General features: G+C 73.8%; 89 protein-coding genes and 2 pseudogenes (2 of these 91 running past the window's edge). 41 read left to right on the top strand and 50 right to left on the bottom strand.

The window, feature by feature from the left end:
• Window positions 1-981 carry the 3' end of a DNA polymerase I gene (gene polA, locus ACIQVD_RS01180; RefSeq protein WP_400688619.1) on the top strand. Its footprint begins 1707 nt before the window's first position, so only the last 981 of its 2688 coding nucleotides appear in the window; its start codon lies beyond the left edge, outside the window; its stop codon occupies window positions 979-981.
• Between the two features lie 79 nt (window positions 982-1060).
• Window positions 1061-1639 (top strand): GNAT family N-acetyltransferase, encoded by a 579-nt coding sequence (locus tag ACIQVD_RS01175; RefSeq protein ID WP_400688262.1) that lies wholly within the window; start codon window positions 1061-1063, stop codon window positions 1637-1639.
• A 94-nt stretch (window positions 1640-1733) separates the two neighbouring features.
• On the opposite strand, the gene ACIQVD_RS01170 is transcribed toward ACIQVD_RS01175, so the two are convergent.
• A complete protein-coding gene (locus ACIQVD_RS01170) occupies window positions 1734-4403 on the bottom strand; it encodes an ATP-dependent RNA helicase (protein WP_402285168.1) in 2670 nt (889 codons plus the stop codon).
• 5 nt (window positions 4404-4408) lie between these two features.
• A complete protein-coding gene (locus tag ACIQVD_RS01165) occupies window positions 4409-5347 on the bottom strand; it encodes a class I SAM-dependent methyltransferase (RefSeq protein ID WP_402285166.1) in 939 nt (312 codons plus the stop codon).
• Window positions 5348-5775: 428 nt separating this feature from the next.
• Between ACIQVD_RS01165 and rpsA the strand changes: the two genes are divergently transcribed.
• Entirely contained in the window at window positions 5776-7269 is a 1494-nt protein-coding gene (gene rpsA / locus ACIQVD_RS01160; protein ID WP_111553210.1) for a 30S ribosomal protein S1, read from the top strand.
• A gap of 152 nt (window positions 7270-7421) precedes the next feature.
• Here the strand turns inward: rpsA and ACIQVD_RS01155 are convergent, their stop codons facing one another.
• Window positions 7422-8201: an MBL fold metallo-hydrolase gene (locus tag ACIQVD_RS01155; RefSeq protein WP_402285164.1), complete on the bottom strand. Its 780-nt coding sequence runs from the start codon at window positions 8199-8201 to the stop codon at window positions 7422-7424.
• A gap of 76 nt (window positions 8202-8277) precedes the next feature.
• Between ACIQVD_RS01155 and ACIQVD_RS01150 the strand changes: the two genes are divergently transcribed.
• The 4 genes from ACIQVD_RS01150 (at window position 8278) to coaE (ending at window position 12743) form a co-directional block, all read left to right on the top strand.
• Complete coding sequence (locus ACIQVD_RS01150; RefSeq protein WP_402285162.1) at window positions 8278-8919, top strand: TetR/AcrR family transcriptional regulator; 642 nt, start codon at window positions 8278-8280, stop codon at window positions 8917-8919.
• 282 nt (window positions 8920-9201) lie between these two features.
• On the top strand, window positions 9202-11307 hold the full coding sequence (locus tag ACIQVD_RS01145; RefSeq protein ID WP_402285160.1) for an MMPL family transporter: 2106 nt from the start codon (window positions 9202-9204) through the stop codon (window positions 11305-11307).
• A gap of 35 nt (window positions 11308-11342) precedes the next feature.
• Window positions 11343-11987: an MBL fold metallo-hydrolase gene (locus ACIQVD_RS01140; RefSeq protein ID WP_400688250.1), complete on the top strand. Its 645-nt coding sequence runs from the start codon at window positions 11343-11345 to the stop codon at window positions 11985-11987.
• Between the two features lie 159 nt (window positions 11988-12146).
• On the top strand, window positions 12147-12743 hold the full coding sequence (gene coaE, locus ACIQVD_RS01135; RefSeq protein WP_400688248.1) for a dephospho-CoA kinase: 597 nt from the start codon (window positions 12147-12149) through the stop codon (window positions 12741-12743).
• 7 nt (window positions 12744-12750) lie between these two features.
• Here the strand turns inward: coaE and ACIQVD_RS01130 are convergent, their stop codons facing one another.
• Entirely contained in the window at window positions 12751-13410 is a 660-nt protein-coding gene (locus tag ACIQVD_RS01130; protein WP_400688246.1) for a hypothetical protein, read from the bottom strand.
• A gap of 449 nt (window positions 13411-13859) precedes the next feature.
• Between ACIQVD_RS01130 and ACIQVD_RS01125 the strand changes: the two genes are divergently transcribed.
• Both ACIQVD_RS01125 and ACIQVD_RS01120 read left to right on the top strand, forming a co-directional pair.
• Window positions 13860-15212 (top strand): helix-turn-helix domain-containing protein, encoded by a 1353-nt coding sequence (locus ACIQVD_RS01125; RefSeq protein WP_402285157.1) that lies wholly within the window; start codon window positions 13860-13862, stop codon window positions 15210-15212.
• Between the two features lie 84 nt (window positions 15213-15296).
• Window positions 15297-15794, top strand: coding sequence for a toll/interleukin-1 receptor domain-containing protein (locus tag ACIQVD_RS01120; RefSeq protein ID WP_111553216.1), 498 nt, complete (start codon window positions 15297-15299; stop codon window positions 15792-15794).
• Window positions 15795-15835: 41 nt separating this feature from the next.
• Here ACIQVD_RS01120 and ACIQVD_RS01115 read toward each other — a convergent pair whose 3' ends face one another.
• From ACIQVD_RS01115 to soxR, 3 genes are all read right to left on the bottom strand, one after another.
• Window positions 15836-16735 (bottom strand): sulfurtransferase, encoded by a 900-nt coding sequence (locus tag ACIQVD_RS01115; RefSeq protein ID WP_400688241.1) that lies wholly within the window; start codon window positions 16733-16735, stop codon window positions 15836-15838.
• Window positions 16736-16809: 74 nt separating this feature from the next.
• On the bottom strand, window positions 16810-17658 hold the full coding sequence (locus ACIQVD_RS01110) for an SAM-dependent methyltransferase (protein ID WP_400688239.1): 849 nt from the start codon (window positions 17656-17658) through the stop codon (window positions 16810-16812).
• Window positions 17659-17746: 88 nt separating this feature from the next.
• The gene (soxR, locus tag ACIQVD_RS01105) at window positions 17747-18244 is read right to left on the bottom strand and encodes a redox-sensitive transcriptional activator SoxR (protein WP_400688237.1); all 498 of its coding nucleotides are present in this window, start codon (window positions 18242-18244) and stop codon (window positions 17747-17749) included.
• 208 nt (window positions 18245-18452) lie between these two features.
• On the opposite strand from soxR, the gene ACIQVD_RS01100 reads away from it, so the two are divergent.
• Together ACIQVD_RS01100 and ACIQVD_RS01095 are read left to right on the top strand one after the other, a co-directional pair.
• Window positions 18453-19094, top strand: coding sequence for a transketolase (locus ACIQVD_RS01100; RefSeq protein ID WP_400688616.1), 642 nt, complete (start codon window positions 18453-18455; stop codon window positions 19092-19094).
• 19 nt (window positions 19095-19113) lie between these two features.
• Window positions 19114-20052 (top strand): transketolase family protein, encoded by a 939-nt coding sequence (locus tag ACIQVD_RS01095; RefSeq protein WP_400688235.1) that lies wholly within the window; start codon window positions 19114-19116, stop codon window positions 20050-20052.
• A gap of 55 nt (window positions 20053-20107) precedes the next feature.
• Here ACIQVD_RS01095 and treZ read toward each other — a convergent pair whose 3' ends face one another.
• The 4 genes from treZ to glgX all read right to left on the bottom strand — a co-directional run bounded on the left by treZ (window position 20108) and on the right by glgX (window position 27396).
• Window positions 20108-21859: a malto-oligosyltrehalose trehalohydrolase gene (gene treZ, locus ACIQVD_RS01090; RefSeq protein WP_402285152.1), complete on the bottom strand. Its 1752-nt coding sequence runs from the start codon at window positions 21857-21859 to the stop codon at window positions 20108-20110.
• Complete coding sequence (gene treY, locus ACIQVD_RS01085; RefSeq protein WP_402285150.1) at window positions 21859-24249, bottom strand: malto-oligosyltrehalose synthase; 2391 nt, start codon at window positions 24247-24249, stop codon at window positions 21859-21861. The genes treZ and treY overlap by 1 nt, the downstream gene beginning before the upstream one ends.
• 64 nt (window positions 24250-24313) lie before the next feature.
• Complete coding sequence (locus ACIQVD_RS01080) at window positions 24314-25180, bottom strand: SDR family NAD(P)-dependent oxidoreductase (RefSeq protein WP_402285148.1); 867 nt, start codon at window positions 25178-25180, stop codon at window positions 24314-24316.
• A 101-nt stretch (window positions 25181-25281) separates the two neighbouring features.
• Complete coding sequence (gene glgX, locus ACIQVD_RS01075) at window positions 25282-27396, bottom strand: glycogen debranching protein GlgX (protein ID WP_400688226.1); 2115 nt, start codon at window positions 27394-27396, stop codon at window positions 25282-25284.
• Between the two features lie 413 nt (window positions 27397-27809).
• Between glgX and ACIQVD_RS01070 the strand changes: the two genes are divergently transcribed.
• Window positions 27810-29057 (top strand): SAV2148 family HEPN domain-containing protein, encoded by a 1248-nt coding sequence (locus ACIQVD_RS01070; RefSeq protein WP_400688224.1) that lies wholly within the window; start codon window positions 27810-27812, stop codon window positions 29055-29057.
• Window positions 29058-29161: 104 nt separating this feature from the next.
• Entirely contained in the window at window positions 29162-29869 is a 708-nt protein-coding gene (locus ACIQVD_RS01065; protein ID WP_400688222.1) for an exonuclease domain-containing protein, read from the top strand.
• 77 nt (window positions 29870-29946) lie between these two features.
• Here ACIQVD_RS01065 and ACIQVD_RS01060 read toward each other — a convergent pair whose 3' ends face one another.
• The 3 genes from ACIQVD_RS01060 to ACIQVD_RS01050 all read right to left on the bottom strand — a co-directional run bounded on the left by ACIQVD_RS01060 (window position 29947) and on the right by ACIQVD_RS01050 (window position 34266).
• Window positions 29947-30948 (bottom strand): polysaccharide deacetylase family protein, encoded by a 1002-nt coding sequence (locus ACIQVD_RS01060; protein WP_402285145.1) that lies wholly within the window; start codon window positions 30946-30948, stop codon window positions 29947-29949.
• A 124-nt stretch (window positions 30949-31072) separates the two neighbouring features.
• The gene (locus ACIQVD_RS01055) at window positions 31073-31957 is read right to left on the bottom strand and encodes a phosphotransferase enzyme family protein (protein WP_400688218.1); all 885 of its coding nucleotides are present in this window, start codon (window positions 31955-31957) and stop codon (window positions 31073-31075) included.
• Window positions 31958-32031: 74 nt separating this feature from the next.
• Window positions 32032-34266, bottom strand: coding sequence for an MMPL family transporter (locus ACIQVD_RS01050; RefSeq protein WP_402285143.1), 2235 nt, complete (start codon window positions 34264-34266; stop codon window positions 32032-32034).
• 500 nt (window positions 34267-34766) lie between these two features.
• Between ACIQVD_RS01050 and ACIQVD_RS01045 the strand changes: the two genes are divergently transcribed.
• The 3 genes from ACIQVD_RS01045 (at window position 34767) to ACIQVD_RS01035 (ending at window position 39474) form a co-directional block, all read left to right on the top strand.
• Window positions 34767-36929, top strand: a complete 2163-nt coding sequence (locus tag ACIQVD_RS01045) for an MMPL family transporter (protein WP_402285141.1) — start codon at window positions 34767-34769, stop codon at window positions 36927-36929.
• 318 nt (window positions 36930-37247) lie between these two features.
• Window positions 37248-37451, top strand: coding sequence for a cold-shock protein (locus ACIQVD_RS01040; RefSeq protein WP_030460121.1), 204 nt, complete (start codon window positions 37248-37250; stop codon window positions 37449-37451).
• Between the two features lie 190 nt (window positions 37452-37641).
• On the top strand, window positions 37642-39474 hold the full coding sequence (locus ACIQVD_RS01035) for a DEAD/DEAH box helicase (protein WP_400688213.1): 1833 nt from the start codon (window positions 37642-37644) through the stop codon (window positions 39472-39474).
• Between the two features lie 67 nt (window positions 39475-39541).
• On the opposite strand, the gene ACIQVD_RS01030 is transcribed toward ACIQVD_RS01035, so the two are convergent.
• A complete protein-coding gene (locus ACIQVD_RS01030; RefSeq protein ID WP_400688211.1) occupies window positions 39542-40003 on the bottom strand; it encodes a MarR family winged helix-turn-helix transcriptional regulator in 462 nt (153 codons plus the stop codon).
• Window positions 40004-40138: 135 nt separating this feature from the next.
• On the opposite strand from ACIQVD_RS01030, the gene ACIQVD_RS01025 reads away from it, so the two are divergent.
• The gene (locus tag ACIQVD_RS01025; protein ID WP_402285139.1) at window positions 40139-40648 is read left to right on the top strand and encodes a hypothetical protein; all 510 of its coding nucleotides are present in this window, start codon (window positions 40139-40141) and stop codon (window positions 40646-40648) included.
• 145 nt (window positions 40649-40793) lie between these two features.
• Here the strand turns inward: ACIQVD_RS01025 and ACIQVD_RS01020 are convergent, their stop codons facing one another.
• Window positions 40794-41945 (bottom strand): hypothetical protein, encoded by a 1152-nt coding sequence (locus ACIQVD_RS01020; protein WP_402285137.1) that lies wholly within the window; start codon window positions 41943-41945, stop codon window positions 40794-40796.
• 787 nt (window positions 41946-42732) lie between these two features.
• Between ACIQVD_RS01020 and ACIQVD_RS01015 the strand changes: the two genes are divergently transcribed.
• The 3 genes from ACIQVD_RS01015 (at window position 42733) to ACIQVD_RS01005 (ending at window position 54067) form a co-directional block, all read left to right on the top strand.
• Window positions 42733-46881 carry a LamG-like jellyroll fold domain-containing protein gene (locus ACIQVD_RS01015; protein WP_402285135.1) on the top strand — a complete coding sequence of 1383 codons (4149 nt, stop codon included), beginning with the start codon at window positions 42733-42735 and terminating at the stop codon, window positions 46879-46881.
• Between the two features lie 92 nt (window positions 46882-46973).
• Window positions 46974-53426 (top strand): RHS repeat domain-containing protein, encoded by a 6453-nt coding sequence (locus ACIQVD_RS01010; RefSeq protein WP_402285133.1) that lies wholly within the window; start codon window positions 46974-46976, stop codon window positions 53424-53426.
• Window positions 53427-53545: 119 nt separating this feature from the next.
• Window positions 53546-54067 (top strand): hypothetical protein, encoded by a 522-nt coding sequence (locus ACIQVD_RS01005; RefSeq protein WP_402285131.1) that lies wholly within the window; start codon window positions 53546-53548, stop codon window positions 54065-54067.
• Window positions 54068-54210: 143 nt separating this feature from the next.
• Here the strand turns inward: ACIQVD_RS01005 and ACIQVD_RS01000 are convergent.
• From ACIQVD_RS01000 to ACIQVD_RS00955, 10 genes and pseudogenes are all read right to left on the bottom strand, one after another.
• Window positions 54211-54909, bottom strand: a pseudogene (locus ACIQVD_RS01000) (sirohydrochlorin chelatase); the annotation flags it as partial.
• A 160-nt stretch (window positions 54910-55069) separates the two neighbouring features.
• Window positions 55070-55975, bottom strand: coding sequence for an ABC transporter permease (locus tag ACIQVD_RS00995; protein WP_282205390.1), 906 nt, complete (start codon window positions 55973-55975; stop codon window positions 55070-55072).
• Entirely contained in the window at window positions 55962-56765 is an 804-nt protein-coding gene (locus ACIQVD_RS00990) for an ABC transporter ATP-binding protein (RefSeq protein ID WP_370447582.1), read from the bottom strand. The genes ACIQVD_RS00995 and ACIQVD_RS00990 overlap by 14 nt, the downstream gene beginning before the upstream one ends.
• 128 nt (window positions 56766-56893) lie before the next feature.
• On the bottom strand, window positions 56894-58036 hold the full coding sequence (locus ACIQVD_RS00985) for an aliphatic sulfonate ABC transporter substrate-binding protein (protein WP_400688204.1): 1143 nt from the start codon (window positions 58034-58036) through the stop codon (window positions 56894-56896).
• A 243-nt stretch (window positions 58037-58279) separates the two neighbouring features.
• A complete protein-coding gene (locus ACIQVD_RS00980) occupies window positions 58280-59590 on the bottom strand; it encodes a sulfate adenylyltransferase subunit 1 (protein WP_402285128.1) in 1311 nt (436 codons plus the stop codon).
• Window positions 59591-59592: 2 nt separating this feature from the next.
• Window positions 59593-60531, bottom strand: a complete 939-nt coding sequence (gene cysD, locus ACIQVD_RS00975; protein ID WP_400688200.1) for a sulfate adenylyltransferase subunit CysD — start codon at window positions 60529-60531, stop codon at window positions 59593-59595.
• The gene (gene cysC / locus ACIQVD_RS00970; protein WP_400688198.1) at window positions 60528-61094 is read right to left on the bottom strand and encodes an adenylyl-sulfate kinase; all 567 of its coding nucleotides are present in this window, start codon (window positions 61092-61094) and stop codon (window positions 60528-60530) included. Before cysC ends, cysD begins: the two co-directional genes overlap by 4 nt.
• Window positions 61095-61147: 53 nt before the next feature.
• Window positions 61148-61849, bottom strand: coding sequence for a phosphoadenylyl-sulfate reductase (locus ACIQVD_RS00965; RefSeq protein ID WP_400688196.1), 702 nt, complete (start codon window positions 61847-61849; stop codon window positions 61148-61150).
• A 233-nt stretch (window positions 61850-62082) separates the two neighbouring features.
• Complete coding sequence (locus ACIQVD_RS00960; protein ID WP_400688193.1) at window positions 62083-63807, bottom strand: nitrite/sulfite reductase; 1725 nt, start codon at window positions 63805-63807, stop codon at window positions 62083-62085.
• Window positions 63808-63988: 181 nt separating this feature from the next.
• Window positions 63989-64072 (bottom strand): putative leader peptide, encoded by an 84-nt coding sequence (locus ACIQVD_RS00955; protein ID WP_318264789.1) that lies wholly within the window; start codon window positions 64070-64072, stop codon window positions 63989-63991.
• Window positions 64073-64353: 281 nt separating this feature from the next.
• On the opposite strand from ACIQVD_RS00955, the gene ACIQVD_RS00950 reads away from it, so the two are divergent.
• Window positions 64354-65568: a YihY/virulence factor BrkB family protein gene (locus tag ACIQVD_RS00950; protein ID WP_402285125.1), complete on the top strand. Its 1215-nt coding sequence runs from the start codon at window positions 64354-64356 to the stop codon at window positions 65566-65568.
• Window positions 65569-65585: 17 nt separating this feature from the next.
• Here the strand turns inward: ACIQVD_RS00950 and ACIQVD_RS00945 are convergent, their stop codons facing one another.
• Together ACIQVD_RS00945 and ACIQVD_RS00940 are read right to left on the bottom strand one after the other, a co-directional pair.
• The gene (locus ACIQVD_RS00945; RefSeq protein WP_402285124.1) at window positions 65586-66071 is read right to left on the bottom strand and encodes a hypothetical protein; all 486 of its coding nucleotides are present in this window, start codon (window positions 66069-66071) and stop codon (window positions 65586-65588) included.
• Window positions 66062-67351, bottom strand: a complete 1290-nt coding sequence (locus ACIQVD_RS00940; protein ID WP_402285122.1) for a hypothetical protein — start codon at window positions 67349-67351, stop codon at window positions 66062-66064. The genes ACIQVD_RS00945 and ACIQVD_RS00940 overlap by 10 nt, the downstream gene beginning before the upstream one ends.
• Window positions 67352-67806: 455 nt before the next feature.
• Here ACIQVD_RS00940 and rsgA point away from each other — a divergent pair, with 455 nt between their 5' ends.
• From rsgA to ACIQVD_RS00920, 4 genes are all read left to right on the top strand, one after another.
• A complete protein-coding gene (rsgA, locus tag ACIQVD_RS00935) occupies window positions 67807-68931 on the top strand; it encodes a ribosome small subunit-dependent GTPase A (RefSeq protein ID WP_400688605.1) in 1125 nt (374 codons plus the stop codon).
• A 43-nt stretch (window positions 68932-68974) separates the two neighbouring features.
• A complete protein-coding gene (locus ACIQVD_RS00930; protein WP_402285120.1) occupies window positions 68975-70570 on the top strand; it encodes an AlkA N-terminal domain-containing protein in 1596 nt (531 codons plus the stop codon).
• Window positions 70567-71133 (top strand): methylated-DNA--[protein]-cysteine S-methyltransferase, encoded by a 567-nt coding sequence (locus ACIQVD_RS00925; RefSeq protein WP_402285118.1) that lies wholly within the window; start codon window positions 70567-70569, stop codon window positions 71131-71133. The genes ACIQVD_RS00930 and ACIQVD_RS00925 overlap by 4 nt, the downstream gene beginning before the upstream one ends.
• A 289-nt stretch (window positions 71134-71422) precedes the next feature.
• Entirely contained in the window at window positions 71423-72754 is a 1332-nt protein-coding gene (locus tag ACIQVD_RS00920) for a BTAD domain-containing putative transcriptional regulator (RefSeq protein ID WP_402285116.1), read from the top strand.
• Window positions 72755-72793: 39 nt separating this feature from the next.
• Here the strand turns inward: ACIQVD_RS00920 and ACIQVD_RS00915 are convergent, their stop codons facing one another.
• Complete coding sequence (locus ACIQVD_RS00915; protein ID WP_100835677.1) at window positions 72794-73300, bottom strand: MarR family winged helix-turn-helix transcriptional regulator; 507 nt, start codon at window positions 73298-73300, stop codon at window positions 72794-72796.
• 223 nt (window positions 73301-73523) lie between these two features.
• Between ACIQVD_RS00915 and ACIQVD_RS00910 the strand changes: the two genes are divergently transcribed.
• Window positions 73524-74948, top strand: coding sequence for an MFS transporter (locus ACIQVD_RS00910; protein ID WP_402285114.1), 1425 nt, complete (start codon window positions 73524-73526; stop codon window positions 74946-74948).
• Window positions 74949-75273: 325 nt separating this feature from the next.
• Here ACIQVD_RS00910 and ACIQVD_RS00905 read toward each other — a convergent pair whose 3' ends face one another.
• The 3 genes from ACIQVD_RS00905 to ACIQVD_RS00895 form a co-directional block, all read right to left on the bottom strand.
• A complete protein-coding gene (locus tag ACIQVD_RS00905; RefSeq protein WP_402285112.1) occupies window positions 75274-76026 on the bottom strand; it encodes a DUF305 domain-containing protein in 753 nt (250 codons plus the stop codon).
• Entirely contained in the window at window positions 76023-76754 is a 732-nt protein-coding gene (locus ACIQVD_RS00900; protein WP_400688677.1) for a DUF3105 domain-containing protein, read from the bottom strand. Before ACIQVD_RS00900 ends, ACIQVD_RS00905 begins: the two co-directional genes overlap by 4 nt.
• Before the next feature lie 113 nt (window positions 76755-76867).
• Window positions 76868-77368 (bottom strand): hypothetical protein, encoded by a 501-nt coding sequence (locus tag ACIQVD_RS00895; protein WP_400688679.1) that lies wholly within the window; start codon window positions 77366-77368, stop codon window positions 76868-76870.
• Window positions 77369-77670: 302 nt separating this feature from the next.
• On the opposite strand from ACIQVD_RS00895, the gene ACIQVD_RS00890 reads away from it, so the two are divergent.
• A complete protein-coding gene (locus tag ACIQVD_RS00890) occupies window positions 77671-79353 on the top strand; it encodes a hypothetical protein (protein WP_402285109.1) in 1683 nt (560 codons plus the stop codon).
• Between the two features lie 55 nt (window positions 79354-79408).
• Here the strand turns inward: ACIQVD_RS00890 and ACIQVD_RS00885 are convergent, their stop codons facing one another.
• Together ACIQVD_RS00885 and ACIQVD_RS00880 are read right to left on the bottom strand one after the other, a co-directional pair.
• Entirely contained in the window at window positions 79409-80017 is a 609-nt protein-coding gene (locus ACIQVD_RS00885) for a TetR/AcrR family transcriptional regulator (RefSeq protein ID WP_400688686.1), read from the bottom strand.
• A 422-nt stretch (window positions 80018-80439) separates the two neighbouring features.
• A complete protein-coding gene (locus ACIQVD_RS00880; RefSeq protein ID WP_400688690.1) occupies window positions 80440-81189 on the bottom strand; it encodes a GntR family transcriptional regulator in 750 nt (249 codons plus the stop codon).
• A 103-nt stretch (window positions 81190-81292) separates the two neighbouring features.
• On the opposite strand from ACIQVD_RS00880, the gene ACIQVD_RS00875 reads away from it, so the two are divergent.
• The gene (locus tag ACIQVD_RS00875) at window positions 81293-81529 is read left to right on the top strand and encodes a hypothetical protein (RefSeq protein WP_159073034.1); all 237 of its coding nucleotides are present in this window, start codon (window positions 81293-81295) and stop codon (window positions 81527-81529) included.
• The gene (locus ACIQVD_RS00870; protein ID WP_402285106.1) at window positions 81526-81756 is read left to right on the top strand and encodes a hypothetical protein; all 231 of its coding nucleotides are present in this window, start codon (window positions 81526-81528) and stop codon (window positions 81754-81756) included. Before ACIQVD_RS00875 ends, ACIQVD_RS00870 begins: the two co-directional genes overlap by 4 nt.
• A 137-nt stretch (window positions 81757-81893) precedes the next feature.
• Here ACIQVD_RS00870 and ACIQVD_RS00865 read toward each other — a convergent pair whose 3' ends face one another.
• From ACIQVD_RS00865 to ureA, 3 genes are read right to left on the bottom strand one after another with little or no spacing between them, the layout of a single operon-like run.
• Entirely contained in the window at window positions 81894-82946 is a 1053-nt protein-coding gene (locus ACIQVD_RS00865; RefSeq protein WP_402285104.1) for an agmatine/peptidylarginine deiminase, read from the bottom strand.
• A gap of 31 nt (window positions 82947-82977) precedes the next feature.
• Window positions 82978-84699 carry an urease subunit alpha gene (locus ACIQVD_RS00860; protein WP_402285102.1) on the bottom strand — a complete coding sequence of 574 codons (1722 nt, stop codon included), beginning with the start codon at window positions 84697-84699 and terminating at the stop codon, window positions 82978-82980.
• Window positions 84700-84727: 28 nt separating this feature from the next.
• Entirely contained in the window at window positions 84728-85483 is a 756-nt protein-coding gene (gene ureA, locus ACIQVD_RS00855; protein WP_402285101.1) for an urease subunit gamma, read from the bottom strand.
• 362 nt (window positions 85484-85845) lie between these two features.
• On the opposite strand from ureA, the gene ACIQVD_RS00850 reads away from it, so the two are divergent.
• Window positions 85846-86271, top strand: a complete 426-nt coding sequence (locus ACIQVD_RS00850) for an ATP-binding protein (protein WP_402285099.1) — start codon at window positions 85846-85848, stop codon at window positions 86269-86271.
• Window positions 86272-86588: 317 nt separating this feature from the next.
• Window positions 86589-88784, top strand: a complete 2196-nt coding sequence (locus tag ACIQVD_RS00845; protein WP_402285098.1) for a SpoIIE family protein phosphatase — start codon at window positions 86589-86591, stop codon at window positions 88782-88784.
• 42 nt (window positions 88785-88826) lie between these two features.
• Here ACIQVD_RS00845 and ACIQVD_RS00840 read toward each other — a convergent pair whose 3' ends face one another.
• The 5 genes from ACIQVD_RS00840 to ACIQVD_RS00820 all read right to left on the bottom strand — a co-directional run bounded on the left by ACIQVD_RS00840 (window position 88827) and on the right by ACIQVD_RS00820 (window position 93546).
• Window positions 88827-89834, bottom strand: a complete 1008-nt coding sequence (locus tag ACIQVD_RS00840) for a DUF2637 domain-containing protein (RefSeq protein ID WP_402285097.1) — start codon at window positions 89832-89834, stop codon at window positions 88827-88829.
• A 145-nt stretch (window positions 89835-89979) separates the two neighbouring features.
• Window positions 89980-90807 (bottom strand): (2Fe-2S)-binding protein, encoded by an 828-nt coding sequence (locus ACIQVD_RS00835; RefSeq protein WP_400688712.1) that lies wholly within the window; start codon window positions 90805-90807, stop codon window positions 89980-89982.
• Window positions 90808-90902: 95 nt separating this feature from the next.
• Window positions 90903-91682: a hypothetical protein gene (locus ACIQVD_RS00830; RefSeq protein ID WP_402285096.1), complete on the bottom strand. Its 780-nt coding sequence runs from the start codon at window positions 91680-91682 to the stop codon at window positions 90903-90905.
• Between the two features lie 187 nt (window positions 91683-91869).
• On the bottom strand, window positions 91870-92727 hold the full coding sequence (locus tag ACIQVD_RS00825) for a hypothetical protein (RefSeq protein WP_402285094.1): 858 nt from the start codon (window positions 92725-92727) through the stop codon (window positions 91870-91872).
• A gap of 228 nt (window positions 92728-92955) precedes the next feature.
• Window positions 92956-93546, bottom strand: coding sequence for an NTP transferase domain-containing protein (locus ACIQVD_RS00820; protein ID WP_400688720.1), 591 nt, complete (start codon window positions 93544-93546; stop codon window positions 92956-92958).
• A 131-nt stretch (window positions 93547-93677) separates the two neighbouring features.
• On the opposite strand from ACIQVD_RS00820, the gene moaA reads away from it, so the two are divergent.
• Together moaA and ACIQVD_RS00810 are read left to right on the top strand one after the other, a co-directional pair.
• Window positions 93678-94709, top strand: a complete 1032-nt coding sequence (gene moaA / locus ACIQVD_RS00815; RefSeq protein WP_402285091.1) for a GTP 3',8-cyclase MoaA — start codon at window positions 93678-93680, stop codon at window positions 94707-94709.
• Window positions 94710-94915: 206 nt separating this feature from the next.
• Window positions 94916-95665, top strand: a complete 750-nt coding sequence (locus ACIQVD_RS00810) for an HNH endonuclease family protein (RefSeq protein ID WP_400688726.1) — start codon at window positions 94916-94918, stop codon at window positions 95663-95665.
• A gap of 142 nt (window positions 95666-95807) precedes the next feature.
• Here ACIQVD_RS00810 and ACIQVD_RS00805 read toward each other — a convergent pair whose 3' ends face one another.
• The 3 genes from ACIQVD_RS00805 to ACIQVD_RS00795 form a co-directional block, all read right to left on the bottom strand.
• Complete coding sequence (locus ACIQVD_RS00805; protein WP_402285089.1) at window positions 95808-98231, bottom strand: ArnT family glycosyltransferase; 2424 nt, start codon at window positions 98229-98231, stop codon at window positions 95808-95810.
• Between the two features lie 111 nt (window positions 98232-98342).
• Entirely contained in the window at window positions 98343-99503 is a 1161-nt protein-coding gene (locus ACIQVD_RS00800; protein WP_402285087.1) for an alpha/beta hydrolase, read from the bottom strand.
• Window positions 99504-99708: 205 nt separating this feature from the next.
• The gene (locus ACIQVD_RS00795) at window positions 99709-102033 is read right to left on the bottom strand and encodes a glycosyl hydrolase family 18 protein (RefSeq protein ID WP_402285085.1); all 2325 of its coding nucleotides are present in this window, start codon (window positions 102031-102033) and stop codon (window positions 99709-99711) included.
• Between the two features lie 306 nt (window positions 102034-102339).
• Between ACIQVD_RS00795 and ACIQVD_RS00790 the strand changes: the two genes are divergently transcribed.
• From ACIQVD_RS00790 to ACIQVD_RS00775, 4 genes and pseudogenes are all read left to right on the top strand, one after another.
• A complete protein-coding gene (locus ACIQVD_RS00790) occupies window positions 102340-103431 on the top strand; it encodes a HoxN/HupN/NixA family nickel/cobalt transporter (protein ID WP_400688737.1) in 1092 nt (363 codons plus the stop codon).
• Between the two features lie 283 nt (window positions 103432-103714).
• The gene (locus ACIQVD_RS00785) at window positions 103715-106150 is read left to right on the top strand and encodes an endonuclease/exonuclease/phosphatase family protein (RefSeq protein WP_402285083.1); all 2436 of its coding nucleotides are present in this window, start codon (window positions 103715-103717) and stop codon (window positions 106148-106150) included.
• Window positions 106151-106286: 136 nt separating this feature from the next.
• A complete protein-coding gene (locus ACIQVD_RS00780) occupies window positions 106287-107945 on the top strand; it encodes an FAD-binding dehydrogenase (RefSeq protein ID WP_402285081.1) in 1659 nt (552 codons plus the stop codon).
• A 108-nt stretch (window positions 107946-108053) separates the two neighbouring features.
• Window positions 108054-108304: pseudogene (locus ACIQVD_RS00775) on the top strand (helix-turn-helix domain-containing protein); the annotation flags it as partial.
• Window positions 108305-108497: 193 nt separating this feature from the next.
• On the opposite strand, the gene ACIQVD_RS00770 reads toward ACIQVD_RS00775, so the two are convergent.
• Both ACIQVD_RS00770 and ACIQVD_RS00765 read right to left on the bottom strand, forming a co-directional pair.
• A complete protein-coding gene (locus ACIQVD_RS00770; RefSeq protein WP_402285079.1) occupies window positions 108498-109130 on the bottom strand; it encodes a DUF6368 family protein in 633 nt (210 codons plus the stop codon).
• Between the two features lie 105 nt (window positions 109131-109235).
• On the bottom strand, window positions 109236-109736 hold the full coding sequence (locus tag ACIQVD_RS00765) for a DinB family protein (RefSeq protein ID WP_402285077.1): 501 nt from the start codon (window positions 109734-109736) through the stop codon (window positions 109236-109238).
• A 97-nt stretch (window positions 109737-109833) separates the two neighbouring features.
• Between ACIQVD_RS00765 and ACIQVD_RS00760 the strand changes: the two genes are divergently transcribed.
• From ACIQVD_RS00760 to ACIQVD_RS00750, 3 genes are all read left to right on the top strand, one after another.
• On the top strand, window positions 109834-110598 hold the full coding sequence (locus ACIQVD_RS00760; RefSeq protein ID WP_402285825.1) for an aminotransferase class IV: 765 nt from the start codon (window positions 109834-109836) through the stop codon (window positions 110596-110598).
• A gap of 212 nt (window positions 110599-110810) precedes the next feature.
• Window positions 110811-112433, top strand: a complete 1623-nt coding sequence (locus ACIQVD_RS00755) for a purple acid phosphatase family protein (RefSeq protein ID WP_402285075.1) — start codon at window positions 110811-110813, stop codon at window positions 112431-112433.
• Window positions 112434-112543: 110 nt separating this feature from the next.
• The gene (locus ACIQVD_RS00750) at window positions 112544-112876 is read left to right on the top strand and encodes a YnfA family protein (protein ID WP_400688749.1); all 333 of its coding nucleotides are present in this window, start codon (window positions 112544-112546) and stop codon (window positions 112874-112876) included.
• 15 nt (window positions 112877-112891) lie between these two features.
• Here the strand turns inward: ACIQVD_RS00750 and ACIQVD_RS00745 are convergent, their stop codons facing one another.
• Window positions 112892-113407 (bottom strand): hypothetical protein, encoded by a 516-nt coding sequence (locus tag ACIQVD_RS00745; protein WP_402285073.1) that lies wholly within the window; start codon window positions 113405-113407, stop codon window positions 112892-112894.
• Between the two features lie 262 nt (window positions 113408-113669).
• Here ACIQVD_RS00745 and ACIQVD_RS00740 point away from each other — a divergent pair.
• Window positions 113670-114457 (top strand): IS5 family transposase gene (locus ACIQVD_RS00740; protein ID WP_402285823.1). Its coding sequence is split into 2 segments (ribosomal slippage): window positions 113670-114002 and window positions 114005-114457, totalling 786 coding nucleotides; the frame shifts between segments, so codons are not numbered across the junction.
• Window positions 114458-114739: 282 nt separating this feature from the next.
• Here the strand turns inward: ACIQVD_RS00740 and ACIQVD_RS00735 are convergent.
• Both ACIQVD_RS00735 and ACIQVD_RS00730 read right to left on the bottom strand, forming a co-directional pair.
• The gene (locus ACIQVD_RS00735; protein ID WP_402285071.1) at window positions 114740-115135 is read right to left on the bottom strand and encodes a hypothetical protein; all 396 of its coding nucleotides are present in this window, start codon (window positions 115133-115135) and stop codon (window positions 114740-114742) included.
• Window positions 115135-115343, bottom strand: the end of a protein-coding gene (locus tag ACIQVD_RS00730) for an RHS repeat domain-containing protein (RefSeq protein ID WP_402285069.1). It continues 6508 nt past the right edge of the window; 209 of the gene's 6717 nt are visible here — the last part of the coding sequence; the start codon falls outside the window, past its right edge; it ends in the stop codon at window positions 115135-115137. Before ACIQVD_RS00730 ends, ACIQVD_RS00735 begins: the two co-directional genes overlap by 1 nt.

The following is a 115343-nucleotide window of genomic DNA, read 5'->3' as shown; positions in this document are numbered from 1 at the left end:
ACCGGCTACACCACCGACGCCGACGCCCTCACCTGGCTCGCCACCCAGACCACCAACGAACTCCCGGTCATCCTGCTCCGCCACCGGGACCAGGCCAAGCTTCGCACCACCGTCGAGGGCCTGCTCAAGACCGTCTCCCCGCAGGGCCGCATCCACACCACCTTCAACCAGATGGTCGCCGCCACCGGCCGCCTCTCCTCCCAGGACCCGAACCTGCAGAACATCCCCGTCCGCACCGAGGAGGGCCGCGCCATCCGCCGCGCCTTCGTGGTCGGCGAGGGCTACGAGACGCTGCTCACCGCCGACTACTCGCAGATCGAGCTGCGCATCATGGCGCACCTCTCCGAGGACGAGGCCCTGATCGAGGCCTTCACCACCGGCGAGGACCTGCACACCACCGTCGCCTCCCAGGTCTTCTCGGTCCCCCCGGCGAGCGTCGACGCCGAGATGCGCCGCAAGATCAAGGCCATGTCGTACGGCCTCGCCTACGGCCTGTCCGCGTACGGCCTCTCCCAGCAGCTCGGCATCAAGCCCGCCGAGGCCCAGGGCCTGATGGACACCTACTTCGAGCGCTTCGGCGGCGTCCGCGACTACCTGCACGACGTGGTCGAGGAGGCCCGCGCCGTCGGCTACACCGAGACGCTGCTCGGCCGCCGCCGCTACCTGCCCGACCTCACCAGCGACAACCGGCAGCGCCGCGAGATGGCCGAGCGGATGGCCCTCAACGCCCCCATCCAGGGCACCGCCGCCGACATCGTCAAGATCGCCATGCTCCGGGTCGACGCGGCCCTGCGCGCCGCCGGCCTCGCCACCCGGATGCTGCTCCAGGTGCACGACGAGATCGTCCTGGAGGTCGCCCCCGGCGAGCGCGAGCAGGTCGAGGCCCTGGTCCGCGAGCAGATGGCCGGGGCGTACCCGCTGCGCGCCCCGCTCGACGTCTCGGTCGGCGCCGGCGCGAACTGGGAGACCGCCGCGCACTGACACCCGGATCGTCGCGGTCACCGCGTTCACCGGGTTTATCGCGTTGCGGGTGGGCGTCCGGCCCGCCGAGACTGGCCGGATGCCTGCCTCCTCCTCCTTCTCCGAGAAACCCACCCTGGTGGGCGAGAAGGTCCTCCTGCGGCCCGTGCGGCCGGAGGAGGACCTTCCCATGCTCCGCGCCGTGATCAACGACCCGGACGTGCTCCGCTACACCTCCGACTCCTACACCCCCGAACCCCCGGTCTGGGACGAGGCGACGGAGCGCCGCGTCGTCGACTGGTACACCACCCGCAACGAGCAGACCGACCGCCTCGACCTGATCGTGGTCGACCGCGCCACCGGCCGCGGCGTCGGCGAGATCGTCCTCAACGAGTGGGACGCACCCAACCGCGCCTGCAACCTCCGCATCGCCATCGGCCCCGACGGCCGCGACCGCGGCCTCGGCACCGAGGCCGTCCGCCTCCTCACCGACCACGCGATCCGGGCGATCGGCCTCAACCGCGTCTCGCTCTCCGTCTACGCCTTCAACGGCCGGGGGCAACGGGCCTACGAGAAGGCCGGGTTCAAGGTCGAGGGGGTGCGGCGGCAGGTGCTGCGGTACGGCGACGAGTGGGTCGACGACATCGACATGGCGGTCCTGGCGGAGGACTGGGGGTAGCTTCCCCGCCCCGCCCGCTCACCCGCCCGCTCACCCGCCCGCTCACCCGCCCGTGCGCGCCCCGCGCGGGCGAGCCGGGCCGGGTGACGCGGCGTCACTTGCGCGGGTTGGCGCGGCGGGTGGGTTCGGCCGTGGTGGGGTCCTCGGGCCAGGGGTGGCGGGGGTAGCGGCCGCGGAGGTCGGCGCGGACGGCGGGGTAGCCGGTGCGCCAGAACGCGGCGAGGTCGCCGGTGACGGCGGCCGGGCGGCCCGCGGGGGAGAGCAGGTGGACGGTGAGCGGGACGCGTCCGCCGGCCAGGGCCGGGGCGGCGGCCCAGCCGAACAGCTCCTGGAGCTTCACGGCCAGCACCGGCCGCTCGGGGTCGCTCGCGTAGTCGACCCGGATCCGGCTGCCGGTGGGCACGGTGATCCGCTCCGGGGCGAGTTCGTCGAGCCGTCCGGCCTGCCCGCTCGCCCAGGGCAGCAGGCGCGGCAGCGCGGCGGCGGTGTCGATCCGCTCCAGGTCGGCCCGGCGCCGGGCCCGGGAGAGCTCGGGTTCCAGCCACTGCTCGGCGGCGGCCAGCAGCGCGGCGTCCTCGACGTCCGGCCACGGGTCGCCGATCGCCCGGTGCAGGAAGGCGAGCCGTTCGCGCAGCCCGCTCGCGGCGGGCGGCCAGCGCAGCAGCGCGGAGACGCCCTCCCGTTCGAGCCCGTCCAGCAGCGCGGCCCGCAGCAGCGCCGGGTCGGGTGCGGTGAGCGGTGCGGCGGCCAGTTCGATCGCGCCCAGGGACTCCACCCGGCGGGACGCCACCTCCCGCTGCCGGACCGACCAGCGCACCTCCTCGCGGGCCGCCAGTAGCGGCCCGGCCGCCCGCCGGGCGGTCGCCTCGTCCACCGCCACGGCCCGCAGCACCCGCGCGGAGGGCGACCCGGCGGGCCGGTCGGCGACCGCGACGGCCAGCCAGCCGCCGGCCGGCAGCCGCGTCCCGGCGGGCAGCTGGGCGGCCGTCCCGGAGGCCATCAGGTACGCCCCCTCCCCGCCCTCCCGGGCCCGCGCCACCCGCTCCGGGTAGGCCAGCCCGACCACCAGCCCGGCGGCGGCACCGTCCGACAGCCCGGAGCCGGCGGCCCCCCGGCCGGCCCGCGCCCCGAGGCCGTCGCCGGCTGCCGCGCCGCCCTCGACCGGCGGTCGTCCCGCCGCGCCGTCCGCGCCCGGCGGTCGTCCCGCCGCGCCGCCCTCGCCCGGCGGTCGTCCCGCCGCGCCGCCCTCGGCGGGCTGCGCGGTCGGGTCCGTCAGGGCGTGTTCGAGGCGGCGGGTCTCGTCCTTCCAGCGGCGGGCGTACGGGTCGGTGGAGCGGCGGACGGTGCGGTGGATCTCGGCGAGGTCGTCGCCGAGGGCGCGCGGGGGCTCCTCGGAGAGGAGGGCGACGAGTTCGGCGGCGCGGCGCGGGCCGACCGCGGGGGCGCCGTCGAGCAGGGCGCGGGCGAGGCGGGGGTGCAGGCCGGTGCGGGCGATGGCGCGGCCGCGGTCGGTGGGGCGGCCGGCGGGGTCGACGGCGGCGAGGGCGCGCAGGACGTCGCGGGCGGCGGCCATCGCGCCGGCGGGCGGCGGGTCGGGGAGGGTGAGGCCGGTGGCGTCCGGGTCGCCCCAGCAGGCGGCCTGGAGGGCGAAGGAGGTGAGGTCGGCGAGCGCGATCTCGGGGGTGGGGAAGCGGGCGGCGCGGGCGTCCTCGGCCTCCGCCCAGCAGCGGTACACGGTGCCGGGGGCCTCGCGTCCGGCGCGGCCGGCGCGCTGCCGGGCGGCGGCCAGCGAGGTGCGGACGGTGACCAGCCCGGACAGGCCGCGGGCGTGGTCGGTGCGCGGCTCCCGGGTCAGCCCGGAGTCGACCACGACCCGCACGCCCGGCACGGTCAGCGAGGACTCGGCGACCGAGGTGGCCAGCACCACCCGCCGCCGACCGCCGGGGCTGAGCGCGGCGTCCTGCACGGCCTGCGGCGCCTGCCCGTGCAGGGACAGCACCTCGACGTCCTCGGCGGCCAACTGCCCGGCCACCCGGGCGATCTCGCCGACCCCCGGCAGGAAGCACAGCACGTCGCCGTCCCGTTCGGCCAGCGCCCGGCGCACCGTCGCCGCGACGTGCGACAGCAGCGCCGGGTCGACCCGCGTCCCGTGCGGGGGGCGGACCGCGGTCGGCGGCGGGGCCCACACCGTCGCCACCGGGTGCGCGACGCCCTCGGCGGCCACCACCGGGGCGCCGCCCAGCAGTTCGGCCCAGGCGTCGGTGTCGGCGGTGGCGGAGGCCAGCAGCAGGCGCAGTTCGGGGCGCAGCGCGGCCCGGACGTCCAGCAGGAAGGCGAGCGCGGTGTCGGCGTCCAGGTGGCGTTCGTGGCACTCGTCGAGCACCACCGCGTCCACGCCGGGCAGTTCGGGGTCGCGCTGGAGGCGTTGCAGCAGGACGCCGGTGGTGACCACCTCGACCCGGGTGCCGGGGCCGACCCGGCGCTCGCCGCGCACGGTGAACCCGACCGTCCGGCCGACCGGTTCGTCCAGCAGCCAGGCCATCCGCCGGGCCGCCGCCCGGACCGCGAGCCGGCGCGGTTCGGCGACCAGCACCCGGCGCGGCGGCCCGTCCGGGTCGAGCAGGCCGGCCAGGGCGAGCGGCACCAGGGTGGTCTTGCCGGTGCCGGGCGGCGCGGACAGCACGGCCGCGCCGGACTCGTCCAGGGCCCGGGCGAGGGCGGGCAGGGCGGTGCGGACCGGCAGTTCGAGCCCCCCGGGGCGCACCGCGCTCAGCCGTTCCGCCGGGCGACGAAGATCGCCGTGCCGGGGATGTGCCGGCCGCGCAGCGGGCTCCAGCCGCCCCACTCCTGCGCCAACTCCTCGGGCCACTCCGGCTCGACCAGGTCCAGCAGCGTGAACCCGGCCGCGACCAGCTCGCGGACCCGGTCGCCGAGCGTCCGGTGGTGCTCGACGTAGGTGGCGGTGCCCTGCTCGTCCTGCTCGACGTACGGGGTGCGGTCGAAGTACGAGGAGGTGGCGGTCAGCCCCTCCACCCCGGGCTCGTCCGGGAACGCCCAGCGGATCGGGTGGGTCACCGAGAACACCCACCGCCCGCCCGGCCGCAGCACCCGGTGCACCTCGCGCATCAGCCGCGCGGTGTCCGCGCTGAACGGCACCGCGCCGTACGCCGAGCACGCGTGGTCGAACGAGCCGTCCGCGAACGGCAGCACCGCCGCGTCCGCCTGCACCACCGCGACGGGCGCCAGCCCGCGGCCCAGGTCGATCCGGCGGGAGTGCTGCAACTGCCGGTAGGAGATGTCCAGCGCGACGGGCCGGGCCCCCCGGGCGGCCAGCCAGCGCGAGCACTGCGCGGCGCCGGAGCCGATCTCCAGCACGTCCGCGCCCGCGAGCGCGGCCGGTTCGCCGAGCAGCCGCACCTCGGCCTCGTCCACGCCCTCCGGGCACCAGGTGAACCGGTCGTCCCCGAGGAACTCGCCGTGCTCGTCCTGGTAGTCGTCCGCGTTCCGGTCCCACCAGTGCCGGCTGGCCCGGCTCGACTCGCGCTCCCCGGCCTCCCGCCGCAGCGCCTCGTCGCCGTCCTCCTCGTCCGGCCCGTCCTCCCGCGCCTCCCCCCGGGGGGCGGAGGGCACGTCGTACGCGGACGGGTCGTACCCGCCGGGCTCGTCGTCGCGGGGCTCGTCGGGACCGGGGGCGGTGGAGTGGGTCATGGGATCCGTCACGTAGGCTATGGGCTTGCGGAAGCGCTGCTGCTGCGGAGCCGGCCCCGTACGGGGGCCGGGTCGGGCGGTGGCATCCGGGGTAGGGCCGGTGTTCCAGGCGCGGTGAGAAGCGCCGTTGGAGGATATGGCCTGATCCGTCCCGGGCTCTACCGGTCTCGTCGGCTTCGACGTTGACCGTGCCGGGGTGTCCCCGTATGCTACAAGTTGCGCTGCGGGCCTGCGCGCCTCGGACGGAGCAGGTCGCGCTCGCATCTGTCGAAGACCCCACGGTCGTCAGACGGACGCCGGGAATCCTGTACTGCGGGAGTCCTTTCGGTGGGCCGTTTTCTGGCCTGTACGGCTTTCGGTGGGAGCGATCAGGGCCCCCCGCGTGGCATTACCTACGACTTCATGTCCGTACCGGAGCCCTTTTCCTAATGACGAGCCCCACCGACACCTCTGTCAGCACCACCCCGCAGGTTGCGGTCAACGACATCGGCGACGCGGACGCGTTCCTCGCCGCGATCGACGAGACCATCAAGTACTTCAACGACGGCGACATCGTTGAGGGCGTCATCGTGAAGGTCGACCGTGACGAGGTGCTCCTCGACATCGGTTACAAGACCGAGGGTGTCATCCCGTCCCGCGAGCTCTCGATCAAGCACGACGTCGACCCCCACGAGGTTGTCTCCGTTGGCGACAACATCGAGGCCCTGGTTCTCCAGAAGGAGGACAAGGAGGGTCGCCTGATCCTGTCCAAGAAGCGTGCGCAGTACGAGCGCGCCTGGGGCACGATCGAGAAGATCAAGGAAGAGGACGGCATCGTCACCGGTACCGTCATCGAGGTCGTCAAGGGTGGTCTCATCCTCGACATCGGCCTCCGTGGCTTCCTCCCGGCCTCGCTGGTCGAGATGCGCCGCGTCCGCGACCTCCAGCCCTACGTGGGCAAGGAGCTCGAGGCGAAGATCATCGAGCTGGACAAGAACCGCAACAACGTGGTCCTGTCCCGCCGCGCCTGGCTGGAGCAGACCCAGAGCGAGGTCCGCCAGACCTTCCTCACCACCCTGCAGAAGGGCCAGGTGCGCTCCGGCGTCGTCTCCTCGATCGTCAACTTCGGTGCGTTCGTCGACCTCGGCGGCGTCGACGGCCTGGTGCACGTCTCCGAGCTGTCCTGGAAGCACATCGACCACCCGAACGAGGTCGTCGAGGTCGGCCAGGAGGTCACCGTCGAGGTTCTCGACGTGGACATGGACCGCGAGCGCGTCTCCCTGTCGCTGAAGGCGACCCAGGAGGACCCGTGGCAGCAGTTCGCCCGGACCCACCAGATCTCGCAGGTCGTCCCGGGTAAGGTCACCAAGCTGGTTCCGTTCGGTGCGTTCGTCCGCGTGGACGAGGGCATCGAGGGCCTGGTCCACATCTCCGAGCTGGCCGAGCGCCACGTCGAGATCCCGGAGCAGGTCGTCCAGGTCGGCGACGAGATCTTCGTCAAGGTCATCGACATCGACCTCGAGCGCCGCCGCATCAGCCTCTCGCTGAAGCAGGCCAACGAGTCCCTCGGTGCCGACCCGGCGTCGGTCGAGTTCGACCCGACCCTGTACGGCATGGCCGCGTCCTACGACGACCAGGGCAACTACATCTACCCGGAGGGCTTCGACCCCGAGGCGAACGACTGGCTGCCCGGCTTCGAGAAGCAGCGCGAGGAGTGGGAGCGGCAGTACGCCGAGGCCCAGGCCCGCTTCGAGCAGCACCAGGCCCAGGTCATCAAGTCCCGCGAGGCCGACGCGGCTGCCGCCGCCGAGGCCGGCGAGGAGGCCCCGGTCTCCGGCGGTGGCGGCTCGTACTCCTCCAGCAGCGACGAGACCTCCGGCGCGCTCGCCTCGGACGAGGCCCTGGCCGCGCTCCGCGAGAAGCTGGCCGGCGGCCAGAGCTGAAGCACCGCGCTTCGGCTGCTGCGCGTAGCTGACTGACAGCAACCCCCGTCCAGGGTTTCCCTGGGCGGGGGTTGCTGTGTTCCCCGCCCGTCCACCCACCCGTCCACCCGCCCGTGCGCGTACCGGGGTGCGGTGGTGCGGTGAGGGGCTGTTCAGTGCAGGCCGGTCTGTCGGGCCAGGTGGGCGACGGTGCGGACGTCGTCGGTGGTCGGTCGGCCGTGGCCGGGCAGGAGCACGGTGGTGGCGGTCAGTTCGGCGATGCGGTCGAGGGCGGCCAGGGCCGCGGCACCGTCGTGGGTGAAGCCGCGGCAGACCAGGCCGGGGCCGGTGCGTCCGGTCAGGCCGTCGTGGGTGACCAGGGCGTCGCCGGTGAACAGCAGGCCGCGGTCGGGGAACAGGTGGGCGGTGCTGCCCGGGGTGTGACCGGGCAGGGCGACGGTCCGCGGTGCGCCGGGCACGTCCTCCAGCCGCTGGTCGTCGGCGAAGGTCCGGACGTCCGGCACCGCGCGGGCGGTGAAGGCGCCCTTGCGGGCGAGGTGCAGCACGGTGGCGGTCGCGGCGGGACGGCGCAGCAGGTAGGGCAGCACGGAGCGCTCGGGTGCGGCGTGGCGCAGGGCGCTGCGCGGGCCGTCGTGCAGGATGGCCGCGTCCCGCTGGTGGATCCGGACGTCGGCCCCGGCCCGCCGCAGCGGGTGGGCCAGGCCGGTGTGGTCGGGGTGGGCGTGGGTGAGTAGCACGGCGCGGATGTCGGCCGGGGTCCGGCCCAGTCGGGCCAGGTGCTCGCGCAGCTGCCCGAGGTGGGCGGGCAGCCCCGCGTCGACCAGGACCAGCCCGTCCGGGTGGTGGACGAGGTAGAAGTTGACGACGTGGTCGCCGAGGCGGTCGACGCCCGGAGCGATGCCGGGCTGGACGTGGGGGACGGGGCGGGGCATGCGTTCCTCCGGCGGTGCGGGGCGGATCGAACTTTCGATACAGCAAACTGTAATGGATTGAGGGAGGAGGGGTCCCGTGGCGTCCGACGCTCCGCGCAGGCCCTACGACGCCAGCCGCCGGCAGGAGGCCGCCCGGCGCAACCGCGCCGCGGTACTGGCCGCGTGCCGGGAGCTGCTCTTCGCGGAGGGCTACCGGGCCGCGACCGTCCGCGCCGTCGCCGAGCGGGCCGGGGTCTCCCCGGAGACGGTCTACAAGTCGTTCGGCGGCAAGACCGGCCTGGTCAAGGCGCTATGGGACACCACGCTCGCCGGGGACGACGAGCCGGTGGCGATGGCCGAGCGGCCCCAGCTCAGGGCGGTGTGGGAGGCCCGCGACCCGGCCGTGAAGCTCCGGCGCTACGCCGGGTTCGTCCGGGGCGTCCACGAGCGGCTGGCCCCGCTGTTCGGGCTGCTCGTCCAGGCGGGGCCCGAGGTCGCGGAGGTGCTGGCGCTCAGCGAGCGGGAGCGGCTGACGGGCGTCACCGCCTTCGTCGGCCACCTCGCCGACGCCGGCGTCCTGCCGCCCGGCGGCGACCCCGCGCGCCTCGCCGACGCCTGCTGGGCCCTGACCGGGCCGCAGCTGTTCACCCAGCTCACCGCGGGCCGCGGATGGTCCGCCGACGCCTACCAGGAGTGGCTGGCCGGTCTGCTCGCCGCCGCCCTCCTGGGCGCGCCCTGACCCGCCCCGGCCCGCCCCTCCCGGCGGGCCGGGGCGGGGCGGGCCGGGGTGCGGCGGGGAGGGGGTGCGGAGCTTAAGTGTCTTTTATGTGAAGGGGATTGTGAGATGAGGCTCATCGTCCGCCTATAGGACGAAAGCGAAGTCACACATACATTGAGGGGACTTGTCCGAAAGGCTCCCCGCATGCGCAGCTCCCGCTCCACCGCAGCAGAGGTCCAGGTTTCCCAGGTTTCCGGTCGGTTGGCCGCGCTGGGGCGAGTGTGTTTCCGGCACCGGCGTTGGGTGCTGGCGTTCTGGGCGCTGGTGCTCGCGGTGGGGGTGGTGTTCGGCGGGCGGGTGTTCGAGGGGTCGGTGGCGGCCACCGGCAGCGGCGGGTCGGAGTCGGCCGCCGGGACGGCGGTTGTGCAGGCGGCGGACCCGGTGCAGGGCACGGTGACGGCGGTGGTGGACGGGCCGGCGGTGGGCGACCCGGGGGTGCGGGCCGCGGTCGAGGGGGCGGGCGCGGAGGTGGCGAAGCTGCCGGGCGTGGTCTCGGTGGCGGACGCGTACGGGACGGGCGGGCAGCTGGCCGCGAGCGACGGCCGGGCGTCGCTGGTGAGCGTGCGGATGGCGGACGGGTCGACGGCGAAGCAGCTGGCGGCGGTGACCGACCGGCTGGAGCGGATCGACGCGGACGGCGCGCACACCGTGGTCGGCGGCGACCTGGTGCTCCAGCAGGAGGTGAAGGACCAGACCGCGAAGGACACCAGGTTCGGCGAGATCGTGACGCTGCCGCTCACCCTGGTGGTGATGGTGCTGGTGTTCGGCGGGCTGGCCGCGGCGGGGCTGCCGGGCATCGGGGCGATCGCCTCGGTGGGCGGGGCGCTGCTGGCGATGTTCGGGTTCAGCAAGCTGATGGACATCGACACCTCGGTGCTGCCGATCGCGACGGTGCTGGGCCTGGGCCTGTCGATCGACTACGCGCTGCTGATGGTGAACCGGTTCCGGGAGGAGCGCGGCCACGGCGCGGACATCGCGCAGGCGGTGGAGCGCACGGCGGCCACGGCCGGCCGGACGGTGGCGTTCTCGGGGCTGACGGTGGCGGTCGCGCTGAGCGGGCTGTTCGTGTTCACCAGCCCCGTGTTCCGGGCGGTCGCGGTGGCGGGCGTGAGCGTGGTGGTGATCGCGGTGGCGGCGGCGCTGACCCTGGTGCCGGCGCTGCTGGGCTTCATGGGGCGGCGGATCAAGGCGCCGACCGCGCCCGTCCCGGACGAGGGGTTCTTCTCCCGGACGGTGCGCCGGGTGCAGCGCCGGGCGGTGCCGGTGATGCTGGCCTGCGTGGCGCTGCTGCTGGCGGCGGGGGCGCCGTTCCTGGGCTCGCACTTCCGCAACTCGGGGGCGGACGTGCTGCCGAAGAGCTTCGCGTCCCGGCAGGTCGCCGAGACGGTCGAGGCGCGCTTCCCCGGGCAGGTCCCGGCGCCGGTGCAGGTGGTCGTCGAGGGGACGGCGCAGCAGGCCCAGCGGTACGCGGACGACGTGGTGGCGAAGCTGCCGGGCGTGGCGGGCGTCCGGTCGGTGGCGCCGGTCTCGGACGGCGTGCAGACCGTGGACGTGCTGGTCAAGGGCGACCCGCAGGGCGCCGGGGCCAAGCGGGTGGTCGGCGAGCTGCGCTCCGAGCGCGGCGGGCTGGAGACGTACGTGACGGGCGACGCGGCGTCGCTGGTGGACTTCCAGCACGAGATCGGCTCGCGCGGGCCGTGGGCGCTGGGCCTGGTCGCGGCCGGGACGCTGGTGCTGCTGTTCCTGATGACCGGGTCGGTGGTGCTGCCGGTGAAGGCGCTGCTGATGAACGTGCTCTCGCTGGGGGCGTCGCTGGGCGCGCTGACCCTGGTGTTCCAGCACGGGTACTTCAGCTCGCTGCTCGGGTTCACGCCGACCGGCGGCCTGGAGACGGTGATCCCGGTGCTGGTGTTCGCCTTCGCGTTCGGGCTGTCGATGGACTACGAGGTGTTCCTGCTCTCGCGGATCAAGGAGCTGCACGACCAGGGGTACGACTGCGCGAGGTCGGTGCAGCTCGGCCTGCAGCGCAGCGGTCGGATCATCACCTCGGCCGGGTTGCTGATGGTGATCGTGTTCGCCGGGTTCGCCGCCGGGCAGATGCTCATGGTCAAGCAGATGGGCATCGCGCTGGCGGTGGCCGTCGCGGTGGACGCCACCCTGGTGCGGACCCTGCTGGTGCCCGCCACCATGACGCTGTTCGGCCGGCTCAACTGGTGGGCGCCCGCCCCGCTGCGCCGCCTGCACCGGATCGTCGGCCTGCACGAGCACGTCGAGCTGCCGCCGCTGCGCCCGGTGGTGCTGCCCGCGCCGCGGTTGGTGAAGCGCCGCCGCCTGGTGGGTGCGCCGTAGCCGGACCCGCCGGGCCGCGGCCGTAGGCTGGCCGCATGCGACTGACGAAGTTCGGCCACGCCTGCGTCCGGATCGAGCACGCGCGGGGGGCGGCGCTGATCGACCCCGGCATGTTCAGCGGGACGGAGGTGGTGGCGGACGTGAACGCCCTGCTGATCACCCACGAGCACGCCGACCACTTCACCGAGCAGCAGGTCCGGGCCGCCGTCGAGGCCAACCCGGGCCTGCGGGTGTACACCAACTCGGCGGTGGCCCGGCAGCTGGAGGGCATCGGCGCCCGGGTGACGGTGGTCGGCGACGGCGACGCGTTCGACCTGGACGGCCTGCCGGTGACGGTGCACGGCGAGTGGCACGCCGAGATCCACCCCGACATCCCGCGCATCCCCAACATCGGCTTCCTGCTCGGCGGCCGGGCCTTCCACCCGGGCGACGCGCTGACCCTCCCGCCGGACACCGTCGACACCCTGTTGCTGCCGCTCGGCGCGCCCTGGCTGCGGGCCGGCGAACTGGTCGACTACCTGCGCGAGACCCAGCCCCGGCAGGCGGTGGCGATCCACGAGGCGACGCTCAGCGAGGCCGGACAGGCCGTCCACGGGCGGCTGCTCGGCCCGCAGGGCCCCGGCACCGGCGGCGTGGAGTACCGGACGCTGGCGGCCGGGGAGTCCCTCGACCTCGACTGAACCGCCTTGCCGGGAACGGGATCTGACGGTGCGTCAGTCTCCGGAACCGGTGTGGCACCGGGCAACGGGCACCGCCGGGCTCCCGCGCGCATCCGCGGGTGCGCCGGTGGGCCCGGTCCGCCGCGGCGGACCGGTGCCGGGGGCCGGTAGCCTGGCGGCATGCTGAGGATCGGACTGACCGGCGGGATCGGCGCGGGCAAGAGCGAGGTCTCCCGCCAACTGGCCGCGCGCGGCGCGGTGATCGTCGACTCGGACGTGATCGCCCGCGAGGTGGTCGCCCCCGGGACGCCCGGACTGGCCGCCGTCGCCGCCGAGTTCGGGCCCGGCGTGCTGCTCCCGGACGGCGCGCTGGACCGCCCCGCGCTCGGCCGGATCGTCTTCGCCGACCCGGCCCGGCTGGCGAAGCTGAACGCGATCGTCCACCCGCTGGTGCGGGCCCGCTCCGCCGAACTGGAGTCCGCGGCCGGGCCGGACGCGATCGTCGTGCACGACGTCCCGCTGCTCGCCGAGAACGGCCTGGCCCCGCTGTACGACCTGGTCGTGGTCATCGACGTCCCGGACGGGGAGCGGCTGCGCCGGCTGGTCGAGCTGCGCGGCATGGCCGAGGACGAGGCCCGCTCCCGGATGGCCGCCCAGGCGGGCCGCGAGGAGCGCCTCGCGGTCGCCGACCTGGTCCTCGACAACAGCGGCGGCCTGGAGCAGTTGACCGCCCGGGTCGAGGAGCTGTGGCGGCGGCTGGAGGAGCGCCGGGCCTGACGGCCGGTCAGGGCAGCAGGTCGAAGACCGTCTCGACGGGCTTCCCGCCGGTGCCGGCCTGGGCCCGCAGGTAGGCGTTCATGTCCGCGTAGCCGCCCAGGTCGGCGGGGATGACCACCTCGACGGAGAAGGCGCCGCGGGCGTCGGACTCGGTGTCGCGCAGGTCGCGCAGCCGCTGGTCCAGCTCGGACTCGTTCTTGACGACGAAGGAGACCCGCACCACCGCGCCGGGCGGGAACCCCTGCCCGGTGAGCACCGTCCTGGTCCCGCCGCGCCCGGCGTCCGGCGAGGCCAGCAGCACCTGGGTGCCGCTCGCCCCCGGGCTGCCGAGCGCCTCGCTGGGCAGCGTGTCGACGGGCGGGCTGACCGCGGGCGGGCTGGCCGCGGGCGGGACGGCGGCGGGCAGGGTGGCGACCGGGGCCGGGACGGCCGGGCCGGGAACGGTCACCGTCACCGTCGGCTGCGGCCGGAGGCCGGGGACGGACTGCGACTGGGACAGGTAGCCGCCCGCGAACCCGGCGCCCAGGGTGGCGACGCCGACCAGGGCGGTGATGACGGCGCTCCAGCCCTGGAGGTCGATCCGGCGGGGCGGGGCCGGCCCGGCGGGGGTCGGTGGTGGGGCGGTGGGGTGCGGCGGCATCCCCTCGGGCGGCGTCGGCGCGGTCAAAGGATTCCCCTCGTGCTGATCGGCGGAGTCCCGGGTCGTCCCAGGTCAGCGGGCTGTCTCCCAGGTGATTCGTCCCCGTACGGACCGGGCGCGCAAACGTCGCCCACGCGCCGCCCGGTGCGGGCCCCGGGGGAGGCGCGAGGGCGGCGGACGGAGCGCGCGGGGCCGCCCGGACTCCGGCCCGGCGGGCGGCGGGAGCCGGTGGCGGGGAGCCTCGGGCGGGCCTCGCGGGGCCGGGCCGATCGGCGTCCGGTCGCCCGGCGGGGGCCGATCGGCGCCCTGCCGCACGGCCTGCCAGCGGAATTGGCAACGGGAAACCGTTCCGTAACGCTCCGGAAGCGATCAGTCGCATGCCAAGATTCCCTCGGAGCGCCGGGGAGCGCTCCCGGACCGAACCGAACATCCCGCACACCGCGTGTGCCCGGGACGCATCCAGGGGGTGATTTGGCATGCTCTCGTCTCATCGCTTCGGGGCCGAACTGCGCCGGCTGCGCGAGGCGCACGGCCTCTCGCTCGACGGGCTCGCCCGGCAACTCAGCTACAGCAAGGGCTACTTGAGCAAGGTCGAGAGCGGCCAGCGCAAGGCGTCCCAGGAACTCGCCCGCCGCTGCGACGCCCTGCTCGGCGCCGAGGGCCGCCTCCAGCAGCTCGCCGCCCGCCCCGAACCCACCGCCCGGGCCGCCGCCCACCGCACCGGGCCGGGCGTCGGGTTCCGCTCCCGCGAGGCCGCCGAGGCCGAGGCCGGCCACAACCACGGGTACGGCTACGGGTACGGCTACGCCGGGTACGCGGGCGCCGGGTACGCCGAGCCGCGCACCGGACGCGGCGGGCCCGAGGGCCTCCCGCTGCCCGCGCTCCCCGCTCCGGAGGCGCTGGCCGCCCTGCCCCCGCAGCGCCCCAGCGCGCTCGACCCCGGCGTCCCCGCCCTGCTGCGCGAACAGCTCACCCAGTACCGGGCGCTCGGCCAGCACCTCGACCCGGTGCTGCTCGTCCCCGCCCTCCAGATGCAGAGCGAGACCGCCGTCCGGATCGCGCTGCGCTGCGACGGCCGGGCCCGCGCCGAACTGCTGCTGATCGCCGCCCACTTCATCGAGTTCGGCGGCTGGATGGCGCAGGAGGCCGGCGACCGGCACGCCGCCCTCGCGCACACCGAGCGGGCCGTCGAACTCGCCCGGGCCGGCGGCAACCGCCACCTCGCCGGGTACGCGCTGGTCCGCCGCGCCCTGATCACCTTCTACGCCGGGGACGCCGCCACCACCGTCGCGCTCGCCACCGCCGCCCAGGACCGCCGCCTGCCGCCCCGCATCCGCGGCCTCGCCGCGCTCCGCGAGGCCCAGGGCCACGCCCTCGGCGGCGACCGCAACCGCTGCCTGCGCGGCCTGGAGCGGGCCGAGGTGCTGCTCGACACCGCCGACGCCGACCGCGACGAGGGCCCGGTGATCGGCAGCGCCAACATCGCCGACCCCGCCGCGATGACCACCGGCTGGTGCCTGTTCGACCTCGGCCACGCCCGGCGCGCCGCCGAGGTCCTCGACCGCGAGTGCGCCCGCATCCCGCTGCGCGCCGCCCGCGCCCGGGTCCGCTACGGGCTGCGCCGCGCCCTGGCCCACGCCGGGGCCGGCGAGGCCGAGCACGCCTGCGCCATCGCGGCCGAACAGCTCGACACCCTCGCCGACGTGCCCTCCGCGACGGTCGTCGCCGACCTGCGCCGGCTCGACCGCGAACTGCGGCGATTCCGGGCCAACCGGGCGGTCCGCGAGTTCCAGCCCCTCCTGCTCCGGGCGATCACCGGCAGCTGCTGACGGCCCGTCGGCCCCACCGCCCGTTTCCCCTCGCCCGCGCGGGACCGCCGCCGGGACACCCCCGCACAGAGAGGTCGACGCACCATGCCCGCGATCTTCGTGAACTACCGCACCGGCGACCAGGAGGCGGTCGCCGCGCTGCTCGACCACGGACTGTCCTACCGGTTCGGCAGCGACCAGGTGTTCCGGGCCAGCAAGTCCATCGCCCCCGGCAGCCGCTACCCGCAGGAGCTGATCGCCGCGGTCCGCAACTGCGCGGTCCTGCTCGCCGTGGTCGGCCCCCGCTGGTTCGACGTCCAGGGCCGCGACGGCCGCCCCGCGGTCGAGGACCCGGAGGACTGGCCGCGCCGCGAGATAGCCGAAGCCTTCGCCGTCGGCGCCCTGGTCATCCCCGTCCTGGTCGGCGACACCCCCAGACTGCGCGCCGAACGCCTCCCCGAACCGCTCGCGGCCCTCGCCGACTGCCAGCACCGCCGCCTCGACCTGCGCAGCTCGCACGCCGACCTGACCCGGATCGCCGACGAACTCGCCGCCCTCGTCCCGGAACTGGCCGCGGCCGACGCGGCGGTGAAGGGCCGCTGACCCGCCGGCGCCCGAGCTGCGCGCCCGCCCCGCCGCCGCGCTCAGTCGCCGGTCGCGACCGGCAGGCCGGTCTCGGGGCGGCCCCAGTCGGACCAGGAGCCGTCGTAGACGGCGGGGGAGGGGTGGCCGGTGAGGTGGGCGGCGAAGGCCAGGACGCAGGCGGTGACGCCGGAGCCGCAGGAGGCGATCAGGCGGGGGCGGTCGCCGGAGGCGGCGGCGAGGCGGGCGCGCAGCGCGGGCGCCGGGAGGTAGCGGCCGTCAGGGGTGAGCAGTTCGGTGAAGGGGAGGCTGGTGGAGCCGGGCAGGTGGCCGCGGCGCAGGTGGGGGCGGGGCTCGGGGGCGGCGCCGGTGAACCGGTCGCGGGCCCGGGCGTCCAGGACGGCGGTGCCGGGGTCGGCGAGGGCGGCGGCCACGGCGTCCCGGTCGGCGAACAGGCCGGGGCGCGGCCGGACGGTGACGTCCCCGGCCGGGAGGCCGTCGGCGGGGGAGGCGGGCGGTCCGGCGTCGACGGGGTGTCCGGCGGCCCGCCAGGCGGGCAGGCCGCCGTCCAGGACGGCGGCCCGGTCGAGGCCGGCGGCGCGCAGCATCCACCAGGCGCGCGGGGCGGAGTACACGCCCGCGCCGTCGTACACCACCACGGTGGAGCGGTCGTCGACGCCCAGGGCGCGCAGTGCGCGCTGGAGGTCGGCGGGGGAGGGCAGGGTGTGCGGCAGCGGGGAGGCGTGGTCGGAGAGCGCGCCGTCGAGGTCGAAGGCCCGGGCGCCGGGGATCCGGACGGGCGGGTGCCGGTGCGCGCCGACGCCCGCGTCCAGGACCACCAGGCCGGGCCGGCCGAGCCGGGCGGCCAGCCAGCCGGCGTCGACCAGCGGCGGTACGGCGGGCTGCGGCGCGTCGGGCTGCGGTACGGCGGCCGGGGGCCCGGCGGGCGGCGGTGCGGTCACGGCGGGCGCTCCTTCGGACGGGTGCGGATGGCCCATGATCGCACCGCCACCCGCCGGGTCGGCTCCGGCCGCGGTCAGGGCTTGCGGGCCACGCCCGCCCAGATGGCGACCTGCTGGTCGGTGTCCCGCGGGGCCTGGTCGGGGCGCCACAGCGGGGCGGTGACCAGGCCGGGCTCCAGCAGGTCGAGGCCGTCGAAGAAGCGCAGCACCTGCTCGCGGGTGCGCATGCTGAGCTGCGCGGTGGCGGACTTGTAGACGGCGGGGCCCTTGGCGGCGTCCTCGGGGGCGGCGAAGTCGCCGGTGGCGTGCGAGAGGGCCAGGTAGCTGCCGGAGGGCAGGGCGTCGACCAGGGTGCGGACGATCGCGTACGGGTCGTCGGCGTCGTCGATGAAGTGCAGGATGGCGAACAGCTGGAGGGCGACCGGCCGGTCGAGGTCGATCAGGTCGCGGACGGCCGGGTCGGCGAGGATCGCCTCGGGCTTGCGCAGGTCGGCCTGGAGGACGTTGACGCTGCCCTGCTGGGCGCCGGCCAGCAGGGCCCGGCCGTGCACCAGCACGATCGGGTCGTTGTCGAGGTAGACCACCCGGGCGGACGGGGCGACGGCCTGGGCGATCTCGTGCGTGTTCCCGGCGGAGGGGATGCCGGTGCCGATGTCGAGGAACTGGCGCACGCCCTGCTCGGCGAGGGTGCGCACGGCCCGCTGCAGGAAGGCCCGGTTGGCCTGGGCGCTGATCCGCACCAGCGGGCTGATCGAGAGCACCTGTTCGGCGGCGGCCCGGTCGGCGGGGAAGTTGTCCTTGCCGCCGAGGTAGTAGTCGTACATCCGGGCCGGGTGCGGCACCTCGGGGCGCAGCTCGGCGGAGGGCGGCGGCTCCTGCTCGCCGGACATCCAGTCCAGGGCGATTTCCTGATGTTCGGTCATGTCCGGCCCCCCGTCGGTGGAACGCGCTTTCGGGGGCAGCATAGACGGCCCGGCGGCGGGCCGGGCGGCGGGTCCGGAAACCGGCGGATCAGCCCGCCGGGGCGGGGTCGGCCCCGGGTTCGGGGCCGGTGTCCGGGTCGCGGGTGAGCAGGTAGCGGGCGCCGGGCCCGGCGGCGGCGGCCCGGTCGGCGGCGTTGTAGAGGCCGCAGCGGCTCAGGGAGAGGCAGCCGCAGCCGATGCATCCGGTCAACTTGGCGCGCATGTGCTGGAGTTCGGCGATCTGCCGGTCGATCCGGTGCTGCCAGGCGGTGGCGACGGTGTTCCACTCCCGGGTGGTGGGGGCGCGGTCCTCGGGCAGCCGGGCGAGGGCGGCGCGGGCCTCCTCCAGGCTGAGCCCGACCTGCTGGGCGGCCCGGACGAAGGCGATCCGGCGCAGCGCGGTGCGGGGGTAGCGGCGCTGGTTCCCGGCGGTGCGGGCGGAGTGGATCAGCCCGAGGCTCTCGTAGTAGCGCAGCGCGGAGGCGGCCAGGCCGCTGCGTTCGGCGAGCTGGCCGATGGTGAGGACGTCGTGCCGGGTGGGTGCCATGCCTCCGCAGCGTACCGGGAAGCGCCCGCTTGACTTCAAGCGCACTTGAAGTCGGAGGCTTTCTCCCATGACGAGCGACTCCACGACGGACGAAGCGACGGCGAACGCCCCCACGGCGGGTGACCCCACGGCAGGCAGCCCCACGGCAGGCGCGGCGACGCGCACCCGCGGCGGCGGCTTCGCCGAACTGCCGCACCTGATCTCCCTGATGACCGGCGACGAGAAGCACTCCCCGGCCGCGACCTCCACCCTGGACGCGCTGTGGGTGCTCTACGACCGGGTGCTGAACGCGCACCCGGGCAACGCGGACGCGCCGGACCGCGACCGGTTCCTGCTGTCCAAGGGCCACGGCCCGATGGCGTACTACGCGGTGCTGGCCGCGAAGGGCTTCTTCCCGGTCGAGCTGCTGTCCAGCTTCGGGGCCTACGACTCGCCGCTGGGCCACCACCCGGACCGGCTGCTGGTGCCCGGCGCGGAGATCGGCTCCGGCTCGCTGGGGCACGGCCTGCCGCTGGCGGTCGGGACGGCGCTGGGCCTGCGGGCGCAGGGCCTGGACGGTCCGGCGGTGTGGGTGCTGATCGGCGACGCCGAGTTCGACGAGGGCTCCAACCACGAGGCGGTGGCCTTCGCCGGGGCGTACGGGCTGGAGCGGCTGCACACCCTGGTGATCGACAACTCCTCGGCCACGCACGGCTGGAGCGGCGGCATCGCGGCCCGGTTCGCCGGGGAGGGCTGGTCGACGGCCACCGTGGACGGCCGCGACCACGCGCAGCTGTACCGGGCGTTCACCGCCCCGCACCCCGGCCGCCCGCACGTCGTGGTGGCCCGCACCGAGCCCAAGCACAGCTGACCGCAGGGGAGAAGAGACCATGCAGAGCACCCACGAGGCGACCGGACCGGCCACCCACGAGGCCACCATGCGCGAGCAGTTCGCCACGACCGTCACCGAACTCCTGGAGCGGGACCCGCGCACCGCGCTGGTGCTCGCCGACATCGGGGTCGCGCAGTTCCCCGGGGCGGCCCGCGCCCACCCCGACCGGGTGGTCAACGTCGGCATCCGCGAGCAGCTGCTGATCGGCGTGGCGGGCGGCCTGGCGCTGACCGGGATGCGGCCGATCGCCCACACCTTCGCCAGCTTCCTGGTCGAACGGCCCTTCGAGCAGGTGAAGTTGGACCTGGTGCACCAGGGCGTCGGCGCGGTCCTGGTGAGCGCGGCCGGCTCCTACGACTGGCCGGCCGGCGGCCGCACCCACATGTCCCCGGGCGACGTCGCCCTGCTCGACACCCTCCCCGACTGGCACGTCCACGTCCCCGGCCACCCCGCCGAGGCCGACCTGCTGCTGCGGCACGCCGTCGCGGCGGGCGACACCCTCCAGTACGTCCGGCTCTCCGCGCACCAGAACGCCGAGGCCCGGCCCGTCGCCCCCGGACGCTTCCTGACCGTCCGCCAGGGCTCCCGGCACGCGGGCACGGTGCTGGCGGTCGGCCCGATGCTGGACGCCGTGCTGGAGGCCACCGAGACGCTCGACGTGACGGTGCTGTACGCGGCCACCGTCCGCCCGTTCGACGCCGCGGGCCTGCGCGCCGCGCTCGGCGAGCGGGCCGACGCGGTACTGGTGGAGCCCTACCTGGCGGGCACCTCCGAGCGCGCCGCGCACCTGGCGCTCGGCGACCTGCCGCACCGGGTGCTGGCCCTGGGCGTGCCGGTGGCCGAGCACCGGCACTACGGCTCGATCCCCGAGCACCTGGCCGCGTACGGCCTGGACGCCGCCGGGCTGCGCACCCGGATCAGCGAGTACCTCTGGTAGCCGCCGCGCGGCGCGCGCCCGGGCCGGACGGAGGCCCGCCGCGGACGCCCGCCGCCTACGCGGTGCGCACCACCGCCACCGCGTCCGGCCCGAGCAGCACCGCGCCGCCCGGGCCGGCCGCCGCCCCGCCGACCGCCACCTCCCCGAACGCGGCCTCCAGCGCGGCGAACCCGCCCTCCAGCGGGACGGTCAGCGGCTGCGCGGAGCCGCCGAGCCGCACCAGCACCCGGTAGCGGCCCCGGTGCACCGCCAGCCAGCCGGCCGCCGCGTCGTAGCGGACCCGCACCGCGGCCAGGTCGCCGTCCGACAGCTCCGGGGCGGTCCGTCGCAGCCGGATCAACTCCCGGTACCAGGACAGCAGTTCGGCGTGCGGGGCGCGCTTCGGCTCGGCCCAGTCCAGGGTGGAGGCGGCCACCGTGTCCGGGCTCTGCGGGTCCGGCACCTCCTCGGCCCGCCAGCCGTGCTCGGCGAACTCCCGGCGCCGCCCCTGCCGGACCGCCTCGGCCAGCCGCGGGTCGGTGTGGTCGGTGAAGTACTGCCACGGGGTGCCCGCCCCCCACTCCTCGCCCATGAACAGCATCGGCGTGAACGGCGAGGTCAGCACCAGCGCGGCCGCCGCCGCCAGCCGCCCCGGCGGCAGCGCGGCCGACAGCCGGTCGCCGACGGCCCGGTTGCCGACCTGGTCGTGGGTCTGCGCGTAGCCCAGCAGCCGGTGCCCGTGCCCGGCCGGGAACGGGCGGCCGTGCGAGCGGCCCCGGAACGAGGACCAGCTCCCGTCGTGGAAGAACCCCCGGGTGAGCGTCTTCGCCACCGCCGCGTACGGGTCGGCGGCGAAGTCCGCGTAGTAGCCCTGCGACTCGCCGGTCAGCAGGCAGTGCAGCGCGTGGTGGAAGTCGTCGCTCCACTGCGCGTCCAGGCCCAGGCCGCCCGCCTCCCGGGCGGCGGTGGTGCGCGGGTCGTTCAGGTCGGACTCGCCGACCAGGAACAGCGGCCGGCCGGTGGCCTGCGCCAGCTTCTCGACCTCGGCGGCGAGTTCCTCCAGGAAGTGCCGGGCCCGGGTGTCCACCAGGGCGTGCACCGCGTCCAGCCGCAGCCCGTCGATCCGGTAGTCGCGCAGCCAGGACAGCGCGCTGCCGATCAGGAACGCCCGCACCTCGTCCGAGCCCGGCGCGTCCAGGTTGACCGCGGAGCCCCACGGCGTCTGGTGCCGGTCGGTGAAGTACGGGCCGTACTGCGGCAGGTAGTTGCCCGAGGGACCGAGGTGGTTGTGCACCACGTCCAGCACCACGCCCAGCCCGCGCCGGTGCGCCGCGTCCACGAACCGCTTCAGCCCGTCCGGCCCGCCGTACGGCTCGTGCACCGCCCACAGGTCCACCCCGTCGTACCCCCAGCCGGAGCGGCCCGGGAACGCGCACACCGGCATCAGCTCGACGAAGTCCACGCCCAGGTCGACCAGGTGGTCGAGCCGCTCGGCCGCCGCGTCGAACGTCCCCCCGGCGGTGAACGTGCCCACGTGCAGCTCGTACACCACCGCGCCCGGCAGCGGGCGCCCCCGCCAGGCCGTCTCCGACCAGGCGAACGCGCCGTGGTCGACCCGGCGGCTCAGCCCGTCCGGGCCGAACGGCTGCCACGCCGAGCGCGGGTCGGGCAGCGCCCGGCCCCCGTTCAGCCGGAAGCCGTAGTCGCCCTCCGGCGCCTCCCCGTGCCACCAGCCCGGCCGGGCCGGGTCGCGCTCCAGCAGGTACGGGATCGCCCCGACCTCCACCTCGACCACCTTGGCCTCCGGTGCCCACACCCGGTACCGCATCAGGACCCCTCCGCGAGCAGTGCGACCGGCGACTGCCGGAAGAGATACGAGAGTTCGACGGTGCCGCCGGTGAAGTGCCGCTCGGTCAGCAGGTCCGTCCAGCGCCCCGGCGGCAGCTCCAGCACCGTCTCGCGCCAGCCGCCCGCCCGGTGCAGCCCGTACGGCAGCCGGGTCGCCGCGCAGAGCACCCGCTCGCCGCGCCCGAACGCCACCAGGTGCCCGGCGGCCGGGCCCCGGGCCGCCACCGGCCGGTACGAGCCCAGCGGGCCGGAGCGGCGCAGGTGCAGGGCGGTGGTGGTCAGGTGCAGCTTCTCCCGGGCCAGGTCGCCCGGGCGCGGCTCCGGCGAGTCGGTCAGCCGCACCGCGAGCGCGCCCAGGTCCACCGGCGCCCGGTTGTCCGGGTCGACCAGCGTGTACAGCGGTTCCTCGCCGCCCTGGAACACGTCCGGCACGCCCGGCGCCAGCAGGTGCAGCAGCGCCGCCGACAGCGAGTTCACCCGGGCGAACGGCGCGATCAGCCCGGCGAACCCGGCGATCCGCGGGCACAGCCCCGGGTTGGCCAGCGCCCCCCGCACGTACCGTTCCAGCCCGCGCTCGAAGGACTCGTCCGGGTCCTTCCACGAGGTGCGCCGCTTCGCCTCCCGCACCGACTTCAGCACCACCCCCAGCAGCCGCTCCTCGGACACCGGCCACGCGGCCAGCAGCGTCTGCCACAGCAGCCACGCCGTGGAGCGGTCCGCGCACGGCCCGGCCGCCAGCGTCCACGCCGCACACTCCGCCGCCCACACCTCCGGCAGCTCCGCCAGCACCGCCAGCCGGGCCCGGGCGTCCGCGCTGCGCTTGGTGTCGTGCGTGGACAGCGCCGTCATCGAAGCCGGCCACAGCCGGTCCTGCTCGGCGCACCAGTGGTGGAACTCCTCCACCGACACGCCCGGCCGCTCCGGCAGGCCGCCCACCTCGTTCAGCGACAGCAGCGCGTTGAACCGGTAGAACGCGGTGTCCTCCACGCCCTTGGCCGCCACCGCCGACGCGGTCTGCCCGAACCGGTGGCAGAACTCGTCCTTCGCCGCCGACCGCCCCAGCGCGCCCAGCGCCAGCTCCCGCACCAGCCGCTCGGTGGCGGGGGCGTCCACCGGGGCCGCCAGCGCCGCCACCGCCTCCGGCGGGGCCGGCTCGCCCGGCACCACGTACGGCCGGTACACCGGGTAGCCGGTCAGCAGCCCCTCCAGCGCCCGGCGCACCGCCAGCGGCGAGTGGTCCGCCAGCTCCGGCCCGTCCGCGCAGATCCGCCCCACCAGGCGCACCAGCCGGTCCGTCTCCGCCGCCAGCGCCCCGCCCGGCGCGACCATCTCGGCCCGCCCGGCCCGGCCGGCCGCCGCCGGGTCCGCCGCCTCGCCCACGTCCCGCCGGTAGGCCGCGAACAGCTTCTCCGCGCCCCGCCGGTCGGTCAGCACCCCGTCGATCCGGCGCAGCGCGTCGTACCCGGTCGTCCCCGCGCACGGCCAGTCCGCGGGCAGCGCCTCGTCCCCGGTCAGGATCTTCTCCACCACCGTGTACGCCCCGCCGGTGGCCTCCGCGAGCCGCCGCAGGTAGCCGCGCGGATCGGCCAGCCCGTCCGGGTGGTCGATCCGGAAGCCCGCCAGCACGCCCTCCCGGTGCAGCCGCAGCAGCACCCCGTGGGTGGCCTCGAACACCTCCGGGACCTCCACCCGGACGGCGATCAGGTCGTTGACGGTGAAGAAGCGCCGGTAGTTGACCTGCTCGTCGGCCAGCTGCCACCAGCACAGCCGGTACCACTGCCGCTCCAGCAGCTCCGCCAGCGGCAGGCCCTCGGTGCCGGGCCGCAGCGGGAACGCGTGGTCGTGGTAGCGCAGCACGTCGCCGTCCACCGCCAGCTGGTCCAGCACCGCGCCCAGCCGGTCGCCCAGCAGCGGCAGCAGCAGCCGCCCGCGCTCCGGGGCGTCCACCGGGCCCGGCTGGGCGGCCCAGTCGATGTCGAACCAGTCCGCGAACGGGTCGTCCGGGCCGTTCCGCAGCACCTGCCACAGCGGCCCGTTCAGCCGCTCCGGCACCGGCAGCGCCATGTGGTTGGGCACCACGTCCGCGATCAGCGCCAGCCCGTGGGCCGCCGCCTCCGCGGCCAGCTCGCGCAGCGCCTGCTCACCGCCGAGCTGCTCGCTGATCCGGCTGTGGTCGAGCGTGTCGTAGCCGTGCGTGGAGCCGGCCACCGCCTCCAGCAGCGGCGACAGGTGCAGGTGCGACACGCCGAGCGCCGCCAGGTACGGCACCGCCCGGCGGGCGTCGTGCAGGGTGAACTCCGGCTGCAGCTGGAGCCGGTAACTGGCCGTCGGGATGCCGGCAGTCTCGGGGCGTGCGGCGGCTGACGTCATACCCGCATGCCTACCCGGGCCGCCCCGGACCTACCGTCCACTGCGCCGAACGAGGGGCGCGCCCTCAGACCGGACCGGGCTCGGCGACCTCCTCGCCCGCCCGGGCCGCCGCCCCCTCGCCCGCCAGCGCCCGGGCCGCGGCCAGCTCCGCCGCCTCCCCGGCCAGCGCCGCCTCCAGCATCGCGTACGCGTCCGGCCCCACCGGCAGCCGCACCGGGCCCGCCGGCGCGGCCACCGCCCGCAGCACCAGTGCGGCGAACGCCTCCGGCGGGTTCAGCTCCGCGGCCCCCGCCATGCCGCGCAGCGCCGCGTGCATCGGCGCCAGCACCGGCCCGTACTCCGGCAGCTTCGCCGCGGTCTCGGTCAGCGCGTTCCCGTACGAGGTGGCGAAGCCGCCCGGCTCGACCACCGTCACCCGCACCCCGAACGCCGCCGCCTCCGCCGCCAGCGCCAGGCTCATCCCCTCCAGCGCGAACTTGCCCGCCACGTACGCCCCCAGGCCCGGGAAGGCCATCCGGCCGCCGACCGAGGACACGTTCACGACGTGCCCGCCGCCCTGCGCCCGCATCACCGGCAGCACCAGCCGGGCCAGCCGCCAGGGCGCCACCGCCAGCACCTCCAGCTGGTCGCGCAGCTCCGCGTCCGAGACCTCCTCCACCGCCCCGAACAGGCCGACGGCGGCGTTGTTCACCAGCACGTCCACCCCGCCCAGGCGGGCGCACGCCAGCTCCACCGCCGCCGCGCAGTCCGCCGCGCTGCGCAGCTCCAGCCGGGCCGGCACCACCTGCCCGGGGAACTCCGCCGCCAGCGCGTCCAGCGGAGAAGCCCCCCGGCTGGTCGCCACGATCCGGTCCCCGGCCGCCGCCACCGCCCGCGCGAGCGCCAGCCCCAACCCCGACGAACAGCCGGTCACCAACCACCGACGAGACATTCCGTACCCCCTCCGATCTGCGGAGCCGCAGTGCGGAGGGGGGTACCCGCCCCGGAGCGCCCGCAGACCGAAGAGTCGGGGACGAACCGGAGCGCGCGGGGTCACGCCGGGCGCTGGAGCACCATCAGGGCGCGGTCGGGCAGGCGCAGGGTGTCGCCGGCCTTGACCCGGGGGCCGGTGCCGCGCGGCGGCAGGGTGGGCAGCGCGGTGTCGACGACGACCTGCCAGGCCTCGCCGTGCCCGGCCGGGACGGTGAAGGTGAGCGGCTCGAAGTGGGCGTTGAACAGCAGCAGGAAGGAGTCGTCGACGATCTTGCCGCCGCGCCGGTCGGGCTCGGAGATCGCGTTGCCGTTGAGGAAGACGGTCAGCGACTTCGCGTAGGTGGTGGACCAGTCCCGCTTGGTCATCTCCTCGCCGGCCGGGGTGAACCAGGCGATGTCGGTGAGGTCGTCGTGGGTGCCGGAGACCGGGCGGCCGTGGAAGAACCGGCGGCGGCGGAAGACCGGGTGGTCGCGGCGCAGCCAGATCATGGCCTGGGTGAACTCCAGCAGGGAGGCGTCGGCGCCGTCCCCGTCCCAGTGCACCCAGGCCAGTTCGGAGTCCTGGCAGTAGGCGTTGTTGTTGCCGCGCTGGGTGCGTCCGGCCTCGTCGCCGTGGCAGAGCATCGGGACGCCCTGGGAGAGCATCAGGGTGGCGATGAAGTTGCGCTGCTGGCGGGCGCGCAGCTCCAGCACGGCGGGGTCGGTGGTGTCGCCCTCGGCGCCGCAGTTCCAGGAGCGGTTGTGCGACTCGCCGTCCCGGTTGTCCTCGCCGTTGGCCTCGTTGTGCTTGTCGTTGTAGGAGACCAGGTCGCGCAGGGTGAAGCCGTCGTGGCAGGTGACGAAGTTGATCGAGGCGATCGGGCGGCGGCCGTCGTCCTGGTAGAGGTCGGAGGAGCCGGTCAGCCGGGAGCCGAACTCGGCCAGCGTCGCGGGCTCGCCGCGCCAGAAGTCCCGGACGGTGTCGCGGTACTTGCCGTTCCACTCGGTCCACAGCGGCGGGAAGTTGCCGACCTGGTAGCCGCCCTCGCCGAGGTCCCAGGGCTCGGCGATCAGCTTGGCCTGCGAGACCACCGGGTCCTGCTGGACCAGGTCGAAGAACGAGGAGAGCCGGTCGACCTCGTGGAACTGCCGGGCCAGCGTCGCGGCCAGGTCGAAGCGGAAGCCGTCCACGTGCATCTCGGTGACCCAGTAGCGCAGCGAGTCCATGATCATCTGGAGCACGTGCGGACTGCGCATCAGCAGCGAGTTGCCGGTGCCGGTGGTGTCCTCGTAGAAGCGCTGGTCCTTGGCGAGCCGGTAGTAGGAGGCGTTGTCCAGGCCGCGGAAGGAGAGCGTGGGGCCCAGGTGGTTGCCCTCCGCGGTGTGGTTGTACACCACGTCGAGGATCACCTCGATGCCGGCCGCGTGCAGCGCCTTGACCATCGACTTGAACTCCTGCACCTGCTGGCCGCGGTCGCCGGTGGAGGAGTACGAGGAGTGCGGGGCGAAGAAGCCGACGCTGTTGTAGCCCCAGTAGTTCGCCAGCCCCAGGTCGCGCAGCCGGTGGTCGCGGACGAACTGGTGCACCGGCATCAGCTCGATCGCGGTGACGCCCAGCTTGGCCAGGTGCTCGATCACCGCCGGGTGGGCCAGGCCCGCGTACGTGCCGCGGATCTCCTCGGGGATGCCCGGGTGCAGCTTGGTCAGGCCCTTGACGTGCGCCTCGTAGAGCACGGTGCGGTGGTAGTCGGTGCGCGGCGGCCGGTCGGTGCCCCAGTCGAAGTACGGGTTGATCACCACCGAGTGCATGGTGTGCGGGGCCGAGTCCAGGTCGTTGCGGCGCTCGGGCGCGCCGAAGTGGTAGCCGTACACCGACTCGTCCCAGTCGATGTGGCCGCTCATCGCCTTCGCGTACGGGTCGAGCAGCAGCTTCGAGGCGTTGTGCCGCTGCCCGAGGCCCGGCTGGTACGGGCCGTGCACGCGGAAGCCGTAGCGCTGGCCGGGCTGGACGCCCGGTAGGTAGGCGTGCCGGACGAAGGCGTCGGTCTCGCGGAGCTCGACCACCGTCTCGGCGCCGTCCTCGGCGATCAGGCAGAGTTCGATCCGGTGCGCGCTCTCGGAGAACACGGCGAAGTTGGTGCCCGCCCCGTCGTAGGTGGCGCCGAGCGGGTACGGTTTCCCCGGCCAGACCTGCATGTATCCTCAACTTCCTTGTGCCTGAGGCGAACTGGCGCTCCCAAGAGGGTTTCCCAGAGGGCTTCCCGGTGGAGCGCCCGGCCATGTGCGGAGCGGCAACCAGGTGACGCACGGCACACCCGCATACTCCCCGGCGGCGGCCCGAACTCCCCGCCCATCCGCGCGTGGTTCGCCCGAACGGGTGTCCCAGCGGCCCGGTCCGTCGGCGTGGCGTGGCCGGGCGGTGACGCACGGTCGGGGCCGGGTCCGCTTGCTGTCAAGAGGGCTGCGGCCCGGCGGCGCCGGGCGATACCCTTGATCGTCCGGACCGCGAGCCCCGGGCCCACGCGGCGTGCGACCAGGGCCGTCGTGGTGGACGGATCCAGCGGACGCACCGTCACCCGCAGGGCGGCGGACGAGAGGTGAGGTAGCGGATGGGGTTCCCCGCCGGCGGCGACGGCACGGACCCGCGGGCCGGGAGCAGCGAGGCCCCGACGCTGATCGTCCGCGGCGGCCGCGGACCGCTGCCCCCGCAGGGCGGCCCGGCCGAGGGGGCGCCGCCCGCCTGGGCCGCCGACCAGTGGGACGACGCCTACCGCCGGGTCCGGCTGGCCGGCCGCGCCTACGTCTGGCTCAACCTGGTCGAGCAGCGGATGCGCGCCCTGGTCGACGAGGTGCTGCGCCCCGTCTACGCGCCCGCGCACGGCGAGGAGTGGGTCACCGCCGCCGCCGGACCGGCCGGCGAGGAGTGGGTGCACCGGGCCGCCGCCGTGCGCGAGGTCTCCCGCCGCAAGGGCTACCTGCTCGACCCGGCGGACGACGACCCGCTGGTCTTCCTCACCCTGCCGCAGCTGCGCGAGCTGATGGTGCAGCACTGGCCGTGCTTCGAACCGCACCTGGTGGACCGCCGGGAGGTCGAGCTGGCGCTCGACGAACTGGAGGTCGCCCGGCACGTGGTCTCCCGCAACCGGGCCCTGTCGCAGACCGTCCTCGACCAGACCGAGCGGGCCGCCGCCCGGCTGCTGGCCCTGCTCGACGGCGGGCACGGCGGGGTGCCCGCCGACGTGGTCGAGGAACTCGTCGCCGGCCGCTACGCCGACGTGGTCGCCGTGCACGCCGACCGGGTCCGGCTCCAGCGCGACCTGCCGGTCGAGGACCTGCTCGACGGGGCCCGCCGGCTGGACGCGGTCGGCATCGGCCTGGGGATGCTGTGCCAGAACTACACCGGCAAGCGGCTGGTCCGGCTGGCCACCGAGGGCTGCCGGGTGCGGCTGCTGTTCCTCAACCCGGCGAGCAGCGCCGTGCGCCGCCGCGAACGCGAACTGGGCATCGGGCGCGGCGAGCTGGGGCGCGCCGTGGAGATGAACATCATGCACGTGCGCCGGGTCCGGGCCCGGCTGCGCGACCAGGGCAGCTTCGAGATCCGGGTGTTCGACGAACTGCCCCGGTTCACCGCCTACCTGGTCGAGGGCCAGCGCACCACCGGCGCCGGCGGGCGGCGGCGCTCCACCGACCTCGGCGTCGTCCAGCCCTACCTGCGCCGGGCGCGCGGCATCGAGTCGCCCGCGCTGGTGCTGCGCGGCGGCGCCGGGCAGGACCCCGGCGGCACCGAACCCGGGCTGCTGGAGGTCTACCGCGAGGAGTTCGAGGACCTGTGGGGGGACTCCCGGCCGGTGTCCTGAGCGCGTGCCCGACCCCGCCCGGGGGCAGGAGTGCCGCGGGCGCTGTCACTGCGCCGCGCGATGATGGACCCACCTTGGCAGTGCTGACGGAAGGACACACCCCCATGACCTGGTGGAAGGGGCCGCTCACCGGTTTCGACCTGGAGACCACCGGCACCGACCCGGAGGCGTCCCGGATCGTCACCGCCGCCGTGGTCGACACCCTCGGCGGCGGCGTCGAACGGGCCGCCACCTGGCTGCTCGACCCCGGCGTCCCGATACCCGCCGAGGCCGCCGCGATCCACGGCATCACCGACGCCGAGGCCCGCGCGCACGGCCGCCCGGCCGCCGAGGCGATCGAGGAGATCGCCCGCGCCCTGGCCGACCGGCTGGCCGCCGGGCGGCCCGTGGTCGCCTTCAACGCCCCCTTCGACCTCTCCCTGCTCGACGCCGAACTGCGCCGCCACCGCCTGCCCACGCTGGCCGACCGCCTCGGCGGGCCGGTCACCCCGGTGGTCGACGCGATGGTCGTCGACCGCGCGCTGGACAAGTACCGCAAGGGCTCGCGCACCCTCCAGCGGGTCTGCGAGGTCTACGGCGTCGAACTGCGCGACGCGCACGAGGCCGGCAGCGACGCGCTGGCCGCCGTCCGGGTCGCCGTCGCCCTCGGCCACCGCTACCCCGCGCAGGCCGGCGACCTGCCGCTGGACGAACTGCACCGGCGGCAGATCGACTGGCACCGGGCCTGGGCCACCGACCTGCAGAGCTGGCTGCGCCGCAAAGACCCGGCGGCCGTGGTCGACCCGCGCTGGCCGCTCAAGGAAGCCTCCTAGCGCTCGCGCGCCCCGCCGCCCGCCGGTGGGTCCGCCATGGGTCCGCCGGCGGCCTCCTGCCGGAGGCCGACGGCCCGTCAGGACTGCGGGAAGTCGAAGGCGTAGCCCTGCGCGACCAGCCACGGCAGCAGCTGCTTGAGCGCCGCCACCGTCTGGCTGCGGTCGCCGCCGCCGTCGTGCATCAGCACCACCCCGCCCGGGCGCAGGTCGTGCTGCACGTTGCTGACGATCGCCTGCACGCCCGGCCGCGACCAGTCGCGCGGGTCGACCGTCCAGCCCAGCGACTTCATGCCCAGGTCGGCGCCGATCCGCTCGTTCTCCGCGGTGAAGTCGCCGCCCGGGGCGCGCCACCAGGCGATCGGCGTGCCGTCGCCCGCCGCGTGCTCGATCATCGACCCGGCGTCGGCGATCTCCGCGACCTGCCGCTCGTGCGGCTGGGTGTGCATCGGCTGCGGGTGGTCCACGGTGTGGTCGCACAGCCGGTGGCCCTCGGCCACGATCCGCCGCACCGCCGCCGGGCGGGCCTGCGCGTTGCCGCCGATCTCGCAGAACGTCGCCTTCGCGCCGTACTGCGCCAGCAGGTCCAGCACCTGCCCGGTGGCCGGGCCCGGACCGTCGTCGAAGGTCAGCGCCACCGTCCGCCCGCCCGAGGCGGTGTGCCGCAGCACGTGGGAGGCGGGCGCGGGCGCGGACGGCCGGGCCGGGGTGGTGGCGGGCCGCGAGGCGCTCGGGCTCGCGGACGGCGCGGCGGACCCGGGCGCGGACGGGGAAGGTGAGGCGTACGGCGAGGCCGGGGCGGTGCCGCCGCCCGGTGCGGGCGGCGCCGGGGTGCGGCCGGGGGCGGCGCCCGTCTCCCGGTCCTCGCCCGGGGTGGGCCGCGCCGCCACCGAGGAAGTCCCGTCCGCCGTACCGGTCGTGCCCGTGCTCGCGCTCGGTGGGACCGAGCGGTGCGCGGCGTCCCCCGCCGCGGAGGGGGTACCCGGTGCATCGCACGCCACCAGCAGGGCGGACGTGCCGAGCAGCGCGCAGGCACCGAGCAGCAGCGGACGACGGGGGGCGGGTATGCGGGACTTCACCACGGGGCGACTCCTGACGTCGTACCGGCCGCCTGGGGGCGGGGCGTCCGGTACGACGCCAGGCACGAGCGGGGTGGTTCCGTCCGGATGTGCGCCGCGCCACAGGGCGGGCACCGGACGGAAGCGGTCAGAACGCGAACCAGCGTACTGCCGTCGCTCCGTCACGCAGCGAGTCCACCCGGCGACGGAACTCGGCCCCGGCGGCCGGGTTTCCGGCCGCCTGCTGGGCCACCCACGCGGCGCTCGCGGTCTCCCGCGCCCCGCGCAGCACCGCGAACCCGGGCCACTCCCGGACGTCCCACCCGTAGGCCGAGTTGAACGCCGCGACCTCCTCGGCCGGGACGCCGTAGCGGTCCTGACTGAGCGCCAGCACCACCAGGTCGTGCTCGCGGAAGTCCGCGGCCATGTACTCCAGGTCGAGCAGCACCGGGCCGTCCGGGGTGACGTGCACGTTGCGCGGCAGCGCGTCGCCGTGGATCGGGCCCGGTGGCAGGACCGGGGCCAGCTCGGCGATCGCGGTGACAAAGCTCTCTTTTCGGGCCCGCAGGAACTCCGCGTCGGCCGGGTCGACGTGGCCCTCGGCGGCGGCCAGCCAACTGTCCACCGGCGCCAGCAGGTCGCGCCGCCCGAGCGGGACGGGGGCCCGCGGCAGCGCGTGCAGTGCCGTCAGCAGCGGTGCCAGGTCCGCCGGCCGGGCCGGGCGTACCGCGGGCGCCAGCCGGTGCCACCACGTCACCGGGTGCTCCCGCACCACCCGCACCCCGCCCTCGGCCGGGCGCACCACCGGCACCCCGGCGCCGTCCAGCCAGGTGGCCAGCGCCAGTTCGCGCTCCGCGCGGGCCGTGCCGGCCTCGCCCGGCGTCCGCCCGACCTTGGCCACCAGGCCCTCGGCGGGCAGCTCGAAGACGGCGTTCTGCCCGAGCGCGAGCAGCGCGGCCCCGGCCGGGTCGATCCCGGCCGGGGCGGATGCTTCCTGCAGGAGGGCCAGCGCCCTCGGTTCGTCGAAGATCACCCGTCCATTGTCGGGGAACCTCCGGGCCCGGCACCGGCCCCCGTCGGCGCGCCGCCGGAGCGCCGTGGGCCGGGCTACCGGTGGGGGCCGGCGCCCAGCAGCTCGGGCCGGCCGCCCTGCGGGGTGCCCGCCGGAGTGCCCGGGTCGGTGGCCGGGTCGGCGGCCGGGGTCTCGGCCTCGATCCGGGGGAGCCAGCGCAGCCAGCGGGGGAGGTACCAGTTCCGCTCGTCGAGCAGGGTCATCACGGCGGGGAGCAGCACGGCCCGGACGACCGTGGCGTCGATCAGGACGGCGACGGCGAGGCCGACGCCCATCTGCTTCATGGACTGCACGGAGAGCGTCCCGAAGACCGCGAAGACGCCGACCATGATGACCGCGGCGCTGGTGACCACGCCGGCGGTGGTGCGGATGCCGTGGGCGACGGCGTCCCGGGTGCTCAGGCCGCGGTCGCGGGCCTCCTTGATCCGGGAGACCACGAAGACGTGGTAGTCCGTCGAGAGGCCGAAGAGGATCACGAACAGGAACAGCGGGACCCAGCTCTCGACCGCCCCGACGCCGGCGGTGCCGATCAGGGCGGCGCCGACGCCGTGCTGGAAGACCAGCGACAGCACGCCGTAGGCCGCGCCGACGGAGAGCAGGTTGAGCAGGACGGCGGTGACGGCGACGGACAGCGAGCGGAAGGAGAGCAGCATCAGCAGGAAGGCGAAGGCGACCACGAAGCAGAGCACCGGCAGCATCGAGTCGGACATCTGCCGGTTGAAGTCGACCGACCCGGCGGTCTCGCCGGTGACCGGGGCCTCGGTGCCGGGGACCCTCCCGACGGTGGCCGGGACGACCTCCTCGCGCAGCGCCCTGAGGGCGGCGGCCGAGACGGCGTCGTTGCCGCTGCCGTAGAGCGGGATGTCGACCGTCGCGACGTTCTGCCCGGCGTGCACGGTGAGCTCGGTGGGGCCGTGCATCCGGCCGGTGGCCAGCGCCCGGGACTGCAGGTCGGCCAGCGCCCGGGTCATCTCGGTGGAGGTGATGTCACGGGCCCTGACCACCACGGTGGCGGGGGCGGGGCTGCCGGGGAAGGCGGCCTCGATCCGCTGCGCGGTGGCGACCAGGGCGTTGCCCTTCGGGAGCTGCTGCTGGAAGGTGAGGTTCGCGGTGCGCATGGTCAGCAGCGGGGCGGCGACCGCCAGCAGCAGGCCGGTGGCGAGGACGGCGGCGGCCAGCGGGCGGCGCAGGACGGGGGCGAGCACCGCGCCCCAGAACCGGCTGCCGCCCCGGGCGTCGCGCCGCGGGCGGCGCGGGAAGGGCAGGCGGCCCTTCTCGACCCGGTCTCCGAGCATCGAGAGCAGCGCGGGCAGCACCGTCAGCGAGCCGAGCACGGCGGTGACCACGACCACGATGGTGGCGAAGGACATCGCCCGGAAGTCGGCGATGCCGGTGAGGAACATGCCGGCCATGGCGACCACCACGGTGACGCCGGAGACCAGGACGGCCCGGCCGCTGGTGGCGGCGGCGATCCGCAGCGCGGTGGCGCGGTCGCGGCCGGCGGCCCGCTCCTCGCGCTCACGGCGCAGGTAGAACAGGCAGTAGTCGACGCCGACGGCCAGGCCGACCAGCAGCATCACCGAGCCGGCGTCGTCGCTGGTGTGCAGCAGCCCGGAGCAGAGGGCGACCAGGCCGCCGGCGGCGACGAAGGCGGTGATCGCCAGCACCACCGGCAGGACGGCGGCGACCACGGCCCCGAAGGCGATCAGCAGGATGCCCAGGGCGAGCGGCACGGCCGTCCACTCGGCGCGGGCGAAGTCGTCGCGGAACCGGTCGGCGAACCACTTGCCGGAGCTGGCCTGCCCGTACTCCTCGATCAGGAAGTCGGCGTGCCGCCGCTGCACGCCGGCCACCGCGTCCACCACCGGGGGCACGTTGGCCACCGCGGCCTCGTCGTCCGCCCCGTCGACCGTGAAGCGCAGCAGGGCGGAGTGCCCGTCCGCGGAGACCGCGCCGGTGTCGTACGGGCTGAGCTCCCCGGAGGTGCGGCCGGTGCCGCGGACGGCGGCGGCGACCTGCTCGACGGCGGCCCGGAAGGCCGGGTCGTCGGCCGTCAGGGCGGCGTTCTGCACCAGCACGGTCTCGCCGGCCGGGGACTCGACGCCCGCCTCGTCCAGGATCCTCGCGGCCCGGGCGACCTGGCCCGGCAGCGACTCGGCGGCGGTGACCTTGGCGGAGCCGTGCGCCCCGCCCAGGTAGGAGACCAGGACGACGAACAGCAGCCAGCCGAAGACCGCGGTCTTCCGGTGGCGGGCGCTCCAGGCACCCATCGTGGCGGCGATTCCTTGCTTCACTGCGGGTCCCCCCAGGGTTTCGGGCGGTCGGGACCGCCCCGGCCAGTGGGCCGCGGCACTGCTCCGCGGCACAACACACGCTAGGGAGGCGCGCTCTGACGGACCATCCGGCCAGGCCCCGTCTTCTCCCTGAACCTGCCCCCAGGGAGGAGTGGGGGGCTAACCCCACCCCGGGGGTCGGGGTCTCCTCCTCGGGGACGGTGCGACGTCCACCCTGAGGGGGAGCGATCTCCACCCGGAGCACGAGGTGGGAGGGGCCGCGGCCGGGTGACGATGGTGCGGGGCCGGTTCCGTGGCCGCCCCCGGGGGCAGCCGCGATACCCACTTGCCGGGCGGCAAGTACGGTCCCGTAGGATGCTCATCAGTCCTTACCTGCCGACCGGCTAGATCCCGCAGGGGTCCGCGCGCCGGTCAGAGCCGTTGCCCGGCCCCGTCCCCCCGGCGGCGGTGAACCATGCCCAGGAGGCATTTCGAGCATGTTCCACCGACTTGGACATTTCGTCGTCAAGCGGGCCTGGTGGGTGATCATCGCCTGGGTGATCGCCTCCATCGGCTTGGCGGCCTTCGCACCGAAGATGAGTGCTTCGACCGACGAGTCGGAGTTCCTGCCGAAGCACTACGAGTCGATCCGGGCCTCGGCGCTCCAGGAGCAGAAGTTCCCGGCCGAGTTCTCCCCGGGCGCGATCCTGCTGTTCGAGCGCACCGACGGCGGCGCCCTGACCGACGCCGACAAGGCCGACATGGCCAAGGTCGTGCAGGGGCTGACGGACGAGCACATCCCGCTGGTCGAGCAGGTCATCCCGCCGTCCCCGCAGAGCACCTCCAAGGACGGGCACTACGCGATGTCGATGGTCTCCATCGACAAGACGAAGATGCAGACCGACGAGTACGGCGACGCCGCGAAGAAGCTCCGCGACGACGGCAGGAAGCTCGCCGAGGGCACCTCGCTGAAGTACCAGGTCGGCGGCCAGGCCGCGATGGCCCTGGACCAGAAGGAGTCCTCCAGCGCCACCGACGCGATCACCATGGTCGCCACCGTGGTGCTGATCGTGGTCATCGTCGGCGTGATCTTCCGCGGCGTCCTGGTCGGCTGGCTGCCGGTGCTGCTCTCGCTGTTCCCGATGATCGCGGCCAGCGGCCTGATCGCCTTCGTCACCAAGCTGTTCGACCTGAAGAGCTCGCCGATCGCCTCGGCCATCCAGATCGTGGTGATCCTGGGCGTCGGCACCGACTACTTCCTGTTCCTGATGTTCCGCTACCGCGAGCGGCTGCGGGCCGGCGACGACCGCAAGTCGGCCGTGGCCAACGGCGTCGGCCGGGTCGGCGAGGCGATCGCCTCGGCGGCGGGCGCGGTCACCGTCGCCTTCGCCGTGCTCATCCTGTCCGAGCTGGGCATGTTCACCGCGCTCGGCCCGGCGCTGGCCATTTCGGTGATCGTCACCGCGCTGGCCTCGCTCACCCTGACCCCGGCGCTGCTCGCGGTCATCCCGGCCAAGGCCACCTTCTGGCCCGGCCGCAAGTGGATGCAGGAGCCCGAGGGCGCCCGCTTCCACCAGCTCGGCCGGATCGTCGGCCGCCGCCCCGGCCTGGTCGCGGTGGTCTCCGGCGGCCTGCTGGTGATCCTCTCGCTGGCCGGCCTCGGCTACCAGGGCACCTTCGACATGGCGAAGAGCATGATGCCGAAGGACAAGGAGTCCATGGTCGTCATGGACTCGCTCAGCAAGGGCTTCTCGGCCGGCGCCGCCGACCCGACGCACGTCTTCCTGACCACCGGCGAGGCCGGCGGCAAGCTGGACGCCGCCGCGCTGGACGGCTTCGGCGCCAAGCTCGGCCAGGTGCCCGGCGTCGCGGGCGTCGCGGGCGAGCACAAGGTCAGCGAGGACGGCACCACCGCCGACTTCACCGTGACGCTCAAGGACTCCGCGGCCAGCAACGCGGCGATCGACGCGGTCACCGACCTGCGCTCCACCGCCCACGCCGCCGCTCCCGACGGCAGCGAGGCGCTGATCGGCGGCACCTCGTCGGTGTACAAGGACATCAACCTCGCGATGGCCCACGACTACAAGCTGGTCTTCCCGGTGGCGGGTCTGCTGATCCTGCTGATCCTGGGCCTCCAGCTGCGCAGCGTGGTCGCGCCCTGGTACCTGATGGCCTCGGTCGGCCTCGGCTTCGCGGCCACCCTGGGCGCCACCACGGTGGCCTTCCTCAAGATCGGCACCGAGCCCGGTCTGATGTTCATGCTGCCGATCTTCATCTACCTGTTCGTGGTGGCGATCGGCACCGACTACAACATCCTGATCATCGCCCGCCTGCGGGAGGAGGCCCGCGAGGGCCGCAGCCCGCGCGAGGCGGCCAAGGAGGCGGTCCGACACGCCGGTCCGACCGTCGCCGCGGCCGGGTTCATCCTGGCGGCGTCCTTCGCGACCTTCATGCTGGCGGGCAACGTGCTCTTCGCCGAGCTGGGCTTCGCGCTGGCCATCGGCATCGTGCTGGCGGCCTTCGTGATGGCGATGTTCTTCACCCCGGCGATCACCGCCCTGCTGGGCAAGCGGGCCTGGTGGCCCGGTCACGGCGCGATGCCCGACCACGGCCCCGAGGCGGTCGGCGAGCGCGAGCCGGAGGCGGCCGGCCGGCGCTGACCCGGCGCCGATCCGATGCTGACCCGGCGCTGACCCGGTGGGACAAGGGGGCATGCGGCCCGAACGGACCGCATGCCCCCTGCGCGCGGTCGCGAAACACGGTGTGACCAGCGCAACCATTGCTGCCGTTGACGAGGACCGACGTGCTATTGTCGAAGCAGTTGCAGTATTGGTTCCCATGAACGTGTGTGTGCGCCTGCTGGTTCCAACCGCCAGGCGCATTTGTTTTGTCCGGTGTTTAGTCTCCGGATGGGGATCGCGGCTACGTGGGGCGCACGAGGTGTGTGTCCCAATGCCCCAGTGAAAGTGGAGACGGTTATGGCTACCGGCACCGTGAAGTGGTTCAACAGCGAAAAGGGCTACGGCTTCATCGAGCAGGACGGCGGCGGCGCCGACGTGTTCGCTCACTACTCGAACATCCAGTCGACCGGCTTCCGTGAGCTCGTCGAGGGCCAGAAGGTCGAGTTCGACGTCACCCAGGGCCAGAAGGGCCCGCAGGCGGAGAACATCCGCGCCATCTGAGTCCCGGCTCACGCCGACTCCTAGATGTTGCAGGCGAGGGCCCGTACCTCCACAGGGTACGGGCCCTCGTCCATGCCGCCCGACGGCCGGGGCGGCCCCTCTTCCCCTCATCCGGCGGCCGAACCGTTTCCCAGCCCAGCGGGTCCCTCCCGCGCATCCGGCTGGCGGCCCCCAGAGAGTGGGAACACCCATGCCCGAGCAGTCCCGTCCGCGCACCGACCAGTCCCGTACCGGGCAGTCCCGCGGCCAGCAGTCCCGTACCGGCCAGCCCCGCGGTGAGCAGCCCCGCGACGAGCAGGCCCGCGCCGACCGGCCGCGCACCCGCGGCGGGCAGCCGCGCACCGGTGCCGCCCGTACCGGCGCCCCCCGCACCGACGCCGGCCGCGGTGGCGCGCCGCGCGGTGAGCAGCCGCGCCGGGCGCGCCGCGGCGCGGCCCCCGCGGCGGCGCCCGCCGAGGACTTCACGCCCGTGCAGGGCACCCCGTCCCGGCCGCCGGCGGCGAGCTTCGCCGAGCTGGAGCTGTCCGCCGGGCTGCTGAAGGAGCTCGGCGCGCAGGGCGTCACCGAGCCCTTCCCGATCCAGGCCGCGACCCTGCCGGACGCGCTGGCCGGGCGCGACGTGCTCGGCCGGGGCCGCACCGGCTCCGGCAAGACGCTCGCCTTCGGCCTGCCGCTGCTGGTGCGCACCGCGGGCAAGCGCGCCTCCGCGCGGCGTCCGCTGGCCCTGGTGCTGGTGCCCACCCGCGAGCTGGCCCAGCAGGTCACCGAGGCGCTCGCCCCGTACGCCGGGGTGCTGAACCTGCGGATCACCACCGTGGTCGGCGGCATGTCGATCACCCGGCAGTCCAACCAGGTCCGGCGCGGCACCGAGGTGCTGGTCGCCACCCCCGGCCGGCTGGACGACCTGATCCAGCGCGGCGACGTGTTCCTGGACGACGTGGCGATCACCGTCCTCGACGAGGCCGACCAGATGGCCGACATGGGCTTCCTGCCGCAGGTCGTCAAGCTGCTGGAGCAGGTCGCCGAGGGCGGGCAGCGGATGCTGTTCTCCGCCACCCTGGACCGCAACGTGGACCGCCTGGTCAACCGCTTCCTCACCGACCCGGTCACCCATTCGGTGGACCCGTCGGCCGGGGCGGTCACCACCATGGACCACCACCTGCTCCAGCTCGACCCCGCCGACAAGGCCGAGACCACCGCCCGGATCGCCGCCCGCGACGGCCGGGTGATCATGTTCGTGCACACCAAGCACGGCGCCGACCGCCTCGCCAAGCAGCTGCGCGCCCACGGCGTGGTCGCCGCCGCGCTGCACGGCGGCAAGTCGCAGCCGCAGCGCAACCGGGTGCTCGACCAGTTCCGCGAGGGCGAGGTCACCGCGCTGATCGCCACCAACGTCGCCGCCCGCGGCATCCACATCGACGGCCTCGACCTGGTCGTCAACGTCGACCCGCCGATCGACCACAAGGACTACCTGCACCGCGGCGGCCGCACCGCCCGGGCCGGCGAGTCCGGCACCGTGGTCACCCTGGTGCTGCCCGAGCAGCGCCGCGAGGTCAACCGGCTGATGACCATCGCCGGCATCCGCCCGACCGTCACCAAGGTCCGCCCCGGGGACGGCGAGCTGGGGCGCATCACCGGCGCCCGCACCCCGTCCGGCGTGGCGGTGGCGCTGCCGGTGCCCGCCGCGGTCGCCGCCGCCCTGGTACCGCAGCCGTCGGCCGCCGGTGCGGGCGCGGGTGCGGAGGGCGCCGGACGCGGCCGGGGGCGCGGGCGCGGCGCGGCGAAGCCGGTGGACGGCGAGGCGCGCCGCCGTCCGGCGAAGCGGGCCGACGGCGGCCTGCCCAAGGACGTCGACATGAGCGGCAACCCGCGCCGCCCCCGCCCCAAGCAGCGCCCCGGCGCGGGCTCCCCGCAGATGGCGGCCGGCTTCATCGGCAAGGCCTCCGGGCGGGCGAAGCCGGGCTCCGGGGCGAAGAGCGGCTCCAACTACGGGACGGGGCGCCAGCGCCGCAAGACGGACTAGCTGGCGGAGGCTCCCCGTGCTGCGGGCGGCTGCGCGCCGCCCGCGCCGGGAGCGGGGTGCCGCCCGTTCAGCCCTGCGACTTCTCCGGCCGGGGGAGGCGGCGGACGGCCGTGACCAGCGGGGCGAGTTCGGGGCGCCGCTCGGCGCTGTCGAGTGCTTCGGCGAGGGCGCGGTCGTTGGTCGGCCGGGCCCGTTCGAGCAGGGCGAGGCCGTCCGGGGTGACGTTGGTGTAGATGCCGCGCCGGTCGGTGGGGCAGAGGTAGCGCGACAGCAGGCCGCGGTCCTCCAGCCGGGTGACCAGGCGGGTGGTGGCGCTCTGGCTCAGCACGACCGCGTCGGCCAGCTGGTTCATCCGGAAGTGGCCGCCGTCGCCGTCGTGCTGCTCGGAGAGCACGTCCAGGACGGAGAACTCGCGGACGCTGAGCTCGTGTTCGGCCTGGAGGGCGCGTTCGACGTGGGCCTCGATCCGGCCGTGCAGGGCGGTCAGGGCGCACCAGCCGTGCGCCAGTCCGGGGTCCGGTCGGGTCATGGCCCGTGCTCCCTCCGTCGGTGGTCCTGCCGCGGGCCCGTCGCGGGCCCGTTCCGGACAAGCTTAGTCGAGTTGTGCAAATTCCCGCGCCTGCAAGTATCTGTCGGCGGGGGAGGGAGAGGGACGGTGGTCCGGGTGGAGCAGGGCGCACGGCTGGACGCCCAGGAGGCGGCCCTGGACGCGCTGCTCGCGGCGCTCGGCATCGAGGCTCCGCCCGCCCCGGACGCCCGGGTCGAGGCCCTGGCCGCCCGCGCCCCCGGCTACGCCCAGTACCACCGCATCGGCCACAAGCGGCAGGCCGCCTACCGCCACCTGACCGAGGACCGCGCCGCGACCCGCACCCACTACCCGGCAGTCCTGGACGCGCTCCTCACCGACGACGACCCCTCCTCCCCGCGCTGGCTGGCCCAGGCCCTGGCCGTCGCCGGCGGCAGCCGCCGCCTCCAGCAGGAACTCCTCACCGCCCTGGAGACCGGCGACCCGCTCCGCCAGGTCTGCGCCCTCACCGCCTGGCGCTGGGCGGACACCCCCCACCCCGACCTGGCCCGGCGCTTCCGCACGGCCCGCCGCGCGGCGGCGGACCGCGCGGCGGACCCCTGGGTGCGCGGGCGGCTCGACGACTCGGCTTCCGCTGAAGACAGTTGACGGTCCGTCAACTCGATCGGTGGAACCGCGAGTCGGCGCGGACGGGAAGTCCTTGGGCGGCTGATCCTCTCCGGATCGGGCGCCAATTCCCCGGTCAGGCAGGCGCTTTGGCCCTGCCCGTGGGGTTGTCCGGAGGGGCGACGCGCTAGTGGCCGAAGGCCGCGTCGGTGTTCTTCGTCTGCGGGCGCCGCTCGGGCGGGAGCGGCCGGGCGTGGGACTTCTCCACGGCCTCGGCGCGGGCCGCGTGGAAGACCTCCACCGGGTCGCCCTGCTTGGCCCAGACCGAGGCACCGCACCAGGGGCCGATGAGCCGGAACTGCTCCAGGGCGGCCTCGTACAGGCCGGCCCGGCCGAGGTGGTGGGCCAGCAGGTGCCGCAGCCCCGGGAGGCGGGTGTTCTCGGGGTCGACCGCGGACAGCGCCTCGGCGACGGCGGTCAGCCGGGCGGTCGCGGCGGGGCCGATCGGGAGGCCGGAGCCGCGCTCCTCGAGCTCGGACAGGGCGTGCAGGTAGATGCCCGCGAGCGGGCTGCGCGGCGGGGCGCCGTCCATGGCCTGCTCGGCGAAGCGGGTCATCTGCCCGTTGCTGCCGTACCACTTGGCGCACCAGTACTGCATGCCCTGCCAGTGGCCCTCGTAGTGGTGCGGGGCGCGGGCCACCAGGCCCTCCCACAGCGGGCGGAAGCGGTCGGGCTTGAACTGCGCGCCGCGCGCCGCCGTCGCCATGACCACCCACGGCGCAGGGTTCGCCTGGTCCAGCAGTGCGGCCCGCCGGGCCGCCTCGATCGCGGCCGGCAGCAGGGCCCGGAACTCGGCGAACTTCTCGGCCGGCACCTCGTTCGCGTACCCGCTGCCCCGGATCGCCCAGGCGCGGTGCACCATCGCGTCGGCCTCCAGGGCCGCCGCGTCGCAGCTGTCCGGGTCCGCCGCGCGCCAGGCCGCCAGCCAGGAGTCGTCCTCACGGGCGATCGCGCGCAGCAGCTCGAAGCGCGACCAGTGCTCGTCCCAGTCGCCCGCGGCCGCCGCGAGGTGGTCGGCGGCGACCCGCCAGTCGCCGCCCCAGACGGCGTCCGCCAGCGCCTGCGACGCCTCGGCCGCCCGGGTCGGCGCGGGCGGACCGACCCGGCGCGGGTCGAGCGCCGCACGGGGCGCCAGCCCGTACGCGGCGGCGTCGAACGAGGCCGGCACCCGGTAGGCGGCAGGTGTCTTCGGGGCGGACGGCCGGGTGGTCTTCGAACGGGAACCGAGGAACAGGGAGACGACCGCGAGGACGCCGATCGGAAGGATGATGTGCGTCACGGGGGGAGATCATCCCGGGTCGAACCACCGGCGGCAAGGGAGAGCTCCGGCGGCCCTCGGCAGGTTTCTCCAGACGCCCCATGGACGCACTCGCAAACGGATCTGTTTATCGCGTGCCAAAGATCCGTAATCATGATTGACGTAGCGTCAGTTTTTGTTTGAGTCAACACCCTTCGCGGAGCGACTCCCAGTGTTCTGGTCGAATCGGATATGACGTAACGTCAGTTTTGTCCGCCGACTCTGCGCTGTCGTGTGCTCGACCCGGTGCGGCCCTTCCCGGCGGGGCGGAGATGGGTGCCCACCTCGCGGACGTCCGGTTTTCGCTCCAGTTCGGATTGGCTGGTGTCGATGAGGTGATGAGGGCGGGAGTGACCGGATGGGGGCGATGTGGAGTTTTGCCCGATTAATCTCCTGTGTAACGACATGTCACAAGTTCATCTCCCTCGATTTGTATTGTTGTTGACACAACGTGAACCCATACTTGAAAATCTGATTCCACTTGTGATGACTTTTTATATTCTGGGGATGTGGCGTGGGCGGAAGATTCGTGCGGAGAGGGTGGGGGCGCGGTCTGACCGCTGTTCTGCTCTCCGTCGGTGTGGTGGCGGGGGTGGCCGGTATACCGGTAGCGGCTCCTGCGGTGGCGGCCGAGGAGGCCGCGCCGGCGGCGAGCCCGACGGTGCCGGTTCCAGGGCAGGAGACGGCGGAGACGCTGGCGGTCGCGGAGGCGAAGCGGACCGGTAAGCCGGTGGAGGTCGATGCCCTGAGGCGCGAGAGTTCGGATGTCGTGGCGCAGCCGGACGGCCGGTTGGTGTCGACGACGTACGTGCAGCCGAAGCGGGTGCGTCGGGCCGGTGGCTGGGTGGATGTCGATCCGGCGCTGGCGGTGCTGGCGAGCGGTGCGGTGGCGCCGAAGGCGGCGACGGCGGACATCGAGTTCTCTGGTGGCGGCAGCGGGCAGCCGCTGGTGCGGATGTCGCGGGCCGGCAAGGAGTTGAAGCTCACCTGGCCGAAGGCGCTGCCGAAGCCGGTGCTGGACGGCGAGACGGCCGAGTACCGCTCGATCCTGCCGGACGTGGACCTCAAGCTGACCGCGTCGGCGACCGGCTTCAGCCAGGTCCTGGTGGTGCACACTCCCGAGGCCGCCAAGAACCCCGAACTCGCCTCGCTGCGGCTGGGATTGCAGGCTGATGGCCTGACGGTGAAGCAGGAGGGCGACGGTTCGCTGAAGGCGGTGGACTCCTCCGGTGGCGGCACGGTGTTCCAGGCGCCGGTGCCGGTGATGTGGGATTCCGCGACGGCCGCCGACGCCGCGTCCGCGTCCCCGTCCGCGTCCCCGTCGGCCGGTGCGTCGGCCGCGGCGAAGGCCCCGCTCGCGAAGTCGAAGTCCGCGGCCGCCCCCGCTGCTCCGGCCGCCGCTCCGGCCGCTTCCGAGGCCGAGCCCGGCACGGTGCCGGGTGAGGGCGCGAAGATGACCCGGCTGAAGGTGGACCTGCCCAAGGACTCGATGGTCCTGACGCCGGACCGGACCATGCTGGAGGACCCGTCCACGGTCTACCCGGTGATGATCGACCCGGCGTGGAACACCCCGAACGCGGCCGACTGGGCGGGCGTCTCACGCACCTACCCGAACCAGGCGTACTGGCACTTCACCTACACCTCCACCTACGTCCACGACTGGGGCGTCGGCTACTGCGGCGACACCTCGCGCTGCGCGCCCACCGACGTGAAGCGTGCGTTCTTCCAGGTCCCGAGCGGTTCGTTCGCGGGCAAGCAGATCCTCAGCGCCGAGTTCGGCACGTACGAGAGCCACTCGTACTCGTGCGACGCGCGCACGGTGGAGCTGTGGAACACCGGCTACATCTCCAAGGGCCTGAACTGGAACTCCCAGAACGCGTCCGGGTTCTGGAGCCGGCACCTGCAGGACATCAACACGGCCAAGGGCTGGAGCGGCAGCTGCCCGGGCGGCTGGCTGGAGTTCGGCGGCACCTCCGGCGCGGTCAAGGACCTGGTGCAGGACGCCGCGAACTGGGGCTGGTCCTCCATCACCTTCGGACTCAAGGCGCAGAACGAGAGCGACACCCTGGCCTGGAAGCGCTTCACCGACGACGCCTTCCTGCGGGTCTACTACAACCTGCGCCCGAACCAGATGCCGAAGAGCGACATGAACTCCACGCCCGGCGGCACCTGCCAGCCCGAACCGGTCGGCGTCAACCAGCTGCCGAAGGTGAACACGAAGGCCAGCGACCCGGACGGCGACGCGATCGGCGTGCAGTTCGCGGTCAATTGGGACGCCGGTGACGGCCTGCGCCGCCGTTGGTGGTCGACCGGCGCGGAGAACACCCCGCCCACGTCCGACAGCTTCAAGGGCTCCGGATCGATCTTCTCCTACCAGCTGCCCGACTCCTTCCCGCACAACACCCGGCTGAGCTGGGAGGCCCGCGCCTGGGACGGCAACGCCTGGGGTCCGTGGTCCTCGGATGGCGACCCGACCGCCTGCTACTTCACCGTCGACACCGCCATCCCGGACGGTCCGAAGATCACCTCCGCCTCCTACCCGGGCTCCACCCAGCGCGACGCGGACCTGCCGCCGACCGACGGCGTCGGCCGGTACGCCTCCTTCACCCTGACGGGCGGCGCCACCATCGCCAAGTACCAGTGGGCGATGGACGATTCGGCGTTCACCGACCTGCCCACCACGGGTGGCGCCGCGCAGACCGTCAAGGTCCTCCTGCAGTCCCCCGGCGTGCACACCCTAACCGCGCAGACGGTCAACGGCGTCGGCACCGTCTCCCAGCCCGAGACGTACTCCTTCAATGTCCTCAACGGGCAGGGTCAGCGGTCTGGTTGGAACATGGACGGCAACCTGAACGGTTCCGGTGCGGAGATCCCGGCCGTCCTCGGTTCGGGTGCCACCGCCGGCGCGCCCGGTCACCTCGGCAGTGCACTGTCGTTCAACGGCGACGCAGCCACCGGCTACGCGCAGACCGGCGCGGCGGTGCTCGACACCTCCAAGAGCTACTCCGTGTCCGCCTGGGTGAAGTTCGACGGCGCCACGAACGGCCGCATCGCGGTCAGTCAGAACGGCCAGAACTACTACGCGTTCACGCTCGGTGCAAACACGGTCGGGACCGAGAACCGCTGGACGTTCAAGGTCCAGAGCCTCGCCGGCGACTCCGACAGCACCACCTTCGCGGTGAGCGCGCCGACCGCGGCCCCGACCGGGCAGTGGACCCACTTGGCCGGTGTGTACGACTCGGCGGCGAAGACCATCGTGCTGTACGTCAACGGTGCCAAGGCCGGTTCCACCAACGTCCCCTCGGTGCTGTGGGACGGGCACGGCTCGGTGCAGATCGGCCGCGACCGCTGGAAGGGCCAGTGGTCCGCCGCGTGGCCCGGTGCGGTCGACGAGGTCAAGCTCTGGGACCGCCCGCTGGGCGCCGCCGAGGCAGCCAAGGTCGCCGCCGACCAGCAACTCACCACCGGCACGCTGGCCAAGGCCGTCTGGCACCTCGACGAGGGCGCCTCCCCGGTGGTCGGCGCGCCCGAGAGCGACGCCCTGACCGCTTACAACGGCCCGCAGACCAACGCGGCCGGCATCACCGGCCAGGCCCTGCACACGGACGGCACGGACGACTACCTGCGCACCGCGCGCCCGCAGGTCAACGGCACCCGGGACTTCTCCGTGTCGGCCTGGGTGAAGCTGCCCAAGCCGGCGGCCGGTGACAGCACCGCCAAGGTCGCGATCAGCCAGATCGGCCAGCACAACAGCGAGTTCGCCCTGTACTACTCGCCCTACTGGGGCCGCTGGATCTTCGGCCGCTACAAGGAGGACACCGCCGTCGACACCCTGGTGCGCACCTGGCAGAACGACTGCACCCCCGGCACCATGGTCGGTACCGTGCCGTGCTTCGCGGGCACCACCGGTGAGTGGACGCACCTGATCGGCGTCAACGACACCACCGCGAAGAAGACCCGCCTGTACATCAACGGCTACCTGGTCGGTGAGGCCGACTACACGCAGAACTCGCCGTGGGCCAACCCCGGCCCGCTGCAGATCGGCTCCGCCAACCGCGAGGGCGCCAACACCGAGTTCTTCGGCGGCGACATCGACGACGTCCGCGTCTTCGACCGGATCATCACGAACCCGGAAGCCACCGCGATGGCCCAGCAGCACCCGGTGCTCGCCGGCCGCTGGAAGTTCGACACCGCCACCTCCGGCACCACCCCCGACGAGAGCCAGGCCCACCGCAACGCAGCCCTGGGCAGCGGTGCGTCCATCGACACCACCAGCATGGGCATGTTGATGACGCCGGGCTTCCTGCAGTTGGACGGCACCGCGAACGGCTACGCCGCCACCGCCACCGCCCCGGTCCACACCAACCAGAGCTTCACGCTCGCCGGCTGGGTGAACACCCCGGGCACTCCCACCAAGGACATGACGGCACTGTCCCTGAACGGCGCCAACAACAGCCCCGTCACGGTGCGCTGGCACTCCCTGGGCACGGACCCGACGGGGAAGCCCCTGGGTCAGTGGCAGGCCGAGCTGCGCACCACCGACGCCGCCACCGGTTTCACGCGCACCCTCGTGGCCCACACCCCGCAGGAATCACTGTGGGAGAACTGGGCCCATCTCGCGGTCAGTTACGACGCCTTCACCAGTCGGCTCGTGCTGTACGTCAACGGCGTGGCCGAGAACAACACCTGCGCCGACAGTGCCCCCGGCTGCGTACCGAACGTCTCCTCCACCGGGGCCCCGCAGCCCTACGAGGCCAACGGCGGACTGCAGTTCGGCCGCAACCGGGCCGGCGGCGCCTGGGGCGAGTACTTCTCCGGGCAGCTCGACGACGTCTGGGCCTACCAGGGCGTCCTGAGCCCCGGCCAGGTCTACGCGCTCGCCAGCAGCCCGGACGAACCGGCGAACCCCAGCGCCTGACCTCTCCTGCGATCCGGGCCGGGCAGCCGCCAGCTGCCCGGCCCGTCGTCCCTTCACGCCCGGAAACGGGCCCGTACCCAAGGAAACCCATCGTGAGAACAGACAGGTCCGCCGAACGGCGGGCCCGAGGAAGGGTCGCCGCCGCCGTCGCGGTCGCCCTGGTGGGGTCGCTGATACCCACCCTGTCACTGGCCTCGGCGGCTGCCGACACCTACCAGAAGCCGTCCGCGGTCTCTCCGGAGAAGCCGGTCAAGGGCCACGACACCACGCCCGGGCCCGCCAAGGCCGACACCACCGTCAGCAAGCCCGACGGCAAGAAGGGCAGCCTGCCCGGCAGGGGCAGTGCCACCCTCGACGTGCCCGGCGAGCGGGGCAAGGCGGTGAAGGCCGGCAAGCTGCCGGTCTCCCTCACCTCCTCCGGCGCGGCCGCCAAGGACGCCAAGGTCGAGGTGCTCGACCAGAGCGCGGCGGCCAGGGCCGGGATCAGCGGCCTGGTCCTCACCGTCGCGGGCGTCAGCGACAGTTCCGGCGTCAGCGTGGACTACTCGTCGTTCGCCCAGGCGGCGGGCTCGGGTTTCGGTTCGCGCCTGAAGCTGGTCCGGCTGCCCGACTGCGCGCTCACCACGCCGGAGCTGCCCGAGTGCCGGGTGCAGACGCCGCTGCCGGGCGGCAACGACGTCGAGGCGCAGACCGTCAAGGCCGACGCGCTGACCGCCGCCACCGCAGGGTCCACCCGCCTCCAGGGCACGGGCGGTGCCGTCGTGCTCGGCGTCACCGCCGGGACGGCCGGGCCCAGCGGCGACTACAAGGCCACGCCGCTGTCCTCCGCGTCCTCGTGGTCGACCGCGCTCAACAGCGGGTCGTTCACCTGGTCCTACGACATGCCGCTGACCGCGATGCCGGGCAACCTGACGCCGAAGATCGGCCTCTCGTACAACTCCGGTTCGATCGACGGGCGCACCGCCAACAGCAACAACCAGGCGTCGTGGGTCGGTGACGGCTTCGACCTGTCGCCCGGCTTCGTCGAGCGCTCCTACAAGGCGTGCGCGGACGATGGCGCGCCCAAGACCAACGGCTCCAACCCCGGTGACCAGTGCTGGGGCACCGACAACGCCACGATCAGCTTCGCCGGGCACTCCGGCGAGCTGATCCCGCTCTCCGCCGACGAGTGGCGGATCAAGAACGACGACAACACCAAGGTCGTCCGGGTCCGCGACAGCGCCCGCGGCAACGGCGACAACGACGGCGAGTACTTCAAGGCCACCACGTCCGACGGCACGTCGTACTACTTCGGCTACAACCGCCTGCCGAACTGGGCCAGCGGCCAGCCGGAGACGAAGTCGGTCTACACGGTGCCGGTGTTCGGCAACAACGCGGGCGAGCCGTGCAACGGCGCGAACTTCGACGCGTCGTGGTGCCAGCAGGGCTGGCGGTGGAACCTGGACCTGGTGGTCGACGCCCACGGCAACGACATCACCTACTGGTACAGCCCCGAGACCAACAACTACAGCCGCAACCTGAAGACCGCCAACCGCACCCCCTACATCCGCGGCGGGCGCCTGGACCACATCGAGTACGGCCAGCAGAAGAGCGACCTCTACTCGTCGACGGTCAAGCCGATGGGCCGGGTCGAGTTCGGCACCGCCGAGCGCTGCCTGGAGAGCAACACCGCTCTCTGCGCCGCGAATTCGATCGACACCAACCGGCAGTACTGGTACGACACCCCCTGGAACGAGAACTGCAAGGACGGCACCGACTGCACCACGCAGTTCTCGCCGACCTTCTTCACCCGCACCCGCCTGACCCAGGTGGTCGCCAAGACCCTCCAGGCCGGCGGCACCTACACGCCGGTGGACACCTGGGACCTCACCCACAAGTGGGGCACCGCCGACTACGACTACCAGCTCCTGCTGAACACGATCACCCACACCGGCAACGCCGCTACCCCCGCCGTCCCCCTACCCCCCACCACGCTCGCCTACAAGCCGATGGCCAACCGCCTCGACAAGACCGGCGACGGACGCGCCCCCTTCATCAAGCAGCGCCTGGGCACCGTCACCGACGAGATCGGCGGCCAGGTCGACGTCAACTACTCCGCCGCCCCCTGCGACTGGGCCAACCTGCCCACCCCGCAGACCAACACCACCCGCTGCTTCCCCCAGCAGTACCAGGCCTCCCAGGAGAGCCCGATCACCACGGAGTGGTTCAACAAGTACGTCGTCGACGCGGTCATCCAGACCGACCGCACCGGCGGCGCACCCGACACGGTCACCCACTACACCTACCTCGGCGACGCCGCCTGGCACTTCGACGACGAGGACGGCCTGACCAAGGAGAAGCTCAAGACCTGGTCCCAGTGGCGCGGCTACGCCCACGTCCGCGTCCAGACCGGCGGCAGCGCCGCCATGTCCACCCAGGCCGACCACTTCTTCCTGCGCGGCATGGACGGCGACCGCAACAACCCGAGCGACAAGAACAGCAAGCGCACCGTCACAGTCAACGACGGCCAGGGCACCACCCTGACCGACGACCAGGCCTGGGCCGGTTTCGAGTACCGCACCGAACAGTACGACAAGCCCGACGGCCTCATCCTCTCCAAGACCGTCAGCACCCCCTGGAAGAAGCAGACCGCCCAGCGCGTGCGCGACTGGGGCACCACCACCGCCAACCTCACCGGAATCAGTGCCACCCGCACCTTCACGTCCCTCGACAAGGGCGCGGGCACCACCTGGCGCGAAACCCGCACCGGCGCCGCGCTCGACGACTACGGCCGCATCACGCAGTCCGAGGACCTCGGCGACGTGACGAACGCCGATGACGACAAGTGCACCCGTAGCACCTACGCGGACAACACGGGTGCGTGGATACTCGACGGTGCGATCCGGACCGAGACCGTCGCAGCGAACTGTGCCGCCGCCGTGGATCGGCAGACCCGGGCCGACGGCACCTCAGCCGTCCTGTCCGACACCAGGCTCCGCTACGACGGCCAGGGCTACGGTGCGGCGCCGGTCAAGGGCGACGTCACACTCACTCATACCCTCGGTTCGCAGGCCGGGAAGGACGCCACCTACCTGGACACTGCGGCGTCGTTCGATGTTTACGGTCGGCCGCTGACCACCACGGACCTGGTCTCAACCACGGTGTTCGACACCACCGGCACGGTCGGCCCCGTCACCACGGCCCTGCCGAACGTCCGGACCACCACCACCGTGTACACCCCGGCCACCGGACGACCCACCCAGTCCATCGTGACCACCCCGCCGGCCACCGCCGGCAAAGCGGCCACCACGCAGACCACGACCACCGACTACGACCTGCAGCGCGGCCTGGCGACCGGCAGCATCGATGCCAACAATCGCCGCACCGACATCGGGTACGACGCGCTCGGCCGCATCCTCAAGGTCTGGCTGCCCGACCGCTCCAAGACCAACGGCCAGACCCCCGACCAGGAGTACGCCTACACCGTCACCGACGGGAAGATCACCGCCGTCGCGAGCAGGACCCTCAACGAGGACAGCAGCCAGCAGACCTCCTACACCCTCTATGACGGCTTCGGGCGCACCCGCCAGACCCAGGTGCCGGGTGCGAGCGGCGGCCGGGTCCTCACCGACACCTTCTACGACGAGCGCGGCCAGGCCGCCCTCGCCTACGCCCCCTACTACGCCACCGGCGCCCCGTCGGCCGTCCTGCGCAGCGTCGACGACACCACCGGCGTCGAGACCCAGACCAAGCAGGAGTTCGACGGCCTCGGACGGGTCGTCAGGTCGACAGTTCTGGCAGGCAACGGCGTCGGCACGCCGCTGTCCACCACGCTCACCGAATACAACGGTGACCGCGTCACGGTCACCCCGCCCACCGGCGGCACTCCCACCACCAGCATCAGCGACGCCTCAGGGCAGACCGTGGAACTGCGCCAGTACAAGGCAGCCACTCCGACAGGCGCTTACGATGCCACCAAGTACGTGTACGACTCGGTGGGCAACCTGTCGAAGCTGACCGATCCGGTCGGTACCGTCTGGACCTGGACCTACGACCAGCGCGGCCGACTGACCAAGTCCGTCGACCCTGACAGCGGCACCACCGTCAAGGTGTACAACGACCGGGGCGAGATCACCAGCGCCACGGACGGCCGCGGCAAGACCATCGCCAGCGTCTACGACAACATGTCACGCCTGCTGGAGACGCACGAGGGCTCCGCGGTCGGCCCGCTGCTGACCTCGCAGAGCTGGGACCCGACCGGTAACAAGGGCCGGCTGGCCGGCAGTTCACGGTTCAGTACGGTCAACGGCAAGACCTACGAGTACAAAACCGCGTACTCGTTCTTCGACAGCATGGGCCGTCCGACCCGCACCACCGTGACCGTCCCCTCCGTCCCCGACCAGGAAGCACTCGCCGGCAACTACCTCACCAGCACCACCTACCGCCTCGACGGCCAGATCGGTTCCACCTACTACCCGGCGGCCGGGAGCCTCGCCGGTGAGACGGTCACGTTCACCTACGATCCCCTGCACCGGCTCACCGCCGTCGGTGGTGCGAGCACCTACCAGACCGGACAGACCTACAGCCTCACCGGGAAGCCGCTGCAGACCACCCTCTCCAACGGCACTGCCAACAAGCAGGTCTACGTCACCAACTCCTACGAGTGGGGCACCCAGCGCCTGGCCTCCAGCCGCACCGACCAGTACGGCACCGCCACCCCGGCCCGAGCCGCCACCTACACCTACGACCAGGTCGGCAACGTCACCTCCGTCACCGACACCTCGGGCTCCGGCACCGACCGCCAGTGCTTCAGCTACGACCACCTGGCGCGCCTGACCGAGGCGTACACCCCCGGCACCGGTAGCTGCACGGCCCCGAACGGTGCTCAGCTCGGCGGCCCCGCCCCCTACTGGACCAGTTGGACCTACAACACCAACGGCACCCGGGCCACCGAGACCCGGCACGACAGCACCGGCAACGCCGCCCGGAACGCCACCACCACCTACACCTATCCCGCCCCTGCTGCGGCCAGGCCCCATGCCTTGACCGGCCTCAGCACGGCCACCGGGACCGAGGGCACTCCGGTGCAGGAGAGCTACGCTTACGACGCGTCTGGCAACACCACGGAGCGGCACCTCAAGCCGACGGGAAACCAGACCAGTGACCAGGTGCTGACCTGGAACTCGGAGAACCGGCTCGCCAAGGTCGCCGACACTGTCACGACCGCAGCCGCTTCTTCCACGACCACGACCGACTACCTCTACGACGCCGGCGGCAACCGCCTGCTCGGCCACACCCGCGACGCCGCGAACCCCGGTGCCGAGAATTGGACCCTTTATCTCGGCAACACCGACCTCAAGCTGGTCAAGGGTGCCGCCAAGGCCGCCGCGACCCGCCGCTACCCGCTCGGCGGGTCCACCGCCGTCCGCAGCGATGACGGCAGACTGACCTTCCAGGTCAATGATCACCACGGCACTGCCGAGGTCGGCATCGACGCCGCCACCGGCACCGTCACTCAACGTCGCAGCACGCCCTTCGGCGGGGCCCGCGGCACCGCCCCCACCGCCTGGGCCGATGGTCGAGGTTTCCTCGGCGGTGTCCAGGAACCCACCGGGCTCACCCACATCGGTGCCCGTGACTACGATCCCGCCACCGGACGGTTCGTCTCGGTCGACCCTCTCCTCGAGGCGAACAAGCCCCAGACGATGAACGGATACACCTATTCGGCCAACAACCCCGTGACGTATTCCGACCCCAGCGGCATGGCCCTGGAAGAGTGCGCGAGCGGGATGTACGTCTGCACGAACAAGGGCACCCAGCCGATCGAGCAGGGAAAGCGTTACAACGAGATCGTCGCCGAGAACCACAAGTCCGAGGAGGTGCAGCGGCAGAACATCAAAAAAGCGAACCGCAAGGACGAATTGGCCCGCCGTGCATCCGCGGCCTACATCTCCGGCGGAAAATTCGATGCCAATGCGGTCTTGAACCCCGACGCAAGCCAGATCGTCGCGTTCTTCTTCATGGGCATCGCCCCCAGTGAGTACTACTTCGACGAAAGCGACAAGTTCACCGCCCAGGTGCGCCAGCACATGTGGATGGACGTGGTCCGCAAATACTTGGAGCAGCGCTCGGGCACCAAGCTGGGCGAGACCATCACGGGTCTCGACTACAAGACCACCTACGGTGCCGAACTCAACGACATTCCGATGAAGCTGCTGATGGCTGCCGAGCTCTCCGACTTCATCTCGTACACGAATGGGAATCGGGATCCGGAGTCGGTCGAGGGGTCGGCCCGCGCCATCCTCGGCTCCTTCAACCTGAAGGCGACCGTCACCGACTACGGCAGCCTCAACCACACGGCCAAGGTCCAGTTCGAACTCACCCAGAAGATGACCAAGGAATCGCTCACTCGGGGGGTCTCCCCGGAGGGTTACTCCTCGGGGGAGAAGGAAGGCGGCGCCGAGGCACTGTCGAGCACCATGTCATCAGTATTCCCGGCGGGCCAGCGAACCGTCGGTTTCACCGTCACTTGGACCGAATCCATCCAAATGTCGGTCGACCAGTAACCTCATGGTTCGGTGGGCGGGCCGGCGCCTGGCGCTCGGCCCGCCCACCGTGCTCCAGGACAGAGAAAGGCCACTCCATGTTCCCCTCGGCACGATCCAAGTTCACGGTGGTCCCAGCCGTGGCAGCCCTCGCCCTCCTGGCGTCATCCTGCGTCGACAACCGGAATGCCCCGGCGCCTCCGGTCGTCCAAGTCACGGCAGCCGACCTCGAAGGAACCTGGACTGGCTGGGGCGGTAGCAACGTCACACTCAAGCCCGCCGGGGCCGCGCAGGTGGTGCAGCTAGACGGTCAGGAGTTCAGGTTCGACGACAACTGGCGGATGACCGGCTCGGGAAACTGGGAACTCCACGAACCCGGGCACTACCAGGGCGGAAACACCGTGGGCCGAGGTTACGTCGTCCACCTGACCGTCACCGCTGAACCCGACCGGGGCACACCGGGAGGGACGACACCGGCGCCCACCGGCATCCCGGAACAGGAAGCGGCCGACCGGACCGCACCCGCACCGGCCCTGGGCACCTGGGACATGGGCGTCACCCGGGATCACGAAGGCCGGACCATCCTGTACTTCCTCACCTCCGACCCCGACAACCGGGATACCTACTCCCTGTCGAGGAAGCAGCCGCAGGGCGGTTCCTGACCGGCCCGCGCGCTCCCACCCCCGCCGTTCGCACCCGTGACGGCTGCCGAGCCGTTCGAGCGCATCGGCAGGAACCCGCGTCTCCTCCGGGAGCGGGACAGCAGGGCGTCAGGCGGTGCGGGCGGCGGGGGAGTTCGCGGCGGACGCGGCCCGGACGCGGCCCGGGCGTGGCGGGCCAGGATCAGGCGGGCGAGTTCCGGGGCGGGGCCGAGGACCGGGGCGAGGTGGTCGGCGTGGTGGGTGGTGGCGGCGGTGGCGATCCGGTCGGGGAGGAGGCCGGGGGCGAGGAGGTAGGGGGCGACGGCGGTGGTGCGGACGGCCGGGGTGGCGCGCAGGGCGGTGAGGGCGTCGGCGACGGTGGGCGGGGCCGCGGAGGCGTGGGCGGTGGTGACGGCGGCCCAGCCGCGGGTGCGGCGCCACTCGGCGGCCACGGCGCGGGTGGTGGCGTTGGCGGCCGGGTCGGAGGACCCGGCGGCGGCCAGCACGACGCCGGTGCGGGCCCGGACGGCCGGGTCGGCGACGTCCAGGCCGGTCTCGGCGAGGCGGCGGTCCAGGGCGTCCAGCAGCAGCGGGGAGGGCCCGAGGACGTCCGCGACCGGGATCGCCGAGTCGGCGGCGCGCAGGGCGGCCGGGATGTCGTGCTTGGCGTGGAAGGCCCGGTTGAGGAGCAGCGGGACGGCGATCGCGTCGGTCAGGCGCGGGGCGACCTGGGCGATGCGGGGGGCGCAGTGGTCCAGGTACGCGGTGGTGACGGGCAGGTGCGGGGCCAGGGCGCGGACGGCGTCGGCCAGGGCCTCGACGGTCGCGGCGTGGCGCGGGTCGCGGGAGCCGTGCGCGAGCAGGAGGAGGGGCGGGACGGCGGCGCGCGGCGGGGCGGGCGTACGGCGCGCGGGGGCGGTCGCGGTGCCCGGCTGCGGGAGGTGCCCTGCCGCCGCGCGCAGCTCCCCGCGCCCCTGGCGGGGCGCGGGGGCGGTGGTGGCGGTGGTGCGCGGGGTCACGGGATCAGCGGGAGTTGACGAGCAGGCCGCGGCTGCGCAGGACGCGGCGTTCGAGGGGGGAGAAGAAGAGGAGGTCGATGGCGACGCCGACGAACAGGATCAGCAGGATGCCGAGCAGCACGCCGGACATGTTGGAGAACTCGCGCTGGTTCTCCAGGTAGCGGCCCAGGCCGAGGCCCAGGTCGGGGGAGGAGGCGATGAGTTCGGCGGCCATCAGCGAGCGCCAGGAGAACGCCCAGCCCTGCTTGAGGCCGGCCAGGTAGCCGGGCAGCGCGGCGGGGAGCAGGATGTGGCGGGCGCCGCGCAGGCCGGTCGCGCCGAGGGTCTGGCCGGCCCGCAGGTAGATCGGCGGGACCTGGTCGATGCCGCTGATCAGGCCGTTGGCGATGGACGGGACGGCGCCGAGCAGGATGACGGCGTACATCGCGGAGTTGGTGATGCCGAGCCAGATGATGCCGGCGGGCACCCAGGCCACCGAGGGCAGCGACTGCAGGCCGGAGAGCACCGGGCCGAGCGCGGCGCGCACCGGCTTGATCCGGGCGACGACCAGGCCGATCGGGGTGCCGATCACGACGGACAGGGCGAAGCCGGACAGGCCGCGCCACACGCTGGTCCAGATGATCGAGAGCAGCGTGCCGCCGTACCAGAGCTCGGTGAGCGAGTCCCAGACGTCGGCGGGGCTGGGGAGCTTGTCGGGGGTGGTGAGTTCCAGGCTGTAGGCGAGCTGCCAGACGACCAGGACCAGCACCACGCCGAGGACCGGCGGCAGGACCTTCCGGCGCAGCACCACCGAGAGCGGGGTGCGCTGCGCCTGGACGGTCTCCAGGGCGTCGAGTCCGGCCTCGACGCTGGCGCTGTCGGCGGGCTCGTCCTTGACCAGGGGGACGGCGGCGGTGTCAGTGCTGGACATGGCGGCGGATCTCCCCACGCAGTTCTTCGGTGATCTCGATGGACAGATCCGCGACCCCGGCCGACTCGATCCGGCGCGGCTGCGGCAGGTCGATGCGCCACTCCTTGGCGACCCGGCCCGGGCGGGAGGAGAGCAGCACGACGCGCTGGGCGAGGCGGACCGCCTCGCGGACGTTGTGGGTGACGAACAGGACGGCGAGCTGCTTCTCGGCCCAGATCCGGGTGATCTCGTCGTGCAGCACGTCGCGGGTGATGGCGTCGAGCGCGGCGAACGGCTCGTCCATCAGCAGCACCTGGGAGCCCTGGGCGAGCGAGCGGGCCAGGGCGACGCGCTGGCGCATGCCGCCGGAGAGCTCGTGCACGCGCTTCTTGTAGGAGCCGCCGAGGCGGACCAGCTCCAGCAGGCGCTCGGCCTCGGGGCGGCGCTCGGCCTTGGGGACGCCGGCCAGCCGCAGGGCGAGTTCGATGTTCCGCCCGGCGGTGAGCCAGGGGAACAGCGCGTGGTCCTGGAACATCAGGGCGGGCCGGCCGCCGGGCACCTCGATGGTGCCGGAGGTCGGCCGGTCCAGGCCCGCGACCAGGTTGAGCAGGGTGGACTTGCCGCAGCCGGAGGCGCCGAGCAGGGTGACGAACTCGCCGGGTGCGACGGTGAGGTTGATGTCCTCCAGCACCGGCGCGGCGGTGCCGGGGCGGCCGAAGGTCTTGTGCACGTGCGAGATCCGGACGGCGGTGTCGCCGTCCGGTCGGCCCGCGCCGGCGGCGTCGGGCGAGGTGGTCAGTGCCGTGGTCACGGGCACCTCCTGCGGGTGTGGTTCCGGGCAGGGCGGGGATCGGTGTCCGGGGTCCGGCCCCGCGCCCGCCCGGTGAGTGGGCATCGCTTGGGCGGGCGCGGGGCGCGGACCTCGGGGCCTGGGAGGACTTACTTGGTGCCCAGTCCGGCGTCGGCGACGGCGGGCTGGTTGTTCTCCTTCAGCACCTTGTTGAGCAGGGTCAGGTCGTAGATCCCGGCCAGGTTGGGCTTCTTGAGCAGCCCGGCGGTGACGGCGTGGTCGGCCTCGGCCTGCAGGGTGTTGGCCAGCGGGTCGTCGATGAAGTCGATGTCCTGCCACGCCGGGTCGAGGATCGAGGCGTCCAGCGCGTTGCCGGCGTCGGCCTTGATCTGGTCGTTGGCGACGGACTTGGCCTGGTCGGAGTTGGCCTTGATCCAGGCGTTGGTCTTCACCGAGCCGCGCAGCACGGCCTCCACCACGTCCGGGTGCTCCGTCAGGAACTTCTGCGAGACGATGATGTTGGTGATGACGAACTTCTTGTCCGGCCAGACGTCCTTCTCGTTGAGCAGGACCTTCGCGCCGAGGGTGACCAGCTTCGACGCGGTCGGCTCCGGCACCCACGCGCCGTCGATGGAGCCGGACTTGTACGCGTCGGGGGTGACCTTGTTGTCGGTGCGCAGCACCTTCACGTCGCCGTCGCCGGTCTGGGCGTCGACCTTGTAGCCCTTCTCGGCGAGGTAGTTGAGCAGCGCCACGTCCTGGGTGTTGCCGAGCTGCGGGGTGGCGATCTTCTTGCCCTTGAGGTCGTCCAGGGTCGGGATCTTCTCCGGGTTGACGACCAGCTTGACGCCGCCGGAGGCCGAACCGCTGATGATCTTCAGCGACTTGCCGCCGGACTGGGTGTAGCCGTTGATCGACGGGGAGGGGCCGATCCAGCCGATGTCGATCGAACCGGCGTTCAGCGCCTCGATCTCGGCCGGACCCGCGTTGAACACCTGGGTCTTGATCTGGGTGCCGCCCAGCTCCTGCTGGAAGATGCCCTGCTTGAGGCCGACCAGCGCGGTGCCGTGGGTCAGGTTGGCGAAGTAGCCGATCTTCACGGTGTCCGCGGAGAGCTTCGTGCCCGAGGCGGCCGGCTTGGCGGACGCCTTGTCGTCGCTCTTGGAGCCGTACGAGCAGGCCGACAGCAGGCCGGCGGTGGTCAGCACGGCGACGGTCGCCACGGCGGCGCGTCTGATCCGGCCCGCGCGGGGGCGTGCGGAGGTATGGGTGGACTCGGTGCTCGGTGCCATGAGAGGTGTTCCGTTCGAGAAGAAGGAAGGTGTCGCGTACGGGATGTGCCTGACGTGCTGCCGGGGCCGGGCCGCCCCCGCCGTACCCGCTGTGGGAGGGAACGGCGGCTGCGGGCCCGGTGACAGGGGCTCAGCGCCCCTGCCAGCCCCCACATCGCGTCAGGCCGCCCTGGCCGCTGCCGAGGACGCCGCTGCCGATGCGGCCGCCTTCCTTGTCCATGCCCGAGAACGCCTCGCTGGGCATCAGACCCAGTCCTCCTCTGTGGAAGCGTCGGTGATGCTGACGGTGTCGAACGCCTCGCCCGCCATGCCGGCGGTGAGGGTGGTGCCGTCGGCCGGGTCGATCAGGATGAACGAGCCGGTGCGGCGGTTGTCGGTGTAGTCGTCGAGGGCCAGGGGTTCGGCGGTGCGCAGCACCACGTGGCCGATGTCGTTGACGTTCAGCCCCTCGGCGCCGGAGCGCTGTTCGAGGGTGTCGATGTCGATCCGGTACGAGATCTCCTTGACGAGGGCGCGCACGGTGCGCGTGGTGTGCTTGAGCAGCACCTTCGCGCCGATGTGCAGCGGACGCTCGTTCAGGTGGCAGACGGTGGCCTCGACGTCCTGGGTGGGGGCGGGGGCGGGGCCGGCCGCGATCAGGTCGCCGCGGGAGATGTCGAGGTCGTCGGCGAGGCGGACGGTCACGGACTGGGGGGCCCAGGCAGTCTCGGTGGACGTGCCGAGCGCGTCGATGGCGGTGATGGTGGTGGTGTGGCCGGAGGGCTGGACCGTCACCGGGTCGCCGACGCGTAGGACGCCGGAGGCGAGTTGGCCCGCGTAGCCGCGGTAGTCGTGGAACTCCTCGCTCTGCGGCCGGATCACGTACTGGACGGGGAAGCGGGCGGGTTCGACGCCCGGGTCGGTGCCCACGGGCACGGTCTCCAGGTGCTCCAGCAGGGTCGGGCCGGCGTACCAGTCCATGTGGGCGGAGGGCTCGACCACGTTGTCCCCGGCCAGCGCCGAGATCGGCACCGCCACGACGTCCTTGACCCCGAGCGAGGCCGCGTACGCGGTGAACTCCTCGGCGATGGCGGCGAACACCGGCTCCGCGTAGTCGACCAGGTCCATCTTGTTGACCGCGAGGACGACGTGCGGGACGCGCAGCAGGGCGGCGACGGCGGCGTGGCGGCGGGTCTGCTCGACCACGCCGTTGCGGGCGTCGACGAGGACGACGGCGAGTTCGGCGGTGGAGGCGCCGGTGACCATGTTGCGGGTGTACTGCACGTGGCCCGGGGTGTCGGCGAGGATGAACCGGCGGCGGGCGGTGGCGAAGTAGCGGTAGGCGACGTCGATGGTGATGCCCTGCTCGCGTTCGGCGCGCAGGCCGTCGGTGAGCAGCGCCAGGTCGGGGGTGTCCTGGCCGCGGCGGCGCGAGGCGTGTTCGACGGCCTCCAGCTGGTCGGCGAGAACGGACTTGGAGTCGTGCAGGAGGCGGCCGACCAGGGTGGACTTGCCGTCGTCCACGCTCCCGGCGGTGGCGAAGCGCAGCAGCGAGGCGGCGGTCTGTGTCGTCATGGTTAGAAGTACCCCTCGCGCTTGCGGTCTTCCATGGCGGCTTCGGACATCTTGTCGTCGGCGCGCGTGGCCCCTCGTTCGGTGAGGCGGGAGGCGGCGATCTCGGTGATGACGGCGTCGATGGTGTCGGCGTCGGAGTCGACCGCGCCGGTGCAGGACATGTCGCCGACCGTGCGGTAGCGCACCAGGCGGGTCTCGACCGGCTCGTTGTCCTTGGGGCCGCCCCACTGGCCGGCGGTCAGCCACATGCCGTCGCGCCGGAACACCTCGCGCTCGTGGGCGTAGTAGATCTCCGGGAGTTCGATGCCCTCGCGTTCGATGTACTGCCACACGTCGAGTTCGGTCCAGTTGGAGAGCGGGAAGACCCGGACGTGTTCGCCGACCGCGTGGCGGCCGTTGTAGAGGGACCACAGTTCGGGGCGCTGGCGGCGCGGGTCCCAGGCGCCGAACTCGTCGCGCAGGGAGAAGACGCGTTCCTTGGCGCGGGCCTTCTCCTCGTCGCGGCGGCCGCCGCCGAAGACGGCGTCGAACTTGTTGGACTCGATGCCGTCCAGGAGGGGGACGGTCTGCAGCGGGTTGCGCAGCCCGTCGGGGCGCTCGCGCAGTACGCCGCGGTCGATGAAGTCCTGGACGGAGGCGACGTGCAGGCGCAGGTGGTGCTCGGCGACGGTGCGGTCGCGGTACGCCAGGACCTCGGGGAAGTTGTGGCCGGTGTCGACGTGCAGCAGGGCGAAGGGCACCGGCGCGGGGGCGAACGCCTTCAGCGCCAAATGCAGCATCACGATGGAGTCCTTGCCGCCGGAGAACAGGATCACCGGCCGCTCGAACTCGCCCGCCACCTCGCGGAAGATGTGCACCGACTCCGCCTCCAGGGCGTCCAGGTGCGACAGCGCGTAGGGGCTGTCCTCGGCCTGGACCGGGCGCTGCGTGGTGACGGTCATGCCAGTCCCCTCTCGGTCAGGAAGGCGTGCAGTTCGGCCGCGGACTCGGCCACCGTCCGGCCCTGCGTCTGGAGGCGCAGTTCGGGCTTCTCGGGGGCCTCGTACGGGTCGTCGACCCCGGTCAGTCCGGAGATCTCCCCGGCGGCCTGCTTGGCGTAGAGGCCCTTGACGTCCCGCTCGGAGCAGAGCTCGACGGGGGTGGCGACGTGGATCTCCAGGAACTCGGTGCCGTGGGCGGTGTGCCGTTCGCGCACCGCGTCGCGGGCGTCGGCGAACGGGGCGATCACCGGGGCGAGCACCTTGACGCCGTTGGCGGCGAGCTTCTGGGCGACGAAGCCGATCCGGGTGACGTTGGTGTGCCGGTCCTCGCGGGTGAACCCGAGGCCTTTGGAGAGGAACTCGCGGATCTCGTCACCGTCCAGCACCTCGACCCGGTGCCCCTCGGCCCGCAGCCGCTCGGCCAGCGCGCACGCGAGGGTGGTCTTGCCCGCACTGGGCAGGCCGGTCAGCCACACGGTGGCGCCGCGCTCGCGGCCCGGGGCCAGAGTCTCGGCGGTGGTCACGGTGGTCACTCCTGACGGTCGGTAACGGTGGTTCACGTACGGGGGAGGCGGGTTCAGAGGTGGATGCCGCACTCGGTCTTGCCGGAGCCCGCCCAGCGGCCGGCCCGGCCCTCCTCGCCCTCGCCGGGCTTGGCGGTGCAGGACAGCGGCGAGCAGCCGATCGAGGTGTAGCCCTCCCACAGCAGCGGGTTCAGCAGCACCCCGTTGGCCTGGACGTAGGCGTCCACGTCGTCCTGGGTCCAGCGGGCGATCGGGGCGATCTTCACCTTGCGGCGCTTGGCGTCCCAGGCCACCACGGGGGTGTTGGCGCGGGACGGCGACTCGTCGCGGCGCAGGCCGGTGGCCCAGGCGTCGTAGCCGCCCAGGCCGCGGTTGAGCGGCTCGACCTTGCGCAGCGCGCAGCACCGGTCCGGGTCGCGGTCGTGCAGGTGCGGCCCGTACTGGGCGTCCTGCTCGGCCACGGTGAGCTTCGGGGTCAGCGTGATCACGTTGACCCGCATGGTCGCGGCGACCGCGTCCCGGGTGCCGATGGTCTCCGGGAAGTGGTAGCCGGTGTCCAGGAAGACCACGTCCACGCCGGGCAGGACGGTGGAGGCGAGGTGGGCGACCACCGCGTCCTCCATCGAGGAGGTCACGCAGAAGCGCTTGCCGAAGGTGTCGGCGGCCCAGCGCAGGACCTCCTGCGCGGTGGCCTCCTCCAGCTCGCGGCCGGCCCGGAGGGCCATCGCCTCGTGGTCGTCAGTGGCGGTCGTCATGTCCGGTGCCCCCGTCGGTCGTTGGCAGCAGTCCGAGGAACTTCAACTGGAAGCCCCGACGGCACGCCCGGCATTCCCACGCGCCGTGACCGCTCTCGGACGGGCGCAGGTCCTCGTCCCCGCAGTACGGGCAGTAGAAGGGGGCGGCACGCTCGCTCATGCACCCACCCCGCTGCGCTCGGTGGTCGCTTCGCGAGGACGCGCGGGCTTTCCGGTCCGCTCGCTCCGCCCACTCACGACAGCTGCTCCTCGCTGGCCCGGACCGCCCACTGGGCGAACCGCTCGCCGTCCTGACGGTCCGCCTGGTAGCGGGTCAGCAGGCGCTCGACGTAGTCGGGCAGTTCGGCGCTGGTGACCTTCAGGCCGCGGATCTTGCGGCCGAAGCCGGCGTTCTCGAAGCCGAGCGCGCCGCCCAGGTGCACCTGGAAGCCCTCGACCTGCTCGCCGTTCCGGTCGGTGACCAGCTGACCCTTGAGGCCGATGTCGGCGGTCTGGATGCGGGCGCAGGCGTTCGGGCAGCCGTTGATGTTGATGCTCAGCGGCTCGTCGAACTCCGGCAGGCGGCGCTCCAGTTCGTCGATCAGGGACTGGCCGCGGCCCTTGGTCTCGACGATCGCCAGCTTGCAGTACTCGATGCCGGTGCAGGCCATCGTGCCGCGGCGGAAGGTGGACGGGGTGACCCGCAGGTCCAGCGCCTCCAGGCCGGCCACCAGCGAGGCGACCTTCTCCTCGGCGACGTCGAGGACGATCAGCTTCTGCTCGACGGTGGTGGCCAGGCGGCCGGAGCCGTGCTCGGCGGCCAGGTCGGCGACCTGGGTGAGCAGCTTGCCGTTGACCCGGCCGACCCGCGGGGCGAAGCCGACGTAGAAGTTGCCGTCCTTCTGCCGGTGCACGCCGACGTGGTCGCGCCAGCGGCCGCTGGGCTCCTGCGGGCCGGGGCCGTCGACGAGTTCGCGCTTCAGGTACTCGTCCTGGAGGACCCGGCGGAACTTCTCCGGGCCCCAGTCGGCGACCAGGAACTTCAACCGGGCGCGGGTGCGCAGGCGGCGGTAGCCGTAGTCGCGGAAGATGCCGATCACGCCGGCCCAGACGTCCGGGACCTCCTCCAGCGGCACCCACGCGCCGAGCCGGACGCCCAGCTTCGGGTTGGTGGACAGGCCGCCGCCGACCCACAGGTCGAAGCCCGGGCCGTGCTCGGGGTGGACCACGCCGACGAAGGCGACGTCGTTGATCTCGTGCACCACGTCCAGCAGCGGCGAGCCGGAGATCGCGGTCTTGAACTTGCGCGGCAGGTTGGAGAACTCCTTGCTGCCGATGTAGCGCCGGTTGATCTCGTCGATCGCCCAGCTGCCGTCGATGATCTCGTCCTCGGCGATGCCCGCGACGGGGGAGCCGATCACCACGCGCGGGCAGTCGCCGCACGCCTCGGTGGTGGAGAGGCCGACGGCCTCCAGCTTCTGCCAGATCGCCGGGACGTCCTCGATCCGCACCCAGTGGTACTGGACGTTCTGGCGGTCGGTCAGGTCGGCGGTGCCGCGGGCGTACTGCTCGGAGACCTCGCCGATCGCCTTCAGCTGGGCCGTGGTCAGCTGGCCGCCGTCGATGCGCACCCGCATCATGAAGTACTCGTCGTCCAGCTCGTGCGGCTCCAGCAGGGCGGTCTTGCCGCCGTCGATGCCCTGCTTGCGCTGGGTGTACAGGCCCCACCAGCGCATCCGGCCGCGCAGGTCGTTCGGGTCGATCGAGTCGAAGCCGCGCTGGGAGTAGATCGTCTCGATGCGTGTCCGCACGTTGAGACCGTCGTCGTCCTTCTTGAACTGCTCGTTGCCGTTGAGGGGCGTGAAGTGCCCCATGCCCCACTGGCCCTCGCCGCGGTGGCGGGTCACCTTGCGGGCGGCGGGGCGGGCCGCGGGCGCGGCGCCGTCCTGAGGCTCGACCGTTTCGGGAGTGCGGGCCATGGTGTCAGTCCTTTGAGCGGCTTGGCAGGTGCGGGGTGCTGCTGGCGGCCCCCGGACGCGGCCCGCTCCCACCTGCGGTGTCTCAGCAGGCGGCGGGAGAGGGTGACGCTGGCCGGGGCAGGGTCTTGCGCGCATCCGCGACGGCGGGGATGGCGCCGGTGCGCTGCGGCGTACGAGGGGCTCAGGTCACCGGACAGATGGCGCTGGACACGCGAAGGAGGTCGACGTGGAGTCGGCCAACTAGGGTGGTTCCGGCGCTAGACATGGCAAGAGATTCGCACGGCGAGCGACTCGCGGTCCACTAACGTCCGAATCCTGGACTCCATCGTTCCGCATGCTGGGACAGCGGCCGTTCCCGGCCGGTCCGTGCCCCCCGCGTGCCCTCCGTAGGCCCTCCGTGGACCCCTGCGCGTGTCCTCCAAGTCCCCTGCCGCCTCCCTGTTGTCCCCCGGTGTCCCCCTGCGTTCCTCCGCGTTCCCCCCGGCGGGCCGCCGGTTCCCGGCAGGGCCGCTCGGGCCGCGCGGCCGGGGCCGATACCGTAGGGGCGTGCAAGCAGCAGGCAGTACCCCCCACCCGGCCGGAGGACCCGGGCCGACCGGCGACCGGTCCTCCCGCCGACGCGGCGGACGGCGCCGCGCCGCGAAGCGCAGCACCTGGCACGGCACCGCGTTGGCGCTGGTGAAGGACACCACCAACACCTGCGTGGAGTACCGGGTCACCGGACTCGCGGCCGAGGCGGCTTTCTTCACCCTCCTCTCCATCCCGCCGCTGCTGCTCTGCCTGGCCGGCACCCTCGGCTACCTCGACGACATCCTCGGGGCCGGGACGATCGACAAGCTCAAGCAGGACATCGTCTCAGCAGCTGGGACGGTGCTCTCACCGAGCTCCATCGACGAGATCGTCCAACCCCTGCTGCGCGACGTGTTCGACAGCGCCCGACCGGACCTGATCTCGATCGGCTTCCTGCTCTCGCTCTGGTCCGGCTCCCGGGCGCTGTACATCTTCATCGACACCATCACCGTGATGTACGGCCTCGACGGCAAGCGCGGCCTGGTCAAGACCCGGCTGATGTCGCTCGGCCTCTACCTGGGCGCGCTGGTGATCGGCTCCCTGGTGCTGCCGCTGCTGGTGGCCGGGCCCGGGCTGCTGATCGGCACCTTCCAGAGCTGGGCCGGAGTGATCAACGGCCTGTACTGGCCCGCCGCGATCATCCTGCTGGTGCTCTCCCTCACCACCCTCTACCACGTGGCCGTCCCGGTCTCCACACCCTGGCGCGAGGACATCCCCGGCGCGCTGGTCGCCCTGCTGGTCCTGGTGGTCTGCAGCGTCGCGCTCCGGCTCTACCTGGTCAGCTCGGTCGAGGGCCACTCCGTCTACGGCTCGCTCGCCGCCCCGGTCGCCGTGCTGCTGTGGATCTTCGTGGTGGCGCTGGCCGTGCTCATCGGCGCCGCCATGAACGCCGCGATCGACCGCCGCTGGCCCACCGTCGAGACCGCCGACGCCCGCGCCGAGAACGAGCGGATCGCCGAGGACGTCGCCGTCCAGCGCGGCCGCGAGGCCGCCGCCCGCCGGGCCGTCGAACGCGCCGAACGGGCCCGCCAGTTCGGCCTCGCCGAGGGCCACGACGAGGACCTCTTCGACGAGGACGACGACGAGCCCGTCCCCAGTGAGTACCCGGAGCGCTGGGCCTCCTTCCTCCCGTACGGCGACATCCGGCGCCGGCTCGGCGGCGGCCGGCGCCGCCGGCGCTCCGGGCGGTGAGCGGGCGGCCGGGGCCGCTACCTGTCGGTGGCGCCGTTCTCGGTGCTGTGCGCGCTGCCGTGGGCGTCGCCGTGCGCGCTGTCGTGGGCGTCGCCGGGCGTGCTGCCGTGGGCGCCGTCGTGGGCCCGGGCGCGGACGGCCGACAGCAGGGCGTGCACCAGCGAACCGGCCAGCGCGGCCGGGTCGGCGGTTCCGGTTCCGGTGCTGGTGCCGTTGCCGGTGGTGCCCTCGGTGGTGCTCCCGGCGGCGGGCGGGCGGAGGGTCAGCGTCCCGCCGCGGAAGCGGACGTGCACCAGGCCGCCCGGGGCGCGCAGCGCCAGCACCGCGCAGCCCGGGTGCCGCCGCCACACCTCCTCGGCCGACCCGTCCGGGTGCTCGTCGTACAGGACGTCCGCCAGGTGCCGCACCCGGGCCGGTTCGTCGGTCCGGGCCGCCAGGTGCCGGTCGCACCAGGCCGGGACGCCCGGGCCGGCGTCGAGCCGGACCGTCACCGTCACTGCCACCGGCCGCCCCCGTTCCCCGGGGTGCCGCTGCTCCCGCCGCGGCTTCCGCCGCTGTTCCCGCCTCCGCCCGTGAACAGCGGCGCGGGCGGGGCGAGTACGGGCGCCGCGGCCGGGTGGGCCGGTTCGCCCAGGCCGAGCACCCGGTACAGCAACCGCCGGATCCGGGGCAGGAACGCGCCCGGTTCGGAGGAGATCCGGGCCCCGATCTCCGCGTACGCCTCCCGCCGGTAGACCCCGTCCGCGTACGCGAGCTGCCCGTCCAGCGGGTGCGCCGGGTCCAGCGCCGGGGCGGTGCGCGCCAGTTGGACGCCCGGCGAGTGCGGGTTGACGTCCCGGTGCGGGAACCGGGCCAGCAGGATCCGGGCCCCGGTGAGCGACGCGTACAGCGTCACCGAGCCGTGGTCGCCGATCACGTAGTCGGCGGCCACCAGCAGCGGACGCCAGTCGGTCTGCGGGGCGACCAGCGACACCGCGCCGCCCGACACCCCCTCCACCCAGCGGCGCACCTGCCAGCCGCCGTGCCCGGCCGACACGTTGGGGTGCACCACCAGCGCCGTCCGGAACCGTCCGGCGGGCAGTTCGCGCACCAGCCGGGGCAGCAGCGCGTCCAGGCCGCCGAACACCGAGTTCGGCCCCCAGGTCGAGCAGAGCAGCACCAGCCGTTCCCGCTCGCCCAGGCCCAGCGCCGCCCGGTACTCCGCCCGCCGGGGCAGCGCCGCGACGATCCGGTCGTGGTCCCCGTCGCCGACCACCTCCGCGATCGGCAGCACCTCCGGGCAGGAGCGCTCCAGCACCGCCAGGTCGTCCCGGTGCGCCAGCGCGTACGCCGCCGCGTTCGGGCGGCCCTCCCACAGCAGGTAGTCCCGGCCCAGACCGGAGACCTCCCGCGGGCCGTTGCCGTTGTTGCTGTCGCGCCGCTGTTCCCGGACGCCCGTCACCGAGCTCGCGGGCGGCAGCGCCCGGGCCAGCTTCAGGTGACCGGCCCCGTGCGGCAGCCGCACCAGCGGGCCGCGGACCTGCTCGATCCCCTTCGAACCCGCGGCCAGCACCAGGTCGAACTCGGTGGCCACCGCCTGCTCCCACGGCACCACCGTGCCGCCGAGCCCCGTCAGGAACGCCGCCAACCCCTCGTTGAACGCGTGCGGCGCGACGGTGAACACCACCTGCACCCGCAGGTCCGACGCCAGCAGCTCGCACACCTCGCGCAGCCGCTGCCAGTACACCGTTGTGTGCACGACCGCCAGCACCCGCTTGCGGTCGGGCAGAGTCGCCCAGGACATCGGGCCTCCCCCTCTCTTCCGGCCTCCCACCGGAACGGCGGGCACCGTGCGCCGCCGTCACGGGGAGGGATGTCCGGGCGCGGTGGCGGGACGGCTGGAGAACCCTTGCGCGGCTTGCGGAACCCTTGCGTCCGGGCTTTCCGCCAACTCCCCTTCGCAGTAGGCGAGTTGGGGTTTCGCGGAGGGGGTGGAAAATCGGTGGCGCGGGGGGCGGGCGGGTACTAGCGTGGCGTCCGCCGATCGAGCGCGCCCCAGGGCGGGGTGCGCGAGGCGCGTCCGGAGAGGAAGGAGGTGAGGACCGTGAGGCCCGTCCTCGCAGGTGCCTGCCACCGCGTCCAGAAGTCCAGCGAGTCCACCACCCCCCGGCCCCCGGCCCGCCGTCTCCCGGCGTCGCACCTCCGCTGACGCCCTCCGGCCGGGGCCGCCCGTTCCCCCGAAGGGTCCCGTTGATCACCGTGCAGGCCCCCGCCCGCCCCCTCCCCGTGCCCACTCCTCCTCCCGCGTCCTCCGTTCCCCCCGCGCACCCGCTCGCCGGGCTCGGCTGGACGGACGACCGGGCCGCCGCGTTCGCCCCGTTCGCCGCCGCCGGGCTGCTGCCCGGACGGATCGTCCGGATGGACCGCGGCAGCTGCGAAGTCCTGCTCGTCGACCCCGAGAACGGCGAGCCGGCCGTGCGCCGCGCCGCCACCCGTCCGGTCATGACGGCCGACACCGCGCACAACCCGTGCACCGGTGACTGGGTCGCGTTCGACCCGGCCGCCCGTCCCGCCCCCGCCCTCGCGGCGGTGCTGCCCCGCACCACCGCGATCATCCGCAAGGGCGCCCACAAGCGCTCCGAAGGCCAGGTCCTGGCCGCCAACGTCGACACCGTACTGATCGCCGTCTCGCTCGCCGCGGAACCCGATCCCGGCCGGATCGAGCGCCTGCTCGCCCTCGCCTGGGAGTCCGGGGCCGAACCGCTGATCGTCCTGACCAAGTCCGACCTGGTCCACGACGGCGACTTCGTCCGGGCGGACGTCGAGGCGATCGCACCCGGGGTCGCCGTCCTGACGGTCAGCGCCGAGACCGGCGAGGGGATGGACGGACTGCGGGCCCGGGCCACCGGCTCCTGCGCCCTGATCGGCCAGTCCGGCGCGGGCAAGTCCACCCTCACCAACGCACTCACCGGGACGTCGGCGATGACGGTCCAGCAGGTCCGCTCCGCCGACGAGAAGGGCCGGCACACCACCACCGCCCGCGAACTCGTCCCGCTCCCGTCCGGCGGCGCCGTCATCGACACCCCCGGCCTGCGCGGCGTCGGCCTCTTCGGCGGCGAGGGCATCGACCAAGCCTTCGCCGACATCAGCGCCATCGCCGCCGCATGCCGCTACAGCGACTGCTCCCACCGCACCGAACCCCGCTGCGCCGTCCGCGCCGCCCTCACCGACGGCACCCTCCCCGAGCGCCGCTGGGAGAGCTACCTCAAGCTCCAACGCGAGAACGACTTCATCGCCGCCCGCACCGACGCCCGCCTCCGCGCCGAACGCGCCCGCCACCGCAAGCACCTCACCAAGGCGGCCCGTTCCTACCCCAGGCCCTGACGACCCCAGGCCCCGGGCGCACCGCCCGGGGCCGCCCACGGCGATGTCCGATTCCCGCCAGTCGGTACTCCGGCGATCACGCAGACTGGAAGGCGTGATCGACGACGAGACCAGGTACCGGGCCGTGGACAGCCGGGACGCCCGCTTCGACGGGGTGTTCTTCACGGCGGTACGGACCACCGGCATCTACTGCCGTCCGAGCTGTCCGGCCACCACCCCCAAGCGCACCAACTGCACCTTCTACCCGACCGCGGCCGCCGCCCAGGGCGCGGGCTACCGGGCCTGCCGGCGCTGCCGGCCGGACTCGGTGCCCGGCTCGCCCGAGTGGAACCACCGGGCCGACCTGGTCGGCCGCGCCGTGCGGCTGATCGGGGACGGCGTGGTCGACCGGGAGGGCGTCGCCGGGCTGGCGTCCCGGCTCGGCTACAGCTCCCGGCAGCTCCAGCGGCAGCTGACCGCCGAACTCGGCGCGGGCCCGCTCGCGCTGGCCCGGGCGCAGCGCGCGCAGACCGCCCGCCTCCTCCTGCAGACCACCGAACTGCCGGTCACCGACGTGGCGTTCGCGGCCGGGTTCGCCTCCGTGCGGCAGTTCAACGACACCATCCGCGAGGTGTACGACCGCACCCCGTCCACGCTGCGCACCGAGCACGGCGGCCACCGCCGCACCCCGGCCGCGGGCGGCACGCTCGGCCTGCGGCTGGCCTACCGGGGCGCGATCGACACCGGCCACCTGCTCGACTTCCTCGGCCTGCGGGCCGTCCCGGGCGTCGAGGAGGTCGTCCCGGGTCCGCGCCCCGGCACCCGCAGCTACCGGCGCACCCTGGCCCTCCCGTACGGGCACGGCCTGGCCGAGGTGGACGGGCTCGCCCCCGGCGACCGGCCGGACCGGGGCTGGCTGGACTGCCGGCTGACCCTCACCGACCTGCGCGACCTGACCACGGCCGTGCACCGGCTGCGCGCCCTGTTCGACCTGGACGCCGACCCCGACGCGGTGGACGCCCGGCTCGCCGCCGACCCGCTGCTGGCCCCGCTGGCCGCCGCCCGGCCCGGGCTGCGCTCGCCCGGCCACGTCGACCCGCACGAGCTCGCCGTCCGGGCCGTGCTCGGCCAGCAGGTCACGGTGGCCGCCGCCCGCACCCTGGCCGGGCGGCTCGCCGAGCGGTACGGGACCCCGCTGCCGACCGCCGACGGCGGGCTGCGCCTGCTGTTCCCGACCGCAGCGGCGCTGGCCGCCGCCGACCCGGAGCACCTGGCGATGCCGAACGCCCGCCGCCGGGCCCTGCTCGGCCTGTGCGCGGCGCTCGCCGGCGGCACGGTCCGGCTCGACCCGGGCGTCGACCGCGAGCAGGCCGCCGCCGAGCTGCTCGCGCTGCCCGGCATCGGCCCGTGGACGGTCGGCTACCTGCGGATGCGCGCCCTCGCCGACCCGGACGTGTTCCTCCCCACCGACATCGGCGTCCGCGACGGCCTGCGCGCCCTCGGCGAGGCGGGCGACCCGCGCGCCGCCGCCGAACGCTCCGCCCGCTGGGCGCCCTGGCGCTCCTACGCCCTGCACCACCTGTGGTCGGCCGCGGCCGAACGCCACGCCGCCACTTCCCGTACCCGCGAGACCCGCGAGACCCCCAAGGACCAGCCATGACCACCGAACCCACCGCCGTGTTCACCCCCGCGCTCACCCCCGCGCTCACCCCCGCGCCAGCCACGGTGTTCACCACCATGGAGAGCCCGCTCGGGACACTGCTGCTCAGCGGCGTCCTCGGCCCCGACGGCGGCTGCGCGCTGTCCACCGTCACCGCCCCCGGCCAGAAGGGCGCGCTCGCCGCACCCGCCGCCCACTGGCGACCCGACGCCGAAGCCCTCGCCCCGGCCGTCGACCAGCTCACCGCCTACTTCGCCGGCGCGCGCACCTCCTTCGACCTGCCGCTGGCCCCCGTCGGCACCCCCTTCCGGCAGCGGATCTGGGACGCCTTGGACGACATCCCGTACGGCACCACCCTCACCTACGGCCAACTCGCCGACGTCGCGGGCCAGTCCCCGCGCGCGGTGCGCGCCGTCGGCGGCGCGGTCGGCGCCAACCCGCTGCTGATCATCCGCCCCTGCCACCGCGTGATGGGCGCCAACGGCAGCCTCACCGGCTTCGCCGCGGGCATCGACGCCAAGCGCTGGCTGCTGGCCCACGAGAGCGGCGACCGGCTGTTCTGACCCTCCGTCACCCCTCTTCCGCCTCACCACCGTTCGGCTCGGTCGGGGCCGGTGCGGCGAGTCGCCGGTACGCCTCGTGCGCGGCGGTGAACCGCATCCGGGCGGTGGCCGAGCGCCTCGATCGGATCGGCCGGGTCGCCTCACCACGTCGGTTCCCTCTGGCGGCGGCACCACGGCACCATGGAAACTCGCATTTCAGGAAACAGAACGGCGGCATGGCGGCAGATTCCCTCTCATGCCATGCTCGCCTCCTGCGCGTCCGGGGAACAGGCGACAGGGGGCACTTCTGGTGGAGATCCATCTTCTGGGAACCGTGGACCTGGCGGTTGACGGGGCACCGCTGACGATCCGTTCGCACAAGGTGCGAATACTGCTGGCCGGTCTGGCCCTGGATCTCGGAAAGCCGCTCTCGCCCGCGGTCCTCGCCCACCGCGTCTGGGACGGCGAGCCGCCGATCAGCGTCACGTCCACGCTGCAGAGCTACGTCTCCCGGTTGCGCGGTGTGCTCCGTGAAGCCGGCGCCGGGACCCGGGCGCGACCGGGCTCCCGGGTCGGGATCGTCTCCCAGGCCGGTACGTACACGCTGCGGGCGCGACCGGAACAGGTCGACTGGTACCACTTCCGCACCCTCGCGGGCCGGGCCCGCACCTTCGCCGACGCGGGCGAGGACCGCCGGGCCTGGGGCCTGCTGCGCGAGGCCGAGGAGGTCTGGCGGGGCGAACCGCTCGCCGGCCTGCCCGGTGAGTGGGCGCAGTCCATTCGTGTTCTCATGACCGACCGGAAACTGGCCGTGACCCTCACTCGGATCGAGGTCGAACTCCGCCTCGGCCGGTTCGCCGACACGGTAACGGAATTGATCGCGCTGGCCGCCGACCACCCGTGGAACGAGCGGGTCTCGGCGCTGCTGATGACCGCACTGTACGGCTGTGACCGGAGGGCCGAGGCGTTCGGCGTGTACCACGACGTCCGCAGGCGGCTGCGCGCGGACCTGGGGATCGGGCCCGGCGAGTCACTGAACCGGCTGAACGAGAAACTCCTGCACCAGGTGCCGGTCAGCGAGTTGGTGCCCCGACCGGCCGGCACCGCCACCGGGCCCACCCGGGCGGCGAGGGGGGCCACCCCGCCGGCCGGCGCTGCGCACCGCGCCGTCCGCCCGTCGTCGACGCTCCGAAACGCGCCCGAACTGGTCGGCAGAGATGAAGAGCCGACGGAGATCCTGGCCGCGGCGCGGAACTCCTCCCGTCCCGGTGGCGGCGGTCCCGACCCGCTGCCGGTGGTCGCCGTCTCCGGCATGGGGGGTGCCGGGAAGACCGGGCCGGCGCTGGCCTTGAGGATTCCCGAAGAGCACCGGAGAGCGTCCGAACTACTGAGAAAAGCCGTGCTCGCCTTCCAATCCCTCGGCAGCGTCCGGAACGAGATCGACGCCCGCACCGCAATCGGCCGGTTCCACCGCCTGTCCGGGGATTTCGTCGAGGCGCGACGGCAGTACTCCATCGCGGCCGGCCTGGCCCGGCGGATCGGCGCGGGGTGTGCGGAGGAAGCGGCCCGGGACGGCCTGAGTCGGGTGGAGACCATCATTCGTACCGCTGGCAGGAATCGGGGCAGTGGCGAGCGGGTGTGACGCGCTCTTCGGCGGCGGAGGCGGCGATGGCTTGAGCTGTCACCGCGTCGGGTCGGTGCCCGCGAGGGAGTGGGCGAGGCGGTCGAGGCCGGGGAGGGCGCGCATGACGGCTTCGCGGTCGGTGGGGGCGAGGCTTTCGAGGGCGGTGGCGAGGCGGCGTTCGTGGGCGCTCTGCCAGTCGCGCAGTTGCTGGTGGCCGGCTTCGGTGAGGGCGATCCGGGCGGTGCGGCGGTCACCCGGGTCGGGCTGGCGGTCGACCAGGCCGGCCTCCAGGAGCTTGGAGATGAGGCCGCTGACGGTGTTCGGGGCGAGGCGTTGGCGGGCCGCCAGTTCGCCGACCCGCAGGGGGGAGGCGGCGAGGGTCTGGAGGAGTTCGACCTGGGCCATCGGCAGCGCCTCCCAGGGGAACTCGGATCTGATCGAGCTCCGCAGTGCCCGGCGCAGGCGGGTGATCACGTCGGTGAGCTGCTGGGCCCCGGCGAGCGCGTCGGCGCCCGCGTCCACGGGTCCGGGCGGCTGCGGGACGGGCTGGGGCTGCGAGGACATGGCGGACAGCGTAGCGTCCGGCCACCCGCGCGCCGTCGGGAGTCCACCCGTCGACCGGCCGGAACAGTGCCCTGGCCAGGGAGGGGATGGGAGGGGATGGGAGGGGTGAGGGGGGTGGAGGGAGGGGAAGGGCGGCAAGGAAGCGGGGAAGGGGCCGGGGGGCATTGATCGGTGGTAGAGACGCTCCTTGAGCGATTATGTCGGTAGCAGATATGTTTGCCCCATGGTTGAACCCGTGGCCGCCTCCCGGCTGCTCGACACCCTTCGACTCGCCGAACGCCCCCGCCCCCGGGCCGTCGTCCGCTGGCCGTACGCGCACTGGCTGGCGGTCGGCACCGTCTGCCTGGGCGCGTTCCTGGGGCAGCTCACCGCCAGCGTCACCTCGCTCGTCTTCCCCGCGCTGGAAGGGCACTTCGACGCCGCGTTCGCCGCCGTCGAGTGGGTCTCGCTGGCGTACCTGCTGGTGCTGGTCGCGCTGCTGGCCCCGGTCGGGCGGCTGTCGGACCTGGTCGGCCGCAAGGCGATGTACCTGGGCGGGTTCGCGGTGTTCGCCGCGGCCTCGCTCGGTGCCGGGCTGGCCGGGAACCTGGGTGCCCTGGTGGCCTGCCGGGCCGTGCAGGCGGTCGGCGGCGCGATGATGCAGGCCAACAGCGTCGCCCTGGTCGCCCGCGGCGTCCCCGAGCGGGCGATGCGCACCGCCCTCGGCGTGCAGGCCGCCGCCCAGGCGCTCGGCCTGGCGCTCGGACCGACCCTCGGCGGGCTGCTGGTCGCGCACGCGTCCTGGCGCTGGGCGTTCTGGGTCAACGCGCCGATCGGCGCACTGGGCGTGCTGACCGGCTGGTTCCTGCTGCCGCGCACCTTCCCGGACGGCCGCCGCCCGGCCCGCGCCGCCCGCGAGGGACGGTTCGACCTGGCCGGACTCCTGCTGCTGGCGGCCTCCTCCACCGCGCTGCTGCTCGCGCTGTCCGCCGCCTCCGGCCTGCCGCTGCCCGGCTGGGCGGTGGCCGGGCTGCCGGTCGCAGCCGCCGCCGGGACGCTCGCGCTGGTCCGCCGGGAGCGCCGCGCCGACCGTCCGATCATCCCGCCCGGCCTGGTCAACACCCCCGGCATCCGGGCCGGCCTGCTGGTCGCGCTGAGCGGCTACCTGCTGCTGTTCTGCCCGCTGGTGCTGGAACCCGTCGTGCTGGCCGGACGCGGCACCACCGCCACCGCCGCGGGCGCCGCGATCACCGCGCTGCCCGCCGCGTTCGCCCTCGCCGCGACCGCCGGCGGCGCGCTGCTGCCCCGCCGCTGGAACGACGCGGCCCGCTGCCGCTGCGGCGCGCTCACCGCCGCCACCGGACTGCTCGCCCTGGCCGCGCTGCCCGCCCCCGGCCCGTGGACGACGGCCGCGGCGCTCCTGCTCACCGGCTACGGCCTGGGGCTGCTGCTGCCCGCCAACAACGCCCTGGTGATGCGGGCGATACCCGCGCAGAGCTCGGCCGTCGGCGGCGGGCTGGTCAACATGGTGCGCAGCCTCGGCACCGCACTCGGCACCGCGCTCCCGGTCCTGGCCGTCCACCAGGCCGGGACGGCGGCGGGCAGCCGGGCCGTCCTGCTGCTGCTCGCGGCGGTCGCTGCGCTGGCGGTCCGACTCTGTCGGGGCTGAACGGGGGAGGGGAGGGGGAAGGGGTTGACGAGCAAAGGAGTTGAGGGGCGGCGGCGGGCGGCCGGGCCGTTCTGCTGCTGCTCGCGGCGGTCGCCGCGCTGGCGGTCCGACTCTGCCGGGACTGAGCGGGGAAGGGGAGCGGAGGGGTAGGGGATGAGGGGAGAGGAGGGGCCAGGGGGTTGGAGGGCAACGAGAGCGCGGGGTGGCGGGGAGAACGCCGGAGGGCGCCGCCCGGGATTCCGGCCGGCGCCCTCCGGGGGCGACGTGGTGGCGTTGACGCGGTGCGCCGCGCCGCGCTGCGGTGGCGTCGCGTCGCGTCGCGGTGTCAGGGAGCGGGCTGGGCGCCGCGCTCGGTGAGCATGTCGGTCATCAGCTGGATCTCGGCGTGCTGCGCGTCGACCATGCCCTGGGCGAGCCGCTTCTCCGGGGCGTTGGCCCCCGCGTCCACGTACGCCTGGGCCATCTCCGCGCCCGCCCGGTGGTGCTTGATCATCAGCTGCAGGTAGAACACCTCGGCGTCCCGGCCGCTGAGCGAACGGAGCTTGTCCAGTTCGGTGTTGGTCGCCATGCCGGGCATCAGCGAGCCGTCGTGCGCCTCGTAGGTGTGCCCCATCCAGGTCATCGGCTTGGCGTTGCTGTTCTGCGAGAGGCCCCACTGGTCGAGGAAGCCCATCAGCATGCCGCGCTGGTTGGCCTGGGTGTTGATGATGTCGAACGCGAGGCCGCGCACCGCCTCGTCCTGGGTGCGGTCCCGGACGATGAACGACATGTCGATGGCCTGCTGGTGGTGCATCGCCATGTCGCGGGCGAACCCGGCCTCCGCCGAGTCGGTGCTCGGCGCGGCCGGGGCCGTCGAGGCGGTCGCCGAACTGCCGGACGCCGGGGTGCTGCCGGAGACCAGCGCCGGGACGCCGAGCCCCAGCGCGACCACGGCGGCCAGCGCGGCGGGCCACCAGAACGCCCGCCGGCCGCGACGGGCGGCCGACCGTCGCGGCTCGTACCCGGCGGACGCCTCGTGTGCTTCGTACGCCTCGTCGTCGTCCGGTTCCGGCCCCTCGCCGGTGCGGGCGGCGGTCACATCGCCCCCGAGCTGCAGCTGGCGCCCTGCTCCAGGGTCTGCGGGCCCTGCACGAACTTGGCGAAGAAGGTGTCGATCCGCGGGTCGCTGGCGGAGTCCACGATCAGCTGGTTGCTCCACGCGGTCAGCGTGATGGTGCCCTGCTCGTCCGGGTACGGGCTCATCAGGCTGTACGGGGTGGCCTTGACCTTGTCGCTGAGCGTCTTGATGTCCTCGGGGGTGGCCTTGCCGTTGTAGGTGACCCAGACCGCGCCGTGCTCCAGCGAGTGCACCGCGTTCTCGTTCTTGACCGGCTTGTCGTAGACGTTGCCCATGCAGGTCTGCCAGACCGGGTTGTGGTCACCGCCGACCGGCGGGGTCTGCGGGTACTTCACGTCGGTCTGGACGTGGTTCTGGGTGAACTTGCCGAAGGTCTGGAGGCCCGGGATGTCGGCCTTCGCGGCGTCGTCCTTGGCCTTCTGCGCGGCGTCGGCGGCGGCCGCGGCGGCGGCCTTCTTCTTGTCGTTCTTGTCCTTGGCGTCCAGCGCGAGCCAGGTGCCGCCGCCGATCATGGCGAGCACCAGGGCGGACGAGATGCCGATGGTGAGGAGCTTGTTGCGGCGCTCGCGGCGCTGCTCGACGGCGCGCAGCTCGGCGATCCTGGCCCGGCGGTCGGCCTGCTGGGCGGACTTGCTGCCCGGCTTGGGCTGCTTGCCGGTGGGGTTGGACTGCTTCGAGGCGGAACCCATGGGTGTCTTCCTTGTCCCCGCCGTGGCGAGCACGGCGGTCTGCGGTGGGGTGGGGGCAGCGGAGCCGCCGGCCTCCCCCGCGCGGCGGGGCGGCGGTCGGCGGTGGGTTCCGCTCAGGACCGGTGAACCTGCAGGGCGTGCAGGTCGGGCGCGTGGTGCGATCCCGTCGGCGTGCCGTCGGCCGAGGCGGCGGGCGTCACCGGCGGGGCGACCAGCCGGGGCCGGACGGCCGTGCCGGGCTCCGGCGGCGCGTTCGGCAGGTGCGACTCCGGACCGCAGAAGGGGTGGCTGGAACAGCCGTGACCGGGCACCGGGCCCGGGTTCTCCGCGGTGCACAGGATGAACGTCGCCCCGGGGGCCTCCGCCGCCGGGTCCGCCGCCGGGTGCGGCGCGGGCGGAAGGTGGTGCGACACCGCCGCGGACGCCGCCCCGACCGTCCCGGCGGACGGGCCCGCGACGGGCACCGCCCCCGGCTGCGCGGACGCGCCGTGCGCCTCCTGCCCGGCCGACGGGGAACTCAGCGGCCGCGCGGTCGCGGCGGTCGCCGCGCACGGCAGCAGCGCGAGCAGCGCGGCCAGCAGCAGGGACCACAGCACCGCCGCCGGACGGAGCACCGCGCATGCGGCTCCTCCGGGGCGGGTACGAGATCCTGGCGCGGTCATGCGCACATATTAATCAGCCGATCGGGTGAAGCGATGCCCCCCTTGGGCTCTCATTTTCCGGCCGAACGCCCCACGGCCCCGCCCCCGAAGGCCCTGTTGGGGCCCACCCGCCCCCGTCCCTCGCCCACCCGCGCCACCTGTGGCCGGAACCCCTACCCGGACGTCCGCGCGATCTTCCGAATCCCGGACACCGTCGTCGCACTTCGCGAGAATGGCCTGACGTCCGGCCCCCCTCACGGATCAGGAGCGGTCAGTTGAACGAGCAGGGCCCGCCCCGGCAGCCCCGTCCCGACGACGCCTGGTGGCACACCGTCTACGCGGGCCCCGCCGGCACCCTCCCCGACACCCCCGCCGCGGACGCCGGCACCGGCACCGTCGACGACTGGTTCATCACCGCCGCCGGACTGATCGCCCCGCAACGCCGCCCGGAGGAGGACGCCTCGGCCGGGGAACCGGTCCGGGAACCGGAACCCGCACCGTCCCCGACACCCGCGCAGGCGCAGGTCCCGACACCAGCTCGGGCCCCGGCACCGGCACCGGCCCCGGCCCAGGCGCCGGAGCGTGCGGCCGGGGAGGCGGTGGAGACGGCGGTCGAGGCGCAGCCCGGTCCGCCGCCGCGCAGTTGGGCCGAGGCCGCCTGGCCCGACCTTTCGAAGGAACCGGCCGCCCCCGCGCCGACGCCGACCCTGACGGACCTGCCGACCGCCGGCACGGAGGCGGAAGCGGGGACGCAGCCGACAGCGGAACCGGCCGCGCAACCCGAGCCCGAGCCCCAGTCGCAGCCTGAGCCGCAGCCGGAACCCCAGGCCGCGCCCGAGCCCGTCCCGGCACCCGAACCCGTCCCCGCGCCGGTGCCGGAACCCGCCCCGGCGCCGGAACCCGCACCCGCGTCCGCACCCACCCCCACCCCCCGCCCCGAGCCGACCGTCGTCGCGGAGCACCCGTCGCCGGAGCGGGCCGCGTCCGCGCCCTGGCTGGGGCGTCCGCAGGCGCCGGCGGTGCCGCACGTGGGGGAGCGGCCCCCGACGTACGCGCCCGAGCCGACCAACCTGCCCGCCGCCGATCCGGCGGGGCTGGCCGCGGTGGTGCCCGACACGGCCGTCGACGGGGCCGGGTTCGCGGGCACCACGCTGCGGGCGGTGTCCATCCGCGGCGACTCGGCCCGCTACCGGGGCGAGCCGCGCACCGACGCCCTGCTCACCGTCCGGTTCGGCGAGGGCGAGGAGGCGCTGGTGCTCACCGTGCTGGCCGCGCCCGCCCGCCGGGCCAACGCCCAGTGGGGGTCCGTCGCGGCGGGCGAGGCGGCCCGGCAGCTGGCCGCCGCGATCGGCCGCAGCCGGGCCGAACTCGCCGCCGACCTGCGGGCCGGGGCCCGCGACCGCCTGCGCTACGGCCTCCAGCGGATCGCCCTCCAGGCCGTCGTGCAGCTGCGCAGCGCCGCGGAGACGGCCGCCCACGAGGCGGCGCACGAGGCCGCGCAGCACGGGGAGGGCGACGGGACGTCCGGGCTGCCGCCGGAGGAGACCGCCTCGCTGCACTGCCTGCTGATGTCGGCGGACCCGGCCGCGACCCACCGCGCCGCGTTCGGCACCGGCCCCGGCGGGCTCTACCTGCTGCGCTCCGGGCACTGGATCGACGCCTACGCCGCGCGGCTGCTGCACCACCCCGACGGGCAGCCGCCGCTCCCGCCGGCCGCGCCGCCCACGCCCCGGCCGTTCCGCTTCCGCCTGGTCCCGGCCACCTCCGGCGACATCCTGCTCCTGTGCACGCCGGGCCTGGCCGCGCCGATCGCCGAGGAGCCGGCCGTCGCCCACTTCCTCTCCAGTCACTGGGCGCACCCGCACCCGCCGGGCACCGTCGACTTCCTGCGCCAGATCCAGGTCCGCGCCAAGGGCTACGCGGACGACCGCACCGCGGCCGCGGTCTGGACGGAGTAGACGGGCCGGACGGAGCAACCGGTCCGCGGCCCGGCGCCGGGGGTTCGAGGACGCCCTAGGCGGGCAGCCCCAGCAGGGCGTGCGCCGCGGACCTGGCCTGGGCGAGGGCCCCGTCGCGGGTGGTGGCGGGCAGGCCGATGGCGAGCGGGACGGCGAGGCCGTCGAGCAGGGCGCGCAGTTGGGCCGCGCGGGCGGGGGTGGCGCCGGGGGCGGGGAGGAGTCCGGTGTCGCGGCCCTCGGCGAGCAGGGCGGTGAGGTCGTCCTGCCAGGGGGTCTCGATGTCGAGCTGGCCCTGGCGGAGCTCCGCGGTGCCGGGGGAGCGGCTCCACACCTCGATCCACAGGATCCACCGGGGGTCGCCGGGGCCCTCCGGGAGGTAGAGCTCCAGGTAGCGGTCGAGCCGTTCGAGGACGGGGTCCTCGCGGCGGGCGAGTGCGCGGCCGCGGCGCTCGCCGAGCTGGGCCTCGCTCCAGCGGAGGGTCTCCAGCAGGAGCTGGTCCTTGCTGCCGAAGTAGTAGAGGAGGTGTCCGGCGCTCATGCCGAGCTGTTCGCCGAGGCCGGCCATGGTGAGCCGGGCCAGGCCGTGTTCGGCGATCGCGGCGCGGGCGGCGGCGTAGACCTCTTCGCGGGGGCGCGCCGGGCGGCGGGTGCGCGGCTGCGCCATCCGTACTCCTCGGTGTGTCGCTTGTCGGGGGCCGCTCCGGTGCGGGAGGTCCCGGGACGGGCGCTTCCCCGGCCCGGAGGTCCCCCGTCCCGGGGCCTCCCGCCCGGAAAGCTCCTGGTGCGGAAGCCCCCGTACGGGAAGTCTCCCGCAGGGGAAGTCTCCCGCACGGCGCGCGCGGGGTTCACCAGCCGCCGTGCTCGCGGCTCCCGGCGCTCTCCCGGCGGTCTCCCGGCGGCCGTCGGCGAGTCCGGCGCGGTGGGCGCGGCGGAGCAGGGGGGGGGCGGACCGGGCGGGGCCGAGGCCGGGGGCCGGGCGCAGGAGTCCGGCGGTCGGGTCGTCCGGGTTCTCGAGGGCCGTGGGTCCATCGCACCGCTTCCCGCGGGCGGGCGCCCTTCCGCCGGGCGCCCGCCCGCGGCCGGGGGTCAGGCGCCGGGCGGGCGGCCGTACCGGGTGGCCCAGCGTTCGCCGGGCAGGACGAGGTCGGCGGTCTCGACGGGACGGCCGGTGGCCCGGTCGTAGTGGGTGCGGCGGATGGCGAGGGCGGGCACGCCGGGCAGCAGCGTGAGGGCCTGGGCCTCGGCGCGGGTGAGATTGCGGGCGCTGACCTGTTCGACGGGCTCGCCGACCTCGATGCCGATGCGGGCCATCCGCGCGGCGATGCCGATCCCGGAGTACGGCCCGGCTTCGGGCAGCACGATCAGGGCCTGGCCGGTGACGGCCATCGGCTCCCAGGACTCGGCGAGGTACCCGGGCTCGCCGTCGACCAGGTAGACGTACGAGGTGTGCATCACCGGGTCCTCGGGTGCGATGCCGAGGCGTTCGGCGATCTGCGGGCTGGCGGCCTCGGTGGTGGACTGGCTGCGCCAGGAGGGGGTGACGCCCTGTTCGGCGAGCCCGGTGGTGTCCGGTCCGGCGGCACCGGCGAGGCGGACCAGCGGACGGGGCGGTTCCTGGTCCCGGACGAAGTAGCCGCGCCCCTGTTTGGCGAGCACCACGCCTTCCTGCTCCAGCAGCCGGTACGCGGACTGGCCGACGCCGTGCGAGAAGCCGTACTGGGCCCGCAGGTCGGCCAGGGACGGGAGTTGACTGCCCGGCGGATATTCGCCGGAGGCGATCCGGTCGCGGAGCTGCTCGGCGACCTGGAGATAAGCGGAGGGCCCGCTGCCGGTCATGGAACATCCTCCGAAAGGTGTGTGGTCCAGCCGATCGGTGACACAGTATCCCGGGTGGCACTACTCTACGTGTAGAGCTTTGCCCTATGTGTACTCTGGGGGAGTGGTGCAGATCAGCACGCGCGCGTCCGACCTGCGGACGGCTATCGAACGGGCCTCGGGCGCACAGGCGGACGTGCGATGCGCCGTCGGCAGCACCAGGATCAGCATTCCCTGTCCACCCGACGACGCCCTGACCTGGGGAGAACTGCTCCGGGCCCTGCGCACCGCCGACCGCTGGGGATCGGTCACCGCCGACGGAGAGACCGTCATCTGGGCCCAGATCGAGGAGGAGCCGTGAACGCCGACCAGTCGCAGGCCGGGCCGCAGCCGGGCAGCCCGGACCACCGCTACCGGCCGTGCCGGGAGTGTCCGCGCTGTACAGCTGGGACCGGCCGCGCCCCCGTCCTGGAACGGGACTGCTGGGACGCCTTCCTGACCGACGCCGTCACCGCGATGGCCGAACGCCGCCGGCGCGAGCGCCGCCGGGAGGAGGAGTGGGGCGTGTTCGACCCGCCGCTGCCCTGACGGCGGGCCGACGGGCCGGGGCGAACGAACAGCGGCCGCGGGCCGGAACTCCCCTTCTTCCGAGGGGAGTTCCGGCCCGCGGCCGTTGCAGGTCAGGTCGGGTCAGGTCAGGTCAGGTCAGGTCAGGCTACGGCGGGTCAAGCCCGCGGCTGCTGCTGGGTGATGCAGTGGATGCCGCCGCCGTTGGCGAAGATCTCGCGGGCGTCGACCAGTTCGACGGTGCGGCCCGGGTACGCCTTCTCCAGGATCGCCTTGGCCTGCTCGTCGCGCGGGTCGTCGAACGCGCACAGCACGACCACGCCGTTGGCCACGTAGTGGTTGATGTACGAGTAGTCGACCGGCTCGCCGTCCTCGTCCCACAGCACGGTGGGCGCCGGGAGTTCGATCACCTCCAGGGTGCGGCCCCGGGCGTCGGTGGCGGTGCGCAGCAGGTCGGCGAGCTCCCGGCAGACGGCGTGGTCGGGGTGGGCCGGGTCGGGCTGGGAGTGGACGACCACGGTGCCGGGGCGGACGAAGGCGGCGACGATGTCGATGTGGCCGCGGGTGCCGAACTCGTCGTAGTCGCGGGTCAGTCCGCGCGGCAGCCAGATCGCCCTGCTGGTGCCCAGGTGGGCGTGCAGCTCGGCCTCGACCTGCTCGCGGGTCCAGTCGGCGTTGCGGCCCTCGCCGAGCTGCACGGTGTCGGTGACCAGGACGGTGCCCTCGCCGTCGACGTGGATGCCGCCGCCCTCGTTGACCAGCCGGGAGGCGAAGCGCCGCACGCCGGCCAGGTCGGTGACGTGCTCGGCGACGTCCTGGTCCTTGTCCCAGCGGGCCCAGGACTGCGCGCCCCAGCCGTTGAACACCCAGTCGGCGGCGGCCACTTCGCCGTTCCCGTCGATCAGGAAGGACGGGCCGATGTCGCGCATCCAGGCGTCGTCGAGCGGCCGTTCGACGATCTCCACCTCGGCGGAGAGGTAGGGGCGGGCGGCCTCGGTCTCGCCGGTGTTCACCACCAGGGTGACCGGCTCGTACCGGACGATCGTGTTGGCGACCTCGGCCCAGGCGCGGCGGGCCGCGTCGAGCTGCTCGGCGCCGTCGAAGGTCGGGTTGGCGGTGGGGAAGGCCATCCAGGTGCGCTGGTGCGGGTGCCACTCGGCGGGCATCCGGAAGCCGAGCTCGGCCGGGGTGGGGGCGGGGGAGTCGGTCATGAGGGTGGATTCCTAGGTGGGGGAAGGGTGTTCAGAGGAAGTAGAGGCGGCTGAGCGAGACCGAGTCGGCGGGCGCCGAGCGCAGCGGCTCGCCGTCCAGCGAGACCAGTCCGGTCGCGGAGACGTCGACCCGGCCGAGCCGGCCGTTGCGCAGCATCGAGCGCGGCCCGATGCCACGCGTCCCGCGCACGCCCACCCGCCGCCTGCGGGTGGGCAGTTGGTCGCCGGCCACGTCCAGGTAGGCGGAGTCGGCGGCGGCCTGGGCGACGAACGCCACCGAGAGGTCCGCGGCGGTGGCCCCGTGCGCGCCGAACTGCGGCCCCAGCACCAGGGGTTCGCAGCGGTCGGTGGAGGCGTTCGGGTCGCCGACCACGCCGTACGCGGGGAAGCCGGCCTTCAGGACGAGCTGCGGCTTGGCGCCGAAGTGGTCGGGGCGCCACAGCACCAGGTCGGCCAGCTTGCCGACCTCGATCGACCCGACCTCGTGCGCGAGGCCGTGCGCGATGGCCGGGTTGATGGTCAGCTTGGCGATGTAGCGCAGCACCCGCTCGTTGTCGTCGCCGCCCTCGGCCGTCCCGTACGAGCCGGTGCCGTCCAGCGGGCCGAGTTCGGACTTCATCTTCCCGGCCATCGCGAAGGTGCGGCGCACCGTCTCGCCGGCCCGGCCCATGCCCTGGGCGTCGGAGGAGGTGATGCCGATGACGCCCAGGTCGTGCAGCACGTCCTCGGCGCCCATGGTGCCGGCCCGGATGCGGTCCCGGGCCATCGCGGCGTCGCCGGGCAGGTCGGGCTTGAGGTCGTGGGCGGAGACGATCATGTCGTAGTGCTCGCCCAGCGCGTCCCGGCCGAACGGGAGGGTGGGGTTGGTGGAGGAGCCGATGACGTTCTCCACGCCCGCCATCTTCAGCACGTTCGGCACGTGGCCGCCGCCGCAGCCCTCGATGTGGAAGGCGTGGATGGTCCGGCCCTCCAGCACCGCGAGGGTGTCCTCCACCGACAGGCACTCGTTCAACCCGTCGGTGTGCAGCGCGACCTGGACGTCGTACTCCTCGGCGACCCGCAGCGCGGTGTCCAGCGCCCGGGTGTGCGCGCCCATGTCCTCGTGCACCTTGAAGCCGGAGGCGCCGCCCTCGGCCAGCGCCTCCACCAGCGGGGCCGGGTCGGAGGACGAACCCCGGCCCAGGAAGCCGATGTTGACCGGCCAGGCGTCGAAGGCGTTGAACGCGTGCCGCAGCGCCCAGGGCGAGTTGACGCCCACGCCCCAGACCGGGCCGAACTCCTGCCCGATGATCGTGGTCACGCCGGAGGCCAGTGACGCCTCCATGATGCGCGGGGAGAGCAGGTGGACGTGGGTGTCGACGGCGCCGGCGGTGGCGATCAGGCCCTCGCCCGAGACGATGGTGGTGCCGGTGCCGACCACCACCTCCACGCCGTCCAGGGTGTCCGGGTTGCCGGCCCGGCCGATCCCGGTGATCCGGCCGGCCCGGATGCCGATTGAGGTCTTCCGGATGCCCTGCACCGCGTCGATCACCAGCACGTTGGAGACCACCACGTCGCAGGTCTCCCGGACGGCGGCCGGCTTCAGGTGCAGCCCGTCCCGGGCGGTCTTGCCGAACCCGGCCAGGAACTCGTCGCCCGGGGCCTGCGAGTCCGACTCGACCCGGACGATCAGCCCCGAGTCGCCGAGCCGGACCCGGTCGCCCGCGCGCGGGCCGTGCACCGAGATGTAGTCGTGCGGGGTGATGGCGCTCATGCGGGGTCCTTCCGGCTGGTCGAGGGGGTCACTGGGCGGGCTCGGCGTCGTCGGGACCTGTGCTGTCGAAACCGGCGTCGTCGAGCCCGGCGTCGTCGAACTCCGTCAGGTAGCCCGTGGCCCGGGCCTTCGCGAGCGCCGCCTCCTTCGCGCCCGGCGCGTCCAGCGGGCCGTCCACCAGCCCGGCGAACCCGATCGCCACCCGGGCCCCGCCGATCGGCACCAGGCCGACCTCGACGGTGGCGCCCGGGTCGAAGCGCACCGAGGAGCCGGCCGGCACCGCGAGGTGGGTGCCGTACGCGGCGGCCCGGTCGAAGGCCAGCCGCGGGTTGGACTCGAAGAAGTGGAAGTGCGAGGTCACCGAGATCGGCACCGCGGCGGTGTTGTGCACCGGCAGCAGCAGCGACTCCTCCACCGGGTCGTACCCGGCCCCGGCGCCGGGCAGCGCCGCACCCGGCGCGTCCTCGCCCAGCGAGCCCGCCCCGCGGAACGGGTCGGTGACCACCGCGAGCCGGGTGCCGTCCTCGAACACCGCCTCCACCTGCACCACCGTCACCACGTCCGCGACGCCCGGCAGCACGTCCGCGGCGCTCAGCACGCTGCGGCCGGCCTCGATCGCCTCGGCGAGCCGCCGGCCGTCGCGGGCCGCCTCGCAGACCGTGTCCGCGATCAGCGCCGTCGCCTCGGGGACGTTCAACCGCACGCCCCGCGCCCGGCGGGCGCGGGCCAGTTCGGCCGCGGTGAAGATCAGCAGCCGGTCCCGTTCGGTGGGGGTCAGTCGCACGGTGCCTCGCTTTGCGGGGGTCGCGGGGGTGGCGGGTGTGCCGGGGTGGCGGGGATGAGCCGGTACAGATGTTAGAACGTCGTTCAAACTTAGCACCGCCGACACCCCGGGCACACGGGTGGGAGAACCCGGCGCGCGGACCGGGAGGACGGCGGACCGCGGCGCCCGGGCGGCCCGAGGGGTTTTCCGGGTGCGGAGTGGGCATGAGGAAAGGCGAGGAGCGGCTGCCGGACCGCCGGGGGAGCGGGGGCGGCGCGGTGCGGAGCCACGGCGGGGGGCGTACGAGGTTGATGGACGGTCAGGCGAGGTTCCCGCGGCAGCGGTCGGCGTCGTGGCGGGAGGGGGCCGAGCACCGGGGGCCGGTGCCGGAGGCACCGGCGGCGCACCTGCCCGGGTGCGCGCTGCACCGCCGGCTGCACGCCGCGCTGGATGCGGCGGACCTGCCGGCGGTCGGCGCGGTCCGCCGCCGGCTGCGGGCCGCGCTGGAGCACTGGGGCGTCCCCGCGGAGCTCGCCGACACCGCGGAGCTGCTCGCCTCCGAGCTGGTCACCAACGCGCTGGTGCACACCGGCCGGGGCGCGGTGTTCGACGCGGTGCTGACCGACGCCGCCCGGCTGCGGGTCGAGGTGCAGGACGCCGCCGGCGGCCGGGTGCCCAACCGCCGCGCGGCCTCCGAGACGGCCACCTCGGGGCGCGGCCTGCTGCTGGTGGAGGCGCTGGCGGACGACTGGGGCGTGCAGCTGCGGGCGGACGGGAAGACCACCTGGTTCGAACTGTCCGCGGCCTGAACCGGTCATTCCGGCCCGCCGCCGGAGGCCGCCCGGAGCACCGCACGGACCCGCCCGGAGCACCGCACGGACCCGCCCGGAGCACCGCGCATACGGGGTCCGAGCGCCGCGCGGACGGGGCCGCGGGTGAATATGCCGGACGTGATCGTGTGCGATCCGTACCGTTCGGCCCAGCGGCATTGCCGCCTTGCCGAACATACGAGAGGGTAGTGAGAATGTGTGCCAGGAGGCACGCACCATCATCGCGGCCCGGCCGGCCCGGCAGGGGACACGGGTTCCCCCGCGGCCGCCGGGCAAGGCACACCGGCAGGAGAAGCATGGCCACAGAGCCCGAGGCGCCTGGGCCCGCCCGCCGCACCCCGCCCGCCCAGGCCACCAGGAACGAGACCCCCGCGAACCCGCTGCGCACCGCCCCCGGCCCGTCCGTCGGCCGCCCCGTGCCGTCCTCCGGGCGCGGCCTGCCGACCCGCACCGGCGACTCCAGCCCCGAGTGGCTGGAACCGGCGATGGCCGCCAACGGCATCGGCTCGTTCGACTGGGACATCCGCCGCGACGCGCTGGTCGGCGACCAGCGCGCCTGCGCGATCCTCGGCCTGGTCGGGCAGCCCTTCGACCGCACCTTCGCCTCCTTCCTGGCCCTGCTGCACCCCGAGGACGCGCCCGTGGTGCGCCGCCGGGTCGAGCGCGCCGTCGCCGAGCTCGGCCAGTGCGGCGCCTACTACCGCACCGTCTTCCCCGACGGCGAACTGCACGCCGTGCGCTTCCGCGGCCGGGTGCTCGCCGACGCCTTCGGCCGCCCGTCCCGGATGGTCGGCTTCGTCTGGGACGCCACCGTCGAACTGCACAAGCGCGAGCGCGCCGACGAACTGGCCGTGCTGCGCGAGCAGCGCTCCCGGTTCATCAAGGAGGCCGCCCGGGCGCTCTCCGAGGCCGTCACCGTCCGGGACGTCGCCCGGGTCTTCACCGAACTGCCGCTGCCGGGCCTGGGCCCCGACGGCCTCGCGCTGGCCTCGCTGGAGGCCGGACGGATCGCGCTGCTCGGCTCCACCGGCTACCACAACGGCCTCAGCAACCAGTTCGACCGCATCCCGCTGGCGCCCACCCACCCCGCCGCCGAGGCGATCCGGCAGCGCGCCCCGGTCTTCGTCTCCAGCCGCGAGGAGTACCGCGAGCGCTACCCCGAAGCCTGGGACTGGGCCGAGCGGAGCGGCCGCTCCTCCTGGGCCTTCCTGCCGCTGATCGCCAGCGGCCGCCCCACCGGCATCTGCGTGGTCTCCTTCGACGACGACCGCGAACTCGACGCCGACGAGCGGACCCTGCTCTCCACCCTGGGCGGCCTGGTCGCCCAGTCGCTGGCCCGGGCCCGCCTGCACGACGCCGAGCACGAACTCGCCGCCGGCCTCCAGCGCGTCATGCTGCCCCGCACCGTCCCCGCCGTCCCCGGCGTCAGCACCGCCGTCCGCTACCTCGCGGCCGGCTCCGGCCTCCAGATCGGCGGCGACTGGTACGACGTCGTCCCGCTCCCCGGCGGGCACGTCGGCCTGGTCATCGGCGACGTCCAGGGCCACGACGTGCACGCCGCCGGCATCATGGGCCAGCTGCGGATCGCGCTGCGCGCCTACGCCGCCGAGGGCCACCCGCCCGCCGCGGTGATGGCCCGCGCCTCCCGCTTCCTCGCCGACCTCGACACCGACCACTTCGCCACCTGCACCTACGCCGAGGTCAACGTCGACTACGGCGTGGTCTACGCCGTCCGGGCCGGGCACCTCGACCCGGTGGTGCGCCGCGCCGACGGCACCGCGCACCCCGTCCCGGTCGCCGGCGGCCTGCCGCTGGGCGTCGACCCCGACGAGGAGTACCGGGTCACCCGGTTCAGCCTCGACCCCGGCGAGACGGTCGTGCTCTGCACCGACGGACTGGTCGAGGCCCGCGACATGGACCTCGACACCGGTTTCGCCCGGCTCTGCGAGACCGTCTCCGGCGAGCTCCCCGGCATCGACGAGTCACCCCGCGAACCGCTGGAGGAACTCGCCGACCGGATCGCCTCCCAGGCCGCCGACGGCAGTGAGCGCGAGGACGACATCGCCCTGCTCCTGCTGCGCTGGGACGGCCCCGCGGGCGGGCGCGCCGCCCAGCAGCTGCGCCGCCGGATCGGCCAGGCCGACCTGGCCCGGATCGCCGAACTGCGCGGCGAACTCCGGGACGCGCTGCGGCGCTGGGGCGTGCCCGAACTGATCGACACCGCCGAGCTGCTCTCCTCCGAACTCGTCACCAACGCGATCCGGCACACCGACCGCGACGCGATGTTCACCGCCCGCCTCTACCAGGAGCACGGCCGGGCCCGGCTGCGGGTCGAGGTCGAGGACGAGTCCGACCTCTGGCCGACCCGCCGCACCCCCGGCGAGCAGGCGTCCTCCGGCCGCGGCCTGATGCTGGTCGAGGCGCTCGCCGACACCTGGGGCGTGGAGCCCCGGGGCACCGGCAAGCGGATGTGGTTCGAGCTCAGCAGCTAGCGCAGCCCCGGGGCCCCGGGCGTCAGGTGTCGACGGGCGCCCTCACCCGAACTGCTGCTCCAGGTCCTTGAGCTTCTGCTCCAGCGAGTCGAGCCGCGGCAGGGTCACGGTGTCCTCCTCCGGGGTGAGGTCGATGCTGCGGTGCGCCGCCGGGGTGGCGGGGAGGCCGGCGGGTGCTATGGCGGGCTCCGTCGGGGCGGACGGCGCGGGGGCCGCGGCGGGTTCGAGCTGGCGGGCGGCGCGGTGGCGCCAGCCGGCGCCCGGCTGGCGGCCGATCGCCCGGATCTCGGCCCGCTCCCGGCGGGAGGCCAGCCTGCGGCGCTCGCGGTCCTCGGCCGCCGTCCGCTTGTCGTCGCGGACCTCCTCGACCGCCTCGTCCAGGGTGCGGACGCCCTCCAGCAGCATCAGCGACCAGGCGGCGTACGTCTCGCGCGGGGCGCGCAGCCAGCGGACCACCCGGATCTGCGGCAGCGGGCGGGGCACCAGGCCCTGCTCGCGGAGGGCGGCGACCCGGGTCTGCTTCAGTGCGCGGTCGAACAGGACGGCCGCCGAGAGCGACATTCCGGCGAAGAACTGCGGGGCGCCGTCGTGGCCGAGGCCGCGCGGGGCGTGCACCCAGTTGAACCAGGCGGACGCGGCGGCGAACAGCCACACCAGCAGGCGGGAGCCGAGCGCGGCGTCGCCGTGGCTGGCCTCGCGGACGGCGAGCACCGAGCAGAACATCGCCGCGCCGTCCAGGCCGAACGGGACCAGGTACTCCCAGCCGCCGGACAGGCCCAGGTTCTGGACGCCGAAGCCGACCAGCCCGTGGAAGGAGAGCGCGGCGGCGACCGCGGCGCAGCAGAACAGCAGCAGGTAGGAGGCGCCGCCGTAGAGGGACTCGGTGCGGCGGCGGCGCTCCTCGGCCCGCTCCCAGGAGGAGTCCGGCCCGCTGCCCGCGGTGGTGGCGGAGCCGGTGCGGCTGCGGGCGAAGGCCAGCAGGGCGACGACGGCCACCAGGGCGGCCGTACCGGCGACGGCCCAGCCCAGCGGTATGTCCGACAGTCTCATGACCTGATCCAGCCTCGCTTTCCGGGTCGTGATGGCGGGGACCATCATGGCGGAGAAATTCGGCGATCGAGGCGGGATCGGGGTCATTACCCCGATAGGGGGGAATTTCCCCGGGTCATCCCCCGGAAATGAATGATGGTCAGACCTATTTGGCGCGCGGGCAGCTGACGCAGAGTTCGGTCGGCCGGACGGTGTAGTACAGGCAGCAGCTGACCCTGGTCCGGGCCCGCCCGCCGCCCTCGGCGCGGAAGCCCGGCGTGCCCACGAACGGGGCCGCCGCGGCGTCGCCGGTCAGCAGCGCCTCCAGCGCCGCCACCGCCCGGGGCTCCTCGCCCAGCAGGCCCGCCACGTACCAGAGGCCGTCCACCACGTCGTCGGTCACCAGCCCCCACAGGGTGCGCGGGCCGCGGCGGACCAGGGGGCGGAAGGAGTCCAGGACGGGCGCGAAGTGCTCGGCGAGCGCGGTGCGCAGGGCGGCGTCGAGCGCCCGGCGGTCCGGCACGACCCGCGCGTCGGCGCGGCCCGCGGCCGGGTCGTCGGGCAGGCAGTGGAAACCGGCCGGACGGGCGGTCAGCTCCCCGGTGGTCCGGTTGATCGAGACCCGCGACGGCGGCAGCAGCGGCACCCGGCGCTCCAGCAGCCAGGGCAGCGTGAAGGCCAGCGCGACCGGCCAGGCGTAGCGGTGCAGGCTGAACCCGGCGGTGACGTCCGGCCGGGTCGGCGCGCCGTACAGGTCGAGGCCGAGGCGCTCGTCGAAGGCGACCATCGCCTCCAGCGCCGCCGCGTCCCCGGCCAGCGCCGCGGCGGTGGTCCAGCCGGGGCCGGTGCGCGGGGCGGCGTGGTGGATGCGCAGGTCGGGGAAGACCTGGCCCAGCCGCAGCCAGCTCCCCCGGCAGGGGAGGGCGTCGCGGGCGGCGGGCACGGAGGAGGCGGTGGGGGCGGCGGGGGACTGCTCGACCTGGTACGTGGTCACGCGGGCTCCCTGGGTGGTGCTCCCGGGAGCGGGCCCGGGCACGGCGAGGTGGACCTGCCCGGGCCACTGCTCGCCCCGGACAGGTAAGGCTCACCTTAGCTGATGCCGCGCCGCAGGTCGCTCGGTGCGCCGCCGTCCGGGGGACCGGGCTGCGCCGGGACCTGGGCCAGCCGCCTCGCCAGCCACACCGGCACCCCGCCGAGCGCCTGCACCAGCCGGGCCGCCTCCGCCCGCAGCCGCTCCGCCTCGGCCGGCTCCGACACCTCCGCCAGCGAGGCCAGCGCCGGCGCCACCCCCACCGTGAAACCCAGCTGCTCGCGCAGCCGCAGCGAGGCCGCGAACCCGGCCCGCGCCCGCTCCCGGTCGCCCGTCGCCTGGGCCAGGCCCGCCAGGTGCCGCCAGGTCGAGGAGCGCAGCAGCTCGTCCCCGCGTTCCCGGGCCCCCTCGTGCGCCCGGGCGTACGCGCTGTGCGCCGCCGCCGGGTCGTGCAGCAGGTTCTCCGCGACCAGCCCGCGCCGGAAGTCCAGCAGCGGACGCCCCGGCGCCCGCGGCGCCAGCAGCGCCGAGGTCCGTCCGAGCGCCGCCTGCGCCTCGTCCAGCCGGTCCCGGCGGCCCAGCACGCTCGCCACGTACGCCAGGAACCCCCGGGCGCAGGAGGCCGCCGCCCGCGCCTCGATGCCCGCGACCGACGCCTCCGCCTGGCGCAGCGCGTCCTCCGCCCGCTCCCAGTGGTCCGCGGTGAACAGGCACTGCTCGATCAGGAGCTCCGCCCGCTGGAGCGCCGCGGCCGGGTCCCGCCCGGCCTGCGGGCGCAGCAGGTCGGCCGCCTCCTGCCAGCAGCCGCGCGACCTCAGCCGCCAGACGACGTCCGCCATGCCCCCCGGGGCAGTCCCGTGCACCGACAACGCCACCTCCTTGTGCGCGCCATGCAACGACCCGCCGGCCTCCCCAAGCGCCCGCGCCGTGGCGGCAATTCAACACGCGCCGGAGCTTGTGCACCAGATCACGAGCGCGAGGAAATCCGGAACGGCCCGATCCGGACGGTGGCGTGCCGGTGGGGCCTCAGGACGTCCAGCCGGTCTCCATCAGGGCCTCGGCGGCGCCGTTCGACGGCTGCGGGATGCCCGCCGCGTCCAGCGTGAACAGGGCGACCAGCAGCTGCTCGCCGCGGACCACGGTCTGCCGGGAGTAGCCGGAGACGGTGAACATGGCCGCCGCGACGTCCTCGCCGTGGAGGGTTTCCAGCCACAGGCACTCCACCGCCTTGACGTCGGCGGGCTCGGTCCAGGTGTCCACCCGGGCCACGATCCGCCCGCCCAGCAGGGTGGTGGAGTCCCGCTCCGGGCCCGGCGCCGGCTCCAGGTCGGCGAAGCCCAGCCACTGCAGGTAGCGGGCCGCCGTCAGCACCGCGTCCTGCGGGGTGCGCACCGGCTGCGGGCGGAACGGCGGGCGCAGCGCGCGGGCCGGGCCCGAACCGGCGGCCGGCGGGTCCGCCACCGGGGCCGGGACGGCCGGCGGAACGGCGGTGGTGTACGGGCGGGCGCTCTCCACCGGGCGGACCGAGCGCGGCCCGGTGCCCTGCGGGCGCGGCGCCCGGTCCACCGGCAGCCGGACGGTCGCCCCGCAGTCGCAGGTGAACTCCGGCTGCGGCCACTGGTCGCTGCGCCCGCAGTGCGGGCAGCGCATGTTCAGCCAGGAGTCCTCCCAGGACCGGAACCGCACCTGCACCGGCACCCCGCCGCGCAGCAGCGGCACCCGCAGCTGCGCCCCGCACGGGCACGGCAGGCTCGGCGGCTCGTACCGGCGCTCGGCCCGGCAGGCCGGGCAGCGCAACTGGCTCGCTCCCGACGGCGAACCGGGGGGAAACCCGTTCGGGCCCATCTCGTCGGTGGCGCCGGCGGCGTCCTCGGGCAGCGGCATGTGGTCACCGTCCGTTCGGATCGGGGTGGGAGGGAATCGGCGGGAGGGGAATCGGCGGGAGGGGTGGGTCTCCATCCTGGCCGATCGGCGCCCCGACCGGTACGGAATGAGGTATTCCTCCAGCGGAGTTGAGGTGGGGAAAAGGTGCGCGGACGGTCACGCGCCGGGGGGCGCGCACGACCGCCGTGACCTCCGGGGCGGACGGGCACCGGCGGGAGTGGCGTGGCGTCAGCCGATGCCCCAGCGGACCAGGTCGGCCGGGGTGTCGAGGTCGTCCGGGACGGCCGCGTCCGTGCAGTCGACCAGGGCCACCGGACGGGACGCCAGCAGCGCCCGGGCCCCCGCGTCGCCGGTGGCGGTGGTGCGCAGGGCCGGGAAGTGCGCGGCGCCGATCAGCACCGGGTGCGCCCGGCGCCCGGCGTAGGCGCAGGAGGCGAGGTCCGCGGGCCCCGCGTGCACGGCCAGCAGCCGGCGGACCGCCGCCGCGGTGACGCCCGGCGTGTCCACCAGCAGGACCAGCGCGGCCGTCGCCCCCGGCGGCAGCGCGGCCAGGCCCGCGAGCAGCGAGGAGGCCATGCCGGTGCGCCAGTCGGGATTGTCGACGAGTCGACAGTCGCCGGTGTCCGTCCGGGCCCGCACCTCCCCGGCCGCCGCGCCCAGCACCGCGACCGCGCCGTCGCAGCCGCCCTCCGCCGCCACCGCCAGCGCGTGCTCCAGCAGCGTCCGCCCCCGGTAGGGCAGCAGCGCCTTCGGCCGCCCGCCGAGGCGCGACCCGCCGCCCGCCGCCAGCACCAGGGCCGGCACCCGCAGTTCCGCCATGCCGCCAGTGTGCCCCCCGCCCCCCGCCGCCCCGCCTTGGACGATCCGACAGGCCGCCCCCGCCGCCCGCCCGCCGCTCCCGGCCGTTCCGTCCCTGGACCGGCCCCCGGCCGCCCCCGTTCACTGGCCCCATGGCACCGCGCACCACTGACGTCCCCGCCGCCGCTCCCGCCGGTGCGCCCGCACCGCTGGTCGACCGGCACGGCCGGGTCCACACCGACCTGCGGCTCTCCCTCACCGACCGGTGCAACCTGCGCTGCACCTACTGCATGCCCGCCGAAGGACTCGACTGGCTGCCCCGCGACCAGACCCTCACCGACGCCGAACTGCTGCGCCTGGCCCGGATCGCCGTCCACCGCCTCGGCATCCGCACCCTGCGGCTCACCGGCGGCGAACCCCTGCTGCGCCGCGGCCTGCCCGACCTCCTCGCCCGGCTCGGCGACCTCGGCGCGGAACTCTCGCTCACCACCAACGGCATCGGACTCGCCCGCCGCGCACCGGAGTTGAAGCGGGCCGGCCTGCACCGGGTGAACGTCAGCCTGGACACCCTGCGCCCCGAGCGCTACGCGGCACTCACCCGCCGGGACCGGCTGGCCGACGTGCTCGCCGGGCTGGCCGCCGCCAAGGCCGCCGGGCTGGAACCGGTGAAGGTCAACGCGGTGCCGGTGCGCGGCGTCAACGAGGACGAACTCGTCGACCTGGTCGAGTTCGCCGTCGACGGCGGCTACCGGATGCGGTTCATCGAGTCCATGCCGCTGGACGCCCAGGGCGCCTGGGACCGGGCCGCGATGGTCACGGCGGCCGAGATCCTCGACGTGCTCGCCGCCCGCTGGCGCCTCGTCCCGGTCGGCCGGCCCGGCAACGCGCCCGCCGAGGAGTGGCGGCTGGCCGGCACCGGCCACGTGATCGGCGTGATCGCCTCGGTCACCCGCCCGTTCTGCGGCGGCTGCGACCGGGTCCGGCTCACCGCCGACGGGCAACTGCGCAACTGCCTGTTCGCCACCGAGGAGTCCGACCTGCGCGCCCTGCTGCGCGGCGGCGCCGACGACGCGCGGATCGAACGGGCCTGGCGGGCCTGCGTCGCCGGCAAGCGGCCCGGGCACCGGATCGGCGACGCCGACTTCGTCCGGCCGGAGCGGCCGATGTCCGCGATCGGCGGCTGAGGACGGCTGAGGACGGCAGAGGACGGCAGAGGGGAGGCCGAAGGGCGGTGGGTCCGCGGGTGCGGGCGACGTATTCTCCCAGCCGGAATGCCGGGATCGGGGGGAAAGGAGAGATATGTCATGCGGTGGTCCGGACGGCTTGACCCGGCGGGGCGGGGCTGGTCTCCTGGTGGGCCGTCAGAGTCGCCCAGCCGCAGAGGAATACCGTGCGAGCCCGCCGTACCGCCGTCGTCGCCGTCCTGTTGCTCGCTCCGCTGGCCCTCACCGGGTGCACCAGTGGGAAGAAGGGGTCGAGCGGCGCCACCTCCCCCGGGGCGGTCTCGCAGGGGACCAACCCGCTGCAGAACCCGGACGGCACCAAGCCCGGCCTGGCGCCCGTCACCAGCGACGCCGACCGCAAGGCCGGCCTGGACCTGATCACCCAGGTCAGGACCGCCGACCCCGGGCCGAAGACCGGCTACGACCGGGACCAGTTCGGCCCGGCCTGGACGGACAACGTGGACGGCGTGCCGCTGGGCCACAACAACTGCGGCACCCGGGACGACGTGCTGGCCCGGGACGGGAAGGACGTCGAGCACAAGGACGGCTCGGCCTGCGTGGTCACCGGGATGACCATCTGGGACCCGTACACCGGCAAGACGGTGCAGTGGAACAAGCAGCAGGCGTCGAAGATCCAGATCGACCACGTGATGCCGCTGTCCTACGACTGGCAGCAGGGCGCCGCCAAGTGGGAGAAGGCCAAGCGGGTGCAGATCGCCAACGACCCGCTCAACCTGATCCCCGCCGACGGCTCGCAGAACGCCGCGAAGGGCGACTCCGGCCCGGCCACCTGGCTGCCCGCCAACACCGAGGTGCGCTGCTCGTACGCGATCCGGTGGGCGCAGGTGTCGCTGAAGTACCAGCTGCCGGTGACGCCCGCCGACAAGAAGACCATGCTCGCGCTCTGCGGCGGCTGACGACCGCTGACGGCCGCTGACGCCGGCTGGCGACCGCTGGCGGCGGCGCGGTGGCGCGGGGCGGACGGCCCCGAGGCCGCCCGGGCTCCCCGGGGGAGGGGAACCGGACGGCCTCGGGGGCTGCGCGGGGGAGGGGCGCCGGTCAGAGGCCGGGGCTCTTGGGGGTCGCGGTCAGGTCGTACAGGGTGGTGCCGCCGACGGTCTTGGCGGTGTAGGTGGCCTCCACCCAGGAGCTGATCTCCGCGGAGTAGTTCGAGCCGCCCATGCTGCCGCCGCCCATGCCGCCGCCACCGATGAACCAGTGCACCTTGCCCTCCCGGACCAGCTGCTTGAAGCCGTCCAGGGAGAGCGACGGGTCGCTGCCGTTGAAGCCGCCCAGCGCCATCACCGGTTCGCCGCTGGCGAGTTGGTAGCTGGCCTGGTTCTGCGAGCCGACCGCGGCGGCGACCCAGGTGTACTTGCCGGCGTCCTGCTTGAGCAGGTCGGCCACCTCGGTGGAGACCTGGGCGCCGTTCAGCAGGCCGCCCATGCCGCCCATGCCGCCGCCGCCCGCGCCGCCGAAGCCGCCGCGTCCGGTGCGGCGCTCGCCGTCGGTGCCGGTGCCGGTGCCGGTGCCGCCGCCCGGGAAGCCCGGGAAGGCGCCCGTCCCGCCGTTGCTGCCGGTGCCGGTGCCGGTGCCGTTCTGGGTGCCGCCGGGGAAGGCCGGCATGCCGTTGCTGCTGCCGCCGGTGCCGCCGGTGCCGGTGCCGCCCGGGAAGTTGGGCATGCCGCCGGTGCCGGTGCCGCCGCCCGCCCGGCCGCCGCCGGGGAAACCGGCCCCGCCGCCGGGGAAGCCGCCGCCGCGACCGCCGAAGCCGCCGCTCTGGACGGCCGGGCCCGCGGTGACGATGGAGCCGCTGTGGCCGGTGGAGACGGTGTCGAGGGCGTACGCGGCCGGGCCGGCCAGGGTGGCGGCCAGGGCGGTGAGGCCCGCGACGGTGGCGATCCGGCGGCCGGTGAGGCCGGGGATGCGGCCCGCGAGGAGCAGCGCGATCGCGGCGAGGACGCCGCCGATCAGCACCGCGTCGCGCAGCCACGGCACGAACTGCGCGCTGCGGCCGAGCAGTTGGTGCGCCCACCAGGCGGTGACCGCGACCGTGACGGCCAGCACGGCCGCGTACGGGAGGCGGTGGCGGGCTCGCCACAGGCCGTCGGCGCCCATGCCGACCAGGGCGGCGACCGCCGGGACGAGGGCCACCGTGTAGTACTGGTGGAAGATGCCGGACATGAAGCTGAAGGTCAGCGCGGTGGAGAGCAGCCAGCCGCCCCAGACCAGGAAGCCGATCCGGGCCGAGTCGGTGCGCGGGTGGCGGCGGGTGGCCCAGAGGCCGAAGGCCAGCAGGATCAGCGCGGCGGGCATCAGCCAGGCGATCTGGCCGCCGATGTCGCCGTCGAACAGCCGGGTGACGCCGGTGGAGCCCCACATGCCGCCCCCGCCGCCCGCCCGGCCGCCACCGCCGCCGCCGACCGAGCCGGTCTCGTCGCCGGTGATCCGGCCGAAGCCGTTGTAGCCGAAGGTCAGGGAGAGGAAGGAGTTGTCCTGCGAGCCGCCGATGTACGGGCGGGCGGAGGCCGGCATCAGTTCGACGATCGCCACCCACCAGCCGCCGGCCACCACCATGGCGACGGTGCCGTACAGCAGCTGCCGGAGGCGGCGGCCCGGACCGGTGGGCGCGCACACCAGGTACACCAGGGCGAACGCGGGCAGCACCAGGAACGCCTGGAGCGTCTTGGTGAGGAAGCCCAGGCCGAACATCACGCCGACGAACACCAGCCAGCGGGTGGACGCCGTCTCGGTGGCCCGGACGGTGCCGTACGCGGCCAGGGTGAGCAGCAGCACCAGCAGCGCGTCCGGGTTGTTGAAGCGGAACATCAGCGCCGCGATCGGGGTCAGCGCCAGCGCGGCGCCCGCCACCAGGCCGGCCAGCGGGGCGAAGCGGCGGCGCACCGTGGCGTACACGGCGGCGACCGTGCCGACGCCCATCAGCACCTGCGGGGCCAGCAGGCTGAACGAGCTGAGGCCGAGGAGGCGGGCGGAGAGCGCCATCGGCCACAGCGCCAGCGGCGGCTTGTCGACGGTGATGAAGTTCGCCGAGTCCGAGGACCCGAAGAACATCGCCTTCCAGCTGACCGAACCGGCCTGGACGGCGGCCGAGTAGAAGGCGTTCGCCCAGCCGGAGGCGGTCAGGTTCCAGAAGTACAGCACGGCCGTCGCCAGCAGCAGGCCGAGGAAGGCCGGACGCACCCAGCGCGGGTCGTCCGGGCGCCCGCGCCAGGTGCGGGCGGGCAGCGTGCGCAGCCGGCCGGCCCAGGAGGCCGGTCCCTTCGGGCCGGTGGGCGGCGGCGCGACGGGCGGGAACAGCGTCTCAGCGGGCCGCTCGCGTTCGGCCCCGGCGGGCGGGAGCGGCCCGGCGGAGGGCCACTCGGTCGGCCCGGCCGCGGCGTGGGCCGCGACCGCCGGGGGCGGGTAGTTCGCGGCGTCGGGCCACGGCTCGCTGGTCGGAGGAACGGAACTGGACGTGGTCATGGGCACTACGCTCGGAGGCCCGGCTGAGAGGTTGATGAGAGGCGGCTATGAGGGCGCTCTAAGTCTCCCGGCGGACGGGTGACGTCCGCCTCCGCGCGCGGTGACGGGCCGTCAGCGGAGGGCGGCGGCGGCGGCCCCCGCACCGGCCGGGTCCGGGGTGGGCGGGGCGAGGCGGGTGCCGAGCCAGGCGAGGGCCGGGGGGATCTCGCGGGTCCAGGTGTGGAAGTTGTGGCCGCCGCTGTCCAGGGTGATGGTGGAGAGCCGGGTGGGGGCCTTGAAGGCGGCGACCATCTCCTGGGTGGGCCGGTAGTTCTCCTCGTTGCGGCTGGTGGCCAGCAGCAGCGAGACCGGCGGGGCGGGGTGGTTGCGCAGCCGCCACAGCAGGTCGTTGTCCTGCCTGACCTGCTCGCTGCCGCCGAACAGGTCGCCGGTGGTGGGGTCGTTGTGCACCTCGTAGTAGCCGGACAGCGCGATCGCCGCCCGGTACGAATCGGGCTTGCGCACCGCGAACTTGACGGCGCAGTAGCCGCCGGTGGAGTCGCCGATCACGGCCCGCGCCTCGGGCCGGTCGTCGACCCGGTAGGCGGCGGACATCGCCTTCGGCAGGTCCTCGGTGAAGAAGGTCTCCACCTGGGGCCCGCCGGGCACGTCCATGCACTCGGTGTCCCGGTTGCCGACCAGGGTGGGCCGCATCATCACCAGCACGGTGGGCGGCATCTTCCCGGTCTCGACGGCCTTCAGGGCGGACGCCGGGTACTGGAGCAGCGAGATCAGCTTCTCCGGCGTGCCCGGGTAGCCGGACAGCGCCAGCAGCATCGGGAAGCGGCTGTTCGCGTAGGCGGGCTGGAAGTACTGCGGCGGCAGGTAGACGTACGCGGGGGTGCCGGTCAGCCCGGAGCCGGTCCCGTGGATCTCCACCCGCTGGATCACCCCGGAGCGGTCCTGGGCGGAGCCCTGCGCGGAGTACATCCGCTGCTCGCCGGTGACCGAGACGGCCCGGCCGCCGGGCTGGTGGTCGACCACGGTGCCGGGGCTGCCGTCCAGGCCGAGCAGGTCGCTCCAGGTCGAGTAGAACCCGAAGTAGGAGTTGGCGACCAGGCCCATCGCGACCAGCACCGTGACCTGCGTCCCGAGGAACGCCGCGATCCGGCCGAGCCAGGCCCGCCAGCCCCGCCCGCCGAGCCGGGGCCACAGCCCCATGGTGGCGGCGAACGCGGCGACGGCCACCAGGGTGGCGATGATCTGCAGGGGGAGTCCGGTCAGGCTGGGCACCCGATGATCGTAAGGTACGCCTTCACGGATCTCCCAGCCGGCTCCCAGCCGGTTCACGGTTTCGCCAAGCCCGCCCCAAGCCCGCCCCAACTCACCTGCCGCGCAGGCCCGTCGGCGCTCCCAGCCGGGGCCCGGACGGCGACGGCCCGCCGCACCCACGGGGAAGGTGCGGCGGGCCGTCGGTCCGTGGCGGGCCGGTGCGGCGTCAGCCCAGGCTGTTGTAGAGGGTGTTCAGCAGGGTGGAGTTGTTGTCGTCGTTCTCCAGGGCGAAGGCGAACATGCCGCCCAGGCCCTTGCTCTTGGCGTACGCGGCGCGGGCCTGGATGGCCTTCGGGTCGTCGCCGGTCCAGAAGTTGGTGCCGTCGTAGACCCAGGTGCTCTCGGTCACCGGGTCCCAGTGGGTGTTCTGGGCGGTGAGGGTGAGCTCGCGCCAGCTGGCCAGGCCGGCCTCCTGGCTGCCGGGCTTGGCCGGGGTGGCGCCGGTGGCGTTCTGGTAGAGGCCGTAGTTGCCGCCGGCCTGGACGCCGGTCCAGCCGCGGAAGTAGAACGGGATGCCGAGGATGATCTTGTTGGCCGGGAAGCCGCCCTTGATCCCGTACTCGGGCAGGCCGGTGGTGTACGCGGCCAGCGTGGTGTCCACGTTGTACTTGGCGGTGCCGGGGGCGATCGGCGTGGTCGGGTCGGCCGGGCTGTCGTGCAGCGGGTCCTGGAGGTTGGTCGGACCGGTGGCGTCCCACGAGCCGTGCATGTCGTACGTCATGATGTCGGCGTAGTCCAGGTACGCGCCGATCCGGTCGGTCTCCAGGTACTGGATCTTGTCCTGGCCGGACGGCAGGGCCGCGGTGAGCAGGAACTTCTTGCCGACGGTCTGCCCGTACGCGTCGAGCTGGATGCGGAACTCGGCGAGCAGCGCGGTGAAGTTCTGCTTGTCGGCCGCGGAGTAGTGGTTGCCGGTGTGGCCGCCGGCCGAGCCCGGGTACTCCCAGTCGATGTCGATGCCGTCGAAGATGCCCGCGCCGCTGGCCGCGCCGCCGGCGGCGTCACCCGCGACGTTGGCCGGCAGGTTGCCCTTGAGGAACATGTCGATGCAGGAGGAGACCAGCTTCTTGCGCGAGGCGTCGGTGGCCGCCGCGTCGGAGAAGTACTTGGAGTAGGTCCAGCCGCCCAGCGAGAGGGTGACCCGCAGGTTCGGGTTCTTCGCCTTGAGCTGGCGCAGCTGGTTGAAGTTGCCCTTCAGTGGCTGCTCCCACTCGTCGGTGGAGCCGTCGACCGAGATGGCGCCCGAGTAGTCCATCTGGTAGTCGGCGTACGCGTCGGCCGCGCCGTCGCCCGCGTTCGGGTTGTTCTCGTTCGCGGCGTCCGAGGCCTTGACCGCCTCGAAGCAGTTGAGGTTGGTCGGGTGGATGTTCTCGAACGCGTAGGAGATCACGTCCAGCTTGGCGGCGGCGCCCGAGGTGTCCACGTTCTTCGGGTAGTAGGCGGCGTCGTACACCGACCACTGGTCGAAGTAGGCCGACTTGAGCGGCTTGGCGGCGGGCGCGGCGGCGGTGGTGGCGTTCACCGCGGCGGACTGCTGGGAGGCGTGCCCGGCCTTGTCGTACGCCTGGACGGTGAAGGTGTACGCGGTGTTCGGCAGCAGCGAGGAGACCGCGATGTTCGTGCCCATCGAGGTGCCGACCAGCTGGCCCTTCGACCAGACCTTGTAGCCGACGTAGTTGTCGGTCGAGTCGGTCGAGGCGTTCCACTTCAGCACCACGGCGTTGGAGGTGGTCCTGGTGACCGCCACCCCGCCCGGCACGGTGATCTTGCCGTCGCCGGTCGGGCCGTTGCCGGTGCCGGAGCTGGAGCTCGCGGACGGCGACGGGGAGGCCGAGGTGGACGGGCCGGGCGAGGTGGAGCCCGAGGGGCTCGTGCTCGGGCTCGGGCTCGGCGAGGCGCTCTGCGAGGGGCTGGCGGAGGCGGAGGCGCTCGGGCCGGTGGTGCCGCCGCCCGGGCCGGTCAGCACCAGGTCGTCCGCCTGGTAGGCGCCGGTGCCGTACCAGCCGTGGGTGAACACCGTCACCGAGGTGGTGGACGCGCCGGTGGTGAAGGTGGTGCTCAGCTGGGTGTAGGCGGTGGCGCCCGGCGTCCAGGTGGAGGCGTTCACGCCGGTGCCGGTGGCGCCCAGGTACACGTAGCTGCCCTTGAGGAAGCCGGAGAGGGTGTACTTGGTGTTCGGCTGCACGGTGACGGTCTGCTGGCACTGGCCGGTGTCCGCGGCGGTGGCGTTGCCGCCCAGTGCGTAGGACCCGCCGTGCACGGGGGTGGTGACCACCGAGCCGCCGGTGCAGGACCAGCCGCTCAGGGTGCCGGACTCGAAGTCGCCGTTGGCGAGCAGGTTGACGGTGGCCGCCGAGGCGGAGCCGAGCGAGAGCGCGAGGGCGGTCGAGCCGATCGTCATCGCGGCGGCCACCACGAGGGCGCCGGCGCGACGGCGGGAGGGGGCCCGGCGCGGGGTCGGCTCGGGGGTGGGCGTGACCCGTTCAAGCATGGAGGAACCTCCGGAGAAGTGGGGTTGTCCGGTAGGTGCGGCGGCCGTGGGGACCAGGTGGGAGCCTGCGCGCCCCGGGGTGAGCGCGTCACCTAGATTGGACTGGACCATTCGTCCGGGTCAAGGATTTCGACCCACGAACCGTCAGGAAGCTTTCCGAACAGTCCTTTCGGGGGCTCCGAGCCCGTTCCGCCCCCGGCGTACGCCCCCGGCTCGCAGTTGCACATGACTTGCAATTGCATGCATATAAGCGGAAAGATAATCCAGCTCACCGCCCTCGCGGCACCCTGCTCGGAAGGAAGACCCATGGCAGCGCCCAGCCGTCTGCGCGACCGGCTCACCCGGGAGGAGTGGACCAGGCTGGCCGGCATGGCCGGGTTCGTCCTGCTCCTGCACGTGGTGGGGTGGGTGACCCTGCTCGCGGTGATCGCGCCCAGGCACTACGACGTCGGCGGCCAGGTGTTCGGGGCCGGGATGGGCCTGACGGCCTACACGCTCGGCATGCGGCACGCCTTCGACGCCGACCACATCGCCGCGATCGACAACACCACCCGCAAGCTGATGGGCCAGGGCAAGCGCCCGCTCTCGGTGGGCTTCTGGTTCTCGCTGGGCCACTCGTCGATCGTGTTCGGGCTCTGCGCGCTGCTGGCCTTCGGCATCCGGGCGCTGGCGGGGCAGGTGGAGTCGGACGACTCGACGCTGCACGACGCGACCGGGCTGATCGGCGTCACGGTCTCCGGCACCTTCCTGGTGCTGATCGGCCTGATCAACCTGGGCGCGTTCAACGGCATCCTCAAGGTGTTCCGGCGGATGCGCCAGGGCGACTTCGACGAGGCCGAGCTGGAGCGGCAGCTGGACCGGCGCGGCTTCCTGAACCGCATCCTGGGCCGGGTCACCCGGGCGGTCACCAAGTCGTGGCACATGTACCCGGTGGGGCTGCTGTTCGGGCTGGGCTTCGACACCGCGACCGAGGTCTCGCTGCTGGTGCTGGCGGGCGGCGCCGCCGCGTTCTCGCTGCCCTGGTACGCGCTGCTGGTGCTGCCGGTCCTGTTCGCGGCGGGCATGAGCCTGCTGGACACCATCGACGGCTCGTTCATGAACTTCGCCTACGAGTGGGCGTTCTCCAAGCCGGTCCGGAAGATCTACTACAACCTGACGGTGACCGGCCTGTCGGTCGTGGTGGCACTGGTGATCGGCGTGATCGAGCTGCTCCAGCTGGCGTCCGAGAAGCTGGACATCACCGGCGGCCCGATCGGCTGGATCGGCGCGCTGGACCTCAACCTGGTGGGCTACGTGATCGTCGGCCTGTTCGTGGTGACCTGGGCCGGGGCGCTGGCGTTCTGGAAGTTCGGCCGGGTCGAGCAGAAGTGGGGCGCCGGGCTGCGCGAGCAGGCGTAGCCGCCGGACCGTTCGTACCGGAGGGGTGCCCGGGCGGGCGCCCCTCCGGCGTTCCCGGGGCGGGGAGGTCGTCGCAGGTCGGGAAGTGTTCACGTCGGCGCCCTTGTCGGGTCAACTTCTACGCGCGTATCTTCGGGAACCGGATCTACGCGAGTAGCCCGCCAGGAGCCGGTCGGAACCCGGACCGGCCCCCGGCAGCACGCCTTCTGACGGACCCTCACCACCACCCGGAGCGCCCCGCCGCGCCCGGGCCATGGCCTTGCCACGAAGGAGCCCCGCAACGGTGCCCAGCCCCACTCCCGCCCGCCGTTCCCGCCGCACGCTGCTGCGCGCCGCCGCGACGGCCGCGGTCGCCGCCTCCCTGCTGGCCGTCCCGCTGCCGGGCGCGTTCGCCGCGCCGTCCACCGGCGCGGTGATCGCCGAGGTCTACGGCGGCGGCGGCAACTCCGGCGCGACGCTGAAGAACGACTTCATCGAGCTGGGCAACCCGTCCGGCGCGGCCTTCGGCCTGACCGGCTACAGCGTGCAGTACCTGCCCGGCAGCCCGAGCGCCTCCAGCCAGTGGGGCGTCACCGCGCTGAGCGGGTCGGTCGCCCCCGGCGGCCGCTACCTGGTCGCCGAGGGCGCGGGCGCCGGCGGCACCGCCGACCTGCCGGCCGCCGACGCGAGCGGCAACCTGGCGCTGTCCGCCACCGCCGGCACCGTCGCGCTGGTCAACGGCACCGCCGCGCTGACCTGCAAGACCGCCGCCGACTGCGCCGCCGACCCGCGGATCGTCGACCTGGTGGGCTTCGGCACCGCCGTGGTCCGCGAGGGCAGCCCGGTCACCGGTGCGTCCAACACCGCCTCGGTGGCGCGCGACGCCGCGCTCGCCGACACCGACGACAACGCCAAGGACCTCACGGCCGGCGACCCGACGCCCACCAACTCCAAGGGCGAGACCACCGGCGGCGGCCCCACCACCCCGCCGACCACCCCGCCCGGCACCCCCGGCGACCTGCGCGTCCACGACATCCAGGGCACCACCCGGGTCTCGCCGAAGAACGGCCGGACCGTCACCAACGTGCCCGGCGTCGTCACCGGCGTGCGCGCCTACGGCACCAAGGGCTTCTGGATCCAGGACCCGAACCCGGACGCGGACCCGGCCACCAGCGAGGGCGTGTTCGTCTACACCGGCTCCGCCGCCCCGACCGTCAAGGTCGGCGACTCGGTGCTGGTCACCGGCAAGGTCAGCGAGTACTACCCGAACAGCTCGGGCGGCTCCCAGTCGGTCACCGAGCTGACCGGCCCGACCACCGCCGTCCTCTCCTCCGGCAACCCGGTGCCCGCGCCCGTCGTGCTGAACGGCGCCGACATCCCGGCCGCCTACGCCCCCGACGCGGCCGGCGGCTCGATCGACGCCCTGCCGCTGGACCCGGCGAAGTACGCCCTCGACCTGTACGAGTCGCTGGAGGGCATGAACGTCCAGGTCGCCGACGTGCCGGTGGTGCAGGCCACCGACACGTACAACGAGCTGTGGGTGGACGCCCTCGCCACCGACCCGCGCACCGCCCGCGGCGGCGTGGTCTACCTCGGCTACGACAAGCCGAACAACGGCCGGATCATGATCCAGTCGCTGCCGCCGCTGACCGAGGTGCCCTTCCCGGTCGCCAACGTCGGCGACCGGCTGACCGGCGCCACCACCGGCCCGCTCGACTACAACCAGTTCGGCGGCTACACCATCGCCGCCAACACCCTGGGCGCGGTCAAGGACAACGGGCTCAAGCCCGAGGTCGCCCAGCAGGGCAAGAAGAACGAACTGACCATCGGCACCTACAACGTCGAGAACCTCGACCCGAGCGACGGCCCGGCGAAGTTCGCCCAGCTCGCCAAGGGCATCGTCACCAACCTGGCCTCGCCCGACATCGTCGCCCTCGAGGAGATCCAGGACGACAACGGCGCGGTCAACGACGGCACCGTGGGCGCCTCCACCACCGTCAAGACCTTCATCGACGCGATCAAGGCGGCCGGCGGCCCGGCCTACGACTGGCGCTCGATCGACCCGGTCGACGGCCAGGACGGCGGCGAGCCCGGCGGCAACATCCGCCAGGTGTTCCTGTTCGACCCGAAGAGGGTCTCCTTCACCGACATCCCCGGCGGCTCCTCCACCACCGCCGTCGACGTCACCGGCAAGAAGAACAGGACCAGCCTCACCGCCTCGCCCGGCCGGATCGACCCCGGCAACGAGGCGTGGGCCTCCAGCCGCAAGCCGCTGGTCGGGCAGTTTGAGTTCAAGGGCAAGCCGGTCTTCGTGATCGCCAACCACTTCAACAGCAAGGGCGGCGACCAGGGCATCGACAGCCGCTTCCAGGCCCCCACCCGCTCCTCCGAGGTGCAGCGGGTCAAGCAGGCCGCCGTCGAGCAGGCGTTCGTCGCCAAGCTGCTCAAGGCCGACCCCAAGGCCCGGATCGTCTCGCTCGGCGACTTCAACGACTACCAGTTCTCGCCCGCGCTGCAGACCCTGACCAAGGACGGCGTGCTGCGCGACCTGGTCAACGAGCTGCCCGCGAACGAGCGCTACTCCTACGTCTACCAGGGCAACTCGCAGGTGCTCGACCACATCCTGGTCAGCCCCGCGCTCAAGCCCGGGAAGACCCACTACGACGTGGTGCACATCAACAGCGAGTTCGCCGCCCAGGCCTCCGACCACGACCCGCAGGTGGTCCGGATCAAGCCCTGACGGCCCCCGGCCCGGCAGCCCCCGCCCGTCCCGGCGGGGGCTGCCGCGTTCCCGGAAGTTACCGGTGGGTTGACCGCGGGGCCCGCAGGCCGGAGGATCATGGCACCCCCCGCGCAGGTCTGGAAGGACGCCCCGCATGGCCCACGACGCCGACGTCATCGTGATCGGAGCGGGCCTCGCCGGCCTGGCCGCCACCGCCGAACTCGCCGACGCCGGACGGAAGGTGCTGCTGCTCGACCAGGAGCCGGCCGGCTCGCTCGGCGGACAGGCGCACTGGTCGTTCGGCGGCCTGTTCCTGGTCGACTCGCCCGAGCAGCGCCGGATGCGGATCAAGGACTCCCGCGACCTCGCCTGGCAGGACTGGCTCGGCACCGCCGGGTTCGACCGCGAGGAGGACGCCTGGCCGCGCCGCTGGGCCGAGGCGTACGTCGACTTCGCGGCCGGCGAGAAGCGCGCCTGGCTGCACGCCCAGGGCCTGCGGCTGTTCCCGGTGGTCGGCTGGGCCGAGCGCGGCGGACTGCTGGCCTCCGGCCCCGGCAACTCCGTCCCGCGCTTCCACATCACCTGGGGCACCGGCCCCGGCATCGTCGAGCCCTTCGCCCGCCGGGTGCGCGAGGCGGTCAGGGCCGGCCGGGTCGAACTGCGCTTCCGGCACCGCGTCACCGGCCTCGCCGCCAGCGCCGGGAGCCTGGACACCGTCACCGGCGAGGTGCTCGCCCCGTCCGCCGTGCAGCGCGGCGAGGCCAGCTCCCGCGAGGTCGCCGGACACTTCGCACTGCGCGCCCAGGCCGTGGTGGTGGCCTCCGGCGGCATCGGCGGCAACCACGACAAGGTCCGCGCCGCCTGGCCCGAACGGCTCGGCACCCCGCCCGCCAAACTGCTCTCCGGCGTCCCCGCGCACGTCGACGGCCTGATGCTGGACGTCGCGGGCGCCGCCGGCGGCCACCTGATCAACGGCGACCGGATGTGGCACTACACCGAGGGCATCGAGAACTGGAACCCGATCTGGGCCAAGCACGGCATCCGGATCCTGCCCGGCCCGTCCTCGCTCTGGCTGGACGCCACCGGCAGGCGGCTGCCCGTCCCGCTCTTCCCCGGCTTCGACACCCTCGGCACCCTCGAACACATCATGCGCACCGGCCACCAGCACACCTGGTTCGTGCTCACCCAGAAGATCATCGAGAAGGAGTTCGCGCTCTCCGGCTCCGAGCAGAACCCCGACCTGACCGGCCGCTCGATCCGCCAGGTGCTCGGCCGCGCGCTGCCCGGCGCCACCGGCCCGGTCGAGGCGTTCAAGCAGCACGGCCCGGACTTCGTGGTCGCCGACACCCTGGAGGAACTCGTCCGCGGCATGAACGAGCGCCAGGGCGACGCCCCCGCCATCGACGGCGCCGAACTGCGCCGCGAGATCGAGGCCCGCGACCGCGAGATCGCCAACCCGTTCAGCAAGGACCTCCAGGTCACCGCGATCCACGGGGCCCGCCGCTACCTCGGCGACAAGCTGATCCGCACCGCGAGCCCGCACCGGCTGCTCGACCCCAAGGCCGGCCCGCTGATCGCCGTCCGGCTCAACATCCTCACCCGCAAGTCCCTCGGCGGCCTCCAGACCGACCTCGACTCCCGCGTCCTGCGCGCCGACGGCACCGTCCTGGACGGCCTCTACGCGGCCGGCGAGGCGGCCGGCTTCGGCGGCGGCGGCATCCACGGCTACCGCTCCCTGGAGGGCACCTTCCTGGGCGGCTGCCTCTTCTCCGGCCGCGCCGCCGGCCGGGCGGCGGCGAAGGCCACCGCCTGAGCCGCCGAAGCGGGTCCGGTGCTGCGACCGCACGGGTTCACCGGGGCGGCGCCGGCGGGCCCTCAGCCGGTCGGATGTCGCGAGACGTTCAGCTCGGCAGGAGACCCGGTGGCAGAACCGCCCAGGGTTGGCAGACTCACCGACCAGGAGGGCGGCAGCCACAGCGGATCGTGCGTCGGGGCAGCACGAACACGGTGCGCCACCGGCGGGCGATGATGCGGCCGGCCTCGGTCGGTGGCAGCCGCGTCCCGGCCATCGCCCAGCTCGTGCAGGCGGACGAGGAAACGGTGCGGGATGCGATCCACCGGTTCAACGAGATCGGCCCGGCCTGCTCGGACCCTCGGTGGGCGGGAGGCCGTGCACCGGTATCCGCGCCGGCGAAACACCAGCGCCCGCCACCCCGGCGTTCTCGCGGCCCAGCGCAAGGAACGCGCGCGCACCCGCAGCGAGAAGGGCCTGCGCTGGGGCGGCCGACCCGCTCTCGCCGCGTGATCGGGCAACCTGGCGAACGCTGCCGGGCACAGCATCACCCCCGCCGCGGCTCCTCCTGCGCTACTTGAGCAGCCGGAAGCCGGGTCGCCCGACCCAGGCCCGCAGGAACTCCGCCGTGCCCAGCACCGTCCACTCGTCGTCCGTGATACCCAGCACCCCCGGGAGGCCGGCGACGACCGCCGCCTGTCCGTCCAGCAGCTCGGCCTTGGCGACACCGCCGATGACGTCCATGACGGCGGCGGTCAGTAGTGCCGTGGCCACGTGGTCGATCCCGCCGTTGCAGCAGGCGCTGACGTTGACGGCGTGGGTCGGCCTGAAGCCGAGGACGGCCTCCACCTCGGGCTCGTCCTCGTGCTCGGCCTCGAAGATGCCCTCGTCACCGACATCCGGCCCCATCAGGTAGACCAGGAAAGGCCGACGCCAGTCCTCGCGCTGCGGATTGAAGCCCACCAGAGCCGCGAGCTCCCCATCCACGGAGGTGTCGCGAAGAAGGGGAAGCGGAAACGGCTTTCGCCAGTCCTCCTCTCGCCCGTCCTCGACACCCAGTCGCTCAGCGGGCACGTTGACGTCGAAGAATCCGGGTCGCTTCTCCTCGAGGTGGGAGGAGAGCCCCGCCATCAACGCGCGGAACTCCTGCAGTGCAGCCGGGGAGACGGGCTCCGCCAACTCGATCACCAGCGTCGGACCAGACATGCCGGAAGCCTAGTGTGCTGGCCCGATCCGCCACCGCTCAATTCCTCCGCACCGCCTCATGCGGAGCGTCATCGCTCTGGCCCGTCGAACCTTCCCGGTCACCGCCTACCGGCCGGTCGTGCCGTCGATCTGCTCGCGCAGGATGTCGGCGTGGCCCGCGTGGCGGGTGGTCTCGCCCGTCATGTGGGCCAGCACCCAGCGCAGTGAGCGCGGCTCCCCGTCCACCGCCGTGGCGGTCGGCCGGGCGGGGTCGGCGACGGCGCGGACGATCGCGTCGCTGTCCGCGCACGCCTGCCGGTAGGCGGCCAGCACCCGGTGGGCGGGCACGTCGTCCGGGACGGCCATGGCGAAGTCCACGTCCCGGTGCTCCGCCAGGCCCGCGACGTGGTGGCCGAACCAGTACCGCTCGCCGTCCGTCAGGTGCTGCACCAGCCCCAGCAGGTTCGTCCCGGTCGGCACCAGGACGCGGCGCAGCTGCTCCTCCGTCAGGTCCTCGGTCTTCTTGAGCACGCACTCCCGGGCGAAGGCCAGGAAGGCGAGCGCGGTGTCGAGCTCACCGCCGTCGGCGCGGGGGACGGGGCGGCGCTGCGTTTCGAAGGCTGTCATGTCCGGGAACCTAGCCGGGCCCGGCCCCCGGACGCACCGGGGTTTCGGGGACGGCCCGCCGATCACCGAGAATGGGGGCGTGAACGCAGGAGCCGCGGTGGCGGAGTTGGACGGGCGGCCGGTGACGGCGGCGCAGTTGCAGGTGCTGGCGCTGACGAACTACGGGCACTTCACCACGATGCTGGTGGAGGACGGCCGGGTGCGCGGCCTCGACCTGCACCTGGAGCGGCTGGAGCGGGACTGCGCGGCGCTGTTCGGGGTGCGGCCGGACCGGGAGCGGGTGCGGGGGTTCGCCCGGCGGGCGGTGCCCGCGGCGGGGGCGGTGGCGGTGCGGGTGACGGTGTTCGACCCGGCGATCGACCTGGGCAGCATCGGCGGGAAGGCCGAGCCGCGGGTGCTGGTGACGGCCCGTCCGGCGGGCAGCGGGGCGCCGGGGCCGATCCGGGTACGGACGGCCCGCTTCGAGCGGGAACTGCCGGAGGTGAAGAGCGTGGCGCTGTTCGGGGCGCTGCGCCAGCGCCGACTGGCCCAGCAGGCCGGGTTCGACGACGCGCTGTTCGTGGACCGGGACGGCGGCGTCACCGAGGGCGGCACCTGGAACGTCGGCTTCCTGCGCGGCGGCGAGGTGCTCTGGCCGCGCGGCGCGTACCTGGCCGGGACGGCGATGGCGCTGCTGCGCGGGGCGTGCGGCGGCGCCGAGGAGCGGGTCGGGCCGGAACTGGCGGGCGTGGACGCGGTGTTCGCGACCAACGCGGCGGTCGGGGTGCGCCCGGTGGCGGCGGTGGACGGGCGGGCCTTCGACACCGCGGGGGTGGCGCGGCTGCGCGGGGCGTACCTGGCGGTGCCGGGGGAGCGGCTGTAGGGATCGCTCATAGGGACTGCTGGACTGCTCTCAGGGACCGGATGCGGGGAGCGGTTGTAGGGACCGGACACGGCGAGCGGGCGGCGGGGAGCGGTCGCACCACCGGCTTTACCCGCGCATGGTCGGATCATGTGCCGTACCAGACCGGCCTGTTGACGCTCGTTCACCGACCGTCCGGGCGGCGGCCACCGGCCACTGACAGTCTCCCGCGCATGGATATCCCCCACATGGGCGTGCCCGCCGAGCTCGCCGCACGCATGAGCATGGCGGAGCAGCACGAGTACCTGCGCAGCAAGCTCTCCCGCCGCACCCTGCTGCGCTCCGGCGCGGTCACGGCCGGCGCGCTGGCCGTCGGCGGGGCGCTGGGCTCCGGTACGGCGTTCGCCGACCCGTCCGTGACGTCCGGCTCCGCGACCGGCGGGGTGGACGGTTCGCTGGTCGCGCCGGTCGGCCGCCACCTGCAGTTCGGCGCCGACGCCGGCACCCAGATGCGGGTGTCCTGGCAGGTGCCGGCGGCGGTGCGCAAGCCGTTCCTGCGCTTCGGCCGCCACCCCTGGGAGCTGAGCCACAAGATCGAGGCCGAGGTGCGCGCGCTGCACACCCCGGCGCTGGTCGACGACGGCACCCCGGTCGACCAGTACTACCTGCACGTGGAGCTGGACCACCTCCAGCCGGGCACCACCTACTACTACGGCGTCGGCCACGAGGGCTTCGACCCGGCCTCGCACCAGGCGATCTCCACCCTGAAGACCTTCACCACCGCGCCGTCCCGCACCGGCCGCCGGGGCCGCCCGTTCGAGCCGTTCACCTTCACCGCCTTCGGCGACCAGGGCGTCTCCGCGCACGCGGCCGGCAACGACAACGTGATCCTGGCGCAGAACCCGGTGTTCCACCTGCACGCGGGCGACATCTGCTACGCCGATCCGGCCGGCCAGGGCCTGGACAGCGACAGGTCCGCGTACGACGCCCGGACCTGGGACGCCTTCCTGGCGCAGACCGAGCCGGTGTCCGCGAAGATCCCGTGGATGGTCTCCTACGGCAACCACGACATGGAGGCGTGGTACTCGCACAACGGGTACGGCGGCGAGGACGCCCGCTTCACCCTGCCGACCGACGGCCCGGACCCGCGCAAGGCCCCCGGCGTCTACTCCTTCACCTACGGCAACGTCGGCGTGATCTCGCTGGACGCCAACGACGTCTCGTACGAGATCCCGGCCAACTTCGGCTACACCAACGGCCGGCAGACCCAGTGGCTGGAGCGCAGGCTGCGCGAGCTGCGGGCCGACGAGACGGTCGACTTCGTGGTGGTCTTCTTCCACCACTGCGCCTTCTCCACCACCCACCAGCACGCCTCCGAGGGCGGGGTCCGGGACGCCTGGGTGCCGCTGTTCGAGAAGTACCGGGTGGACCTGGTCGTCAACGGCCACAACCACGTGTACGAGCGCACCGACGCGATCCTCGGCAACAAGGTCGCCAAGGCGGTGCCGAGCGGCGCGACGCTCGACCCGGCCAAGGACGGCGTGGTCTACGTGACCGCGGGCGCGGCCGGGCGCAGCCTGTACTCCTTCGACGCCCCCGACAGCTACGAGGGCCACGAGAACCACCAGGACGAGGTGGTCACGTACCACTTCGAGAAGGGCGCGGTGCACGTCCCCGAGACGGTGCACTGGTCGCGGGTCCGCTACACCGGCTACTCCTTCGTCAAGGTGGACGTCACCCCGGCCCACCCCGGCGCGAACAGCACGATGAAGGTGACCGCGCTGGCCGAGGACGGCACCCGGATCGACCACTACTCGATCGTCCGCCGCGCGGGCCGCGGCGAGCACGGCCACTGAACCCGGCCGGACGGCGCCCGCCCCGGACCAGGTGCTGCCGGGTCCGGGGCGGGCGCCGTCCAGTGCCGCGACGGGGCGAAGGCGGCCTGACGCGGCACTAGGGTGGCGGGGTGAGCGCCGCCCGTTCGATCCTGCTGTTCGCGCTGGCCGCCGTCCTGGAGATCGGCGGCTGCTGGCTGGTCTGGCAGTCCGTCCGCGAGTCCCGCCCGTGGTGGCTGGCCGGGCTCGGCGTGGTCGCCCTCGGGCTGTACGGCTTCACCGCGGCCCTCCAGCCGGACGCGAACTTCGGCCGGGTGCTGGCCGCGTACGGCGGCGTCTTCGTGGCCGGCTCCCTGCTGTGGGGCGTGGTCCTGGACGGCTTCCGCCCCACCCGCTGGGACGTGGCCGGCGCCCTGGTCTGCCTGGCCGGCGTCGGCCTGATCATGTACGGGCCGCGCCGCTGAGCCCGCCCGGTCGGGTCAGGACGCGACCCAGCGCCAGCCGTTCTTGTCCACGCAGACGATCACCCGGCCGGAGGCGTCGGTGCCCGCCACCCCGTGGTCGGACGCCCGGCAGAACTGGCCCGCCTTGTAGCAGTTGCCCGCGTTGGACAGCGGGTGGCAGCCCGCCGCCTGCTGGGTGTGCGTCGGCTCGGCCGCCGGCGGCTTGCTGGTGGTCCGGGCCGCGGCGGGCTTGGTGGTGGCGGGCGCGGGGGTGGCCGCCTTCGGCGCTGCGGTGGTCGCCGCGACACTCGCCTCGGGCGTCGGCGTCGGCGTCGGCGTCGGGCTCGGGGTGGGGCTGGGGCTGGGCGTGGGGGTCGGCGTCGGCGTGGGCGTCGGCGTGGGGCTGGAACCGGCCGCGGGCGCGCTGCTGCTGTGCGAAGCGACGGGCGCGGGCGTGACCTGGTCGGTCGGCTCGCAGGCGGTGGCGAACAGTGCGGCGGCCAGCAGCGCGCCCGCGGCGGAGGCCCGGCGCAGGCGGAGGGAGAGGGACAACTCGGCTCATCTCGCAGAGACGTTTCGGGACGGGTCGTCATCCTTCCGAGTGTGTGCAACCGGTGCGCTCCGGGTGACGGTTTCGTTACCGATCGGCAACCGGACCGCCGCGCAGCACCCCTCCACGCACGCCCGGACGTGCCGGCTCGGGTCCGCTGGTCGAGACCGGCAGCTGCGAGGTTGCTGATGTCCCATTTGACCAGTGACCAGGTGGCCCCCTAACAAGGCATCTCATTTGGACTTGAAAGCTGCTTGCGTCCCGATCGTGGAGCGCCTGGTGCCCGACGAGCTGTGGGAGCTGTTTCAGTTGGTGGTGCCGGCGGCACCGAGTCGGCCGCAGGGTGGTGGTCGGCGCCGCTACGGGGACCATGAGGTGCTGGCGGCGATCGTCTTCGTCGCCACCTCGGGGTGCACATGGGCCCAACTTCCGCCCTGCTTCAGCCCTTCCGGGCCGACCGCGCACCGCCGCATCACCGAGTGGAGCAGGGCCAGGGTGTGGGCCAAGCCCCACCGCGTAGTCCTCGATGAACTCGGTGCGCGAGGCGCGCTGGACTGGTCGCGGTGCGCGGTCGACTCGGTAAACATGAGGGCCCTGAAAAGGGGGAGCTGACGGGTCCGAATCCTGTCGATCGGGGCAAGAACGGGTCGAAGATCCACCTGCTGACGGGACGTATCGGTCTGCCCCTGTCACTTGCGATCTCCGAAGCCAACGCCCACGACAGCCAGGCTCTGATCCCGCTCGTCGAGGCGATCCCGCCCATCCGCTCGCGGCGCGAACCAAGGTGGCGCAAGCCCGGCAAGCTGCACGGCGACAAAGCCTACGGCCACCGGTTCATCCGCTCTTACCTGCGACGCTGCCAAATCCCCGCCCGCATCGCCCGCCGAGGCGTCCAGTCCTCCCAACGTCTCGGCCGCTACCGTTGGGTCATCGAGCGCGCCGTCGCCCCGCTCGGCGGCTTCCACCGACTGCACTGCCGCTACGAACGCAAAGCCGACCACTTCGCCGCCTTCGCCGCAGCCCTCATCTACCTCCGCAGAATCCCCAAATGAGATTCCTTCCAAGGGGAGTTGAGATCCGGCGCTGGGCGGGCAGCTGGAAGACGGTGAGTCAATGCGCCTTGGCCTCGAAGGCGAACTGGGCTCCGCGGCCCGCCGCAGTGTTCCCGTCGACGCCCCAGCCCCCGTTTCAACCTGGCGGTCTGCTTCTCGCTGAGCCACAGTGCGACAGCGATTTGAAAAATTATGCGATTACTGGCTTGGATAATAAGATATCCGGTCGGCCTGCCGGTCCTCACTGGCAGGTCGACCGGATGTCACCCTAATTTATTCTATTCAGTGCTCTTTCGAGTTGAATCCGTACCGCTTCTCCAGTTCTGTATCTATCGCGTCCAACTCCTCATCGCTTACCTCGGGCGCGTCCCACCCGTGAGATTCCATGTGGTTCAGGAAATCTGCGGGAAGTGCGACGTGATAGGTCTCTACGTAATATGCGAGATTGCTCGGCCAAATCCACGACCCGTCCGTCAAGGTCGCATATTGGCAGATATTTTTAGCCTGATCGTCTAGCAAGTCGTCGACCCAGCCGGGAGAGGCCATTATGACCGCCCCCTGCTTCAGATAGCCCACCGCCATCGGCTCCCAGGAGTGTTTCGTCGGACGTGACGCACTAGAGACGTCTGCTGCCGAAGCATAGAATCCGACCTCCCGCGGCGGCGCGTTGTCGGCCATCACTCATCTCCAGGTTTGGTAGGTTCGAAGGTCTTCCATCGGCCACCGGTCCAAGGCGGCAGGCCCAGCGGGGCTCCATCCTCGCCGATCGTCAAGCGGCCGTTACGATATACGTAAAGATATCCGGTCGGAGCTAGCACATCAACTCCCATCTTATTCGCCAAGTTCTGGGCAAATCTGCCGGACTTGGAGCCGGTCTGGCACGAGC

Origin of the sequence: Kitasatospora sp. NPDC090308, from assembly GCF_044769485.1 — a bacterium.
Classification (GTDB): Bacteria; Actinomycetota; Actinomycetes; order Streptomycetales; family Streptomycetaceae; genus Kitasatospora; species Kitasatospora fiedleri.
The sequence above is the reverse complement of the archived record's forward strand: the minus strand, read 5'-3'. Positions and strand labels throughout refer to the sequence as shown.

Excerpts from the sequence above, each read along its gene's own strand:
- ACIQVD_RS01175 (WP_400688262.1), top strand. The coding sequence starts at position 1,061 with ATGCCTGCCTCCTCCTCCTTCTCCGAGAAACCCACCCTGGTGGGCGAG.
- ACIQVD_RS01165 (WP_402285166.1), bottom strand. The coding sequence starts at position 5,347 with ATGACCCACTCCACCGCCCCCGGTCCCGACGAGCCCCGCGACGACGAG.
- rpsA (WP_111553210.1), top strand. The coding sequence starts at position 5,776 with ATGACGAGCCCCACCGACACCTCTGTCAGCACCACCCCGCAGGTTGCG.
- ACIQVD_RS01155 (WP_402285164.1), bottom strand. The coding sequence starts at position 8,201 with ATGCCCCGCCCCGTCCCCCACGTCCAGCCCGGCATCGCTCCGGGCGTC.
- ACIQVD_RS01140 (WP_400688250.1), top strand. The coding sequence starts at position 11,343 with ATGCGACTGACGAAGTTCGGCCACGCCTGCGTCCGGATCGAGCACGCG.
- coaE (WP_400688248.1), top strand. The coding sequence starts at position 12,147 with ATGCTGAGGATCGGACTGACCGGCGGGATCGGCGCGGGCAAGAGCGAG.
- ACIQVD_RS01125 (WP_402285157.1), top strand. The coding sequence starts at position 13,860 with ATGCTCTCGTCTCATCGCTTCGGGGCCGAACTGCGCCGGCTGCGCGAG.
- ACIQVD_RS01120 (WP_111553216.1), top strand. The coding sequence starts at position 15,297 with ATGCCCGCGATCTTCGTGAACTACCGCACCGGCGACCAGGAGGCGGTC.
- ACIQVD_RS01110 (WP_400688239.1), bottom strand. The coding sequence starts at position 17,658 with ATGACCGAACATCAGGAAATCGCCCTGGACTGGATGTCCGGCGAGCAG.
- soxR (WP_400688237.1), bottom strand. The coding sequence starts at position 18,244 with ATGGCACCCACCCGGCACGACGTCCTCACCATCGGCCAGCTCGCCGAA.
- ACIQVD_RS01100 (WP_400688616.1), top strand. The coding sequence starts at position 18,453 with ATGACCGGCGACGAGAAGCACTCCCCGGCCGCGACCTCCACCCTGGAC.
- ACIQVD_RS01095 (WP_400688235.1), top strand. The coding sequence starts at position 19,114 with ATGCAGAGCACCCACGAGGCGACCGGACCGGCCACCCACGAGGCCACC.
- treZ (WP_402285152.1), bottom strand. The coding sequence starts at position 21,859 with ATGCGGTACCGGGTGTGGGCACCGGAGGCCAAGGTGGTCGAGGTGGAG.
- treY (WP_402285150.1), bottom strand. The coding sequence starts at position 24,249 with ATGACGTCAGCCGCCGCACGCCCCGAGACTGCCGGCATCCCGACGGCC.
- ACIQVD_RS01080 (WP_402285148.1), bottom strand. The coding sequence starts at position 25,180 with ATGTCTCGTCGGTGGTTGGTGACCGGCTGTTCGTCGGGGTTGGGGCTG.
- glgX (WP_400688226.1), bottom strand. The coding sequence starts at position 27,396 with ATGCAGGTCTGGCCGGGGAAACCGTACCCGCTCGGCGCCACCTACGAC.
- ACIQVD_RS01070 (WP_400688224.1), top strand. The coding sequence starts at position 27,810 with ATGGGGTTCCCCGCCGGCGGCGACGGCACGGACCCGCGGGCCGGGAGC.
- ACIQVD_RS01065 (WP_400688222.1), top strand. The coding sequence starts at position 29,162 with ATGACCTGGTGGAAGGGGCCGCTCACCGGTTTCGACCTGGAGACCACC.
- ACIQVD_RS01050 (WP_402285143.1), bottom strand. The coding sequence starts at position 34,266 with ATGGGTGCCTGGAGCGCCCGCCACCGGAAGACCGCGGTCTTCGGCTGG.
- ACIQVD_RS01045 (WP_402285141.1), top strand. The coding sequence starts at position 34,767 with ATGTTCCACCGACTTGGACATTTCGTCGTCAAGCGGGCCTGGTGGGTG.
- ACIQVD_RS01040 (WP_030460121.1), top strand. The coding sequence starts at position 37,248 with ATGGCTACCGGCACCGTGAAGTGGTTCAACAGCGAAAAGGGCTACGGC.
- ACIQVD_RS01035 (WP_400688213.1), top strand. The coding sequence starts at position 37,642 with ATGCCCGAGCAGTCCCGTCCGCGCACCGACCAGTCCCGTACCGGGCAG.
- ACIQVD_RS01030 (WP_400688211.1), bottom strand. The coding sequence starts at position 40,003 with ATGACCCGACCGGACCCCGGACTGGCGCACGGCTGGTGCGCCCTGACC.
- ACIQVD_RS00995 (WP_282205390.1), bottom strand. The coding sequence starts at position 55,975 with ATGTCCAGCACTGACACCGCCGCCGTCCCCCTGGTCAAGGACGAGCCC.
- ACIQVD_RS00985 (WP_400688204.1), bottom strand. The coding sequence starts at position 58,036 with ATGGCACCGAGCACCGAGTCCACCCATACCTCCGCACGCCCCCGCGCG.
- ACIQVD_RS00980 (WP_402285128.1), bottom strand. The coding sequence starts at position 59,590 with ATGACGACACAGACCGCCGCCTCGCTGCTGCGCTTCGCCACCGCCGGG.
- cysD (WP_400688200.1), bottom strand. The coding sequence starts at position 60,531 with ATGACCGTCACCACGCAGCGCCCGGTCCAGGCCGAGGACAGCCCCTAC.
- ACIQVD_RS00965 (WP_400688196.1), bottom strand. The coding sequence starts at position 61,849 with ATGACGACCGCCACTGACGACCACGAGGCGATGGCCCTCCGGGCCGGC.
- ACIQVD_RS00960 (WP_400688193.1), bottom strand. The coding sequence starts at position 63,807 with ATGGCCCGCACTCCCGAAACGGTCGAGCCTCAGGACGGCGCCGCGCCC.
- ACIQVD_RS00955 (WP_318264789.1), bottom strand. The coding sequence starts at position 64,072 with ATGTCTAGCGCCGGAACCACCCTAGTTGGCCGACTCCACGTCGACCTC.
- ACIQVD_RS00940 (WP_402285122.1), bottom strand. The coding sequence starts at position 67,351 with ATGTCCTGGGCGACTCTGCCCGACCGCAAGCGGGTGCTGGCGGTCGTG.
- ACIQVD_RS00930 (WP_402285120.1), top strand. The coding sequence starts at position 68,975 with ATGTCCGATTCCCGCCAGTCGGTACTCCGGCGATCACGCAGACTGGAA.
- ACIQVD_RS00925 (WP_402285118.1), top strand. The coding sequence starts at position 70,567 with ATGACCACCGAACCCACCGCCGTGTTCACCCCCGCGCTCACCCCCGCG.
- ACIQVD_RS00915 (WP_100835677.1), bottom strand. The coding sequence starts at position 73,300 with ATGTCCTCGCAGCCCCAGCCCGTCCCGCAGCCGCCCGGACCCGTGGAC.
- ACIQVD_RS00910 (WP_402285114.1), top strand. The coding sequence starts at position 73,524 with ATGGTTGAACCCGTGGCCGCCTCCCGGCTGCTCGACACCCTTCGACTC.
- ACIQVD_RS00900 (WP_400688677.1), bottom strand. The coding sequence starts at position 76,754 with ATGGGTTCCGCCTCGAAGCAGTCCAACCCCACCGGCAAGCAGCCCAAG.
- ACIQVD_RS00885 (WP_400688686.1), bottom strand. The coding sequence starts at position 80,017 with ATGGCGCAGCCGCGCACCCGCCGCCCGGCGCGCCCCCGCGAAGAGGTC.
- ACIQVD_RS00880 (WP_400688690.1), bottom strand. The coding sequence starts at position 81,189 with ATGACCGGCAGCGGGCCCTCCGCTTATCTCCAGGTCGCCGAGCAGCTC.
- ACIQVD_RS00865 (WP_402285104.1), bottom strand. The coding sequence starts at position 82,946 with ATGACCGACTCCCCCGCCCCCACCCCGGCCGAGCTCGGCTTCCGGATG.
- ACIQVD_RS00860 (WP_402285102.1), bottom strand. The coding sequence starts at position 84,699 with ATGAGCGCCATCACCCCGCACGACTACATCTCGGTGCACGGCCCGCGC.
- ACIQVD_RS00845 (WP_402285098.1), top strand. The coding sequence starts at position 86,589 with ATGGCCACAGAGCCCGAGGCGCCTGGGCCCGCCCGCCGCACCCCGCCC.
- ACIQVD_RS00840 (WP_402285097.1), bottom strand. The coding sequence starts at position 89,834 with ATGAGACTGTCGGACATACCGCTGGGCTGGGCCGTCGCCGGTACGGCC.
- ACIQVD_RS00830 (WP_402285096.1), bottom strand. The coding sequence starts at position 91,682 with ATGGCGGACGTCGTCTGGCGGCTGAGGTCGCGCGGCTGCTGGCAGGAG.
- ACIQVD_RS00825 (WP_402285094.1), bottom strand. The coding sequence starts at position 92,727 with ATGCCGCTGCCCGAGGACGCCGCCGGCGCCACCGACGAGATGGGCCCG.
- ACIQVD_RS00820 (WP_400688720.1), bottom strand. The coding sequence starts at position 93,546 with ATGGCGGAACTGCGGGTGCCGGCCCTGGTGCTGGCGGCGGGCGGCGGG.
- moaA (WP_402285091.1), top strand. The coding sequence starts at position 93,678 with ATGGCACCGCGCACCACTGACGTCCCCGCCGCCGCTCCCGCCGGTGCG.
- ACIQVD_RS00805 (WP_402285089.1), bottom strand. The coding sequence starts at position 98,231 with ATGACCACGTCCAGTTCCGTTCCTCCGACCAGCGAGCCGTGGCCCGAC.
- ACIQVD_RS00795 (WP_402285085.1), bottom strand. The coding sequence starts at position 102,033 with ATGCTTGAACGGGTCACGCCCACCCCCGAGCCGACCCCGCGCCGGGCC.
- ACIQVD_RS00790 (WP_400688737.1), top strand. The coding sequence starts at position 102,340 with ATGGCAGCGCCCAGCCGTCTGCGCGACCGGCTCACCCGGGAGGAGTGG.
- ACIQVD_RS00780 (WP_402285081.1), top strand. The coding sequence starts at position 106,287 with ATGGCCCACGACGCCGACGTCATCGTGATCGGAGCGGGCCTCGCCGGC.
- ACIQVD_RS00770 (WP_402285079.1), bottom strand. The coding sequence starts at position 109,130 with ATGTCTGGTCCGACGCTGGTGATCGAGTTGGCGGAGCCCGTCTCCCCG.
- ACIQVD_RS00765 (WP_402285077.1), bottom strand. The coding sequence starts at position 109,736 with ATGACAGCCTTCGAAACGCAGCGCCGCCCCGTCCCCCGCGCCGACGGC.
- ACIQVD_RS00755 (WP_402285075.1), top strand. The coding sequence starts at position 110,811 with ATGGATATCCCCCACATGGGCGTGCCCGCCGAGCTCGCCGCACGCATG.
- ACIQVD_RS00735 (WP_402285071.1), bottom strand. The coding sequence starts at position 115,135 with ATGGCCGACAACGCGCCGCCGCGGGAGGTCGGATTCTATGCTTCGGCA.